The organism is Zavarzinia compransoris (genome assembly GCF_003173055.1).
In the GTDB taxonomy this organism is placed as follows: domain Bacteria; phylum Pseudomonadota; class Alphaproteobacteria; order Zavarziniales; family Zavarziniaceae; genus Zavarzinia; species Zavarzinia compransoris.
Genome location: NZ_QGLF01000002.1, coordinates 614361 through 725146 on the forward strand (window position 1 = coordinate 614361; position 110786 = coordinate 725146).

Consider the following 110786-nt stretch of genomic DNA (forward strand, 5'->3'; position numbering starts at 1 on the left):
CCTCTCGCCCGAGCCGGCGCGCCTGCCGCCGCCGGCGAAACCCTGGCAGCCGGACGACATTCCCTCGCTGACGCGGCGCCTGTTCACCACGGCGAAATCCCTGTCGCGCCGGCCGGCGGATTCCTTCCGCCTGCTGAAGACCACCATGCCGGCCCTGGCCAGCCTGGGACGCGAGGCGATCGACCGCGGCAAGATGATCCTCCAGGGCGAGGCGACGCGCAGCGTCATGGGCCTTGCCCCGCGCACCCGCTTCAACCGCCAGATCACCGCCCGCCGCTCCTATGCCTATGGCGGCTTTCCGCTGGCCGCGATCAAGGCCTTGCGGAAGGCGCTGGGCGTCACCTTGAACGATGTCGTGCTCGGCCTCTGCGCCGGGGCGCTCCGCCGCTATCTGGAGGAACGGCGGGAATTGCCGGATCATGCCCTGATCGCCGGCGTGCCCATGTCGACGCGGGCGGACGAGCAGAAGGGCACGGGCGGCAATCATGTCACCTTCCTGCGCGCTGCGCTGCATACCGACATCGCCGATCCCCTGCTGCGCCTGCGCCGGATCAGCGAGGACATGGGGGTGGCCAAGGAAAAGATGCGCGCCCTGCCGGCCGACCTCATGGGCGACTGGGCGCGCCTGCCGTCGCCCGCCCTGATGGCCCGGGCGGCCCGGCTCTACGAGAATTTCGGCATCCAGAGCTTTCACGCCCCGGCCTTCAACGTCGTGATCTCGAACGTGCCGGGGCCGCCCGTCCCGCTCTATTTCGCGGGCATGCGGGTGCGGGCGAACTACCCGGTCAGCATTCCGTTCCACGGCGTCGGGCTGAACATCACCCTGATGAGCTATTGCGACAGCATCGATTACGGCCTGACCGCCGACCACGACACGGTGCCCGACATCGATCATTTCGACGCCCTGCTGCAACAGGCCCTGAAGGACCTGCAACAAGCGGCAGGCATCGCCTGAGAGGGGAGACCGGCATGAGCGAGGCGGCGTCGGCGAAGGCCTGGAATTTCCTCGGATCCTATCCGCCGGGGGTGCGTTTCGACATGCCCCTGCCGGCGGGGCCGGTGCAGGACATCCTGTCCCGCACCGCGCGGGATCATCCCGATCGCGTGGCGCTGGAGTTCAATGGCGCCGCCATTTCCTATGGCGAATTGCAGGCGCTGGTATTGAAGGCGGCGACCGGGTTCCGCGCCCTCGGCGTCGGGCCCGGGGTCCATGTCGGGCTCTACCTGCCGAACTGCCCGCACTACGTCATCGCCTTCTTCGGCGTGCTGACGGCGGGCGGCACGGTGGTGAATTATTCGCCCCTCGATGCCGCCCGGGTACTGGAACACAAGGTCGAGGACAGCGAGACCGATATTCTCGTCACCCTCGACCTCAAGCTGCTCTACCCGCAGATGGCGGCGTTGCTCGGCCGGACGCGGCTGAAGCGCCTCGTGGTCGGCAATCTCGGCGATTTTTCGCCCGAGCCGGAAACCGTCGCCGCCTTTCTGAAGGCGGCGGGCCAGACGGCGGATGTGCCCGACGACGACCGGCACCTGCCGTTCCGCCGCCTGCTGGACAATGCGGGGAACCTCGTTCCCCATGCCGTGCCCGATCCGGCGGCGACCATCGCCGTCCTCCAATATACCGGCGGCACCACCGGCCTGCCCAAGGGCGCGATGCTGAGCCACGGCAACCTGACCGCGGCCCAGGCGCAATTGCTGGAACTCTGTTCCGGCGACGCGCCCCTGTTCGAGATCGGGGCGGAGCGGATCCTGGCGGTCCTGCCCCTGTTCCACATCTATGCCCTGTCGGTCAACATGCTGCTGGGCATTGCCATCGCGGCACGCCTGGTGTTGCAGCCGAAATTCGAGGCCGAGGCGGCCTTGCAGACCCTGACGGCGGCACGCATCACCTTCTTCCCCGGCGTGCCCACCATGTATGCCGGGCTGCTGAACCACCCGGCCATGGCCCGGGCCGATCTCACCAGCCTCAAGTTCTGCGGCACCGGCGGGGCGCCCCTGCCGGTGGAACTGGCCGACCGCTTTCAGCGCCTGACCGGCTGCCGCCTGACCGAGGGCTGGGGCATGACCGAGACCACGGCGACCGGCACTTTCACCCCCGCCCGGGGGCCGGTGAAGCCCGGTTCCTGCGGCGTGCCGGTGCCCCATGCCCGGCTGAAGTTCGTCGATGTCGCCGATCCCGGCCGCGAGGTCGGTTTCGGCGAGCGCGGTGAATTGTGCATCGCCGGGCCGAACGTCATGAAGGGCTATTGGAAGAAGCCGGCCGCCAATGCCGAAGCCTTCACCGCCGACGGCTATTTCCGCACCGGCGACGTCGCCTGGATGGACGGGGACGGTTACGTCCATATCGTCGACCGCACCAAGGACATGATCCTGTGCGGCGGCTTCAACGTCTATCCGAGGGTGATCGAGGAGGTGATCTACGAACACCCCGCCATCGCCGAGGTAACGGTGATCGGCATCCACGACGATTACCGCGGCCAGGCGCCCAAGGCTTTCGTCACCCTGAAGCCGGGGGCGGAAACGGTGACCCTGGCCGCGATGCAGGATTTCCTGAAATCCCGCCTCGGCAAGCACGAGATGATCGCCGCCCTCGAGGTTCGGGCCGAACTGCCGAAGACCCCGGTCGGCAAATTGTCCAAGAAGGAACTGGTCGAGGAAGAGGAGGCGCGGCGCCACCCTTAAGGGGCGCCGCGGCTGCGGCAGCGCGCCCCCACGGTCTCGACCAGGAAATCGACGAAGGCCCGGACCTTGGGGCTGAGGTGGCGCCCGGGCGGATAGATCACATAGATCGAATGGCCGGCCAGGCTGAAGCCGCCGAGATCGAGCGGCACCAGCTTTCCGGCCGCGACGTCGAGTTCGGCCAGGAAATCCGGCGTCCGCCAGATGCCGAGGCCGGCGACGGCGGCATTGCGCAGCACGTCGCCGTTGTTCGCGGACAGCCGGCCCCTGATGCGCACGCGCCGCTCCTCGCCCGCGCCGTTGCGGAAGAGCCAGTCGTCCCCGGTCGCCGACAGGGTGTAATGCAGGCAGTCATGGCCGGCGAGGTCTTCCGGGGTGCGCGGCGTGCCGCGCGCCGCCAGATAGGCGGGCGAGGCGCAGACCACCGGCAGCACGCCGCCGAGGCGCCGCCCGATCATGCTGGTATCGCCGAGGTCGGTGCGGATGCGGATGCCGACGTCGAAACCTTCCTCGACGAGGTCGACCAGCCGGTCGTTCATGATCAGTTCGACCGTGATCTCCGGATAGCGTTCGAGAAAGCGCGGCAGCACCGGGCCAAGGTCGGTCAGGCCGAAGGACATGGGCGCATTCACCCGCAGGCGGCCCCGGGGCTGGGCTTCCATCTGGCCGACCGCCTGTTCGAGATCGCCGACATCGTCGAGCAGGCGGACGCAGCGCTCGTAGACCGCCTGGCCGGTCTCGGTCAGCGACAGGCGCCGTGTCGTCCGGTGCAGCAATTGGGCGCCGAGGTGCTGTTCGAGCGCGGCGACATGCTTGCTGGTCGCGGCATTGGAAAGGTTGAGATCCCGCGCCGCGCCGGCGAAGGAACCGAGTTCCACCACCCGGCGGAACACGGTCATGGCGGCCAGCCGATCCATCACGCTCGCTCCACTGTTTCCAAAGCGTGAATGATTATGTTCCCTGCGGGCGGATTATCAAGGGTGTCGCCGGGGCCTACCTTCCGTTCACGAGTTTCGACGGAAGGAACGACGACAATGACCAAGGTTCTTGTGCTTTACCATTCCAGCTATGGCCATATCGAAACCCTGGCGGGCGCGGTCGCGGAAGGCGCTGCCGCGGTCGACGGGGTCGAGGTCACGGTGAAGCGCGTGCCCGAACTGATGGACGCGGACCTGATGAAGCAGTTCGGCATGAAGCCGGACCAGGCCGCCCCGGTGGCGAGCCCGGCCGAACTGGCGGATTACGACGCCATCGTCTTCGGCACGCCCACCCGCTTCGGCATGATGACGGCGCAGATGCGCAATTTCCTCGACCAGACCGGCGGGCTCTGGGCCAAGGGCGCGCTGATCGGCAAGGTCGGCAGCGTCTTCACCTCCAGCGCCACCCAGCACGCGGGCCAGGAATCGACCATCCTGTCGTTCCACACCACCCTGCTGCACCATGGCTTCGTGATCGTGGGCGTGCCCTTCGCCGAGCCGGGCCTCTCCAAGATCGACGAGATCACCGGCGGCTCGCCCTATGGCGCCTCGACCATCGCCGGCCCGGACGGCAGCCGCCAGCCCTCGGCCAACGAGTTGCAGATCGCCCGGTTCCAGGGCAAGCATGTGGCGACCATCGCCGCCAAGCTGAAGGCGTAACCGCGGCCCGCGCCGCAGACGGTGACCATGACCGATGTGCCGCGCCTGAAATCCCGCCTCGTCGTCCAGGCCTTGATCCGCCGGGCCGAGGTGGCGGGCCTTTCCGCCCTGGTCATGCGCAAGGGCGACGAGGATGCGGGCGGCATCATGCTGGTGGTCGATCGCTTCGCCGCCGGCAGCCGGCTGTTCGACCGGGTGCGGGACGGGGCGGGCCGCCTGGTCTGGGCGGCTGCCGATGGCGGTGCCCCGCTCGATCCGCCCGCCCTGGCCGAACGGCTGGAGCGGGCGGCCCGGCGCGACCCGGACCTCTGGCTGGTCGCGGTCGAGGACCCGCGCGGCCTATTCGATCCACTGGCGGCGGACTGACGCCGCCAGCGGCAGGGCGAAGAGCGCGAGGCAGGCCGCCCAATACCAAGCCTCCACATTGTCCGGGGTCTCGATCGCGATCAAGGCGACGGCCTGGGCGACGAACCCCGCCGCCGCCAGCCCGGCGACCCAGCCCCGCCCTTTCGGCCGGCCGGCCCGGACCGTGCCGAACACCCGCCCGAAGGCGAGGCGGTCGAGGAAACGGTCGCGCCCGGTCCAGGCCGCCAGCAGGGCGACCACCAGGGGCGCCAGGGCGGCCAGCCCGACATAGACCGTGGGAAAATCGCGATAGCGGCCGTCGACCGGCAGCAGGGGCCACAGCAGGCTGACCGTGCCCTGCGGCAGGATCGGCACCAGGATGTCGTCGGTCACCCCGACCACGAGCAGCAGGCCGAGCGCGAAGCCGAGCACGGTCGCCAGCAGCAGCAGCAATTGCCCGCCGACCACGGTCCAGCCCCCGGCGGGCAGGCGCGGGTCGTCGCTGAGCAGGCGGAAGCAGGTGGCGGCGAAGGTCAGGGCAAGGCCGATGGCGATCGCCGCCTTGACCGCGGCCCAGAGTTCCGGCCCCGGCATATAGGCGAAGAGCCAGGCTTCCAGCCCGGCCCGGCTGCCGGCATAGGCGGCCAGCGCCAGCAACGCGCCGCCGGCGATCAGGCGGGCAGGGGAATAGCCCGCGATCCGTTCCCGCCGCATGGCGGTGACGACGAGGATCAGCAGGGCGCCGGCGGCGAAGCCGAGCTTCCATTGCGGCAGTTCGACCACCGGGCCCGACAGGTCGAACTTCGGCTGCCAGTTCTCGTCGAACAGGCCCCAATTGGCCCCGACCGTGCCTTCCTGGCCGCTTTTCCACGGCTGGTCGAAGGCTTCGATCACATTGTAGCGGATGCCCTCCGCCCGGGCCTTGTTCAGGAAATTGGTGATGAAGGTGGCAAGCTGCACCCGGCCCGGCACCGCCTTCTCGCGGTCGCGGCCGTGGCTCGGCCAGCCGATCTCGCCGATCACCACCGGCTTGTCCGGGAAGGCCTTCCGCACCTCGTCCAGGATATGGGCGACATGGCCGTTGCCGACCTCGACGGGCAGGGGAAAATCCTCCCAATAGGGCAGGATGTGGATGGTGATGAAATCGACTTCCCCGGCCAGCTGGGGATTCCGCAGCCAGAATTCCCAGACGTCGGCATAGGTCACGGGCTGTTTCACCGCCGCCTTCACCGTCCGGATATGCTCGATCAGTTTCTCGACCGGCAGGTCTTTCCGCAGCAGGACCTCGTTGCCGACCAGCACCCGCTCGATCGTGCCGGGGAAGCGGTTGGCAAGGTCGATCAGGCTGGCGATCTCGTTCTGGTTGACCCGGGGCAGGGGGCCGAGCCAGGCGCCGGCGAAAACCTTCAGCCCGCGCGCCTTGGCCAGTTCCGGCACCGCCTGCATGCCTTCGAGGGCGGTATAGGTCCTGACCCCCGCCGCCTTGCCGATCAGGGCGTCCAGCGCCGTCGCGATATCGGCTTCCGAGGGGAAATTGCCGGTCAGCGGGCTCTGGGTGCCGCGGAAGGGGGCGAAGGACACGCTCTCGATCACGCCGTCGTAAGGGTTGGGCAGGGCGACCGGCCGGTTCGGCCACCACCAGGCGGCAAATGTGAGCAGAAGGGCAAGCAGGGCAACGGCGGCAGGCTTCAGGACAGAGCGATGCATCATCGGATCTCGCGGACGGCGGGCAGACATGCTTACACCAAGCCCCGCGCCGGCGAAACGCGGCGGAATCGGATTTCGCGACTTGAGGCGCGCGGGCCACGCCCATAAACTCGCGCGACAACAAGAAAGTGCGACGCGGCGGCAAGCCGCGGCTCGGGGAGAAGACAATGGCTTACTATCCGGACATCCAGACTCTGGCCGATGTGCCGCGCCTGCACGCCCGCCTGCGGGGCGACAAGGTCGCGCTGATCGAGGGCGACCGCAAGATCACCTATGCCGAGCTGGACCACGCCGCGACCGCCTGCGCCGCCGCCCTCGAGGCCGAGGGCGTGAAGGCGGGCGGCCGCGTCGGCGTGCTCGACAAGAATGCCGCCGATTATTTCGCCCTGCTGTTCGGCACGGCCAAGATCGGCGCCGTCCTGGTGCCGGTGAACTGGCGCCTGGCCGCGCCCGAGATCACCTTCATCCTGAACGATGCCGAGGCGGAGGTCCTGTTCGTCGGCCCGGATTTCGTCGAGGCGCTGCGCTATTTCGGCACCGAGCTGAAGACGGTGCGGAAAATCGTGGTCATGGGCCCCGCCGCCGGCGACTGGCCGGGCTTCGCCGATTTCCTCGCCCCCTTCGACACGGCCGCCGACCCGAGGCGGGAAACGGGGCCGAAGGGCACGGTCCTGCAGATGTATACCTCGGGCACCACGGGCCATCCGAAGGGCGTGATGCTCACCCATTATAATTTCCTCGGCAATGTTCCCCTGCGCGAGGAATCGGCCGAAGCCTGGGCGACCTGGAGTGCCGAGGACGTGGGGCAGGTGGCCATGCCGCTGTTCCATATCGGCGGCACCGGCTCGGCCTTCCTCGGCATCTATGCCGGCGCCACCATGGTGATCACGCGGGACTTCGATCCCGGCCTCGTCCTCAGGCAGATCGAGGAATACCGGATCGCCAAGGTCTTCTATGTCCCCGCCGTGCTGCTGTTCCTCCTGCAGCATCCGGCGGCGGCGACCACCGATTTCTCGTCGCTGCAATATATCCTCTACGGTGCCTCGCCCATCCCGCTCGACCTGCTGCGGAAGGCGCTGGCGGTGTTCAAATGCGGCTTCGTGCAGCTTTACGGCATGACCGAAAATTGCGGTCTCTGCACCTATCTGCCGGCCGAGGACCACGACCCCGCGGGCAACGAGCGCATGCGCAGCGCCGGCAAGCCCCAGGTCGGGGTCGAGGTCAAGGTGATCGACGCCGACGGCAACGCCCTGCCGCCGCGCCAGGTGGGCGAGATCTGCGCCCGCTCGCGCGCGACCATGGCCGGCTACTGGAAGCGCGACGATGCGACCGCCAAGACGATCGACGCCGACGGCTGGCTGCACACCGGCGACGCCGGCTATCTGGACGAGGACGGTTACGTCTATATCTACGACCGGGTGAAGGACATGATCGTCTCGGGCGGCGAGAATATCTACCCGGCCGAGATCGAAAGCGCGCTGTTCGGCCATCCGGATGTCGCCGACGTCGCCGTCATCGGCGTGCCCGACGACAAATGGGGCGAGGCGGTGAAGGCGGTGGTGGTGCCGAAGCCCGACAGCCGCCCCGACGCCGACGAGATCATCGCCTTCGCCCGCACCCGGATCGCCGGCTACAAGGTGCCGCGCTCGGTCGATTTCGTCGAATACCTGCCGCGCAACGCCTCGGGCAAGCTCTTGAAGCGGGAATTGCGCGAACCCTATTGGGTGGGCCGCGAACGCCGCGTCAATTAGGCCATGTTGACACAGTGTTGGGGCGAATGCGGCATTGGAGCCGGGGGATGCCGTGGCAACGCTCAGGATTTACGATCTGAGAGAGCGAGTACTGGCGCTTGATCTCAGGGATTTGCTGCATCTGTTTGCGCCTCGGTCTTTGGACGCAACTTGGACTGTCACGACAGTCAAGTCGTCCGAGCCTGGGCGCGAATGGTTTGAAGCTACAGGCGAAGGTGGCGAACAGCTTGAAATATTGGCGCAAAGAAACGCCGCAATTTCGGGCGCCGATTTAACCGCCTTGGCCGAAAATACGCGGCAGGTGATTTGGGGGGAGTTCGTCGGCTCGGCACCTACGCAATCAAACAAGGCGTGGGTGATCATCCGGGCAATCGACAGCACGTTCTATGAGATCGACACGGACGACGAAACCGTGCTGAGCAAAATAAGATGGACTTACAAGGACGTCCGCTCTGGGGTGGTTTAGATCGTCCCGGCGACGGCCTCTCACTCCCCACATTCGTCCATCTTAAACACCCCCTGGTCACTTGGTACAAACTCAACAACCCAATGCCTGGAAAGGGGTCCCACCACCCTTTGAACAAACTCTGCCGTCTGTTCCCTTTCCGCGTCACCAGAAAAACCAATCGCAATTTGGTATTTCAACAGCCCTAAATTGGTCGCGCTCAGGCTGATCCCATTCCCCTGCATCCCGACATTGATAATTCCGCCATTGATGAAATTATACTTTCCGTCAGGATTTATGATCTTTAATTCCTTGTCGGTTCTCGCGCTTCCATCGACGAATTCCATTCCTTCCGAAGCGGCGATCTCTCTCATCACATGTTTAAAAGTGGAAACACCGTCATCATTGACCACGCACATATGCACCATCGCATACGGCCGCTTTCCTTCCCCGCATCCTGCCCCCATCAAAGAGACGCAGATCAGCATTAGTCTCAACGGGTGCTTCAATACATCGATGCGCATATCCCCCTCCCCCGGAGACCGTTTGCCGCCCTCGGTGCCCCTGGGGCAGACATTCCAGGTCCTTTCAGCCTTTCAAGCGCACCATCAGCAGTACATAGAGTGTCGGGACTTACGAAATATCTATACGGCGGACGGTCGAGGCCGAAAAGTTCAGGCTCAATCCAACCCATCCAATGCCGGGACCAAACGCCTAGCCTTTGCGTCCCGCCAGACGGGCGCGGGCTTCTTCTTTCAGGGCGTCGAAATCAATCTCGCCAGCGTCGCCGCTATCGAGACCCTCTCTCCAGGCCGCCCGCAAAAGCGCCAGCTTTTCCGCCTCCTGCCGCTCCGTCTTTTCCATGAGGCGCAGCGCTTCGCGTACCACTTCACTGGATGAGCTGTAGCGACCGGCGGCGACCTTGGATTTGACGAATTTTACCAGTTCGTCCGTCAGGGAAACGTTCAGGTTCACGATAGCCTCCGCCTGCTCGCCATGGCCGATGGCATAAAATAGCAAAATTTGTCATTCATGTCCTTCGGCGGTCGAGGTCCCCTCGACGTGCCGGACGAACGGATCTGCCAGGCCGCCACGCCAGGTGCGAGGATTCCGAGAATCTATCCCTCCCTGGAAACACTCTGTTCTTCGGGGTCCCGGGGCGTCGTCCAGCCTTGCGGGGCTCGGCCGCCGACTTCATATAGGTCGGACCGTATCACGGCCGGGCCACAACCGGCGGGCGGCGAGGGGAAACCAGGAACAGGACGGGACGATGGACGGGGGGATCTTTTCCGGCTCCACCGCGGTGATGGACGGCATCATCCGCACGGTTGGCGATATTCCGCGCTACCACGCGCAGCACCGGCCGGCGGTCGCCGCCCTGGTCTTCGAGGGGCGCCGCTCCACCTATGCCCGCTGGAACGAGCGCTGTTCCCAGGTGGCGAATGCCCTGATCCGCGACGGCGCCGGCCCCGGCGCCCGCGTCGTCTTCCTCGCCAAGAATTCCGACTATTACTACGAGGCCTACGTCGGCGCGACCAAGGCCAATGCGGTCCTGGTCGCCGTCAACTGGCGCCTGGCCGGGCCCGAGGTCGTCTATATCGTCAACGACAGCGAGGCGGAGGTGCTGTTCGTCGGCAGCGATTTCGCGGGCCTGATCGAACAGATACTGCCCGAGATGCCGCGCATCCGCCGCATCGTCGTGCTCGACGAGGGCCGGGGCGACTGGATCGGTTACGAGGACTGGCTTGCCGGCGTGCCCGCCACCGATCCGAACCTGCCGACCGCGGCCGACGACGTGGCAATCCAGCTCTATACCTCGGGCACCACCGGGCACCCGAAGGGCGTGATGCTGACCAACGCCAATGTCCTCGAAGCCATGAAGGCGGCGGAACAGGGGCATTACGGTGCCTGGACGCCGGGCGTCGACCAATTGCTCATGTGCATGCCGAATTTCCATGTCGCCGGCTCGAACTGGGGCATGTTCGGCCTTTCCGTCGGCACCACGATCCATGTGGTGCGCGAGGTCGATCCCGTCCGCATCCTGGATACCATCCAGCGCGAAAGGATCGACCGCGCGCTGTTCGTGCCGGCGGTCGTGATGCTTCTCGTCCAGCACCCGAAGGCCAAGGACACCGACTTCGGCAGCCTGAAGACGATCCTCTACGGCGCCTCGCCCATCCCCCTCGACCTGCTGCGGGCGGGCATGCAGACCTTCGCCTGCGACTTCGTCCAGGGCTATGGCCTGACCGAAACCTGCGGCGCCGCCATCTGCCTGGCGCCTGCCGACCATGATCCCGAGGGCAGCCCGCGCATGCGCAGCTGCGGCCGGCCGCTGCCCGGCGTCGAGGTCCGCATCGTCGATCCGGCCGGCCGCGACCTGCCGCCGGGCGAGGTGGGCGAGATCGTCATCCGCTCGGGCCTCAACATGATCGGCTATTGGGGCCGGCCGGCGGACACGGAAAAGACGATCCGCGACGGCTGGCTGCATACCGGCGACGCCGGCTACCGGGATGCGGACGGCTATGTCTATATCCACGACCGGGTGAAGGACATGATCGTCTCGGGCGCCGAGAACATCTATCCGGCCGAAGTGGAAAGCGCGCTCTTCGGCCATCCGGCCATCGCCGATGTCGCCGTGATCGGCGTTCCCGACGAGAAATGGGGCGAGGCGGTGAAGGCGGTGGTCGTGCTGAAGCCCGGCGCCGCGGCCGACGCGGCCGAGATCGTCGCCTTCGCCCGCACCCGCATCGCCGCCTACAAGGCGCCGAAGACGGTCGATTTCGTCGATGTCCTGCCGCGCAATCCCTCGGGCAAGCTGCTGAAGCGCGAATTGCGCAAGCCCTATTGGGAAGGGCGCGACCGCCAGGTGAACTGACGCCCGTTCAGCCGAGGACGGTGGTGATCACCAGTTCGAGGCCGTCGCCGGCCAGGCGGAGCTGCTTCTGGGAGGCCGCGGGCAGCGGCACCCGGCGGCTGAGGCAATAGAACAGCAGCGCCGCCGCCAGCACTTCGCTGTCCAGCGTCACGGCTTGCGGCCGGTCGTCGTGCCGGGTCTCGATCGACAGCAGGCCGCGGATGTCCGGCGGCTCGCTGAAGGTGATGCGGGCGATCCGGCCCTGCGGCAGCGGAAAGCGCCGGCGCAGGTGGAAGTCGACCAGGGCGGCGGCGACCTCGGCGCCGGTGAAGGCGATGGTGCGTGTCTCTATCGGCATGATGGTGACGGCTTGGGCCCGTTGCCCTTGTCCTGCCGTCTCCTATCAGGGAAGCGCCTTCCTGTCGTCGGGCTTTTTCGTGTGCCGGCCGGCATTGACCCGGCTGTCATTGACAATGTGTCAGCACTGCCCCCAAATGCCGCTATGGTTGATATTGCCGACGATCGGGCAGCGGGCGCGCGAGGCGCGCGCCGCCGCCAGGAAAGCCGCCGCCGCCTGCTGGCCGCCGCCCGCAAGCTCTTTGTCGAGCGCGGCTATCATGCCACCCGCCCGCAGGACATCGCCCGCGAGGCGGAAGTGGGCAACGGCACCTTCTATCTTCACTTCGCCGACAAGCGGGACATTTTCCTCGCCTTCGCCGAGGAAGCCTGCGCCGAGATCGAAGCCTCGATCATCGGGCCGCTGACCGGGCCCGACCCCTGGGACATCCGCATCCTGAACACGCTGAAGGCGGCACTGGCCTTCGAGGAGGCGGACCGCCGCGTGATCGCCGCCGCCCTGATGGATATTTCGATCATCGATCCCGGCGCCGCCGAGCCGGAAACCCGCCCGCGCGACCGGCTGGCCAAGCTGACCGCCGCCTCGCTGCAGGAAGGCATCGACAAGGGCGACATCCGCCCCGACATCAATACCGAACTGATCGCCCATTCCCTGCTCGGCATGGTCGAGCAGGCGGCCTATCACGCCGAGCGCAACAAGCTGGCGGGCGAGGACGTGCTCGCCACCCTGGTCGGCTTCGTCACCGCCGGCCTCGCCCGGCGATAGCGCCGCTCGCCAGCATCACCCCGGCGGTGCCGAGGGCGACGCCCGCCGCCTCGATCGCGGTCGGCCATTCGCCCAGCACCGGAATGGCCAGCACACTCGCCCCCGCCGGTACCAGGGCGGTCAGGGCGGCGGTGGTCGAGGCGCCGATCAGGCGGATCGCCACGGTGAAGGCCAGCAGCGACACGATCGACGTGACGATGCCCTGATAGACGACCTGGGTCGCGATCTGGCCGGCGCTCATGGCGGCGATGCCGGGCGACAGGAACAGGCCGTAGACCGGCAGGTAGAAGACCGCCGACAGCACGGCGACGATCGCCGTCGCATGCAGCGGCTCCAGGCCGAAATGCCGGGCCATGATCGTATAGCCGGCCCAGAGCAGGGCGCCGGCGACGAACATGCCGTCGCCGACCAGCACCCTGTCGCCCAGCGCCTCGCTGCCGCCGAGCGCTGCTTCCGCCATCAGGACGACCGCGGCGGCCAGGATCAGGCTATAGCCGAGCTTCCGCGCCGTCGAGAACCGCTCGCCCAGCAGCAGGCGCGACATCATGGCGGCGGCCAGCGGCACGCCGCAGCAGATCAGCACGCCCGAATGGGTGGCGGGGGCAAAGGCATGGCCGCCGCCGGCGACCAGCACATAGGGGGCGCCGGCACAGGCCGCCATGCCGAACAGCCCGGCCGGGCCCAGCCGGCGCAAGGGCAGGCCCCGGCGGATCAGCACCGGCAGCAGGATCAGCCCGGCGGTCGCGAAGCGCAGCGCGACCAGATCGGTGATGGCGACCGAGCCGCGCAGGTCGAAGCGGGTCAGCACGATCCAGCCGGCCCAGATCGCCACCCCCAGCAGGCCGAAGCCGTAGCCGCGCCAGCGTCCGGCGGCGGGGCCCAAGGTCGCGGGGCCCAAGGTCGGGTCGGCGGCGGCGGACATGATCGGGCTCCTTGGTTCGGGCGGCGATCTTTGCCCATGCGGAAAGGCCGGCCAATATCGCAGAATGACGGTGTGCCATGACGCCCCCTCATGACGGGGTTGAAGCCGGCGGCCGCAGGCGCAACCATGCCGGGGGCGCAACGAGCCCGGAGAATCGGGGCCCGGAGAATCGGGGAGGGAGGGGCAGCGATGGCGATCTGGATCGGGGCCCTTGTCCTGGCGCTGCTGGCCCTCGGGCTGGCGGGCCTCGTGCTGCGGGCGCAATGGCTCTACCGCCGCCGGCGCGCCTGGCCGACCACCACCGGCAAGGTCGCCCTGACCGGCCTCGACAGCGAACGGCGGATCCACCGCCATGCCGCGCGGCTGGTCCATCTGCCGACCGTCGCCTATCGCTATCAGGCGGGCGGGCGGAACCATATCGGCAGCCGCCTCGCCACCCGCGAGATCGTCTTCGAACAGGAAGCGGCGGCGACCGCCTTCCTCGCCCGCTTCCCCGCGGGCGCGCCGGTCACGGTCCATTACGATCCCGCCAGCCCCAATCAGGCCGTGCTCGAGGTCCGCCCGCCCGCGGTCGCCGTGCCGCTGGCCGTGGCCGGGCTGGCCGCCGTCGGCGCCGTGCTGCTCGTCTCCCTGGGGGGCGCATGAGCCGGGCCCCGGTCGATCACGAGACGGCGCTCGCCCGTCTCGCCCGGAAGTGCCGGCACATGCGCCGGGCCCTGGCCGAGGCCGGCAGCCCCCCGCCCCGGGTGCGCCGGCCGGGCTTTGCCGCGCTTGCCCGCATCATCGTCGAACAGCAGGTCTCGGTCGCGGCCGGCGCCGCCATCTGGGCGAAATTCGAGGCCGGCGTCGGCGGCAGCGCGACGCCGGCGGCCGTCCTCGCCTTCGACGAGGAGGAGCTTCGCCCCTTCGGCCTCAGCCGGCCCAAGGCGCGCTATATCCGGGCGCTCGCCGAGTCGGTGGCATCGGGCACGCTCGACCTCGACCGGGTCGACGGCCTGCCCGATGCCGAGGCCATCGCCGAACTGACCGCGGTCAAGGGCATCGGCCGCTGGACGGCGGAAATCTACCTGATGTTCGCCCTCGGCCGGATGGATCTCTGGCCCGCCCTCGACCTTGCCCTGGCCGAGGGGGCCTATCGCCTGATGGGGCTCGACGGGCGGCCCGATCCGAAGACGCTGGACGAGATCGGCCGGCGCTGGTCGCCGCACCGCTCGACTGCGGCCCTGGTGATCTGGCGCTATTACGCCTACAGCCGGCAGAAGCCCGCCTCTTGACCCCGCCGCCCGTCTCTTCCTATGGTCCGGCGCGCCTGACGGGCGCGGGAAAAGGACGAGCATGCGAAGCTGGTGGCTGAAGACGAAACTGCGCCTCTATCGTGCCCTGCTGCGCGTGCAGTGGGGGATCGAGGCGGCGGCGATCTTCCTCGTCCTCGGGCTGTGCAAGCTGCTCGGGCCCGACCGGGCCTCGGCGCTCGGCGGTTTCGTCGCCAGCCGCCTGGGGCCCAGGATCGGCGTCTCCAGGACCGCCCGGCGCCAGCTCGAAACGGTCTTTCCCGGCCTCGGCGAGGCCGAGCGCGAGCGCATCGTGCGCGGCGTCTGGGACAATCTGGGGCGCTATTTCACCGAATACGCCCATCTCCGCACCCTCTGGCCCCAGGATTTCGACGTCGACCTGACCCGGCCGGGCGCCCGGGTGGAGGTCGCGCCCGAGGTGGTGGAGCGCTTCCTCAAGATCCGCGACGACGGCCTGCCGGCGATCATCTTCACCGGCCATCTCGGCAATTGGGAAGTGCTGGGGGCCGGCGCCGCCCATTACGACCTGCGCATGGCCGCCATGTTCCGGGCGCCGAACAATCCGATCGCGGAAAAGGTCCTGTTGAACATCCGCGGCGCCGCCATGGGCAAGCTGATCCCGACCGGCTTCCAGGCCGCCCTGCTGGCCGCCCGCGAATTGGAGGCCGGCGGCCATCTCGGCATGCTGGTCGACCAGCATTTCAGCCGCGGCGTCGCCATCCCCTTCCTGGGGCGCGAGGCCCGGACCTCGACCACCCTGGCCAAGCTGGCGCGGAAGTTCAAATGCCCGGTCTACGGCGCCTGGGCCGAACGGCTGGACGGCTGCCGCTTCCGCATCCACATGACGGAAGAATTCGACTTCGCCGAGGAATACGAGATGGCCGACGCCAAGGCGGCGGAAACCGCGATCATGGCCCGGGTGACGGCGGAAATCGAAACCTGGGTGCGGGCCCGGCCCGACCAGTGGAACTGGCTGCACCGGCGCTGGCGCTGAACTGCCCCTTGCCAAAGCGGGCGGCCCGTCCTAGATAGGGATCGACATCAAGAGTTGGGGTGACGCCCAACGCCAACCTGCTTTCCGGGCAAGGTGGTGCTCCCGCGTGGGAGGATGTGGCCGAACCGGCAACCAAACGGATCAAGCCACGGGCGTCGTCTCCGCAGAGAGCCAGGACGACGCAGCCATGCCGATCAAGATACCGGACGATCTCCCCGCCAGCCGCGTGCTCGAGGAAGAGGGCGTCATGGTCATGCGCGAGACGGATGCGGTCCGGCAGGACATCCGTCCCTTGCGCATCGGCCTGCTCAACCTGATGCCCAACAAGATCAAGACCGAGACGCAGCTGGCGCGCCTGATCGGCTCGACCCCGCTCCAGGTCGAACTGACCCTGGTGCGGCTGACCGACCATGTCTCGCGCCACACCTCCGCCGACCATATGGCGGCCTTCTACCGCCCCTGGGACGAGGTGCGGGCCGAGCGTTTCGACGGCTTCATCATCACCGGCGCCCCGGTCGAGCGGCTGGCCTATGCCGAGGTCACCTATTGGGACGAGCTTTGTCGCATCCTCGACTGGTCGCAGACCCATGTCCACCGCAGCTTCAACATCTGCTGGGCGGCCCAGGCGGCCCTGTTCCACCACTACGGCATCGAGAAATACGAACTGCCGGAAAAGGCGTCGGGCGTCTTCCCGCACCAGAATCTGGCGCCGAATTCACCCTTCATGAAAGGGTTCTCGGACGATATCGCCATCCCGGTCTCGCGCTGGACCGAGCTTCGGCGCGAAGACATCCTGCGCGCCGGCGGGCTGGAGATCCTGGCCGAGAGCGAGGTGACCGGGCCCTGCCTCGTGCATGACCCGAGGCATCACGCCCTGCACATGTTCAACCACCTCGAATATGACACCAAGACCCTGGCGGACGAATATTTCCGCGACAGCCAGGCGCCGGGCGGTGCCAAGCTGCCGTTCAATTACTTCCCCGGCGACGACCCGGCGCGGAAGCCGGCCAATGTCTGGCGCAGCCACGGCCACCTGCTGTTCGGCAATTGGGTGAACGAGATGTATCAGACCACCCCCTATGACATCGACGAGATCGGCCGGGCCTGATCCCCGATGCCGGAGGAGATGCGCCGCCCCGTCGCTGCCGTGATCGCCGTGGTGATCCGCGGCGGCTGCGCGCTTCTGGTGCGGCGGCGCAACCCGCCGGACCAGGGGCGCTGGGGCTTTCCCGGCGGCAAGGTCGATTTCGGCGAGACCCTGGGCGCCGCCGCCTTGCGCGAATTGTTCGAGGAAACGGGCATCGAGGCGACGGCGGGGCCGGTGATCACGGCCGTCGATGTCATCGGGGCGGACCATCACTATGTCCTGGTCGCCGTGCCGTGCCACTGGCGCGGGGGCGAGCCCCGGGCCGGCGACGATGCGGAAGCCGCCGCCTGGTTCGCCCTCGATGCCTTGGAGGGGGGCGACCTGCCCCTGAGCGCCGGGGTCGCCCGGCTGGCGCGGCGGGCCGCGGCCCTGCTTGCGGGAGAAACCTCATGACCGACCGGCGCGATCCTGCCACCCTGGCCCTGCATGGTGCGGGCGGCGAGCGGAGGGCGGGCAGTCCCGTCTCGCCCTCGATCACGGTTGCGACCAGTTTCCATGCCGATCCGGCCGGGATCGGCTTTTCCGCCAACGACCTCGCGGGCACGCCGCCGCCCTTCTATACCCGCTGGGGCAACCCGACCGTGGCCGAACTGGAAAGCCGCCTGGCCCTGCTCGAAGGCGGGGCGGGGGCTGTCGCCTTCGCCAGCGGCATGGCGGCGATCTCGGGCCTGTTCCTGTCGGTGCTGGGGGCCGGTGACCACCTCGTGCTGTCGGACGTCTGCTATGCCGGGGTGGCGGAACTGGCGCAGGACATCCTGCCCCGCTACGGGATCGAGGTAACCCTGGTCGATACCGGCGATACCGCCGCGGTGGCGGCGGCGATCCGGCCCGGGATCACCCGCCTCGTCCATGCCGAGACGCCGGCCAACCCGATCCTGCGCCTGTCCGACATCGCGGCCCTGGCCGGGGTGGCCCATGCGGCGGGGGCGCTGCTGTCGGTGGATTCGACCATCGCGACGCCGATCGCGACCCGGCCGCTGGCCCTTGGCGCCGATTTCGTCGTCCATTCCCTGACCAAATATATCTGCGGCCATGGCGATGCGCTGGGCGGCATCGTCGTCGCCGCGCGGGCTGGGGACCTGACGGAGATCCGCAACGGCGCGCTGATCCATCACGGCGCGGCCCTGTCGCCCTTCGCCGCCTGGGCGATCCTGCGCGGGCTGGAAACCCTGGTGCCGCGCCTGCGCCTGCACGAGGAGAATGCCCGCGCCGTGGCGAATTTCCTCGAAAACCATCCGGCCGTCGGGCATGTGCTCTGGCCCGGCCTCGACAGTCATCCCCAGGCCGCCCTGGCCCGGCGCCAGATGGCCAATTTCTCGGGCCTGCTGTCCTTCACGGTGACGGGGGACGGGCGGGCCCTTGCGGCGCGGATGGCGGCGGACCTGCGGGTGGCTTCCTATGCCGTTTCGCTCGGCAAGACCAAGAGCCTGATCTTCTACATCCCGACCGAGGACATCCTGCGCTCCTCGTTCCGGCTTGCCGGCCGGGCGGCGGACAATTACCGCGCCGCGGCCGGGGACGGGGTGTTCCGGCTTTCGGTCGGGCTCGAGGGGGCGGCGGACCTGATCGCCGATCTCGACCGCGTCCTGCGGTAGGCACCGCCGGACCGCGGGGGCCCGGCGGCGGCGATCAGCCGCGCAGCGCGGCCAGCAGTTTCCAGGCCCCGGGCAGCATGACGGCGGCCAGCGCGATCTTGAACAGGTCGCCGGGCACGAAGGGCAGCAGGCCGGCCTGCACCAGCGCCTCGCCATAGCCGAGATAGGTGCCGAGCCAGGCCAGGCCGCAGGCATAGATGGCCAGATTGCCCAGCACCATGGCCGCCGCCGTGGTCAGCGCCCTGCGATCCCAGCCGCGCTCGCCAAGGCTGCCCAGGATGCCGGCGGCAAGGACCATGCCCAGCAGGTAGCCCCCGGTCGGCCCCATCATATAGGCAAGGCCGATACCCTTTTCCGGCGTGCCGGCAAAGACCGGCAGGCCCAGCGCGCCTTCGAGCAGGTAGAGCCCGACCGTCGCCAGCGCCAGATTGCGCCCCGCCGCCATGGCGAAGCCCAGCACCACCAGGGTCTGCATGGTGATCGGCACCGGCAGGAAGGGCACCTGCACCTTGGCCGACGCCCAAAGCGCCAGCGAACCCGCGACGACGATCAGGGCCTTGCGAATCAGGCTGCCCTCCCCGGCGATCAGGGTGGGCGACAGGGGTTGGGACGCGATCATCGGGGTGACTCCGAAAGATGAACCGAAGTCCGATCAGAAGCACAATCGCCGGCCCCTGTACAGGCGCGGGCGGCGCAGGTCAGGTTTCACCCCGCGCATCGGCGATCGCCTTTTCAAGGGCGGCCACCTCCGCGTCCGTCAGTTCGGGGAAGTCGGCGCGCTTCGCCTTGGACAGTACGCCCGCATTCTGCATGCAGAGCTTGAAGAACAGATGCAGGCGCCGGTCCGGCATGTCCACGATCTCGCGCATGGCAGCGGTCGCCTTGTCGAAGACCGCCAGGAAGCCCAGTTCCTGGCGGAAATCATTGGCGATCGTATCGATTACCCGGTCGTAGAGGAATTCCGCCTGTGCGGTGGCGTCGAAGTATCGGTAGAGGGGGCCGGTGTCGTGATGGACACGCATCTCCCCGCCCTTGAGGCTCCAATCGATCACGCCGAACAGCGGTGCGGAAAAACGCTCCAGCACACGGTCGTAGTCGTGCTTCTGGCGCAGAATAGCGGCGGAAACCGGAAAGATCAGGCCCTTCGGTGTAATGTCATGGGTGGCCAATGTATTGTGAATCAGGAAACGGTGAATGCGGCCATTGCCGTCCTCGAAGGGGTGGATGAAGACGAAGGCGAAGGAAATGACGGCCGCTGCAATGACCGGATCAATCTCGTGCTCCAGAAAAAGCAGGCTATAGGCGAGTTTTTGCCAACCCAGCATCAGCCGGCTGACATCTTCCGGCCGTGGGCAGATGTAGTGAATGCGCTCGGCGAAATCCGTTGTCGTCTCGCCGACGAAATTCTGAAAATCGCGCCAGTCCGTGGCCGCATAGCGCGGATCGACGATCTGGCCCTGAAGCCAGATCAACTGTGCCTTGTCCGTCGGGTCAAAGGCAGCGGCCTCGCGCAGGATGGCCGTGAAACGCGCCGCTCGCTGCGCGGTCGGGCGTTCCCCCTCGATGGCGAAGGAGGATCGGGTTTCTTTCGTATAGAGAAAGTTGACCGCCCGTGTGACGAGATCGGGGTCATAGTCGCGGGCCAGTTCGCGCACGGCCCCGGCGATATCGACGGCCATCAGGCTTTCCAGCCGGGCGGTCCGCCGGACGATGATCGCCAGATCGCGGTTGCCGAGAAGGTTGTTCTGAACCCGGTGGCGTGGGGAGTTGAGGCGCTTCCCCGTTATGTGCCGCTGCGGATCGAGCGCCGGGACATAGGTGCCGACCTTGATGTCCGGTAGGTCGAGGCGCGTGCCGGTGAAATACTCATAGAGGAACCAGATCTGCCGGCTGTATTTGCTGGTCGGGGCCGTCCTGACCCAGGCGCATAGTTCTGCCGGGGGCAGGCGGTGGAGCGTTGCGACGATGATCCGAAGGTCCAGCGGTTCATGTTTCAGGCTGAACTTCAGGTGATCGAATGCTGTTTCACCCGGCCAATAGCGGGCGGGATAGAATTCGGTGCAGCGATCGCCGTCATGGACAGTCCGGCGGCTGCCGGGGCTGCAGAAACTCTCCATGGCGGACGGGGGGACGGCGATGTCGAAACGCTGGCGCAGCCATGCCTGCCCGATGGCGAAATATTCTTTCTCCGTTCCGGCTTGCCCTGCCATTTCAATTCCGCGCCTGGTAAAACGATTACATTATGCACGATTGCTGGAAAAACGATAACAAAGATCCCCTGGATCGTTATCAAAGATCCCCTGGATCGTTATCGAAGCCATCGGCGCTGGCGAAACGATAACTGGCGTGGCGAAATGATTCGAAATCGGCGGTTTGGTGGAAAAACGATAATTTCGGCGATCCGGCCATGAAAAAGGCCGGGGCGTTGCCGCCCCGGCCTTGTCCGACAGGCTTGCGGGCGGATCAGGCCGCCAGCAGGCCGCGCAGCACATATTGCAGAATGCCGCCGTTCTTGAAGTATTCGACTTCATCGACGGTATCGATGCGCAGCAGCAGCGGAATCTCCGTCACGGTGCCGTCCGCCTTGGTGATGCGGCAGGTGACATCCATGCGCGGGGTCAGGTTCTCGGCGAAGCCGACGAGGTCGATCACGTCGGTGCCTTCGAAGCCGATCGACTTGCGGTCCGCGCCGTCCTTGAAGACGAGCGGGAGCACGCCCATGCCGACGAGGTTCGAGCGGTGGATGCGCTCGAAGCTCTCGGCGATCACGGCCTTCACGCCCAGCAGGTTGGTGCCCTTCGCCGCCCAGTCGCGCGACGAGCCGGTGCCGTATTCCTTGCCGGCGACGACGATCAGGGGCACGCCGGCCTTCTGATACTTCATCGAGGCGTCGTAGATGGCTTCGGTCTTCGGCTCTTCGAGAGTCTCGCCCGGTTTGCCGAAATACTTGGTCACGCCGCCCTCGGTGCCCGGCACCAGTTCGTTCTTGATGCGGATGTTGGCGAAGGTGCCGCGCATCATGACTTCATGGTTGCCGCGCCGCGCCCCGTACTGGTTGAAGTCGGCGACGTCGACCTTGTTCTTCACCAGATACTTGCCGGCCGGGCTTTCCTTCTTGATGTTGCCGGCGGGCGAGATGTGGTCGGTCGTGATCGAGTCCGCGAAGATCGCCAGGATGCGGGCGCCGGTCACCTCGGACACCGCCTTGGGGGCGGCGGGCATCTTGTCGAAATAGGGCGGGTTCTGGATGTAGGTCGAGGTGTTGTCCCAGGCATAGGTCTGGGATTCCGTGGTCTTGACCTTCTTCCAGTGGCTGTCGCCGCCGAAGACGTCCTTGTACTGGGTGCGGAACTGGGCCGCGGTCACGCACTTGCGGACGGTTTCGGTGATTTCCTCGTTCGAGGGCCAGATGTCCTTGAGGTAGACCGGCTTGCCGCCCTTGCCGGTGCCGATCGGTTCCTTGGTCAGGTCGATCTTCAGCGAGCCGGCGATGGCATAGGCGACGACCAGCATGGGCGAGGCGAGGTAGTTCGCCTTGACCAGCGGGTTCACGCGGCCTTCGAAGTTGCGGTTGCCCGAGATCACGGCGCCGGCGACGAGGTCGCCCTTGGTCACGGCCTCGGCCACTTCCTCGGGCAGGGGGCCCGAGTTGCCGATACAGGTGGTGCAGCCGTAGCCGACCAGGTTGAAGCCGAGCTTGTCGAGCGCCTTGTCGACGCCGGCCTTGGCCAGGTAATCGGTCACGACCTTGGAACCGGGCGCGAGCGAGGTCTTCACCCAGGGCTTCACCTTCAGGCCGGCGGCGACGGCGTTGCGCGCCAGAAGGCCGGCGCCCAGCATCACGCTCGGGTTCGAGGTGTTGGTGCAGGAGGTGATGGCGGCGATGGTCACATGGCCGTGGTCGACCTCATATTTGCCCGAGGCCACCTTCACCGGCTGGCTTTCCTTGCCCGCCTTGTCGAAGCCGGGCTTCGGCTTCACCAGTTCGGACAGGAAGTTCTCGGCGATGCCCGACAGCGGCACCCGGTCCTGCGGCCGGCGCGGGCCGGCCAGCGAGGGCTCGACCGAGGAAATGTCGAGTTCGAGGGTCGAGGTGAACACCGGGTCCTTGCTGCGCGCGGTGCGCCACAAGCCGTTGGCCTTGGCATATTCCTCGACCAGGGCGACGCGGCCGGGCTTGCGGCCGGTCGACTTCAGGAAGGCGATGGTCTCGGCGTCGATCGGGAAGAAGCCGCAGGTCGCGCCGTATTCCGGCGCCATGTTGGCGATGGTCGCGCGGTCGGCCAGCGACAGCTGATCGAGGCCCGGGCCGTAGAATTCGACGAACTTGCCGACCACGCCGTGCTTACGCAGCATCTGGGTGACGGTCAGCACGAGGTCGGTCGCGGTGGTGCCTTCCTTCAGCTTGCCGCGCAGCTTGAAGCCGACGACTTCCGGGATCAGCATGGAGATCGGCTGGCCCAGCATGGCCGCCTCGGCCTCGATGCCGCCGACGCCCCAGCCGAGGACGGCGAGGCCGTTCACCATGGTGGTGTGGCTGTCGGTGCCGACCAGCGTGTCCGGATAGGCGACGTTGACCCGGCCTTCCTTGGCGGTCCAGACCGTCTGCGCCAGATATTCGAGGTTCACCTGGTGGCAGATGCCGGTGCCCGGGGGCACGACGCGGAAATTGTTGAACGCCTGCTGGCCCCAGCGCAGGAAGCCGTAACGCTCGGCGTTGCGCTCGTATTCCAGCTTCACGTTGTCCTTGAACGCGGCCTTGGAGCCGAACTCGTCGACGATCACGGAATGGTCGATGACGAGGTCGACGGGCGAGAGCGGGTTGATCCGGTTCGGGTCGCCGCCCATGGCGGCCATGGCGTCGCGCATCGCGGCAAGGTCGACGACGGCGGGCACGCCGGTGAAGTCCTGCATCAGCACGCGCGCCGGACGGAAGGCGATCTCACGGTCGGACTTCTTGTCCTTCAGCCATTCGGCGACGGCCTTGATGTCGTCGACGGAGACGGTGGTGCCGTTCTCGTTGCGCAGCAGATTTTCGAGCAGGACCTTGAGCGAGACGGGGAGCAGCGACAGATCGCCGAGAGTCTTCTCCGCAGCCTTGAGGCTGAAATAGTCGTAGGAGGATTTGCCTACGGTCAGTTTCTTTCGGGTTTTCAGGCTGTCGAGCGAGGGCACGGAGCAACTCCATGAATGAACTTGTCAAATGACGACACGGGGGCCGGCGCCGATGATGCGAAGGCACGGGGGTGGCGATCAGCCGCGTGGATCGATTCGAGCATAGAGAGACCCGCCGCGAAGGTGAAGTCCCGACGATGGTCGTGCCCCTTGGTTTCGCGCGATTTTTGTGGTCTGGGCCCCGGCCTTGCCTATGATGCGCGCGAAGACGAATGCCTGGGAGGCCTGCCATGGCGGTACATGTCGAGACCCGCGGCCCGGTGACCACGATCATCCTGTCGCGCCCGCACGCGCGGAATGCCGTCGACCGGCCGACCGCGGAAGCGCTGGCCGACGCCTTCCGCGCCTTCGATGCCGACGAGGAGGCGAAGGTCGCCGTGCTCTGGGGCGACCACGGCACCTTCTGCGCCGGCGCCGATCTCAAGGCCCTGGCCGCGGGCGAGAACGTCAACCGTGCCGAGCCGGACGGCGACGGCCCCATGGGGCCCACCCGTCTCGACCTGTCGAAGCCGGTGATCGCGGCGATCGCCGGCCATGCGGTCGCCGGCGGTCTCGAACTATCGCTCTGGGCCGATCTCCGAGTCGCGGAGGAGGATGCGATCCTCGGCGTCTTCTGCCGGCGCTTCGGCGTGCCCCTGATCGACGGCGGCACCGTGCGCCTGCCGCGCATCATCGGCCAGGGCCGGGCGCTCGACCTCATCCTCACCGGGCGCGCGGTCGGCGCGGCCGAGGCGCTGGCGCTCGGCCTCGTCAACCGCGTGGTGCCGAAGGGCGAGGCGCGGGCCGCGGCGGAAGCGCTGGCGGCCGAGATCGCGGGCTTCCCCGAGGTCTGCATGCGGTCCGACCGGCGCTCCGTCTACGAGCAATGGAACCTCTCGCTCGACAGCGCGCTTCAGAACGAATTCTACCTCGGCTCGGCGGCGCTGGAGAGTGCCGCCGCCGGCGCCGCCCGTTTCGTCGAGGGGGCGGGCCGGGGCGGCGGCAAGGTCGGCTGACCATCATGCTGGCGGCATCCGGCCTCGGCATCATCCGGGGCGAGCGGGCGGTCTTCGCCGGTCTCGATCTCTTCGTCGCCCCCGGCGAGGCGGTGGTCCTCCGCGGGCCGAACGGGGCGGGCAAGTCCACCCTGCTGCGCCTCCTTGCCGGCCTGCTGGCGCCGACCGCCGGGCGGGTAACCTGGGACGGTGCCGCGATCGACGACGACCGCGAGGGCCACGGCCGCCGCCTGCGCTATGCCGGCCACGGCGACGCGCTGAAATTCGCCCTCACCGTTTTCGACAATCTCGCCTTCTGGGCCCGTTTCGAGCGGACGCCGGCTGCCGCCGTCGAGGCCGCGCTCGACCGGCTCGGCCTCGGCGCCCTGGCGGACCTGCCGGCGGGGGTCCTGTCGGCGGGGCAGAAGCGGCGCCTGGGGCTGGCCCGGCTGGCGCTCGCGCCCCGCGCGCTCTGGCTGCTCGACGAGCCGACGGTCTCGCTCGATGCCGCCTCGGTCGAGAAACTCTCGGGCCTGATCTGGGATCACCGCGCCGCCGGCGGCATGGTCGTGGTCGCCACCCACGACGGCCTGAACCTGCCCGCGGCCCGCACCTTCACGCTGGAGAAGGCGGCATGAGCGGCGGCGGCGCTTTTCCCCTCACCCCGGCCCTCTCCCCGGAGGGGCGAAGGAGGACGCGGCATCGACTCCCTCGCCCCCCTGGGGAGAGGGCCGGGGTGAGGGGAAAGGCCTGATCCCATGAGCGCCTTTTCCGCCCTGCTGCGCCGCGACCTGCGGCTGGCCTTCTCGCACGGGGGCTCGGTCGGCCTCGTCGTCGGCTTCTTCGTCATCGCCGCGACCCTGTTCCCGCTGGCGGCGGGGCCGGAGCGGCAGGAACTGGCGCGGGTGGCGCCGGCGGTGATCTGGATCGGGGCGCTGCTCGCGACCCTGCTCTCCCTCGACCGGCTGTTCCAGGCCGATCTCGAGGACGGCAGCCTGGACCTGCTGCTGGCCGGGGGGGCGCCGGTGTCGCTGGTGGTCCTGGCCAAATGCCTGGCCCATTGGCTGTCGACAGGCTTGCCGCTGGTGGTCGTCTCGCCGCTGCTGTCGCTGCTGCTCGGCCTCGATCCGCCGGGGATGGCCATGCTCGGCCTCACCCTGCTGCTGGGCACGCCCACCCTCTCCCTGATCGGGGCGGTCGGCGCCGGGCTGACGGTCGGGGTGCGCCGGGCCGGGATCCTGATCGCCGTCCTGGTGCTGCCGCTCTATGTCCCGGTGCTGATCTTCGGGGCGGGGGCGGTCGATCTCGCCCTGCTCGGCCTCGATACCGGGCCGAGCCTTGCCCTGCTCGGCGCGATCCTGCTGGTCAGCCTGCCGGTCGGTACCCTGGGCACGGCGGCGGCGCTGCGCCTCGCTGTACTTTAAGATGATCTGGATCATGTTGTTGTCGGGCGCGGTCGGGGATAAACAATCACCATGTTCACGCGCCTCGCCAATCCGACCCGCTTCATCCGCCTTGCCGACCGGCTGCTGCCCTGGCTTGGCGGGCTGACCCTGATCGCCTTTGCCGTCGGCCTCGCCTGGGGTCTCGGGTTCGCGCCGCCGGACTATCAGCAGGGCGATACGGTGCGGATCATGTTCGTCCATGTCCCGGCGGCCTGGCTGTCCATGTTCGCCTATAGCTTCATGGCGGCGGCGAGTTTCGTCGCCTTGGTCTGGAAGCATCCGCTGGCCGATGTCGCGGCCAAGGCGGCGGCGCCGCTCGGGGCCGGCTTCTGCCTTGTCGCCCTCGTTACCGGCTCGCTCTGGGGGCAGCCGATGTGGGGGACGTGGTGGGTCTGGGATGCCCGGCTCACCTCCATGCTGGTGCTGTTCTTCCTTTATGTCGGCTATATCGCCCTCTGGTCCGCGATCGACGAACCGGAGCGGGCGGCGCGGGCGGCCGCCATCCTGGCGCTGGTCGGCGCGGTCAATGTGCCGATCGTCAAATTCTCGGTCGACTGGTGGTCGACCCTGCACCAGCCGGCCAGCGTCATCCGCATGGACGGGCCGACCATCGATGCCTCGATCCTGTGGCCGCTGGCGATCTGCGCCCTGGCGTTCCAGCTTTATTTCGTCACCGTGCTGCTGTGGCGGATGAAGGCGGAACTGCTCAACCGCCGGATCCGGGCCCTGACCCTCGGCCTTGCCGCGCGGGAGGCGTGAAGCCATGGACGCGCTGCTCGCCTTTCTCGCCATGGGCGGTTATGCCGCATTTGTCTGGCCCGCCTTCATCCTCACCTTCGCGGTCGTGATCGGCCTTGCCGTCGGCAGCTGGCGCAGCCTCAAGCGCGCCGAAGCCCGGCTGGCCCTGCTCGAACAAGCCCGCCCGCCGCGGCGGGGCCGCCAGAGGACCGCCGCATGACCCCGCGCAAGCGCCGCCGCCTGATGATCGGCATCGCCGGCCTGGCCTGCCTGGGCGCCGCCGCCGGCCTCGTGCTGTCGTCGCTGGGCGACCAATTGGTATTCTTCCTGTCGCCGACCGAAATCGTCGCCAAGGCGCCACCGCCGACCCAGCGCATCCGCATCGGCGGCCTGGTCGAACAGGGCTCGGTCAAGCGGAGCGCGGATGGCGTCGAGGTCAGCTTCCGCATCACCGACCTCACCACCAGCGTGCCCGTCACCTATCGCGGCCTGCTGCCCGCCCTGTTCCGCGAGGGCCAGGGCGTGGTCGCCGAGGGCCACCGCCAGCCCGACGGCTCGGTCCTTGCCGCCGAGGTCCTGGCCAAGCACGACGAGACCTATATGCCGAAGGAAGTGGTCGAGGCGCTGAAGGCCTCGGGCCGCTGGCAGGAGGGCGATCCCCTGCCCACCGGGCCCCATCCCGGCACCGAAGGCGCGGTGACCCAATGATCGCCGAACTCGGCCATTTCGCCCTGATTCTCGCCTTCGTCATCGCCCTGGTGCAGGGCACGGTGCCCCTGGTCGGTGCGGCGCGCGGCCACCTGCCCGCGGTCCGGCTGGCGGATACGGCGGCGGTGCTGCAATTCACCCTGGTCGCCGGGGCCTTCGCCGCCCTGACCCATGCCTATGTCACCTCGGACTTCTCCCTGGTCAATGTGGTGGCCAATTCCCATTCGCAGAAGCCGATGCTCTACAAGGTCACCGGCGTCTGGGGCAATCACGAGGGTTCGCTGCTGCTCTGGGCCCTGATGCTCACCCTGTTCGGGGCCCTGGTCGCCCTGTTCGGCCGCAACCTGCCCGATACGTTCCGGGCCCGGGTGCTGGCGGTGCAGGGGCTGGTCGGGGTCGGCTTCATCGCCTTCATGATCTTCACCTCGAACCCCTTCGAGCGGATCGATCCCGCCCCCCTCGAGGGCAACGGCCTGAACCCGATCCTGCAGGACCCGGGCCTCGCCTTTCATCCGCCCTTCCTTTATGCCGGCTATGTCGGCATTTCGATCGCCTTCTCCTTTGCCGTCGCCGCCCTGATCGAGGGGCGGGTGCCGCCGTCCTGGGCGCGCTGGGTGCGGCCCTGGACCCTGGCGGCCTGGTCGATGCTGACCATCGGCATCACCGGCGGCTCCTATTGGGCCTATTACGAATTGGGCTGGGGCGGCTTCTGGTTCTGGGATCCGGTGGAAAACGCCTCGCTCATGCCCTGGCTGGCGGCGACCGCCCTGCTGCATTCCGCGATCGTGGTCGAGAAGCGCGACACGCTGAAAAGCTGGACCATCCTGCTCGCCATTCTCGCCTTCTCGCTGTCCCTGCTCGGCACCTTCCTGGTGCGCTCGGGCGTGCTGACCTCGGTCCATGCCTTCGCCTCCGATCCGACCCGCGGCTTCTTCATCCTGGTCTTCCTGCTGGCGGTGACCGGGGGGGCGCTCACCCTCTATGCCCTGCGCGCCCCGGCGCTGAAGGCCGGCGGCATGTTCCAGACCGTCAGCCGGGAAGGGGCGCTGGTCCTCAACAACCTGCTGCTGGCGACCGCGACCGCGACCGTCCTGATCGGCACCCTCTATCCCCTGATCCTGGATTGGACCGGCGGGGCCAAGGTCTCGGTCGGGCCGCCCTATTTCAATGCCACCTTCCTGCCCCTGCTGGGGCCCCTGATGGCGGCGCTGGCGGTGGGGCCGCTGCTGCCGTGGAAACGCGGCGACCTGGGCGCCGTGGTCGGCCGGCTCAAAATCGTCGCCGGGATCGCGTTCGCCGGTGCCCTTGCCGTCTTCTGGGCGGTGGGGCAGGGGCCGGTGCTCGCGCTCGTCGCCTTCGGCTTCGCCTTCTTCCTCGGCGGTGCCGTCATCGTCGAACTGCTGGAGCGGGCGCAATGGCGGAAGCTCGGCGCCGGCGGGGCGCTGCGGCGCCTCGTGCACCTGCCGCGCGGCGCGGTCGGCATGACCCTGGCCCACCTCGGCCTCGCGGTCTCGGTCTTCGGCGTTGCCGCCGCGACCGGTTTCGCGACCGAGCACCAGGGCATCATGAAGCCGGGCGACAAGGTCGAGATCGGCGGCTACAGCCTGACCTTCAAGGGCGTGACCGAGGTGCCGGGGCCGAACTACACCGCCCGGCGCGGCATGTTCGAGGTGGCGGGCGTCGGCGTCATGACGCCGGAAACCCGCCGCTTCCAGAGCCCGCCCCAGGAAACCACCGAGGCGGCGATCCACCCGACCGTGGCCGGCGATCTCTATGTCGTCGTCGGCGAGCCGACCGGGCCCGGCTATGCCGTCCGCCTCTATTGGAAACCCTTCGTCCTGTGGATCTGGGCCGGCGGCCTGCTGATGGCGGCGGGCGGCTTCGTCTCCCTCAGCGACCGGCGGCTGCGGGTCGGCGCGCCGCTGCGCCGGGCCCAGGCTGTGCCCCAGGCGGCGGAATAGGCCATGGCCCGCACCCGCTTCCTGGTCGCGGCCCTGCCGCTCGCCATCGTCATCGGCCTGGGCGGCATCTTCTACGGCCGGCTGGGCAAGAACCCGTCCGAACTGCCCTCCGCGCTGATCGGCAAGCCGGTGCCCGCCTTCACCCTGCCGGGCCTCGATCCGCAAGGGCCGGGGCTGGCCGATGCCGACCTCAGGGCGGGGTCGGTCACGGTGGTCAATGTCTTCGCCTCGTGGTGCGCGCCCTGCCGGATCGAGCACCCGCTGCTGACCGCCCTGGCCAAGGTGCCGGGCCTCCGCGTCGTCGGCATCGCCTATAAGGACAAGGTCGAGGCGACGGTGAAATTCCTCGACGAATTGGGCAATCCCTTCGCCCTGGTCGGCGCCGACGTCAGCGGCCGGGTGGCGATCGACTGGGGCGTCTACGGCGTGCCCGAGACTTATCTGGTGACCAAGAGCGGCGAGATCGCCTGGAAGCATGTCGGCCCCCTGACCGAGGATGTGATCCGCGGCCAGATGCTGCCGCTGGCCGAGAAACTGATGAAATGAGACGGCTGCTGATCGGCGCCCTGTTCGCGCTTCTCGCCCTGCCGGCGCTGGCGATCGGCGTCGACGAGCCCCTGCCCGACCCCGCCCTCGAAGCCCGGGCGCGGGAGATCGCCAAGGGCCTGCGCTGCCTCGTCTGCCAGAACCAGTCGATCGAGGATTCCAACGCGCCGCTGGCCGCGGACCTGCGCCGCATCGTGCGCGAAAGGGTCAGCGCCGGCGACGACGAGGCGGCGGTCCAGGCCTATCTGGTCGAACGCTATGGCGAATGGGTGCTGCTGCGGCCGCCGTTCGAGCCGGCGACCTGGGCGCTCTGGCTCGGGCCCTTCGTCATTCTGGCGGCGGGCGCCGGGCTGATCCTGCTGCGCCGGCGCCGGCCCGCCGCGGCCGAGCCGGCGGCTCCCCTCAGCGCCGAGGAGCGCGCCCGTCTCGATGCCCTGCTGCTGCGCGACGAGGATGCGCCATGATGTTCGCGATCTTCGGCCTGGTCGCGGCGGCGGTCGCCATCGCCCTGCTGCGCCCCCTGCTCAAGGCCGGCGCCGGCCATGACGCGGCCGCTTCGGAACGGGCCGTCTACCGGGCGCAATTGCGCGAACTGGCGGCGGAACAGGTGGCCGGTGCGGTCGCCCCGGCGGAGGCCGAGGCCGCCCGCCTGGAAATCGAGCGCCGCCTGCTGAGGGTCGGCGCCGGGGCCGCGGTCTCGGCCCGGCCGTCCCTGGTGTTGGCGCTGGTGGTCGCGATTGGGGTGCCGGCGGCGGCGGCCCTGCTGTACGACCGTCTGGGTGCTGCCGGCCTTGCCGACCAGCCGCTGTCCGCCCGCCTGACCGAAGCCGGCCAGGAAGCGGAGACCGCCAAGCTGATCGCCGCCCTCGAAGCCCGCATGGCCGAGGTGCCGGACGATCCCCGGGGCTGGGAATTGCTGGCCCGGGCGCGCGCCGCCGAGGGCCGCCTGATCCCGGCGGCGGAAGCCTATGAACGGATCGTCGCCCTGGTCCCGGACCAGGTGCAGGCGCGGCTGGCCGCTGCCGAACTGCGCATCGCCGCTGCCGGCGGCGCCGTCCCGCCCGAGGCCGCGGCCCTGGTCGCGCAGGCGCTGGAACAGGCGCCGGCCGACCCCGCCGTCCGCCATTTCGCCGCCTTCGTCCGCTTGGCCGGGGGCGACAAGGCAGGGGCGGCAGCGGATTGGCAAGCCCTGCTGAAGGACTTGCCGGCCGATCATCCCCTGCGCCCGGCGGTGGTCGCCGGCCTTGCCGCCACCGACGGGCCGGCGGCGCCCGGCCCCGATGCCGGCGACGTCGCCGCCGCCGCGGACCTGCCGCCCGACGAACGCCAGAACATGATCGAGGGCATGGTGCAGCGCCTGGCCGAGCGGCTGAAGGATGAGCCGGGCGACCTCGATGGCTGGCTGCGCCTGGCCCGCGCCTATGACGTGCTCGGCCGCCTGCCCGAGGCGGCGGCGGCCTGGGAAAAGGCGGCCGCCCTGAAGCCGGACGATCCGGCGATCGCGGACGGGCTTGCCGCCGCCCGCGCCCGCCTGCCCGTTACCCGCCTGCCCGTTAAATGATCGTTAAGCCTTGATCGGCGAGAGTGCTGTCATGGAAATCCGCCCGAGCAACGCCATCCTTTCTGCGCTTGCCTCCCTCCAGCAGGGGGGGACGGGCGCGCGTCCGCCGGCAGCCCAGGGCAATACCGGGGTCCAGACGGTGGAAGCCGTGCCCCGCGTCGCCCCCGGAGTCGACATCAAGATCGGCGGCGAGGCGGAGCGCCGCGGCAGCGGCCAGCGCGAAGCGCCGGGTGCCAATACCCGCCCGCTGCAACCCGGGCTCGGCCGGATCATCGATCTCTCGGTCTGATCCCGGAACACGCATCGGGGACCCGCATCGGGCTTGCCGCGCGCCCGGCCGCGGCCGACAATCCGCGCCATGAGCACGCTCTACGACCTGCCCGCCGACCGCGGCGCCTGCCATGATTTCCACCACGTCGTGCCCGATGGGGACGATCGCGTCCGCCGGGTGTGCCGGACCTGCGGCTTCATCGACTACGTCAATCCCCTGATCATCGTCGGCACGGTGATCAGCCATGACGACCGCATCCTTCTGGTGCGCCGGGCGATCGAGCCGCGCCGCGGCTTCTGGACCATTCCCGCCGGCTATATGGAGGAGGGCGAATCGGTCGCCGAAGGTGCTGCCCGCGAAGCCTGGGAAGAGGCGCTGGCCCGGATCGAGATCGATGCCCTGCTCGCGGTCTATTCCATCCCGCGGATTTCCCAGGTCCAGCTGATCCACCGCGCCGCCCTGCCGACGCCCGACTTCGGCATCGGCCCGGAAAGCCTGGAGGCCAGGCTCTTCGCCTTCGACGAGATCCCCTGGGACGACCTCGCCTTCCCCTCGGTCCATTGGGCGCTGCGCCACTGGCACGAGGTCCGGGGCAGAAGCGGTTTCGCCCCCTTCGCCAACCCGCCCGGCTTCTGACCGCGGCCATCCCTCTGTAAGGGAAGTTTCATCGCCCTGACGCTTTCGCGGCGCATAAGTCGCCGCGATCGATTTTTCGTGTCAGGGGGGATTAAATGTCTTCGATGGGCTTTGGCGGCGCCTGTGCCGTCGCCGCACTGCTTGCCGGCATGGCGCCGGCCTTCGGCGCTTCCGTTCAATATACCACGACCCATGCGATCGCGACCGATGCCCCGGTCAGCCTGACCATGAACGGCGAGACCTTCATCAACCAGGGCCTGGTCGGCATGGGCCGCCTCTCCGCCACCCTGAAGGATTTCATGGGCACCTCGCTCGGGTCCTTCTCGGGCATGGCGATCGATCCGACGACTTGGCGCAAGGCCGGCAACGGCTATGCCGCCACCCTCTATTCCCTGCCGGACCGGGGCTATAACACCGGCGATCTCTATTCCGACTACCAGGGCCGGCTGGTCCGCTTCGACCTCAGCTTCACGCCCTATACCGGCGCCGGCCTGCCGGCCGCGACCACGTCGCAGAGCCAGATCACGCTGACCCCGACCGGCGACGGCATCAAGCTCACCGATTTCAACGGCACCGCCACCACCGGCCTCGATCCCGCCGCCGGGACCACGGCCCAGAACGGTTACACCCTGCCCAGCCCGACGGGCACCGGCACCCGCCGCGTCGCCCTCGACGCCGAGGCGGTGGCCTTCCTCCCCGACGGCAGCTTCTATGTCGGCGACGAATATACCGCCGGCATCTATCTGTTCGACAAGTCGGGCAAGATGATCGGCTATATCGCCCCGCCGGCCGCCTTGCAGCCGATGACCGGCGGCCAGCTGAACTACAATTCGATCGCGGCCCCGAACACGGGGAGGCGCAACAACCAGGGCATGGAAGCGGTCGCCCTGTCGCCGGACGGCACGCGCCTGATCGCCATCCTGCAAAGCGCCACCATCCAGGACGGCGCCGGCAACGCCGGCAACCGCGGCAATACCCGCGTCCTGATCTACGACGTCTCGGCCAGCCGCCTGCCGACCACGCCGGTCGAGCATTACATCCTGCAACTGCCCCTGCTCGACGATACCGGCAAGGGCGGCGCGGTAAACAAGACCGCGGCCCAGAGCGAGGTGGTCGCGATCAACAACCACCAGTTCCTGGTGCTGTCGCGCGACAGCGCGGGTTACGGCGTCGACGGCACCCTGCCCGAGATGTACAAGTCGATCCTGCTGGTCGACACCAAGGGCGCGACCAACCTCGCCGGCACCGCCTATGAGACGACGACCAAGCCGGTCTCGACCGGCAAGACCCTGGACCCGTCGATCACGCCGGTGCAGCAGGGCGAACTGGTCAACATGCTGAACACCACCCAGCTGGCCCGTTTCGGCATGAACATCAACACGGCCACGCCGGCCGGCGGCACCAATCTCACCCTCTCCGAGAAGTGGGAAGCGATGGCGCTGATGCCGGCGCTCGACGAGGCGAAGCCGCAGGACTTCTTCCTCTTCGTCGCCAACGACAACGATTTCCAGACCACCGACGGCGTCATGCCCGGCTATACCTATGACGCCGGCCGCAACAACGACACCATGCTGATGGCCTTCCGCCTGACCCTGCCGACGGCGGTCGACCCGCTGTTCGAGGCGGCGATGCTGCGGAACGGCGCCGCCGTCTCGGCCCTGGCCGGCGAGACCGTCACCGGCGCCGCCGACCAGGGGATCGGCCAGGTCACCACCCATCTCGGGGTGCTGCGCACCGAGGCGCTGTCGGGCGCCGGCCGCGGCAAGGCGGCGACGGACGGCGAGGCGCGGGTCTGGCTGTCCGGCCTCTACGGCTTCGGCGACCTCGAAGGCGACACGGTGCAGAACGACACCACCAATTACGCCGGGGCCGTTGGCGTCGATCTCCTCATCGACGGCGGCTTCACCTTCGGCCTCGCCTTCGGTCTCCAGGGCGGCAGCAACGAGCCGGACGGCGGCTTCAAGGTGGACCATGACGGTTACGCCATCTCGGCCTACGGCCAATATGTCGTCGGCGGCTTCTCGGTCGCCGGTGCCTACAGCTACATGCCGATGAACCTCGACGATATCCGCCGCCCCTCGGCCTACGGCCTGTCCGGCGTCGGCTCGACCGATGCGGCGGCCCATGTCTTCGCCGGCGAGGCGGCCTATCACCTCGACCTCGGCGGCGTGAAGGCCGGGCCGCTGGTCAACCTCGGCCATGTCCGGGGCCGGATCGACGGCTATACCGAACGCGGCGCGGCCGGCGGCAACGTCACCTATGCCGGTCGCAGCTTCCGCCACAGCACGGCGGGCGTCGGCGCCGAAGCCATCCTGCCCCTGACCGGCGTCAGCCTGACCGGCCGCGCCGTCTATACCAGCACCTTCGACACCGAAGGCAACGATGCGGGCCTGCGCCTGTCGTCGGTCGCCGGCGGCGCCACCACCGCCGTCGCCGTGCCGACGGGCGAAACCGATACGGTCACCCTCGGCCTCCGGGCCCAGGGGGCGGTCGGCGCGGTCGGCTGGTATGCCGGCTACGATCTCGACATCGGGCTCGACGGCGGTCTCGGCAATACGCTGACCACCGGCGTCAGCCTCGGGTTCTGAGACCCCGCGGGGCGGCTTCGGCCGCCCCGTCCGCCGGCGGCAGGCCGGTCATCTCGATGATCAGCTTGTCGAGCAGGGCGCGGGTGAAATCATCCCGCCCCTCGGCCGGCATGACGAAGGCGCCCGGCCCGCCGATCACCCGGCCCTCGTAATTCTCGACCAGCCAGTGCCGGCCCCCCGGGGGCGCGGGCGTATTCAGGATCGCCAGGGCATTCACCGTGATGCCGGCGGCCATGGCCGCATCGCGCGCCCTAGGGGCCGGCAGCAGGCTGCGGCTGTCCGGATTGTCGCCCGAGATGTCGATCACCCGGCGCAGCGGCGAACAGGGGCAGGCGGCCAGCAGGGCGGTCGCATGGGTAATGGCGTCGCCGATGGCGTTATAGGATTGATAGCTGCGCGGCGCGGCCAGGACGGCGGCGGCGAAAGCCTCCGCCCCGGCGGCATCCTCGACCACGATCCAGTCGACCATGGTGGCGGCCGAACCGGGCCCGCCCCATTCGACATAGGCGAAGGCGACCCGGCCGATGGCGCCGCGGGTGATCACCTCCACCACGCGGCGGTGGGTGACGGCGCCGGCGATGCCCTGGCGCTGCAAGGCGAATTCGGCGTCGTCGATACTGCCCGAGGCATCGACCGCGAGCACCAGGGCGACATCGACAGCCGGTCCCTCCGCCCGCGCGGGCAGGGCCAGCAGGATTCCGAGCAGGACGAGCACGATACGCGGCATGGCATCCCCTCCACCGGCAAGGTTTCGGAGCGGTTTCCGGCAAAGTGGAAACCGGTTCGCCGGGGGAAACCGCTCTCGCCAAGGGTAGCGCGGGCCGGGACGCTCGTCATCCCGGCCGAGGCCAGGAATCAGGCCGCGGGCCGGTCTTCCGGCAATTGGTGGCGCAGGATCAGCGGCATCTGCGACAGGGTGAAGACGATGGTGATCGGCATGATGGCGAAGACCTTGAAGTCCACCCAGGTGTCGGTGTCGAAGTTCCGCCACACCACCTCGTTCACGACGGCGAGGAAGACGAAGAACCCGGCCCAGCGGAAGGTCAGCACGCGCCAGCCGGCATCGGTCAGCTGGAAGGCGGCGCCGAACAGCGGCTTCAGCAGCGAGCGGCCGAAGGCCAGCCCGCCGAACAGGATCACCGCGAACAGGGTGTTCACGATGGTCGGCTTCATCTTGATGAACAATTCGTCCTGCAACAGCAGGGTCAGCCCGCCGAAGACCATGACGAAAAAGCCCGAGACCAGGGGCATCACCGGCAGGCGCCGTTCGAGCAGCCAGTTGGCGGCCAGCGCCACCACGGTCGCGGCCATGAATACTCCGGTCGCGGTGAAGATGCCGAACTTGGCATTGCAGTAGAAGAAGATGCCGAGCGGCCCGGCCTCGAGGGCCAGGCGCAGCAGGGGGTTCATCTGGTGGGGGGCGGGGGCCGTGCTCACGACACCACCCCCTCGGCGACGCCGGCCAGGGCCTTGGCGAAGGCTTCCGCGTTGAAGTCCTGGAAATCGTCGATGCCCTCGCCGACGCCGATGGCGTGGATGGGCATCCAGTATTTCTTGGCGACGGCGACCAGGACGCCGCCCCGCGCCGTGCCGTCCAGCTTGGTCATGATCACGCCGGTGATCTTGGCCACGCGCTCGAAGACGTCGACCTGGGTGACCGCATTCTGGCCGGTGGTGGCGTCGAGCACGATGATCGTGTCGTGCGGCGCTTCCGGGTCGAGCTTCTTCAGCACCCGCTCGATCTTGGTCAGTTCCGCCATCAGGCCCTCCTTGTTCTGCAGGCGGCCGGCGGTATCGATGAGCAGGACGTCGCAGCCCTCGCGCTTCGCCTGTTCGAAGGCGTCGAAGGCGAGGCCGGCGGCATCCGAACCGGCCGGGCGGGTGATCACCGGCACGTCGGAGCGTTCGCCCCAGACCGCCAACTGCTCGATCGCGGCGGCGCGGAACGTGTCGCCGGCGGCCAGCATGACCTTCAGCCCCTGCGCCTTGAAACGGCTGGCCAGCTTGCCGATGGTCGTGGTCTTGCCGGTGCCGTTGACCCCGACCATGAGGATCACATGGGGCTTGCGGGCGGGGTCGATGACGAGGGGCTTCTCGGAATATTTCAGAATGCGGGCCACTTCCTCGGCCAGCACCGCTTTCACTTCCTCGTCCGTCACTTCCTTGCCGAAGCGGCCCTTGGCCAGGGCCTCGCGCACTTCGGACGCCACCTGCACGCCGAGGTCGGCGCGGATCAGCGCTTCCTCCAGCTCGTCCAGGGTCTCGTCGTCGAGCTTGCGCTTCTTGAACAGCGCCGTGATCGACTGGCCGAGCGAGGAGGACGATCGCGACAGGCCCGCCTTCAGCCGGGTGAACCAGCCCTTCTTTTCGGTGACGTCACCGGTCTCGTCGCTGTCGGTCATGCGGCAATCAGCTCCCCGCCCTCGCGGGCGGCAATGGTCACGGTCAAGATCTCGCCCGGGGTCGCCGCCCGGGGCAGGCGCACGGGGGCGAAATGTTCGGTGCGGGCAAGGGCCGGGGTTTCGACGATCGCCCGCTCGGTCCGGTGGAGCCGGCCGTCTAGGAAGCGGGCCAGGGCCTCGTCGCCCTTGGCGCGCAGGCGCTCCGCCCGGGCCTTGCCGATGGTGCGCGGCACCTGGGGCATTTTCGCCGCCGGCGTGCCCGGCCGGGGCGAGAAGGGGAAGACATGGAGATAGGTCAGCCCCGCTTCGTCGACGAGGCGGAGCGTATCCTCGAACGCCTCCTCGCTTTCGGTCGGGAAGCCGGCGATGAAATCGGCGCCCAGCACGATGTCGGGCCTTGCCGCGCGCAGCCGGGCGGCGAAGCGGATGGCGTCGCCGCGCAGGTGCCGGCGCTTCATCCGCTTCAGGATCAGGTCGTTGCCGGCCTGGAGCGAGAGGTGGAGATGGGGCATCAGCCGCGTCTCCTCGCCAAGGGCGGCGATGAGGTCGTCGTCCGCCTCGGCGGCGTCGATCGAGGAAATGCGCAGCCGGGGCAGTTCCGGCACCGCCTTCAGCAGGCGGCGGGTCAATTGCCCGAGGCTGGGCCGGCCCGGCAGGTCCTCGCCGTAGGAGGTGAGATCGACCCCGGTCAAGACCACTTCATTGTGGCCGACGGCGACGAGGCGGCGCACCTCGTCGACGATCGCGCCCATGGGCACGGACCGCGACGGCCCCCGGCCATAGGGAATGATGCAGAAGGTGCAGCGGTGGTCGCAGCCGTTCTGGACCTGGACGAAGGCCCGCGCCCTGCCCTCGAAGCCCTCGACCAGATGGCCGGCGGTTTCCGTCACCGCCATGATGTCGGCGACGCGGATCTTCTCGGCCGCGCCCACGCCGAAATCGGGCGAGAAGGTCTCGGCCGCCATCTTCTCCATATTGCCGACGACCTGATCGACCTCGTCCATCTCGGCGAAGCGTTCGGGTTCGACCTGGGCGGCGCAGCCGGTCACGATCAGGCGGGCGCCCGGATGCTCGCGCCTCGCCTTCCGGATCGCCTGGCGGGCCTGGCGCACGGCTTCCGAGGTCACGGCACAGGTATTGACGATGACGGCATGGCCGAGGCCGGCATTTTCGGCGTGCCGCTTCATCACCTCGGATTCATAGGCGTTGAGGCGGCAGCCGAAAGTGATGACCTCGATCCCGGACGACATCGGGACCTCAGGCGGCCTGCACCCGGGGCGGCAGGGCGATGACGCCGGAAAAGGCGACGGCAACCGGCCCGGTCATGATCACATGGTCGTCCTCGGCCCGCCATTCCATGTCCAGCCGGCCGCCGTCCATCCAGATCGCGGCCTTGCGCTCGACCAGGCCCCGGCGCGTCGCGGCGACGACCACGGCGCAGGCGGCGGAACCGCAGGCGGGCGTGCGCCCGGCGCCGCGTTCCCAGACGACGACGCGCAGCGCGCCGTCCGCCTGCTTCGAGACGAAGGAGACATTGGCCCGCTCGGGGAACAGGGGATCGCTCTCGACCGCGGGGCCCAGCGCTTCCACCTTCACCCGGTCGGCGTCGTCGACGAAGAAGACGACATGGGGATTGCCCATGCTGACCGCCGCCGGCGTGGCGATGCCCGGCGCCGCGGCATAGTCGAGGCGGACCGTGTCCATCTCGCGGGCAAGGGGAATTTCCTGCCAGCCGAGGCGGGGCCGGCCCATGTCGACGGTGATATAGCCGTCGGGGGCGGAGGAGGCGAGCAGCACGCCGGCGACCGTCTCGATCCCGACCTGGTTGCGCCGGGCGCCCGCGATCAGCAGGGCGCCGACGCAGCGGGTGGCATTGCCGCAGGCGCCGGCCTCGGTGCCGTCGGCGTTCCAGATGCGCATGAAGACATCGGCCTTGTCCGAGGTCTCGAGCACGATCAGCTGGTCGCAGCCGACCCCGGTCCGCCGGTTGGCGATCGCCTGCGCCAGCGGTTCGTTGATCTCCACGGGGGAGGTCCGGCTGTCGACGATGACGAAATCATTGCCGAGGCCGTGCATCTTGATAAAGGGTATGCCGTCCATGGCCCGCTATATAGGCTGTTTGGGCCGGTTCCGGAAGCCCGCTTTACGGCATGCCCCCCTCGGGCAGGCGGCAATAGCCGGCAAGCCCGGCGCCCGCGCGGGTCAGCGCTTCCGCCGTGGTGCCGGTGGGGCAGGCGAAGACCGGGCCTGCGACCGCCGCCGTCTCCCCGGCCAGCAGCCAGAGGCCGTCGTCGGCCGGGCAGGCGGCCTCGGTGCAGTGCTGGACCGTCACCGCCACCGGGCAGCGGTTCTCGATCCCGGCCTCGACGCGGGCGAGGCAAGGGGTGGCGGGCACGCCCAGGTGCAGGGTGCGCAGCAGGTCGGGCGGGATATTATTCTCGGGCCCGTCCGGGAAACTCGCGGTCAGCAGGCCGTTCACCCGATGGATCAGGTCCGGGGGCAAGACCTCGCCCAGGGGGGTGGCCAGATCGGGGCCGCAGCCCTCGATCTCCCAGCCGCGGACCTTGGCGATCAGGCGCGCCACCTCGGCGAAGGCGGCCGGGGAAAGGCGGCTGCCGCCGTCGATCAGCACGAAATCCGCCGCCGCTCCTCCATCGGCGAGGCAGCCTTCCGCCGCCGCCGGCCGGGGCAGCAGCAAGGCGGCGCAGAGGATCAGGGCAAGGACGGCCGGGACACGGATCATGGCCCGATGATGGCGCTGCCGGCGGCCGGGCGCAGTGACGTGGCGCACAGGCTCAGGCCGTGCCGGCGATCCTGGCGATGATCTCGGCCAGGGTGGCGACCGCCTGGTCCCGCGTCATGCCGGGCAGGGGGGCGAGAATGCTTTCCAGCACGGCGGCCTGGAGCATGGCGGTCAGCATGAAGGTGGCGACATGGGGCAGGGTGAAGGGCCGCTCGCCGATCGAGGTCAGGTAGATCTGGCCCGACAGCAGCAGCAGGCGGTCGCGCATGGTGGCGATCGCCGGCAGGTCGCGGACGAAGGGCACTTCGTAGTAAAGCGTGCGGATCAGGCCGGCGCGGCGGTCGATCGCCTCGTAGATCACCCGGGCGAGATGGCCGTCGTCGACCGGGCCGCCCAGCAGGCCGCGGCCGAAATCCGCCAGCACGCCGTCGACCACCTGTTCGACCACGAGGGCGACGATCGCCTCCTTGCCCGGGAAATATTGATAGATCGAGCCGATGCTGACGCCTGCGCGCTCGGCGATATGGTTGGTGGTCAGCCTTGCATAGCCCTGTTCGGCCAGAAGCTGAGCGGCGGCATCGACCACCGCCGTCACCGTGGCCTGCGACCGGCCCTGGGTCGGGCGCTTTTTCATGGCGAGATCAAGGGCTTGGGGCATGGTCCGGGGCGTCGTCGGGGCCGGGGCGGGGATATAAGTATGATGTGAATAATTGCTCATATACAATCCGGGAAAACAAGATGCCGGAAAACAAGATGCCGGAAAACAAGATGCCGGAAAACAAGATGCCGGAAAACAAGATGGAGGATGGCATGGCGGTGTTCGACGACAATGGGCCGGTGCCCACGCGCTGGCGCGACCCGGACCACGATCCGGCGCCCTGGACCCTGCACCTGACCCGGCATTTCGGCGAACCGTCCCGGGATCCGGTGCGCCGGGCGGCGGTGCGCCGCGGCCTGACCAAGGGCGATCCCCTGGCCGACGATCTGGTCGCCTGGATGGCCGGGCCGGCCAAGGGCAAGGGCTGGCGCCTGTTCGATCAGGCCCTGACCAAAGGCATCGCGACGATCGAGGAGCCCGCGCCCGAACTTGCCGCCTTCTTCGCCCGGATCGACCGCCGGCCCGACTGGGTGCGCGACGACCTGATGCGCCTCGGCTGCGAGGTGGCGCTGTCGACCGGGCCCCTGCTTCGCTATGCGCTCGGCTCCGGCACCTTGATGGTCGGCTATTGTTCGAGTGCGATCGCGCGCGTGCTGGTGATGACCGGGGCCCTGAACGGGCGGACCTACAAGCGCCTGGAGGAGACGGGGAAATTCGCCGTCGATATTTTCGCCTCGGGCACGGTCGGGCGCTTTTCCGCCGGTTTCGCCAGCGCCGTCCGGGTGCGGGTGATGCATGCCATGGTCCGCCGCTCGCTGGTCGGCGATCCGCGCTGGCAGGCGGCGGCCTGGGGCACGCCGATCAATCAGGCGGATATGGCGGCGACGGCGCTGGCCTTCTCCCTCGGCATGATCGGGCCGCTGATCGACATCGGCCTGACCATGAGCTTGTGGGAACGGGAAGGCGTGGTCCAGCTCTGGCGCTATGTCGGCTATATCATGGGGGTGGACGAGGACCTGCTGCCCGACAGCTACGATCAGGCGGCGGCCCTGTTCAGCCTGCTGGTCCGTTCCCAGCCCGATGCGGACGACGACAGCCGCTCGCTGTCGACGGCGCTGCTCGGCGCCGGGCGGGAGGCGTTGCAGGGCCTACCGGGGCGGCTCGGCACCGTGCTCGCCGATCTCGATGCCGCCTCCTATGCCGGTTTCTCGCGCCATATCATCGGCAAGACCGCGGCCGATACCCTGGGCATTCCCGACAGCCGCTGGCAATGGGTGCCCAAGGCGGCGCGGCCGGTGATCGCCGCCTATAACGGCCTCCGCCGCGTGCCTTTGGTGCGCGAGCGGGCGGCCCGCCTGCGCCTGCGCCAGCTGGAAGGCCAGATCGAGCGCGCCTTCGCGACCCGGAAACCCCCCTTCGAAACCGGCGAGGGCAGCCCCTTGAAGGGGCAGGGCAAGGCCGGCTGAACAAAAGGGAACCGCCGCCGGGGACCATCCCGGCGGCGGCCGTTTCGGGCAGACTGCCCGCCGGGGGGCGGGTTTCCCCTTCACCCCGCCCCTCCCCCGAATGGGGCGAGGGATGGCGAGGGGCGGGGCAAGGGGGAGGCGTCTGTCCCTGACGGTCGCTTAACGCAGCGATTTCATCCAGTCGGCGACTTCCTGCTCGGCCGCCTCCCGGGTCTTGCCGTAGCGCTCCTGGATCCGGCCGACCAATTGGTCGTGCTTGCCCTCGGCGACGGTGAGGTCGTCATCGGTCAGGCGGCCCCATTTCTCCTTCACCGTGCCGCGCAACTGCTTCCAATTGCCTTTCAGGATATCGCTGTTCATGGGTGTCCTCCTTTAGTTCAGCTGGATTTCCGGCAGGGCCTTCAACTGCTCCGCCGTGGCTGCGATCTGGACCCGGACCTCGCCCCGGTCGATCGGGGTGACGGTCAGTTCGGCCAGCGAAATCGCCACCTGCTTGTCGCCGACGCCCAGGAAGCCGCCGACCGAAATGATCGCGGCGCTGACCGTATTGTTCTCGCCGATCACGAGGTCGGTCACTTCGCCGACCTTCTCGCCGACCGCATTGGTGACCTCGGCGCCGATCAGGTCGTTGGCGCGGATGGCGGACGTGCTGCCGATCGCGCTTTCGCTGGCGGCCGCGGGGGGCGCCGCCGGCGACAGGGTCTCGGCCGCGAGGGCGGGGACTGCGGCCCCGGCCAGGATGGCGGCAAGGGCGGCGGCGGTAATCGTCTTTCTCATCTGTTCCTCCTTACTTCATCGACCTGTTCAGGTCGTGTTTGACCCAGGGGACGGGCCTGCACGAAGCCGGGGGTGAATAAGGCTGCCCGGCTGATGAATTGGCGTGCTGTATCGATCAGCAACGATGAGGAAATGCCGCGCCCCGCCGGAAGGTTCCCGAAAAAATTACTGGACGCCGGCAATCGGTCATATGGACGAGACTTCGGAGTATCGATCGAAATATTGCCATATTTCGGGGATATAGCGCGGGGAAATCCCCCTGTTCTCTATGGGAATATATCTGGCGCCGATCCTGGCGCGCGGGGGCCGGCGGCGGCCATCGCCAGACTCGATTTGACAAGCCGGCCGGTTTCGGACATCTTCCGCCATCTTCGACGGATTTATATATCCGCCGCGCCTACGGGCGTCCGCCGGTCAGCGAGTGTTCGCCCGCCGGCGCCCTTGGTGTTTGTGTAAGGGAATCGGTCCAGAGCATGTTCGAGAGCCTTTCCGATCGTCTTTCCGACGTCTTCGGCCGCCTGACGAAAAAGGGCGCGCTGACCGATTCCGACGTCTCGGAAGCGATGCGCGAAGTCCGCCTCGCCCTGCTCGAGGCCGATGTCGCCCTGCCCGTGGTCAAGGATTTCGTCGCCGCCGTCAAGGAGAAGGCGATCGGCCAGGATGTGGTCCGGTCGGTGACGCCGGGCCAGATGGTGATCAAGATCGTCCACGATCACCTGGTCGAGGTGCTGGGCGGCACCGACAGCCCGGACCTGGACCTGAACGCGGCGCCGCCGGTGCCGATCATGATGGTCGGCCTCCAGGGCTCGGGCAAGACCACGACGACCGGCAAGATCGCCTATCGCCTGACCCATCGGGACAAGAAGAAAGTCCTGATGGCCTCCCTCGACACCCGGCGCCCGGCGGCGCAGGAACAGTTGAAGGTGCTGGGCGAGCAGGCGGGTGTCGCCACCCTGCCCATCATCGCCGGCCAGAACCCGGTCGATATCGCCCGGCGCGCCCTGACCGCGGCCCGTCTGCAGGGCTATGACGTCGTCATTCTCGATACCGCGGGCCGCCTGCATATCGACGAAGCCCTGATGCAGGAAATCGAGGCAGTCAAGCGCGAGACCAACCCGCATGAAGTGATGCTGGTGGCCGACAGCCTGACCGGCCAGGACGCGGTCACCGTCGCCAAGCAATTCCACGACCGCATCGGCCTGACCGGCATCGCGCTTACCCGCGTCGACGGCGACGGCCGCGGCGGTGCGGCGCTGTCGATGCGGGCCGTCACCGGCGTGCCGCTGAAGCTGATGGGTCTCGGCGAAAAGCTGGATGCCCTCGAGGTCTTCCACGCCGACCGTATCGCCAACCGCATCCTCGGCATGGGCGATATCGTCACCCTCGTCGAAAAGGCGGCGGAGACCATCGACCAGCAGGAAGCCGAGAAAATGGCGGCCAAGCTGGCGAAGGGCACTTTCGACCTCGACGACCTCGCCCAGCAATTGCGCCAGATGCGCAAGATGGGCGGCATGCAGGGCATGCTGGCCATGCTGCCCGGCGTCGCCAAGGTGAAGGACCAATTGGCCAAGGCCAATCTCGACGACCGCCATATCAAGCGCCAGGAGGCGATCATCTCGTCGATGACGCCGAAGGAGCGCAAGAACCCCCAGATCATCCAGGCGAAGCGCAAGATCCGCATCGCCAAGGGCTCCGGCACCTCGGTGCAGGAGGTGAACAAGCTGCTGAAACAGCACCAGCAGATGGCCGACATGATGAAGCGCATGGCCAAGCTCGGCAAGAAGGGCATGATGCGCGGCGGCCTTGGTGCCCTGTTCGGCGGCGGCGGCGGCATGCCGCCCGGTTTCGGCGGCCCCGGCGGCGGTTTCCCGCCCGGCGGCCTGAAGTAATCCCAATCTTTGAACCCATTCCGAATTGACGAGAGAGGAATCCTAGATGTCCGTTTCCATTCGCCTGTCGCGTGGCGGTGCCAAGAAGCGTCCCTACTACCGCATCGTGGTCGCCAGCAGCCGTTCGCCGCGTGACGGCCGCTTCATCGAGCGCCTGGGCACCTATAATCCCCTGCTGCCGCAGGACCATGCCGAGCGCCTGACCCTGAACGAAGAGCGCGTGAAGTACTGGCTGTCCCAGGGCGCCCAGCCGACCGACCGCGTGGCCAAGTTCCTCGGCTACAAGGGCATCACCGCGGCCCCGGCGGTCTCGGAGCAGCCGAAGAAGTCGGCCCCGAAGGCCAAGGCCCAGGAACGCGCGAAGGCCGCGGCCGAAGCCGCCGCTGCCGCCGCCGAGGCGTGATCTGACGCTTAGCCGAGCACTCTCGTCATGATCGCCCCGAAGAAGACAGCGCCGAAACCCGGCACCGCGGCTCCCGCGGTGGACGGGCCCGGCTATGTCTGCGTCGGGGCGGTGGCGGGCGCCCACGGCATCCGGGGCGAGGTGAAGGTGAAACCCTTTACCGAGGATCCCATGGCCGTCGGCGGTTACGGTCCGGTGCTGACCAGCAAGGGCCTGACCCTCGAACTCCAGCCGCTCCGCGTGCAGGGGACGGCGGTGGTGGTGCGGATCGACGGGGTGGACGACCGGAACAAGGCCGAGGCCCTGCGCGGCCAGCGCCTCTATGTCCCGCGCGCCGTTCTGCCCGAGCCGGACGAGGATGAATTCTATCACGCCGATCTGCTGGGCCTGCCGGTGCTGGACGGGGCGGGAACGCGCCTCGGCACCGTGGCGGCGATCCAGGATTTCGGCGCCGGCGACATGATCGAGGTCGCCTTCGATGGCGGCGGTTCCGCCTTCCTGCCCTTCACGCGGGAGGTCGTGCCGGGCGTCGATCTCAAGGCCGGCCATCTGGTCGCCGTGCCGCCGGAAGGCTGGCTCGACGTGCCGGACGAGGAAAACGGCGAAGCGGGGGCGGGCGCATGACCGCAGCCCCCTGGACCGCCCGCGTGCTGACCCTGTTCCCGGAGATGTTCCCCGGGCCCCTCGGCCATTCGCTGGCCGGGCGCGCCCTGGAGCGCGACCTGTGGCGGCTGGAGGCGCGGGATATCCGCGCCCATGCCCTGGATCGCCACCATATGGTGGACGATACGCCCGCGGGCGGCGGCCCCGGCATGGTGATGAAGCCGGATGTCATCGCCGCGGCGGTCGACGCGGCCCGCGCCGGCCTTGCCGCCCCGACCCTCTATCTCTCGCCCCGGGGCAAGCCCCTGGCGCAGGACCGGGTGCGGGAACTGGCCGAAGGGCCGGGCGTCATCCTGCTGTGCGGGCGTTTCGAGGGCGTCGACCAGCGGGTGATCGACGGCCGCCAGCTCGAAGAGGTTTCGATCGGCGATTTCGTCCTCTCCGGCGGCGAGCCGGCGGCGCTGTGCCTGATCGACGCCGCGGTCCGCCTGATCCCGGGCGTGATGGGCGCGGCCGAGACCCTGGCGGAGGAGAGCTTCACCGGCGATCTCCTCGAATATCCGCATTACACGCGGCCGCAGGAATGGGAGGGCCGGCGCGTGCCGGAGGTCCTTCTTTCCGGGCATCACGGCCGCATCCATTCCTGGCGCCGCGAGGAAGCCGAACGGCTGACCCGCGAACGCCGGCCCGATCTCTGGTCGCGTTACCTTGCCCGCAAGGGGCAGGGGATGCGATCGCCCGACACGCACCCTATTTCTGTTTCTCGAAAGGACTGATCCCCATGACCAACATCATCGACCAGCTCGAGGCCGAGCAGATCGCGGCGGTCACCGAAGGCAAGACCATCCCGGCGTTCCGCCCGGGCGACACCGTGAAGGTGAACGTGAAGGTCGTCGAAGGCACCCGCGAGCGCATCCAGGCTTTCGAAGGCGTCGTCATCGCCCGCAACAACAAGGGCGCCAACGCGTCCTTCACCGTGCGCAAGATCTCCTACGGCGAAGGCGTGGAACGCGTGTTCCCGCTCTATTCGCCGCGCCTCGATTCGATCCAGGTCGTGCGCCGCGGCAAGGTCCGCCGCTCGAAGCTCTATTACCTGCGCGATCGTCGCGGCAAGTCGGCCCGCATCGTCGAGAAGGTCGACCGCCGCGAAGGCGCCAAGGCCGAGTAATCCGGCCGCCCGTCCGTCCTTTCGCCGGCCCGGCGGCTTTGTCGCCGGGCCTGGGCGGCCGGGGCTCGAGTTATTGCATGACGGCCGTTTTGACGGCTCAAGGAACGGAAAATGTCAGGTCCGCGCACGCTCTACGACAAGATCTGGGACAGCCATCTGGTTGAAATGTCGGAGGACGGCACCGGCCTCCTCTATATCGACCGGCATCTCGTGCACGAGGTGACCAGCCCCCAGGCTTTCGAAGGCCTGCGCATGACCGGCCGCAAGGTCCACCGCCCGGAAGCGACGCTGGCGGTGCCCGATCATAACGTGCCGACGACCGACCGTTCCAAGGGCATCGCCGATCCCGAATCCGCCCTGCAGGTCTCGACCCTCGAGGCCAACTGCAAGGAATTCGGCGTCGAATATCTCGGCATGGAAGATATCCGCCAGGGCATCGTCCATATCGTCGGCCCCGAACAGGGCCTGACCCTGCCGGGCATGACCATCGTCTGCGGCGACAGCCACACGGCGACCCATGGCGCCTTCGGCTCGCTCGCCTTCGGCATTGGCACCTCCGAGGTCGAGCATGTGCTGGCGACCCAGACCCTGATCCAGAAGCGTTCGAAGAACATGCGGATCACGGTCGACGGCGATCTGGCGCCGGGCGTCACCGCCAAGGACATCGTGCTGGCCATCATCGGCCGGATCGGCACCGCGGGCGCCACCGGTTACGTGGTCGAATTCGCCGGCTCCGCCATCCGCGGCCTGTCCATGGAAGGCCGCATGACCATCTGCAACATGACGATCGAGGCGGGCGGCCGCGCCGGCCTGATCGCGCCGGACGAGATCACCTTCGCCTATGTCGCCGGCAAGCCCCGCGCGCCCAAGGCCGGCGGTTTCGAACAGGCGGTCTCCTGGTGGAAGACGCTGGCGACCGACGACGGCGCCGTCTTCGACAAGGAAATCGTCCTCGACGCCGCCGCGATCGTGCCGCAGGTGACCTGGGGCACCAGCCCGGAAGACGTGCTGCCCATCACCGCCGCCGTGCCGAACCCCGCCGATGTGGCGGACGAGGGCAAGCGCGTGGCGATCGAACGCGCGCTCGCCTATATGGGCCTGACCCCGGGCACGCCGCTGGAAGAGGTGAAGATCGACCGGGTCTTCATCGGTTCCTGCACCAACGGCCGGATCGAGGACCTGCGCGCCGCCGCCGCCGTCGCCAAGGGCCGCAAGGTGGCGTCCCATGTCGGCGCCATGGTGGTGCCGGGTTCGGGCCTCGTCAAGGAACAGGCGGAAGCCGAGGGGCTGGACAAGATCTTCATCGAGGCCGGCTTCGAATGGCGCGAGCCGGGCTGTTCCATGTGTCTTGCCATGAATGCCGACCGGCTGGAGCCGGGCGAGCGCTGCGCCTCGACCTCGAACCGCAACTTCGAGGGTCGCCAGGGCCGCGGCGGCCGCACCCATCTGGTCAGCCCGGCCATGGCGGTCGCGGCGGCGGTCACCGGCCATCTAGCCGACATCCGCAAGCTCTGAGCGGGAGGAGGTAACACCATGCAGCCCTTCAAGACGCTGGCCGGCATCGCCGCCCCCCTGCCCCTGATCAATATCGACACCGATATGATCATCCCGAAGCAGTTCCTGAAGACGATCAAGCGCACCGGCCTCGGCGTCAATCTGTTCGCCGAGATGCGCTATGACGACCAGGGCAACGAAAACCCGGATTTCGTGCTGAACCAGCCGGCGTGGCGGAAGGCGGAAATCCTGGTCGCCGGCGCCAATTTCGGCTGCGGTTCCAGCCGCGAGCACGCGCCCTGGGCGATCCTCGATTTCGGCATCCGCTGCGTCATCGCGCCGAGCTTCGCCGACATCTTCTACAACAACTGCTTCAAGAACGGCATCCTGCCGATCGTCCTGCCGCAGGAACAGGTCGACCTCCTGATGGACGACGCCCGGCGCGGCGCCAATGCCGTCGTCAGCATCGACCTGGAACGCCAGGAGATCACGGGCCCCGACGGCGGCAAGATCAAGTTCGACGTCGATCCCTTCCGCAAGCATTGCCTGCTCAACGGGCTCGACGACATCGGCCTGACGCTCGTGAAGAAGCCGGAGATCGACAGCTTCGAAGCCCGGCAGAGACTGTCCCAGCCCTGGCTCTACGTCTGAGGCGGCAGGATTGACCCCGGACCGCCGTCGAGGCGGATCCGGGGTTTTTCGTCGATGCGGCCCCATCCGCGCGGGCCCGCATCCATCAAATCGAGGAAATGAAAATGGCCACCAAGGGCAAGCTCCTGATCCTGCCGGGCGACGGCATCGGTATCGAAGTGATGCGGGAAGTCCGCCGCGTGATCGACTGGCTGGCCAAGCGCCGCGGCATCGAATTCGAGACCGAGGAAGCCCTGGTCGGCGGCTCGTCGATCGATGCCTACGGCAAGCCGGTCACCGATGAAACCATGAAGATCGCGCTTGAGGCCGATGCGGTGCTGCTCGGCGCCGTCGGCGGCCCGAAGTGGGACAGCCTGCCGTTCGAGGTGAAGCCGGAACGCGGCCTCCTGCGCCTGCGCAAGGACCTTGGCCTGTTTGCCAACCTGCGTCCGGCGCTGTGCTTCGACGCGCTGGTCGATGCCTCCACCCTGAAGCCGGAAATCGTCCGCGGCCTCGATATCATGATCGTGCGCGAACTGACCGGCGGCGTCTATTTCGGCACCCCGCGCGGCATCGAGACCCTGGCCGACGGCTCGCGCCGGGGCGTGAATACCCAGGTCTATACGACCGAGGAAATCCGCCGCGTCGCCCGCGTCGCCTTCGACATCGCGCAGAAGCGGAACAACAAGGTCACCTCGTCCGAGAAGGCCAATGTGATGGAATCGGGCATCCTGTGGCGCGAGGAAGTCACCTTCGTGCACGACCAGGAATTCCCGGGCGTCGAACTCAGCCATATGTATGCCGACAATTGCGCCATGCAGCTGGTCCGTAACCCCAAGCAGTTCGACGTGATCGTCACCGACAATCTGTTCGGCGACCTGCTGTCCGATGCCGCCGCCATGCTCACCGGCTCCCTCGGCATGCTGCCCTCGGCCTCGCTCGGCGCTGCCGACGAGAACGGCAAGCGGAAGGCGATGTACGAGCCGGTCCACGGCTCGGCCCCGGATATCGCGGGCAAGGACCTAGCCAACCCGATCGCCACCATCCTCTCCTTCGCCATGGCGCTGCGCTATTCCTTCGACCTCGGCGAGGAAGCGGGCCTGATCGAGAAGGCGGTCGAGAATGTGCTGGCCGGGGGCTTGCGCACCGGCGACATCATGCAGCCGGGCATGGCCAAGGTTTCGACCGGCGTGATGGGCGAATCCATCATCCGCGCCCTCGACAAGCTCTCGGCCTGAGCGGCGGCGGGTTTCCCCTCACCCAACCCTCTCCCCGAAGGGGCGAGGGCTTGCAGCCCGCGTGGTCGGGCTCCCTCGCCCCCTTGGGGGAGAGGGTTGGGGTGAGGGGGTAATCTCTCAATTCACGCAGACGCGGTCGGCGAGCTTCCGCAGGAAAGTGACGCAGGCGTCCATCTGCTCGATCGCCACGAATTCGTTCGGGCGGTGGGCCTGGAGGATGTCGCCGGGGCCGCAGATCACGGTCGGGATGCCGTGGACCTGGAAGATCCCGGCCTCGGTGGCATAGGAGACCGCCAGCGTATCGTTCACGCCGGCCAGCGCCTTGGCCAAGGTTTCGGCGGCGGAACCGGGATCGGGGCTGAGGGCCGGCGTGATCGAGCGCGGCATGGTAGTGACGGCGGCGATGCCGGGAGCCTTTTCCTCCATCGCCGGCAGCACCTTGGTGCGCACGTGCTCCTCGAAGCGGCGGATCGGCTCGTCCGCGTCGGTGCCGGGCAGGGAGCGGTATTCCCAGACGAACTGGCAATGGCGCGGGATGATGTTCACCGCGGTGCCGCCGTGGATGGTGCCGACCGACAGGGTGGTGAAGGGCGGCGTGAAGCGGCCGGTGGCATCGCCCCGGGCCTTCAGCTCGTCGCCGAGGCCGGCCAGGAAGCGGATGAGATCGGCCGCGACCATGATCGCATTGACGCCGATATGGGTGGCGCTCGAATGCGCCTCGAGCCCGGTGACCGTGGTGACGAAGGAGCGGATGCCCTTGTGGGCATCGACCACCTGCATCATCGACGGCTCGCCGACGAGGCAGAGGCGCGGCTTCGGGTGATGGGCGAGGACATGGGCGATCAGCCCGTGGACGCCGAGGCAGCCGACCTCCTCGTCATAGGAGAAGGCGAGGTGGATGGGTTCCCGCAGGCCCCGCTCCAGGAATTCCGGCACCAGGGCGAGGCAGCAGGCGACGAAACCCTTCATGTCGCAGGTGCCGCGGCCGTAGAGCCGGCCGTGCTGCTCGGTCACGGTCCAGGGGTCGGTGTCCCAGTCCTGGTCGTCGACGGGCACCACATCGGTATGGCCGGAGAGGATGACGCCGCCCGCCGTCTTCGGGCCGAGGGTGGCATAGAGATTGGCCTTGGCGCCGCCGTGGTCGAACACCAGTTCGCTGTCGACGCCGTGGCCGGCCAGATAGGAGCGGACGAAATCGATCAGGTCGAGATTGGAATTCCGGCTCGTCGTGTCGAAGGCGACGAGGCGCCTCAGCATCTCGATCGCGTCCATCCGTTCACCGGCCATTGCTTCCCCTCCAGACGGCAACGCCCGCTCCCCGGTGGGAAGCGGGCGATTCTCGCGCTGCACTATACCTGAAATCAGGCGCCGACGCTGGAGGCCGGATTGCCGATGATGGTCAGGAATTCGCGCCGGGTGAGCGGATCGTGGCGGAAGGCGCCCAGCATGCGCGAGGTGACCATGGAAACGCCCGGCTTGTGCACGCCGCGCGTGGTCATGCATTGGTGCTGGGCTTCGATGACGACGGCGACGCCGCGCGGCTGCAGCACCTCGTCGATCGAATTGGCGATCTGCGCCGTCAGCTTTTCCTGGACCTGGAAACGCTTGGCATAGGCATCGACCACGCGGGCGAGCTTGGAAATACCCACCACCCGGTTCTTCGGCAGATAGGCGACATGGGCCTTGCCGATGATCGGCACCATATGGTGCTCGCAATGGCTTTCCAGGCGGATGTCCTTCAGGACGATCATCTCGTCGTAGCCTTCGACTTCCTCGAAGGTGCGGTTCAGCATTTCGACCGGATCGGCATCATAGCCGGCGAAGAATTCCTCATAGGCGCGGGCGACGCGGGCGGGCGTATCGACCAGGCCCTCGCGGTCCGGGTCGTCGCCGGCCCAGAGCAGCAGGGTGCGGATCGCGGATTCCGCCTCTTCCCGGCTGGGGCGGTCGGTGCGCGCCTTGCCGAGGACGAGGTTGGATTCGCGGCCCCGGGCCTTGGCGCCCGCCTTGTCGTCGCCGAGCTTCAGGGTGGGGGTGATGGTCATTGTCTTCCCTTTCGTTCGGGGGCGTCTCCCCCCGTGTTTCCGGGCCCCAATCGTCATTGCCGGCCGGTATTCGATTCCGTTCTACGCAAACAACGCCGGCCGGATCAGCTGGCCGTGGCCGGCTGATCCTGTCAATTGAGACGGATCGGGTGGTGCGGGCTGTCCAACGAAAAGGCCGGGATCTCGACCTCGAAGGATTCCCCTGCCGCCGTTTCCATCCGGTAGGTGCCGAGCATGATGCCCGACGGTGTGGCCAGCGGCGTGCCGCTGGTATACTCGAAACGCTCGCCGGGTTTCAGCACCGGCTGTTCGCCGACGACGCCCGGCCCGCGCACTTCCTGGACCCGGCCGAAGCCATCGGTGATCCGCCAGTAGCGGTCCCGCAGCTGCACGGTTTCCGGCCCCTGGTTCTCGATCTGCACCCGATAGGCCCAGACGTAATAGTTTTCGTCCGGGGAGGACTGGTCCTCCAGGAACGTGGGCTTCACGGATACGCGGATCGCACGGGTCGTCTTGTCGTACATCGCTTCGTCATATTGTTGGCCCCCCGGCGAAAGTCCAGGGGGCGCGGGGAAACATAGCGTTTACGCCGAACCTCAGCCGATGGCCCGATCCAGATCGTCGATCAGGTCGTCCGCGTCTTCAAGCCCGACCGAAAGCCGCATGAATCCTTCGGTAATGCCCAGATGCTGGCGTTCCGCCGCCGGCAGGCGCTGGTGCGTGGTCGAGGACGGATGGGTGATCAGGCTCTTGCTGTCGCCGAGGTTATTGGAAATATCGATCAGCTTCAGGCGGTTCATCAGGGCGAAGGCGCCGGGCCGCCCGCCCTCGACCTCGATGGTGACGACCGAGCCGCCCTTGCCCGACATCTGGCGCAGCGCCAGTTCGTGCTGGGGATGCGAGGCAAGGCCCGGATAGGCGACGTTGCGGATGCGGCCCCGCTCCTTGGCCTCGTCGAGGAAGCGGGCGACCTTCAGGGCATTGTCGCAATGGCGCTGCACCCGCAGGTCCAGGGTTTCCAGGCCCTTCAGCAGCAGCCAGGCATTGAAGGGCGACAGCGACGGCCCGGTATGGCGCATATATTGGTTCAGGTACTGGTCGAAGAAATCCTGGCCGCACAGGATGGCGCCGCCAAGACAGCGGCCCTGGCCGTCGATATGCTTGGTCGCCGAATAGACGACGACGTCGCAGCCATAGTCGAACGGCCGTTGCAGGATCGGCGTCGCGAAGACATTGTCGATGACGACGCGGGCCCCCGCCGCATGGGCAAGCTCCGACACTGCGGCGAGGTCGATGACGTCCAGGGTCGGATTGGCCGGGGTTTCGAGGAAGACCACGGTCGCCGGGGTCTTCAGCGCCGCGGCCCAGGACGCGAGATCGGCGCCTTCGACGTAATCGACCGTCACGCCGAATTTCGGCAGGAATTCGTCGAGAATGACGCGGCACGAGCCGAACAGGGCGCGGGCGGAGACGACCCGGTCCCCGCTCTTCAACTGGCACATCAGGGCGGCATTGACCGCGGCCATGCCCGAGGATGCGGCCCGGGCCAGCGGCGCGCCTTCGAGGATCGCCATCCGTTCCTCGAACATCGCCGTCGTCGGGTTGCCCAGGCGCGAATAGGTGAAGCCCGCCTGTTCGCCCTTGAAGCGGGCCTCGGCGTCTTCCGCGGTATCGTAGCGGAAGCCGGAGGTCATGAAGATGGCTTCGCTGGTCTCGCCGAAATCGGAGCGGTTGGTGCCGCCGCGCACCAGCCGGGTCGCCAGTTTCCAGGTATCCGCCACATCCCTCGGGGTATGCCGTGCCATTTGAACTCGATCCTCTCGCCCCCCGCGGTCCACCCGCGGCCCGGGCACAAAAAAACCCGGCCGTGGCCGGGTTCCTTCCCCCGGCGTTTTAGCGGTTTTTAACGTGGCCGCAAGCCAGCCGGCTCAAATCCCACGGAAGGGAGCAACGTTACGCCCCAAGGACGAAGCCCGTCAATGGCGGAGGCAAGCCGTGTGAATACCGCCGGCTCGAAGTAATCCTTGCGTCATCCACCCGGCATAGAGTCAGGATCTTGGGCCATGACCGAGGAGAGACAGACATGGACATCATTCAAACCGGCATCCAGCTGCTGAAGCAGTATTTCGGCGACAAGGTCGATGTGGACGCCATCGGCGGCGCCCTCCGCGGCCTGCTGGGCGGCGAAGGCGGCCAGGTCGACCTGGCCGGGCTGGTCGGGCGCTTCACGTCCCAGAGCGGGCTTCAGGGCCTGGTCGGCTCGGTGCTCGGCGGCGGCGAGGCCGGCGGGAGTTTCGATCCCTCGAAAATCCTGGCGGTCTTCGGCGCCGACAAGGTTTCAGGCTTCGCCCAGCAGCTGGGGGTGAGCACCGACGAGGCCGCGGGCGGCCTGTCGGCCGTGATCCCGCAATTGCTGGGCAAGGTGACGGGCGGCGAGGACGGCGGCCTGCTCGGTTCGTTCAAGAAGATTTTCTGACGGGCGGGGGAGGGCCGGGGCGTGCAGGCGCTTGCACGGCCCCGGCAGGCTGTTTCATTCGTGGCCCGAATTATTGTAGGGTCGAAGACAGACAGCCTATAACGACGACGGCCGAGGACATGACCACTTTCACCGAATTGCTGGCCAGCATCACCGAGCGCGAAGAGCGTTTCACCACCAGCGTGACCGAGGATTGGGCGCAGGGGCGGACGCTCTACGGCGGCGCTTCCGGTGCCCTGTGCCTGGCGGCGGCGCTGCGCCGCTTTCCCGACCTGCCGCCGCTGCGCGCCGCGCAATTCGCCTTCGTCGGGCCGGCCGCCGGGGTGCTGGAGATCAGCCCGGCGATCCTGCGCCAGGGCAAGTCGGCGACCTTCGTCGGCGTCGATCTGGCGGGGGAGGCGGGGCCGGCGGCCCGGGCCCTGTTCTGCTTCGGCGCAGGCCGGGACTCCGCGGTCACCTTCAACCGGCTGCCGGCCCCCGCGGTGCCGGCCCCGGAAGACTGCGAAGACTTTTTCCGGGGCGGGCCCCGGCCGAATTTCGCCCATCAGTTCGAGGTGGTGGGCGCCGGCGGCAGCGTGCCCTTCTCGATGGCGGACGTGCCCGAATATGTCCTCTGGCTTCGGCACAAGGACCGGGCGGCGCCGGCCGATCTGGTCTCGCTCGTCGCCCTGGCCGACATGCCGCCGCCCGCCGCCATGGTGCGCTTCCCGACATTCGGGCCGATCAGCACCATCACCTGGGCGATGGAAATCCTGAACCCGCCGCCGGCCGACCAGGACGCCTGGTTCCTGATGACCAGCCGGGCCGAGGATGCGGGGGCCGGCTATTCGTCCCAGGCGATGAACATCTGGGCCGCCGACGGCACGCCCCTGGTGGCGGCGCGCCAGTCGGTCGCCCTCTTCGTCTGAGGGCGGCGCCGGTCAGGCCAGTTTCTTGTAGACCGGCCGCCACATGCGCGAGCGGATGTAAAGCTCGATATCCTCGGGCTCGGGCACGCGGGCCTGGCCTTCGCGGAAGATTTCCGCGGCGACCTTGACCGCGACCTTGACCGAGGCTTCGAGGATGCCCGACAGCGGCGGATAGATCAGGCCGGCGTCGAGATCGGCGTCGGTCACCTGTTCGGCGACGGCCCGCGCCGCGGTGATGAACATGCCGTCGGTCACCCGGCCGGCCTCGGTGGCATAGACCGCGAGGCCGACCGCCGGGAAGATATAGACATTGTTGCCCTGGCCGGGCACCAGCGTCTTCTCGCCGATGCGGACCGGCGGGAACGGGCTGCCGGAGGCGAAGATCGCCCGCCCCCCGGACCATTTGTAAGCCTCTTCCGCCGTGCATTCGGCGTGGCTGGTCGGGTTCGAATAGGGGAAGACGATCGGGCGCTCGTTCAGGCGCGCCATGGCCTCGATCACCTCCTGGGTGAAGGCCTTGGCGACGGCGGAAACGCCGATGATGCCGGTCGGCTTCAGGGCTTCCACCGCCTCGACGAAACTCTTCAGCTGCGGGCCCGGATGGGCGAAGGGGCGCTGGAAGCTGGCCAGGTCGTTGCGGCTTTCGACCACCAGGCCCTCGATGTCGAAGAGATGGCAGCGGGCGCGGGCGTCCTCGATCGAGATGCCGTCCTGCGCCATCACCTGGGACAGGAGATTGGCGATGCCGGTCCCCGCCGAGCCGGCGCCGAGGAACAGGAAACGCTGCTCGCGCAGGGGTTTCCCGGTGATGCGCAGCGCCGCCAGGACGCCGGCGACGGCGACGCCGGCGGTGCCCTGGATGTCGTCGTTGAAGCACGACACCCGGTTGCGGTAGCGCTCCAGCAGGGGCACCGCATTCACATTGGCGAAATCCTCGAACTGGATGCAGCAGCGCGGGAACACTTCCTGCACCGCCATCACGAATTCCTCGAGGAAGTCGTCGTAATCCTTGCCGCGCACCCGGGCCTGCTTCAGGCCGAGATAGAGCGGATCGCGCAGCAGCCCCTCGTTGTTGGTGCCGACGTCGATCATCACCGGCAGGGTCATGCGCGGGGGCACGCCGGCGCAGGCGGTATAGAGATTGAGCTTGCCGATCGGAATGCCCATGCCGTTGGTGCCGAGGTCGCCGAGGCCGAGAATGCGCTCGCCGTCCGTCACCACGATGAAGCGGATGTCGCTTTCCGGCCAGTTGCGCAGGATCTCGGCGATGCGGCCCTTGCGGTTGATGCCGAGGTAGATGCCCTTGGGCCGGCGCATGATATGGCCGTAGGTCTGGCAGGCGGCGCCCACCGTCGGCGTATAGACGATGGGCATGAAGCGGACCGGGTCCGACATGATCGTCTTGTAGAACAGGGTGCGGTCGTTGTCGTGCAGCGACTGGAGGAAGATGTAGCGGCCCATGTCGGTCGACTTCTTGGCCAGTTGCAGCATGACGCGCTTCAGCCGGTTCTCGTCCGTGTCGATCCCCTCGGGCAGCAGGCCGATCAGCCCGAGCGCCTCGCGTTCCTCTTCCGAGAAGGCCGTGCCCTTGTTCAGCCGCGAGGTTTGCAGCAGGTCCATGCCAGTCGGGATGCCGCCCGGTCCTGGTGCCTTGGTCATTGGTCTTGTCTTTCTTGCCATCCGATCGGGTCAGGCGACGCGCGGGCCCCGGCGCGCGTCGGTCAGCCGCAGAGGTAGTGGACGGGCGCACCCCATGCAACAGCGCATTTGGTCGAAAGCGGCATCTCTCCCTGCCGTTGCGCAGAAATGAAAACGGGCGCCCGGTGGGGCGCCCGCTTCCATGCGAAAATGCACGGGTGTCGTAATATTCTTACGCCCGGTCCTTACTTCGCGGCGGCGATCGCATCCAGGATCAGCTTGTGGGTTTCCTCGACCCCGACCCACTTCACGATGGTCACCCACTTGCCCTTTTCCAGGTCCTTGTAGTGCTGGAAGAAGTGGGCGATCTGCTCGAGCAGGATGGTCGGCAGGTCCTCGTAGGACTTCACGTCCTTGTAGAAGGGGTGCAGCTTGTCGACCGGGACGGCGATGATCTTCTCGTCGGCGCCGCCTTCGTCCTCCATCAGGAGGGCGCCGATCGGGCGCACGCGGATGACCGAGCCGGCGATCACCGGCGACTGGCCGATCACGATCACGTCCGCCGGGTCGCCGTCGCCCGACTTGGTGTGCGGGATGAAGCCGTAATTGCCCGGATAATACATCGCCGTATGCAGGAAACGGTCGACGAAGAGGGCGCCGGAATCCTTGTCCAGCTCGTATTTCACCGGCACGCCGCCCTGCGGGATTTCGATGACGACGTTGATGTCGTCCGGCGGGTTCTTGCCGATCGCGACCTTGCTGATGTCCATTCTGGTCCCCCGGGACTGCGGAAACGAAAACGGCGCGGACCATAGCGCCCTTGGGCGAAGAAATCACCTAGCCAATAGCAGTATCACCACAGATCAATATCACCACACTGGCGACGATCAGCCCGGCGCCCAGATAGTCGCGCCCGGACGGCCGTTCGCGGAAGACGAAGACGGTCATCGCCAGGGTGAAGACGATCTCGATCTGGGCCAGGGCCCGGACATGGGCGACTGGTTCCAGCGTCATGGCCAGGAACCAGCCCAGCGAACCGGTGACCGACATCAGCCCGACCCCGGCCGCCGGGCCCCGCGCATGGCCGAAGGCACCGGCCAGCGCCCGGCGATCGCGCAGCAGCAGCACCATGCCCATCAGCGCCGTCTGCATCGCGGTGATCGCGGCAAGGGTGACCGAGGCCCGCACCAATTCGCTGCCGGAGGGCAGGGACAGGGCGGCGGCGCGGATGCCGATCCCGGACAGGGCGAAGAACAGGCCGGAGGCCAGGCCATAGGCGGTGGCCGGCTCGCGCCAGGCCCGGGACAGCGGGATGCGGGCGCCCCGGTTGCCGCTGGTGGTCAGGACGATGAGGCCGGCGAAGCCGATCGCGACCGCCAGCCAGCCGCCCGCGCTCAGCCCCTCGCCCATGACGGCCAGGGACAGGAGCGCGGCCTGGATCGTCTCGGTCTTCGAAAAAGTGGTGGCGACGGCGAAATTCCGCAGCGTATAGGCATGGATCAGGCAGCCGGTGGCGATGATCTGGGCGATGCCGCCCATCAGGCCGTAAAGCACGAAAGTGGCATCCGGCGCGGGCAGGCCGATGCCGCCCAAGGCGAGGCCGGCGACCAGCAGGGCGGCCAGCGGCGCGCCATAGACATAGCGGGCGAAATGGGCGCCGTTCTGGCCGATGATGCCGGTCAGGCGCTTTTGCTGTGCCGTGCGCAGGGTCTGCAGGGCGGCGGCCCCGACGGTGAGCGGCACCCATAAGCCGAACATGATCATTCCTTCCGATGGTGCGATCGGTTTAGCGCCCGCCGTATGCCTTCGTCCAATTCGGGCTTGTGGCCAGGATATAAGAAAATCTAAAGTCATGGGATGCATCGGCGATTGCCCCCCATGAATGCGCTGCGCGCGGCCGAGGCGGTGTTCCGCCTGGGCGGGGTGGCCGCTGCCGCCCGCGCGCTGAACGTCAGCCAGCCGGCGGTGAGCCAGCAGTTGCGCCTGCTCGAAGCCGATCTCGGCTGCGACCTGTTCCGGCGGGTCAAGGGCCGCCTGGCGCCGACGCCGGCGGGCGATCTCCTGCTGCCGCGCCTGATGCAGGCTTTCGCCCTGATGGGCGAGGCGGTCGCCCAGTTGCGCGCGGAAACCGCGGCCGGCGACCTGACCGTCGCCGTGCTGCCGACCTTCGCCATGCGCTGGCTGATCCCGCGGCTGGGCGATTTCCAGGCGGCGTGGCCGGAGGCCGACCTGCGCCTCGCGACCGCCGTCGAGCCGGTCGCCCGCCTGCGCGAGGGGGCGGCCGATCTCGCCATCGGCCTCGGGCGGGGGGCGGCGGATTTTCCCGGCCTCGCGGCGGCGGAATGGCTGGCGGAAAGCCTTTATCCCGTGGTCGCGCCGGCGCTGGCGCCGCGCCTGCGCGCCACCGCCGATCTTGCCGCCCTGCCGCGCCTCGTCGTCGATGCGCCGCGCCGGGCCGGGGATTGGGACCTGTGGCTGGCTGCCGCCGGGGTGCCGGGGCTTGGCGCCGCCGGGATCCGGCGTTTCGAGTCCTCGGCCCAGGCGATGGCGGCGGCCGCGGCCGGCCTCGGCGTCGCCCTGGCCCATGGCGCCTTCGTCACCGACGACCTCGTCGCCGGGCGCCTGGTCCGGCCTTTCGCCCTCGGCGTTCCGGCGCCCGAGGGCTATTGGCTGGTGCGCCGCGCCGGGCGTTCGCCCCGCCCTGTGGAGGCCGCCTTCATCGCCTGGCTGAAAGCCGCGGCCGCAGCCGGAATCGAAAGCGACGAGCCACCCCTTGGTGCAGGTTGACGTCAGGCCCTGTAGCACTTAAGTCCAAGGGCAAGCCAACCGATAACAAGCCCGAGGGGGAGAGCATGCGTGGTCTGATGCAGGAGCGTCCGCTCCTGATTTCCTCGTTCCTGTCGTTCGCCGCGATCTATCACAAGGATCGCGAGATCGTGACCCGCACGATCGAAGGTCCGATCCACCGCTATACCTATGCGGATTGCGAGCGCCGGGCCCGGAAACTCGCCAATGCCCTGAAGGGCCTTGGCCTCCAGTTCGGCGACGTGGTGGGCACGCTGGCCTGGAACACCTATCGCCACCTGGAAATCTGGTACGGCGTGTCGGGCCAGGGCATGGTCTGCCACACCATCAACCCGCGCCTGTTCCCGAACCAGATCGCCTATATCGCCAATCACGCCGAGGACAAGGCGATCTTCGTCGACCTCACCTTCGTGCCGCTGGTCGAGAAATTGCTGCCGCACCTCGGCAATGTGAAGCATTTCGTGATCATGACCGACCGGGCCCATATGCCCGCGACCTCGATCCCCGATGCGATCTGCTACGAGGAGCTGGTCGAAGGGGCGTCGGACGATTTCACCTGGCCGGAATTCGACGAGAATACGGCGTCTTCGCTCTGCTACACCTCGGGTACCACGGGCAATCCCAAGGGCGTGCTCTATTCCCACCGTTCGACCGCGCTGCATTCGATGGTCGCCAACGGCAAGGACGCGCTCGGCATGGGCTCGACCGATGCCGTGCTGCCGGTGGTGCCGATGTTCCACGCCAATGCCTGGTCGATCCCCTATGGCGCGCCCATGTCGGGCGCCAAGATCGTGATGCCGGGCGCGGCCATGGACGGCGCCAGCATCTACGAACTGCTGGAGACCGAAGGCGTCACCATGACCGCGGCGGTGCCGACGGTGTGGCTGATGCTGCTCCAGTATCTCGAAAAGGACGGGGGCCGCACACTCTCCACCCTGAAGCGGGTGGTGATCGGCGGCTCGGCCGCGCCGCGCAGCATGATCGAGACCTTCGAGACCCGCTTCGGCGTCTCGGTCTGCCACGCCTGGGGCATGACCGAGATGAGCCCGCTCGGCACCCTCGGCTCGCTGAAGGCGGGGATGGAGAAGCTGCCGCTCGAGGAACGCCTGGACATCCAGTGCAAGCAGGGCCGCGCCGTCTTCTGCGTCGAGATGAAGATCACCGACGACGACGGCAACGAACTGCCGCGCGACGGCAAGGCTTTCGGCCACCTGATGGTGCGCGGGCCCTGGATCGCCGGCGCCTACCTCAAGGGTGACGGCGGCAATATCCTCGACCAGGACGGCTTCTTCGACACCGGCGACGTCGCCACCCTCGACCCCGAGGGCTTCATGCAGATCACCGACCGCGCCAAGGACGTGATCAAGTCCGGCGGCGAATGGATCTCTTCGATCGACCTCGAAAATGCCGCCGTCGGCCACCCCGACGTGGCGGAAGCGGCCGTGATCGGCATCTTCCACCCGAAGTGGGACGAGCGCCCGCTGCTGATCGTGGTCAGGAAGGCGGGCAAGGAGATCGGCAAGGAAGAGATGCTGACCTTCCTCGCCGGCAAGATCGCCAAATGGTGGATGCCGGACGACGTCGTCTTCGTCGACGAGCTGCCCCACACCGCCACGGGCAAGCTGCTGAAGACCAAGCTGCGCGAGGACTTCAAGGACTACAAGCTGCCGACCATCGTCGCGGCGGAGTGACGGATCAGCCCCGCCGGCCACCGGCGGGGCTTTTTTGTGGCTTCCGTGTATCTCATATGAGATACATTCCCCACGAGGTGATGACGATGCGTTCCTCCATGCTCCATGTCCGTGTCGACGAGGAAACCAAGGCGAAGGCGGCCGAGACGCTGGAGGCCATGGGGCTCTCGATGTCGGCGGCGATCCGCCTGTTCCTTCATCGCGTGGTCGTCGATCAGGCCCTGCCGATCGACCTGCGGGTGCCCAATGCCGACACCCGCGCCGCCATGGCGGAGGCGGAGGAACTGGTTCGCCGCCGCCCCCGGTTTGGGGATGCCGCAGCGCTGATCGACGATCTTGAAGAAAAGCGCGGACAGTAAACGGGCCGACCTGCCGAGGGCTGCCGATTATACGAAAGCCTTTCTGAAGGATTGGGACCGGCTGTCCCGCTCGGGCCGGTTCGACATGCACAGGCTGAAGGAGGTGATGATCCTCCTGATGGCCAACGCAGGGCCCCTTGGCCCCGAATGGCTGGATCATCCGCTGAAGGGGAATTGGGCCGGCTATCGAGAGTGCCATGTCGGCGGCGATTTCCTGTTGATCTACAGGCTTGAGGCGGCGGGGCGGCATGATTTCCTCGTTTTCACCCGGGCCGGAACCCATGCAGACCTCTTTGCCGAGTAGAGCCGTTTGACGCTGTCGGGCAAAAGGGCTAGTGGATGCGCATGCGTGTGATCCAGGCCATGGCCGGCGCGCCCCAGGGCGGGGCCGAGGCTTTCTATGCCCGTCTCGTGCCGGCGCTGGCCCGGGCCGGGCTGGAGCAACGGGCCGTCACCCGGCCGGTGCCCGAGCGGCTGGAGGTGCTGGCGCGGGATGGCGTGCCGGCGCTCGAAATTCCGTTCGGCAATCCCTATCTGGACCTGCTCAGCCGCTGGAAGTTCCGGGGCGCGATCAAGGCGTTCCGGCCGGATGTCGTCGTCACCTGGGCCAATCGGGCGACGGCGCTGTGCCCGTCCAGCCCGGTGGCCGGGCATCGCTTCCTCAAGGTCGGGCGGCTCGGCGGCTATTACGACGTGAAATATTACAGGGATTGCGACCATCTGGTGGGCAATACCCCGGGCATCTGCGCCTATCTCCGCGACAAGGGCTGGCCGGCGGAACGGGTGCATCATGTGCCGAATTTCGTCGATCCGCCGCGCCGGGCGGCGGTCACCCGCGACAGTATCGGCACGCCCCCGGAGGCCACCCTGGTGGTGGCGCTGGGCCGGCTGCACCGGAACAAGGCGTTCGATACGCTGCTGAAGGCGCTGGCGGGCCTGCCGGGGGTGCATCTCTGGCTGGCCGGGGCCGGCCCGGAAGAGGCGGCGCTGAAAGCGCTGGCGGCCGGGCTCGGCCTCGCGGACCGGGTGAAGTTCCTCGGCTGGCGCAGCGATTCCGCGGAACTGATCGCGGCGGCGGATATTTTCTGCTGCCCGTCCCGGCACGAGCCGTTCGGCAATGTGATCGCGGAGGCCTGGGCCGCCGGGCGGCCGGTGGTGGCCGCCGCCGCCTCCGGCCCCGCCCTGATGGTGAAGGACGGGATCGACGGCCTGCTGGCCCCGGTCGACGATGCCGGGGCGCTGGGGCGGGCCATCGCCCGGCTGGCGGGCGACCGGGCCCTGGCGGCGGCCGTCGCGGCGGCCGGGCGGGCGCGCTACGAAGCGCAATTCTCCGAGCCGGCGGTAGTCCGCCTGTGGCTGGATTTCTTCGCGCGGATCGTGGGCGGGGGGGCATCATGTGCGGCATCGCGGGGTTGATGACCACCGGCGGCGCGCCGGATGCCGCCGTGCTCGACCGGCTGGACGCCGCGCAGCTGCACCGGGGGCCGGACGGTATCGGCCGCCATGTCGCCGGCGATACGGCGTTGTTGCAGCAGCGCCTGGCCATCATCGATCTTTCCACCGGCGACCAGCCCTTCGTGCGCGGGAACGGCCTCGCCCTGGTCGGCAACGGCGAGATCTATAATTACCGCGAACTGAAGCGGGATCTGGCCGGCTGGCCCTTCGTCTCCCAGTCGGACTGCGAAGTTCCCCTGCCGCTTTACGAGCGCGCGGGCCTCGGCTTCCAGGACCCCTTGCGCGGCATGTATGCCCTGGCGCTGGCCGATCGGGCCGGCGGCCGGCTGGTGCTGGCGCGCGACCGTTTCGGCATCAAGCCGCTCTATGTCGCCGAAACCCCGCACGGGCTGGTCTTCGCCTCGGAACCCCAGGCGATCATCGCGACCGGGCTGGTGGCGCCGGCGCTGCGCCCTGAATCGGTGCAGGAACTCCTGCAGTTGCAGTTCCAGCTGGGCCGCGAGACGATCTTCGCCGGCATCCGCCGCCTGCTGCCCGGGGAACAGGTGGTGGTGCAGGGTGGGCGCGTGACCGCCTCGCGCCGCCTGCCGGCGCTCGAACCCGGCCCCGACTTCCGCACCGAGGCGGAGGCGCTGGCCGCCTTCGACGCCGCCTTCGCCGACAGTATCGACGTCCACCGCCGTTCCGACGTGCCCTATGGCATGTTCCTGTCGGGCGGGATCGACAGTGCGGCCGTGCTGGCCATGATGGCCCGGCAGATGGACCGGCCGGTCGAGGCTTTCACCGCCTATTTCCCCGGCACCGGCGCCGCGGACGAGCGCGAGCAGGCGAAAGCCGTCGCCGCCGCGACCGGCGCCCGCCACCACGAGGTGTCCTTCGACGAGGCGGATTTCCTGGCCCTGCTGCCCCGGGTCGCCGCGGCCATGGACGATGCGGCGGCGGATTATGCCGCGCTGCCCACCTTCAAGCTGGCCGGCGCCGCGCGCGAAGCCGGCATCAAGGTGGCGCTGTCGGGCGAGGGCGGTGACGAGCTTTTCGCCGGCTACAGCCGCTATCGCCGGCTGCTGCGCCCGCGCCTGTTCGGCGGCCGGGCCATGCGCGCCAAGGGGCCCTTCGATGCCCTGCCCGGCCTGCTGCGCGACGGTGGCGACGGCTGGCGCCGGCGGTTCGAGGCGACGGCGGATCAGGTCCGCCCCCTTGCCGGCAAGGACCGGCTGCGCCAGGCCCAGGCGACCGACATGGCGGACTGGCTGCCCAACGACCTGCTGGTCAAGCTGGACCGCTGCCTGATGGCCCATGGCGTCGAAGGGCGCACCCCCATGCTGGACCCGGCGGTGGCCGCGGTCGCCTGGCGCCTGCCGGCGGACCTGAAGATCCGGGCCCGGCTCGGCAAATACCTGCTGCGCCGCTGGGTCGAGCGCCATGTCCCGGCCGCGCGACCCTTCGCCCGGAAGCAGGGTTTCACCGTGCCGGTGGATCATTGGATCGGCAAGCACGGGGCCCGGCTGGCCGATCTCCTGTCGCGCGATCCGGGCATCGCCGCCATTGCCGAACCGGGGGCGGTCGCCCGCCTGTTCCGCGACGGCGAGCGGGATCACGGCACCGCGCGCTGGCGCCTGCTGTTCTTTGCCCTCTGGTACCGCCGGCACATGCTGGGCCAGCGGCCCGACGGGGATATTTTCGACTGCCTGGCCGAGCGGCCGTGAGGATTCAATCATGACCCTGCGCTTCGATCTCGTCGTGACCGGCGGCACCATCGTCAACCAGAACGGCCGGGGGGCGGGCGATATCGGCATCGTCGGCGGCCGCATCGCCGCCATCGGCGATCTTGCGCGGGCCGATGCCGGCAGCCGCTTCGATGCGACCGGCCTCCACGTCCTGCCCGGCGTGATCGACAGCCAGGTGCATTTCCGCGAGCCCGGCCTCGAACACAAGGAAGACCTGGCTACCGGCTCGCTCGCCGCGGTGAAGGGCGGGGTGACCGCGGTCTTCGAGATGCCGAACACCAAGCCCTCGACCACGACGCCCGACGACCTCGACGAAAAGCTGCGCCGTGCCTGGGGCCGGATGTTCTGCGACCACGCCTTCTATGCCGGCGCCACCGACGACAACATGGGCGCGCTGGCGGCCATGGAGGCGATGCCGGGCTGCGCCGGGATCAAGGTGTTCATGGGGGCCTCCACCGGCTCCCTGCTGGTGGCCGAGGATGCGGGGCTGGAAAAGGTGCTGGCCACCGGGCGGCGCCGCGTCGCCATCCATGCCGAGGACGAGAACCGCCTGAAGGAACGCCGCGCGCTCGCCGACAGCGGCGATGTCGCCGACCATTGCCATTGGCGCGACGCGACCTCGGCCATGCTGGCGACCCAGCGGGCGGTGGCGATCGCCCGCCGCCTGGGCCGGCGCATCCACATTCTTCATGTCACCACGGCGGAAGAGATGGCGTTCCTGGCCGGGCACAAGGATCTGGTCACGGTCGAGACCACGCCCCAGCACCTGACCCTGGCGGCGCCCGAGGCCTATCGCCGCCTCGGCAGCTATGCCCAGATGAACCCGCCGATCCGCGAGGAACACCACCGCGCCGGCCTTTGGGAGGCGGTGCGCGCCGGCATCGTCGACGTCATCGGCTCCGACCATGCGCCGCACACGGCGGAAGAGAAGGCGAAGCCCTATCCGCAGAGCCCGTCCGGCATGCCGGGGGTGCAGACCCTGCTGCCCCTGCTGCTCGACCATGCGTCGAAGGGCGCCCTGACCCTCGAACGGGTGGTGGACCTGACCAGCGCCGGCGCCCAGCGCATCTTCAACCTTGCGGCCAAGGGAAGGATCGCCCTTGGTTACGACGCCGACCTGACCCTGGTCGACCTGAAGGCGACGCGGGAAATCACCGCCGATTGGCTGGCCAGCCGCTGCGGCTGGAGCCCCTTCGAAGGCCAGACCGTGACCGGCTGGCCCATGGCGACCATCATCCGCGGCCATGTGGTGATGCGCGACGGCGAGGTGCCGGGCCCCGCCATCGGCGCGCCGGTGCGCTTCGCCGAGGTGCCTGCCGCCTTCGTTTAGGCCGCCTTTATCTAGATCGTGGTGGGATGCGCCATGTTGAAGGCGGACGGCGCGATCTGGGTCGGATAGCCGGTCTGCGGGCTGAAGCTGTAGACCGGGCCTTCCCAATCGCCGAAGTCGATCGTGTCCTTGATCTTGCGCCCGCCCGAATAGCTGGCCTGGACCTGGTGGTAATACTGGGTGTCGCGGGCGGCGATGACTTCGGCGCCGGACCACAGCGCCAGTTCGCCGCACAGGCGCTGGCCGTCGCCTTCGGTGCCTTCGTTGCCGGCGGCGGTATCGGCGGGCGCGCAGGCGAAGATCACGATCCGGCCGATCAGGCCCTTCCAGGCCCGGGTCTTGCCGACGTTGTAAAGATCCAGCCCTTCCTTGCACAGGTGCAGGCCGAAGCCGCCGTGTTCCTGGAGGTCGGTCTGCTGCCGGCCGAGATTGTCGTGGCCTTCATAGCCGTGGCAGAAGATGTGCAGCGTCGACAGCCGGCCGCGGCTGCGGGCGCTGGAGGCGACCACGCGGATCATGGAATCGACCGAGCGGTTGCCGTTCACCAGCATGACGAAATTATAGTTCAGCGGCGTTTTGCCGTGCAGACGCGTGTCGTGGACGATCATCGTGGCCATGTCGACCTCCCCATGCCGCATGTCCCCCAGCGGCGATGCTCGGATGATGCGCTAATCCCGGCCGATTTCAATTGATAGCCGTCACGAATCTCGGTCCGCGAAATGGCAGGCGACGAGGCTGCCGCCGACCGGGCGCGGCAGCGGCCGTTCGGCCGCGCAGCGCGCCGTCGCCTCGGGGCAGCGGGTGCGGAAGACGCAGCCGCTGGGCGGGTTCAGGGGCGAGGGCAGTTCGCCGGTCAGGGCCGGCGTCGCGGAGCGGCGCCCGATCGTCTCCAGGCTGGGGCGCGAGGCCAGCAGGGCCCGCGTATAGGGGTGGCGCGGGCGGGCGAAGAGGTCGGCGGCGCCGGCCTGTTCCACCGGCAGGCCGAGATACATGACCAGCACCTCGTCGGCCACGAAGCGGACGACGCCGAGGTCGTGGCTGATGAAGACCATGGCGAGGCCCATCTCTTCCTGCAGGTCCATCAGCAGGTTCAGGACCTGGGCCTGGACCGAGACGTCGAGGGCGGAGACCGGCTCGTCGGCGACCAGGATGCGCGGGCGCAGCATCAGGGCCCGGGCGATGGCGACGCGCTGGCGCTGCCCGCCCGAGAACATGTGGGGATAGCGTTCGGCATGTTCCGGCCGCAGCCCCACCTTGGTCAGCATGGCGGCGACCGCGGCGCGGCGGGCCGGGGCGTCCAGCGCCGTATTGATCACCAGGGGCTCGGCCAGGGCGGCGCCGATGGTGCGGCGCGGGTTCAGGGAGCCATAGGGGTTCTGGAACACCATCTGGACCGCGCTGCGCAGGGCCTTCCGCTCGGCCCCCGCGGGATCGGCGGCATCCCGGCCGTCGATCAGCAGGCGGCCGCCGCTCGGCCGTTCGATCAGGGTGAGCTGGCGGGCGAGCGTGGATTTGCCGCTGCCCGATTCGCCGACGATCGCCAGGGTGCGCCCGGGCGACAGGGTGAAGGACACGCCGTTGACGGCATGGAGATCGCGCGGGCGGCGGAACATCCCGCGCGGGACCGGATAGGTCTTGCGCAGGTCCAGGGCTTCGAGAACGGTGGCCTTGTGCATCACGGCACCCCCGCCGCGGGCTGGCCGCCGGGCCCGAGCGGGCGGTGGCAGCGCACGCCGCCGGCAGGCGTCGGGTGCAGCAGCGGGTGCTCGGTCACGCAGCGGCCGTCGGCGAAGGTGCAGCGCGGTTGCAGCAGGCAGCCCGCCGGCCGGTCCAGCGGGCCCGGCACCACGCCCGGGATCGCGGGCAGGCGGCCGCGCCGCCCGGTCGCCTGCCATTGCGCCAGCGCCCGGTCGGGCAGGGCGTTCAGCAGGGCGGCGGTATAGGGATGGGCGGGTCGGGTGAAGAGATCGGCGGTCGGCGCCATTTCGACCACTTCGCCGGCATACATCACCACCACCCGGTCGGCGATTTCCGCCAGCACGCCGAGATCATGGGTGATGAAGACGAGGCCCATGCCCTTCTCGCGCTGCAAATCGACCAGAAGGCGCAGGATCTGGGCCTGGATGGTGACGTCGAGGGCGGTGGTCGGCTCGTCCGCGATCAGCAGCCGGGGGTCGAGGGCGACGCTCATCGCGATCATCACGCGCTGGTTCATGCCGCCCGACATCTGGTGCGGAAAGGACGACAGGCGCCGCCCGGCATCGGGGATGCCGACCATCGCCAGCAGTTCCGCCGCCCGCTCGCGGCGTTTGCGGCGCTCGCGGTAGCCGTGCACGGCCAGCACTTCCTCAATCTGGAAGCCGACCGTATAGGACGGGTTCAGGCTGGTCATCGGTTCCTGGAAGATCATGGCGATGTCGCGGCCGAGCAGGCGGCGGCGCTCGCGCCCGCTCATGGCCAGCAGGTCGCGCCCGTCGAAGCGCAGCAGCCCGGCGCTGACCTTGCCCGGCGCATCGATCAGCCCCATGACGGCGAGCGAGGTCACCGACTTGCCCGAGCCGGATTCGCCGACGATGCCGACGATCTCCCCCGCCTCGACCGCGAGATCGACGCCGGACACGGCCTGGAAGGCGCCGAAGCGGACGGAAAGGTCGCGCACTTCGAGGAGGGCCATGATCAGCGCTCCTTCAGCTTGGGATCGAGGGCGTCGCGCAGCCCGTCGCCCAGCAGGTTGAAGGCCAGCACGGTGAGGAGAATGGCCAGCCCCGGGAAGGTCACCACCCACCAATGCCCGGACTGCACGAATTTCTTGGCGTCGGCCAGCATGGTGCCCCATTCCGGCGTCGGCGGCAGGGCGCCGAGGCCGAGGAAGCCGAGCGCCGCCGCATCCAGGATGGCGGAGGAAAAGCCGAGCGTCGCCTGCACGATCAGGGGCGCCAGGCAGTTGGGCAGGACCACGATCACCATCATGCGCCAGAGGCCGGCGCCGGCGATGCGGCTGGCGGTGACGTAATCCTTGGCCAGTTCGGTGATCACCGTCGCCCGGGTCAGGCGCACGTAATGGGGCAGGACCACGATGGCGATGGCGATCATGGCATTGACCAGCGAGGGGCCGAGCACGGCAACGATGGCGACCGCCAGCAGCAGGCTGGGCAGGGCCATCAGGATATCCATCAGGCGCATGATCACCTGGTCGACGGTGCCGCGCATGAACCCCGCGACCAGCCCGAGCAGCACGCCGAAGCCGAGCGAGACGGTGACGACGATGACGCCGATCAGCAGCGACAGCTGTGCCCCCCAGACGATGCGCGAGAAGATGTCGCGGCCGACATCGTCGGTGCCGAGCAGGAAGCGCCAGTCGCCGCCGCCGGCCCAGGGCGGCGGCACCAGGAAACTGTCGCGATACTGGATATCCGCGGCATGGGGCGCGACGACGGGCGCGAAAACGGCCGAGAAAGTCACCAGCAGGATGAACACCAGCCCGGCCAGGGCGCCGCGGTTGCGGCTGAAGTCGCGCCAGAAATCGGCCAGCGGCGCGGGCGGGCGGGCGGTGGCGGCGGCGCCGGTCATTTCTGATACCTGATGCGCGGGTTGATCAGGCCGTAGAGCAGGTCGACGGCCAGATTGACGGTGATGATGGTGACGGCGATCAGCAGGATGCCGCCCTGGACCGCGGGGAAATCGCGCCGGCCGATGGCATCGATCAGCCATTTGCCGATGCCGGGCCAGGAAAAGATGGTCTCGGTCAGCACGGCGCCGGCCAGCAGGGTGCCGGTCTGGAGGCCGATGACGGTGACCACCGGGATCAGGGCATTGCGCAGCGCATGGACCCAGATCACCCGGGACGGCGACAGGCCCTTGGCCCGGGCCGTGCGGATATAGTCCTCGCCCAGCACTTCCAGCATGGCGGAGCGGGTCATGCGCGCGATCACCGCCAGCGGAATCGTGCCCAGCACGACTGAGGGCAGGATCAGGTGATGCAGCGCCGACCAGAAGGCGCCGGGCTCTTCCGACAGCAGGGTATCGATCAGCATGAAGCCGGTGGTCGGCTCGATGTAATAGAGAACGTCCAGCCGGCCCGAGACCGGGGTCAGGCCCAGGATATTGGAGAACAGCACGATCAGGAGCACCGCCCACCAGAAGATCGGCATGGAATAGCCGGTCAGCGCCGCGCCCATCACGCCGTGGTCGAAGATGCTGCCCCGGGTCAGCGCCGCCAGGATGCCCGCCGGCAGGCCGATGACGATGGCGATGGCCATGGCGACGATGGAGAGTTCGATCGTCGCCGGGAAGAGTTCGAGGAATTCGTCCAGCACCGGGCGCTGCGTAACATAGGATTTCCCCAGGTCCCCCTGCACCACCTGTCCGAGATAGGCCAGGAATTGCTCGTGCAGCGGCCGGTCCAGGCCCAGCGCCTTGCGCCGTTCGGCCAGTTGCTCGGTGGTGATGCCGCGCTCGCCGGAGCGGGCCTCGACCGCATCGCCGTGCAATTGGCGGACGAGGAAGAAGGCGAGAAGCACCACGCCCAGAAGGGTGGGGATCAGGACGAGAAGGCGGGACGACAGAAAGCGCAGCATGGGGGTTCGGGCCCGCCCCCACCCCCGGCCGGGGTGGGGGCGGAAATCCTTACTTCATGTCCACTTCCTTGAACTCGTGGCTGCCCAGCGGGCTGATCTTGTAGTTCACCACCTTGTCGCTGACCGGTTCCGAGACGACCGAATGGGCGATCACGAACCAGGGCGCATCCTCGTGGAACACGGCCTGCGCCTGCTCATAGAGCTTGGTGCGTTCCGCGATGTCGGAAACCGCCTGGGCCTTGCGGACCAGAGCGTCGAAATCCTTGTTGCACCATTTGGCCAGATTGCCGCCGCCGGGACGCGCGGCATCGCAGCCGAGCAGCGTATAGAGGAAATTGTCCGGGTCGCCGTTGTCGCCGGTCCAGCCCAGCTGGCACATCTGGTGCTCGCCGTTCTGGCAGCGCTTGCGGTATTCGCCCCATTCGTAGGTGACGATCTTGGCCTTGAAGCCGACCTGGGCCAGATCGGCCTGGATCAGTTCGGCGATCTTCTTCGCGTCCGGGTTATAGGGGCGCTGCACCGGCATCGCCCAGATGTCGGTCTCGATCTCGCCGGTGACGCCGGCCGCTGCCAGCAGTTCCTTGGCCTTGGCCGGATCATAGGGATAGTCGGCGATCGACTTGTTGTAGGACCAGATGGTGGGCGGGATCGGGTTCACCGCCGGCTGGCCGGCAGCACCATAGACCGCCTTGATGATCGCCGCCTTGTCGATCGCCATCGACAGGGCCTGGCGCACTTCCTTCCTGTCGAAGGGCGGCTTTTCCGTGTTGAAGGCGAGGTAGCCGACGTTGAGGCCCGGCTGCTGCATCAGCGTGACGCCCGGGGTCGCCTTCATCGTCTCCAGGTCCTGGGGGTTCGGATAGGGGGCGATATGGCATTCGCCCGCCTTCAGCTTGGCCCAGCGGGTCGAGGCGTCGGGGGTGATGGCGAAGATCAGGCTGTCCAGCTTCGGCTTGCCGGCCCAATAGGCGTCGTTCGCCTTGAAGCGGATGATCGCGTCCTTCTGGTACTGGACGAAGCTGAAGGCGCCGGTGCCGATCGGTTCCTGGTCCAGCTTCTCGGGCGTGCCGGCCTTCAGCAGGGCATCGGCATATTCGGCCGAGAGAATGGTGGCGAAGTCCATCGCCAGATTGGCGATGAAGGGCGCGTTCGGCTTGGTCAGCACGAAGCGGACGGTGTAGTCGTCGACCTTGTCGATCGACGCCAGCATGTCGGCCATGCCCATATCGCCGAAATAGTCGTAAGCGCCGCCCGAGACGCCGTGATAGGGGTGGTCCTTCTTCCACATGCGGTTGAACGAGAACAGCACGTCGTCCGCGTTGAAGTCGCGGGTCGGGGTGAAAGTCTTGCCGGTGTGGAACTTCACGCCCCGGCGCAGCTTGAATTCATAGGTCAGGCCATCGGCCGACACGGACCAGGATTCCGCCAGCCCCGGGCGGGTTTCGGTGGTGCCGGGCACGAAGTCGACCAGGCGGTCGTAGACCGGGCGCGCCGCGTCGAACGAGGTGCCGGTGGTGTTGAGCTGCGGGTTGAAATTCTCGGGGCTGCCCTCCGAGCAATAGACCAGCGTCTTGGCCGCCTGGGCCTGGCCGCCGAAGCCGATGGCGAGCGCCGCCGCCGCGACCGTCATCGCGGCAAGGCTCCTGATCCCCGATCGTTTTCCGTCCGATCGAACCTGCATGACTGCCTCCGTTGCCATGACTGCCTCCGTTGCCTCGCGGGCGCCGCGTCTCGGCGCGGGGCCGCTTCAGGGCGGGGAACCTCGCGCATTCCCTCGGAGGTTCCGCTTGCGTGACAAGACTAGATCGCTTTTTCCGGGAATGGCGAGCCGAATTCACTGTAGCAAATCCGTAATTCCGTTTTGCGCCGCGGCATGGCGCATTCCCGCAATCCGGGGGGTTCGCCCCCTCTGGTCAAGCGGGTGGCGAATGGGCATGATGGCGCCGCTTTCCTTCCGGTCCCGCGGTGCCGCTTCTGATGCCTTTGCTCGATCAAGTTTCCGCCCGTCTTGCGTCGATGGTCGGCTTCGTTCTGTCCCTCGCCGGCGGGCCGGCATCCATCTTGTCCCTGGCCGGCGGGCCGGCGTTCCTGCTGTTCCTGGCCGGCGGGCCGGCATGCCTGCTGTTCCTGGCCGGCGGCCCGGCCCAGGCCGCGGTCACGGCGCAGCAGGTGATCGACGCCGCCCTGCTCAGCGCGACCCAGATCGCCGATGCCAACGAGCGGGGCCTCGTCGTCTCGACCATCGCCGAGGAGCGGGCGAAGGCGGGGGATTGGGCCGCGGTCGACCGAATCGTCGCCGGCATCGAAGATGTGCCGGTGCGCGACGACGCCCTGGCCCAGGCGGCCCTGATCGCCGCCGGCCGCGGCGACGTCGAACGGGCCGGTGCCCTGGTCGCCCGCCTGTCGGACGAGGACGGCAAGGGCGATGCAGCGGCCAGCGTCGCCACCGCCCTGGTGCGCCAGGGCTCGGTCTCGACCGGGATCGCGGTCGCCCGCGCCATCGCCGATGCCGAACAGCGCTTCCGTGCCCTGGTCGACGTGGCCCGGGCCATGGCGGTGCGGCGCGACCCCGCGGCCGGCCGCGTGCTCGACGATGCGCTTCAGGTCCTGGCCCTGGTCACCGACCAGGCCCTGCTCGGCCGCCTGCGTCAGGTCGCGGCCCAGGCGGCGACCGCCATGGGCGATGCCGCCCGGGCGCTCGCCATCGCCGACAGTATCGACGATGCGGCCCGGCGCCTCCAGGTGCTGCGCGGGGCAGCGCTCGGCTTCGCCCGCAGCGGCCAGACGGTCGGGGCCACCGCCGCCGCCGACCGCGCCCTCGAACATCTGGCGGAAGCGCCGGATGCACGGGAACAGGCGTTCATCCTGCTCGATGTCGGCATTGCTCTCGGCCTCGTCGGCGATGCCGACCGGGCGCGCCAGGCCTTTGCCGGCGCGGTCGAGGCGGTGCGCGGCCTCACCCCCGAGACCGTGGGCGAGATCGAGGGACTGGTGCCCGGCGCGGCCATCGCCGCCGGCCTGAACGGTTTCGGCATCGAGGCGGCGCGCGGCCTGCCCGATATCGTGGTGCGCGACCTTGCGCTGCGCGGGGCCGTGATCGCCCTGGTCGAGGCGAAGAAACTGGCGGAAGCCCAATCGATCGCCGGCGAGATCCAGGACGGCCAGATCCGCGACGCCGCCTTGCAGGCCCTGGCCGCCGGCGCCGCCGAGGCGCGGGATATCCCGCTGGCCAATGCCGCCGTCGAGGCGATCGCCGGCCAGCAGGCGCGCCAGTCGGCGACCGGCGCGGTGGCCGAGACGCTGGCCCGCATCGGCGATGTCCCGGCCGCCTTCGATGCCCTGAAGCGCATGGCCGAATCGCCGGAGCGCGAGGACGTCGCCCTCGAACTGGCCAGCATTTTCGCCGAGAGGGGCAATGTCGAGGCGGTGAAACAGGCGGTCGCCGATGTCCAGAGCACGGAAAACCGCGAAATCGGTGCCGCCAACGTCGCCCTGGCCGAGCTTGCCGCCGGCAATCTCCCCGGCGCCCTCGAGGCTGCCCGCGGCCTGACCGAACCGACCCTGCGCGCCCTGGTCTTCGCGCGCATCGCGACGGCCACGGGCGATATCGTGCTGGACGCGCCCGCCCTGCTGCCCTCGCCGGCGGAATAGGCTCAGAAGCCGCCGGCCGGGACCGCCGGCGCTTCCCCTGCGCGCGGGGGCGCGTAGAGGTCGAAGGCGGCGGGCGGGGTGACCTGCGGCGGTGCGGGGGGCACGAAGCTCCGGGCGCAGAACAGGATGTTGCCGCCGGCGACGATGCCCGCGACCTTGCCCGTGGTGTCGATGAAGGCGGTGACGTCGCAGTCCTGGGGGATGGGCTTGCCCTCCACCATGGCTTCGCCGTCGCGCGACCAGACGGCGATGGTGCCGCCGTCGCTGGCCGGTCGCTCGGTCGTCGGCGGGCCGTAGTCGCGGACGAGGTCGGCCTTCGGCTTGGTGTAATAGCGCTCCATATGATCGCCGAAGGCGGCGCGGGCCGTGGCGGTCGGGTCCGGCGCCGGGGCTTGCGGCGCCGGCCGGACCGGCTTGGCGCAGCCGGCGGCGCCGAGGCCGAGGGCGGCCAGGGCGAAAAGGGCGGGAATCTTCAGGGACATGCGCGGCAATCGGGGACCTCGCCCGACTTCTAGAGCGGTTTCCGGCAAAGTGGCAACCGGTTTGCCGAGAGAAACCGCTCTATTTAAGGACATTTGACCGAATTGCCGATTCAATGAATCGGCAATTCGGTCTGGCGCGCTTTCCGGCAAAGGGGAAAGGCTTACTCGCAGGCGCTGAACGGCCCCATGTCGAGATGCAGGTGGTCGGCGTGGGCGGCATTGTAGTCGGGGCCGAGAACGACGGCGAAGAAACGGCAGGCGCCGTCGCGCACCCGGGCCAGGAAGCGCCCCTCCGGGGTCTTGCGGCCCCAGTCGTCCTTCACGCCGATGCGCTGGCCGCCGGCGGTGACGAAGCCGGCGAGGTCGATCGCATTGGCGGTCGCATGTTCGCTGCGCCGGCCGCCCGGGTCGTGGCCGATGTTGCGGCAATTGTAGGTGCCGAGATCCTCGATCCGGGTGATCCGGCTGGTCAGCTCGCGGTCGGCGGCGGGGATCAGGGCGTGGCGCTCGAACAGGACGAAGGCGGCGGCCAGGGCGCAGGTCATCGCCACCGGCTGGCGGAAGCGCGCCTTCTCGCCGCCGTAGCGGACGGCATCGACCAGGCCGCAGCCCCCGGCCAGGGGCCGGTTCGGCACGGGTGCGGCCTCGATCCCGGCGGCCTTGAGGGTGGCGCGGCAGGCGGCGGGATCGTCGCGCAGGGCCCGCAACTGCCAGCCGGTGAAGAGCCCCGGCGCGGCGTCGAGGTCGAGCCGGGCGAGGGGATCGTCGCCCGGCGGCAGCCAGCCCTGGCGGTGGGCCAGCCACAAGCCGCCCGCCGCCAGCCCCAGAAAGCCGGCGATCAGGGCGAATTTCAGCAGGGCGCGGCGCCCGCGGCCTGCCGTTTTCCTTGACGGCGCCAGTCGTCCCTCCCGTAATCGCCACTGTTCCGGCCCAAGCGACGAGGAAAGCCCGACCGGTGCTAGAGAATATCGTTCAATGGCTCGCCGTCCAGCCGGCGGGGCCCGTGCTCGTCGCCCTGATGGCCGATCGCCTGTGGCCGCGGCGCAGCGCCCGCCCGCCTGCCGCCGTCCGGCGCCTGGCCGGCGGCCTGGTCGCCCGGCTGAACCGATCGGGGCGCCCGGCGGGGGACCGGCAGAACCGGGGCCTGCTGCTGTGGGGGGCGGTGACCCTCGCCGCCTTTGCCCTGGGCACGCTGGCGGCTGCCGGGCTGAATCATTTCGGCCTGCGCTGGCTTCCCCTTGTCGCCGGCGGCCTGCTGCTGGCTGCCGGCATCGGCTATCAGGGCGCGCGGTCGGCGGCGCGCCGCGCGGTCGAAGGGGTGGCGGGCCTGCCGCCCGCGCAGGCGGGCCGGGTCGGCGCCGTTGCCGCCGCCCGGCTGGCGACCCGTTTCACCGAGGGGGCGGTGGCCCTGCCGCTCGCCTTCCTGCTGTTCGGCCTGCCCGGGCTGTTCGCGGTGAAGGCCGGGCAATGGCTGGTGTTCGCGGTCGAGGACGACCGCGAGGGCGCCTTCGGCCGCGCGGTCCGGGCCTGCCACGGGCTGGTGCTGGCGCCGGCCGGCGTGCTGGCGGCGCTGCTGATCGGCCTCGGGCGCCGGCCGCGGCTGGCGCTGGCGCCGGTTCCCGCGGTCGCGGCGCTGGACGGCGGGCTGGACCGGGCGGGCCTGGCGACGGCGCCCCCGGCCGCGCGCCTGCAGGGGGCCCGGGTCATGGTCGACCGGGCCCATGCGCTGTGGCTGGTGCTGCTTGCGCTCGGCAGCGTCGGCGCCGGCCTGCTCTGACGGTTCAGCGGGCGACGGTCGCCAGCGTCGCCTTCAGGGCATTGGCGCCGGCATTGTCGACCAGCCGGTTCAGGACGATGTCGCGCGGGTTCAGGGCCCGGCCGTAATAGGCGGTGTTCCAGCTGGTCGAGGACAGGATCCCGGCGCCTTCGAGCGAGGCGCCGGCGAACAGCCCCTTCGAGCGGGCATAGGAATAGATATCCGCCTCGAAATTGGTGGTGGTCGCCGCCTGCACGCCCGAGCCGACCGGCCCGACCGCGACCGAGGCATCGGCGCCGAGCTTCATCTCGTTCTTCATGATCGCTTCGAGCCCGCGCTCCTTGTTGATGACGAGCACGACCTCGGACGCCTGGGCGCCGATCTGGAGGCCGATGGAACCCGCCGCCAGGGAATAGAAGGCGGGGGCGGACCAGCTGCCGTTGGCGGTATTGCGGCCGAGCAGCACGCCGTCGCCGCCCGAGCCGCCGATGATGAAGCCTGCCTTGAGCAGTTGCGGCACGATGAGGCAGCCGACCGAGCGGGCGAGATAGGCGCGCATGTCGCCATAGGACGGGTCCTTGCCCATGCTGTCGATGGTGATGCGGGCGCGGTCGACCAGTTCCTGCTGGTCGGTGGCGGCCCGGGCGAGGCGGCTGGTGCCGGCGAGGGCGATGGCCGTGAAGGCGCCGCCCATCAGGCTGCGCCGGGAGATCATCTGCATCGGTGCCATTCCTTCCGTTTCTTCTGAACCAATGCCGGGGGGCAGGCGGGGGTTCCCTATTCGCCGGTCTGGAGCAGCCGGCCGCGCCGCCGCGCGCTCCGATGGAAGCCGAGAAAAGCGGCGATGCCAAGGCCGAGGAAGAGGGCGTCGAGGCCCGCGGCCCAGGCGAGGTGGCCGAAGTCCAGCCGCCCCTCGGCGATCAGGATGCGCATGCCCTCGAAGACATGGGTCGAGGGCAGGGCGAGGGCGACCGGCTGCAAGCCCCCGGGCAGCACGGAAACCGGGTAGAACACGGCGGACAGCGGCGCCAGGGCGAAGACGAGGCCCCAGGCCAGCCCCTCCGCCCCGAGGCCGACGCGCATGATGAGGCCGGCGACGAAAAGCGACACCGACCAGCCCATGACCACGAGAAGGGCGAAGAAGGCGGCCAGCGCCAGCCCGAGGTCATAGACCGAATAGCCGAAGAACCAGATCGCGAGCAGGCTGGTCGGCACCATGCCGATCAGGGTGCGGATCAGCCCGACGAGGGCGAGCGCCACCAGCATCTCGCCCGGCCGCAGGGGGCTGGCCAGCAGGTGCCCGAGGTTGCGGGAATACATTTCCTCGAGAAAGGACAGCGAGGTGCCGAGCTGGGCCCGCAGCAGCACGTCCCACAGCATGGCGGCGCCGAGGAGGGCGCCCAGGCCGAGGCCGGCGACATCGGCCCCGGGCCGCAGCGACAGGGTGATGAAGCCCCAGGTCAGCATCTGCACCGTCGGCCAATAGATCATTTCCAGCAGCCGCGGCCAGGACGAGCGCAGCAGGTACCAGTGTCGCAGGATCAGGGCCGCGACCCGGCCGGCGGCGCCGCTCATTGGTGCCCCCGGGCGCCCTGGCGCGCGATGTCGAGGAAGACCTGTTCGAGATCGTCCCGGCCGTAGCGGGCGAGCAGGCCGGCCGGCGTGTCGTGATCGACCACCGTGCCCGCCCGCATCATGACGACGTCGCCGCACAGGCGCTCCACCTCGGCCATATTGTGCGAGGCCAGCAGGATGGCGGCGCCGCTGTCGCGCTGGTAGTCCAGGAGATAGCGCCGCACCCAGTCCGCGGTATCGGGATCGAGGGAGGCGGTCGGCTCATCCAGGAGGAGAAGCCGCGGCCGGTTCACCAGCGCCTTGGCCAGGGCCACCCGGGTGCGCTGCCCGGCCGACAGGCGGCCGACCGGGCGGTCCAGCAAGCCTTCGAGGTCGAGATGGGCGGCCAGCTCGGCGATGCGCCGGCGCGGTGCCCGGACGCCGTAGAGACGGGCGAAGACCGTCAGGTTTTCCGTCACCGTCAGGCGGTGCGGCAGGTCGACATAGGGCGAGGAGAAATTCATCAGCCCGCGCGCCCGCACCGGATCGGCCCCGAGATCCAGGCCGTCGACGCGGATCGTGCCCCGGCTCGGCTCGATCAGGCCGAGGATCATGGCGATCGTCGTCGTCTTGCCGGCGCCGTTGCCGCCCAGGAGCCCGGTGATCGCCCCCGGGGCGATGGTGAAGCTGACGTCGCGCACCGCCTCGACCGGGCCGAAGGTCTTGGCCAGATGGGAGACGGCGAGAATGGGGGCGGGGGGAACGGGGGCGGGCACGGCGGCGATCTTGCCAAAGCGCCCGCGCCCTGCCAAGCGCGGGCATGAAAAGGCGCGGGGCGTGACAATGGTCATGATTGGCGCGGGCTATCGGATTATATATGGTGCCCCGAAAGAGACGGCGTTTTCAGGGGTAGAGCGATGGCCGACAGGCTGGTGACGGTATTCGGTGGCTCCGGCTTCATCGGGCGTTATGTCGTGAAGCGTCTGGCCAAGCAGGGCTGGCGGGTGCGGGTCGCGGTGCGCCGTCCCCAGGCGGCCGGTTTCCTGCGCCCCATGGGCGATGTCGGCCAGGTGGCGATCGTCCAGGCCAATGTCCGCCACACGCCGTCGGTGAAGCTCGCGGTCGAAGGCGCCGATGTGGTCATCAACCTCGTCGGCATCCTGGCCGAGTCGGGGGCCCAGCAATTCGACCTGATCCAGGCCGAGGGCGCGAGGCGCATCGCCGCCGCGGCCAAGGAGGCCGGCGTCGCCCGCTTCGTCCAGGTCTCGGCGATCGGCGCCGACCTGCATGCAGACTCCGACTACGCGAAAAGCAAGGCGCGGGGCGAGGCGGCGGTGAAGGCGGTCTATCCGGATGCGGCGATCCTGCGCGCCTCCGTCGTCTTCGGGCCGGAGGACAAGCTCTTCAACCGCTTCGCCAATATGGCGCGCTATGTCCCGGTCCTGCCCCTGATCGGCGGCGGCGAGACCCGCTTCCAGCCGGTCTATGTCGGCGATGTCGCCGATGCTGTGGTCGCCGCGGCCAACGGCAGCGTCGCGGTCCAGGAACGGCCCTTCGAACTGGGCGGGCCGGCGGTCTACAGCTTCCGCGACCTGATGAACATCGTCCTCAAGGTGACCGAGCGGAAGGCCGTGCTGCTGCCGGTGCCGTGGTTCGTGGCCCGGGCCCAGGCCGCCGCCGTCGGCTGGCTGCCCGGCGCCCCCATCACGCCCGACCAGGTGAAGCTGCTCCGCCACGACAATGTGGTCGGCCCCGGCGCCCCCGGGCTCGACGCCTTCGGCATCACCCCGACCTCGGTCGATGCGGTGGTGCCGGCCTATCTCCTCCGCTATCGCCGCACCGGCCAATACGCCACCCCGACTGCCGCCGAAGGTTGAGGCCACCCCACGGCTGCCCTTCGCAGGCCCCGCCCGCTGCCCGCGGGCGGGGTTTTTTGCGTTTGCGAAGGGTTTTGCCGAAAGAGGCTCGACGGCTATCGGGAAATCGTTTCAAATCAAGGGACTCAGGCGGATCGGCGGGTTCGGCGGATCATGCCGCATCGCGGAATAGTCAACAAACCGGAACTATTTTTGCCTAATTTCTAGCCTGCCCTGCTGTCGGCTTAGGCGATGTCCGGGAAATAGGTCAGCATTTGAGACCTATCGGCGATTTTTCGCTTTGCGATCGGAAAAATTGCGCGTAAATGAACATCATAGACCGGTGCTCTGGTGCCGGACCGCCGTGACGCGTGCGCCGCGTCGAGACAATGGCCGTGATGGAGTGCGCCATGGCTGAGAACAAGATGCTGAAGTTCGTTTCGCGCGAGCAGGAGATGCCGCCGAAGCGCAGTGCCGACGAACGGATCAAGGATTTCAGCGAAATCTACGCGACCTTCGTGCAGCCCTCGGCCCAGGATCAGGCCGGGCGCTGCTCGCAATGCGGCATTCCCTTCTGCCAGGTCCATTGTCCGCTCTCGAACAATATTCCCGACTGGCTGAAGCTGACCGCCGAGGGCCGCCTTCAGGAAGCCTACGAACTGTCCCAGGCGACCAATTCGATGCCCGAAGTCTGCGGCCGCATCTGCCCGCAGGACCGGCTTTGCGAAGGCAATTGCGTGATCGAGAAGGATTTCAATTCGGTCACCATCGGCTCGGTCGAGAAATTCCTGACCGATACCGCCTGGGAGAACGGCTGGGTGAAGCCGCGCACGCCGCGGCAGGAAATCGGCCTTTCGGTCGGCATCATCGGCGCCGGCCCGGCCGGGCTCGCGGCTGCCGAGATGCTGCGCGCCAAGGGCTACGAGGTTCATGTCTACGACCGTTACGACCGGGTCGGCGGGCTGCTCGTCTACGGCATTCCGGGCTTCAAGCTCGAAAAGCAGGTGATCGCCCGCCGGGCCCAGCTGCTCGAAGACCAGGGCATCAAGTTCCACCTGAATTTCGCCGTCGGCGTCGATGCCAAGATCGCGGAATTGCGGGAAAGGCACGATGCCCTGCTGATCGCGACCGGCGTCTACAAGGCCCGCGACGTCGGCCTGCCGGGTGCCGGCCTCAAGGGCGTGCTGCCGGCCATGACCTATCTCACCGCTTCGAACAAGGTCAGCCTGGGCGACACGGTGGCCGAGTATGAAAGCGGCGAACTGAATGCCGAGGGCAAGGATGTGGTCGTCATCGGCGGCGGCGACACGGCGATGGACTGCGTCCGCACCGCCATCCGCCAGGGCGCCAAATCGGTGAAATGCCTCTATCGCCGCGACAAGGAAAACATGCCCGGCTCGCAGCGCGAGGTGAAGAATGCCGAGGAGGAGGGCGTCGAATTCGTCTGGCTCTCGGCCCCGCAGGCGTTCCTCGGCGACGACAAGGTGACGGCGGTGCGCGCCAACCGCATGCGTCTGGGCCTGGCCGATTCGAGCGGACGCCAGATGCCGGAAGTGATCGAAGGCTCGTCGGTGAACCACCCGGCCGACCTCGTGATCAAGGCGCTGGGCTTCGATCCGGAAGACCTGCCGAAACTGTTCGACGCGCCGGAACTGACCGTCACCCGCTGGGGCACCCTGAAGGTCGATTTCCGGACCCAGATGACCAGCCTCGACGGCGTCTTCGCCGCCGGCGATATCGTGCGCGGCGCCTCTCTCGTCGTCTGGGCGATCCGCGACGGCCGCGACGTCGCCGAGACGATTCACCAATACCTGAAGGCCAAGGTCGAAGCCGGCCTTGCCAAGGCCTCCTGAGCGTCGGAGGGAAGATCATGAGCAAGAAGATCGAAAGCGGTTCCGAATTCGTCGCCCATTGGCAGGCCGAGACGGAGCGCCTGAACGAGCAGGGCCTCTACGCCCATGAGGACGAGCGCGACAGCTGCGGCGTCGGCCTCGTCGCCGCCATCGACGGCCGCCCCCGCCGCGAGGTGGTGAGCGCCGGCATCGAGGCGCTGAAGGCGGTGTGGCACCGGGGCGCGGTCGATGCCGACGGCAAGACCGGCGACGGCGCCGGCATCCATATCGAAATCCCGCAGGATTTCTTCACTGACCATGTCCGCTCCACCGGCCATTCGCCGTCCGACCGGGGCCTGGCGGTCGGCCAGGTGTTCCTGCCGCGCACGGATTTCGGCCAGCAGGAAGCCTGCCGCACCATCGTCGAGCAGGAAATCCTGAACTTCGGCTTCTATATCTACGGCTGGCGCCAGGTGCCGGTCGATATTGCCGTGATCGGCGAGAAGGCGAACGCGACCCGCCCCGAGATCGAGCAGATCATGATCGAACACCCGGCCCATCTGACGGCCGACGAGTTCGAGCGGAAGCTGTTCATCATCCGCCGCCGCATCGAGCGGAAGGCGATCGAGGCCAATGCCTCGTCGGATTTCTACGTCTGTTCGCTGTCGTGCCGCTCGATCATCTACAAGGGCATGTTCCTGGCGGCCGACCTGTCGACCTTCTACCCGGACCTGAACGACGAGCGTTTCGTCTCGTCCTTCGCCATCTATCACCAGCGCTATTCGACCAATACCTTCCCGAAGTGGAAGCTGGCCCAGCCCTTCCGCATGCTCGCCCACAACGGCGAGATCAACACCTGGAAGGGCAACATCAACTGGATGAAGAGCCATGAGATCCGCATGGTCTCGGAAGCCTTCGGCGAATATTCGGACGACCTGAAGCCGATCATCCAGCCCGGCGGCTCGGATTCGGCCGCCCTCGACAATGTCTTCGAGGTGCTGGTGCGCGCCGGCCGCTCGGCGCCCCTGGCGAAGACGATCCTGGTGCCCGAAGCCTGGTCGAAGAAGTCGACCATGCCGGATTCGCACCGGGCGATGTATGCCTATGTCAATTCGATCATGGAACCCTGGGACGGCCCGGCCGCGCTGGCCATGACCGACGGGCGCTGGATCGTCGGCGGTCTCGACCGGAACGGGCTCCGTCCCATGCGCTATACGATCACGCGCGATGGCCTGCTGGTCATGGGCTCCGAGACCGGCATGGTCCTGCTGCCCGAGACCAATATCGTCGAGAAGGGCGCGCTCGGCCCGGGCCAGATGATCGCCGTCGATCTCGGCGAAGGCCGGCTCTACCATGACCGCGAGGTCAAGGACATGCTGGCCGGCGCCCATCCCTATCTGGAATGGACCAAGTCCATCGTCGAGCTTGACGAGAAGATCAAGCCGGCGAAGGAGCCGAGCCCCTACGACAAGCAGGAGCTGCGCGTCCGCCAGCTCGCCGCCGGCCTCAGCCACGAGGACATGGAACTGATCCTTCAGCCCATGGTCGAGGACGGCAAGGAAGCCATCGGTTCCATGGGCGACGATGCGCCGCTCGCGGTGCTGTCGGAGAAATATCGCCCGCTGCACCATTACTTCCGGCAGAATTTCAGCCAGGTCACCAACCCGCCCATCGACCCCTTGCGCGAGCATCGGGTGATGAGCCTGAAGACGCGTTTCGGCAACCTGAAGAACGTGCTGGTGCAGGACAGCAGCCAGGCCAATGTCCTGGTGCTGGAAAGCCCGGTCGTCTCCTCCGGCGAGCTTGTGGAACTGAAGAAGTTCATGGGCGACGGGGTGGCCGAGATCGATTGCAGCTTCCCGGTCGACGGCGGCAAGGATGCCCTGAAGGCCGCCGTCGCCCGCATCCGCCAGGAAGCGGAGGACGCGGTGCGCCAGGGTTACGGCCACCTGATCCTGACCGACGAGAAGATCTCGGAAGACAAGGCCGCGATCCCCATGGTGCTCGCCGTCGGCGGCGTGCACAGCCACCTGGTGCGGCGGGGCCTGCGGACGTTTACCTCGATCAACGTGCGCTCGGCGGAATGCCTCGACACGCATATGTTCGCGGTGCTGATCGGCTGCGGCGCGACCACGGTCAACGCCTATCTGGCGGAAGCCTGCATCGCCGACCGGCTGGCCCGGGGCCTGTTCCCCGGCCTGTCTCATGCCGACTGCATCGCCCGCTTCAAGGAATCGATCAATCAGGGCCTCCTGAAGATCATGTCCAAGATGGGCATCTCGGTCGTCTCCAGCTATCGCGGCGGTTACAATTTCGAGGCGGTCGGCCTGTCGCGCGCCCTGGTCGCGGAATTCTTCCCCGGCATGCAGTCGCGCATTTCCGGCATCGGCTTCCCCGGCATCCAGAAGAAGGTGCTGGAACTCCACGCCCGCGCCTTCGACGCGGATGTGGCGGCGCTGCCGGTCGGCGGTCTCTACCGCTTCCGGAAGAACGGCGAGCTTCATGCCTGGGAAGGCGGCCTGATCCACCTGCTGCAACAGGCGGTGGGGACGGACAGCTACACCCTCTACAAGAAATATTCGCAAGGGGTGCATGCGCGGGCGCCGATCGCGTTGCGCGACCTCTTGGAATTCAAGCCGGCAGGCAAGCCCATTCCGATCGAGGACGTCGAATCGATCACCTCGATCCGCAAGCGCTTCATCACCCCGGGCATGTCGCTCGGCGCGCTTTCGGCCGAGGCGCATGAGACGCTGACCATCGCCATGAACCGGATCGGCGCCAAGGCCGATTCCGGCGAGGGCGGCGAAGGCGCCGAGCGCTTCAAGCCGCGCGCCAATGGCGACAATGCCAATTCGCCGATCAAGCAGGTGGCGTCGGGCCGCTTCGGCGTCACCGCCGAATATCTGAACCAGGCCCGCGAACTGGAAATCAAGGTCGCGCAAGGGGCCAAGCCCGGCGAGGGCGGCCAGCTGCCCGGCTTCAAGGCGACGGTGGAAATCGCCCGCCTGCGTCATTCGACGCCGGGGGTTACCCTGATCTCGCCGCCGCCGCACCACGACATCTATTCGATCGAGGATCTGGCCCAGCTCATATACGACCTGAAGCAGATCAACCCGACGGCGCAGGTCTGCGTGAAGCTGGTGTCCGGTTCCGGCATCGGCACGATCGCGGCCGGTGTCGCCAAGGCGAAGGCGGACGTCATCCTGATTTCCGGCCATGTCGGCGGCACGGGCGCCTCGCCCCAGACCTCGATCAAATATGCCGGCCTGCCGTGGGAAATGGGCCTGACCGAAAGCAATCAGGTCCTGACCCTGAACCGCCTGCGTCACTCGGTGAAGCTGCGCACCGACGGCGGCATCAAGACCGGGCGCGACGTGGTCATGGCCGCGCTGATGGGCGCCGAGGAATATGGCGTCGGCACGGCCAGCCTGGTTGCGCTCGGCTGCATCATGGTCCGCCAGTGCCAGTCGAACACCTGTCCGGTGGGCGTCTGCACCCAGGATCCGGCCATGCGCGAGAAGTTCGACGGCTCGCCGGAAAAGGTGGTCAACCTCTTCTCCTTCATCGCGGAAGAAGTGCGCGAAATCCTGGCTTCGCTGGGGCTGCGCACCCTCGAGGAGGCGATCGGCCGGGTCGACCTGCTGCGCCAGGTCTCGCGCGGCCATCACCACCTCGACGACCTCGACCTCAACCCCCTGCTGGTCACGCCGGACTCCGGCCCCTATGCCCGCCACTCGGTGATCGAGGGCCGGAACGAGGTGCCGGACACGCTGGACGCCCAGATGGTGAAGGATGCGGCGGCGGTCTTCGAGCGCGGCGAGAAGATGCAGCTCACCTATACGGTGCGGAACACCCAGCGTGCCATCGGCACCCGCCTGTCGTCCCATGTCACGCGGAAGTTCGGCATGGACGGGCTGGACCACGGCCATATCGAAGTGTCGCTGCGCGGCTCCGCCGGCCAGTCGCTGGGCGCCTTCGCGGTCAAGGGCGTGAAGCTGAAGGTCTACGGCGACAGCAACGACTATGTCGGCAAGGGCCTGTCGGGCGGCACCATCGTGGTGCGCACCACCACGTCCTCGACGCTGGTCCCGCATGAGAACACGATCATCGGCAATACGGTGCTTTACGGCGCCACCGCCGGCTTCCTGTTCGCCAGCGGCAAGGCGGGCGAGCGCTTCGCGGTGCGCAACTCCGGCGCCACGACGGTGATCGAGGGCTGCGGTTCCAACGGCTGCGAATATATGACCGGCGGCACGGCGGTCATCCTCGGGCCGGTGGGCGACAATTTCGGCGCCGGCATGTCCGGCGGCATGGCCTTCATCTATGACGCGGCGGACGATTTCCCGAAGCGCGTGAACGATGAAAGCGTGGTCTTCCAGCGTCTTTCCTCCGCCCATTGGGAAGGCGTGCTGAAGGATCTGGTCGCCCGCCATCTGGCCGAGACCGGCTCGCCGCTCGCTGCCCGCCTGCTGTCGGACTGGGAGCGCGAGAGCGAGCGCTTCTGGCAGATCTGCCCGAAGGAAATGATCAAGCGCCTGGCCCATCCCCTGTCGGACGAGGCGAACCTGAAGCGCGCCTGACCTGAGGCGCGCCTGATCGGGCGCCGGGAACGGGCAAGGGCCGGGGCAATCCCGGCCCTTGTCGTTTATGGGGGGGCGATCTCGTGCAAAACAGTCACAGGTCGTATTTATTGCCACGAGACATATTTCCGCCTGAATTGATCGCCGCCGCTGCCACTTTCCGCCCCTAGACAGGCCTCGTGACAAAAAACGGTGATGGTCGATGAAAAAGGTGATGACGGCGGTCGTCGGCGCGGCCTTGCTGCTGGGGGCGTGCTCGGTGCGCTCGATTTCCAATTCGGGCTATGGCGGCGAATCCGGCACGACCAATGCCTTCTATCGCGGCGAATTGAAGGAAGCGGATGTGATCGGTGTCCCGCCCGACACGCCGGTGACCGAGGCCGAGATCGCCGCCGCCCTGAAGGGCGGGGGGCAGGCCCTGCCCCAGCCCCGCCGGTCCCTGCCGCTCATGGTGGTGCAGTCGGGCGCCGTCGTGCCCGACGACCTGATGCTGCAAGCCCTGCGGCGCGGCTTCACGGTGGAGAGTTTCAGCGGCGTGCCGCCGGCGAATACCGACGATTACGCCCGCCGCCTGCGCCTGATGGCCGCCCAGGGCGGCTATCGCCAGCTTCTGTGCTATTGGGGCGCGCTCGAGGCGGAGCGCAGCGGCAGCGCGACCAAGCTGGTCTCCTGGGTGCCCATCGTCGGCGCGATCATCCCGGACGAGCGGCAGCGCATGCGCCTTCGGCTGAAGGCCCTGCTGGTCGATGTCGAGACCGGGCGCTGGCGCGCCTATGCCCCGGCACCGGTGGACGATACGGCGATCAGCACGCCCCTGACCCGCGAGGATTCGGACCAGGACCAGGTCGCCCAGCTCAAGGCCAAGGCCTATGAGGCGCTGGCGGATGACCTGATCCGGGCGGCCGTGCCCTGATGGTGCGGGCCCGGCCGCATCGGCTATGCTCCGCCGGCGTAAGCGGAGCCATGATCATGCCGTCCATCTATCTTGCCGGGCCCGAAGTCTTCCACGCCGAGGCGATCGCCCTCGGCCGGGCCAAGCAGGCGCTTTGCGCCGCCCTTGGTTTCGAGGGTCTCTATCCCCTCGACGGCGAAGTGCCGGCGGGGGATTTGCCGGCGCCCGACCTGGGGCGGGCGATCTACCGCGCCAATGTCGGGCTGATCCGGCGGGCCGATGCGGTGATCGCAAATCTCACCCCCTTCCGGGGCCCGGGGGCCGATGCCGGCACGGTATTCGAGGTCGGCTTCGCCCTTGGTCTCGGCAAGCCCGTGTTCGGCTACCGCAATGTCGGCGACGGCTATCTCGACCGGGTGCGGACCTGGAACGGCGTGCCGCTGAGCCGCGACGGCGCCGGCCGGCCGCTCGACCGCGACGGCCTGCTGGTCGAGGATTTCGGCTTCGGCGACAATCTGATGATCGATGCCGCCCTGATCGAGGGCGGCCTGCCGGTGGTCGAGCATGACGCCGCCCCCGGCGCCGAATTGACCGACCTCACCGCCTTCGCCTTCTGCCTCAAACGGGCCCAGGCGCTGCTGGCCGGCTGACCAACTGTCGCCGTGCCGTTGGATTTACCATTAACTTTTCTTGCCGCCGGTTCGGGGCGCCCCTAAAGTCCCGCACATGCGCATCCTCTACCATCTGCCGCTGTCGCCCTTCTGCCGCAAGCTCCGCCTTGCGCTGCGGGAAAAGAGCCTCGATTTCGAGCTGCGGGTGGAACGGGTGTGGGAACGCCGGCCCGAATTCCTGGCCCTCAACCCCGCCGGCCAGGTGCCGGTGCTGGTCGAGGAGGGCGGCCGCCCCCTGGCCGATTCGAGCGCGATCGCCGAATATCTGGAAGAGACTTATCCCGACCGCCGCCTGCTCGGCCGCAGTGCCGTCGAACGGGCCGAGACGCGCCGGCTGGTCGCCTGGTTCGACCAGAAGTTCCATGCCGAAGTGACCTTGAACCTGCTGTTCGAGAAGGTGAACAAGCGCTTCTACGGTCTGGGCAACCCGGATTCGGCGGCGATCCGCATGGGCAAGCAATTCATCAGCGGCCATCTCGACTATATCGCCGACCTGTCGGAGCGCCGGCGCTGGCTGGCGGGCGACGAGTTCAGCCTGGCCGACATGGCCGCCGCCGCCCATCTGTCCTGCATCGATTACCTGGGCGACGTGCCCTGGGATGCCCATCCCAGGGCCAAGGACTGGTACGTGCGGGTGAAGTCGCGGCCGAGTTTCCGGCCCCTGCTCGGCGATCATGTCGCCGGCATGCCGCCGCCACCCCATTACGCCGATCTCGATTTCTGACCTATGGCCAGCGACCTGCGGGCCAGCGATCCGCGCCCGGGGCTTCGTGCCGAGGCGCGGCGTCTCGGCTTCGATCAGGTCGGCTTCGCCCGGCCCGAAGCCCTGGCGCATCTCGGCCGCGACCGGGCCCTGGCCGAATGGCTCGATGCCGGCTACCAGGGCGAGATGGGCTGGATGGCGGAAACCGCGGCGCGCCGGGGCGATCCCCGGGTGCTGTGGCCGGGGGTGCGTTCCATCGTCATGGTCGGGGCCAATTACGGGCCGGCCAGCGACCCCCTGGCCCTGCTGGACGAGGCTGATCGCGGCGTCATCGCCGCCTATGCCCGCATGCGCGACTATCACGATGTCCTGAAGGGCCGCCTGAAGATGCTGGCGCAGCATCTGGCCAGCCGCCTGGGGGCGGAGGTCAAGGTCTTCGTCGATACGGCGCCGGTGATGGAAAAGCCCCTGGCCCAGGCGGCGGGCATCGGCTGGCAGGGCAAGCACACCAATCTGGTCAGCCGGGCCCATGGCTCGTGGCTGTTCCTGGGCGCCCTGTTCACCGCCGCCGACCTCGCGCCGGACGAGGCGGAGGCGGACCATTGCGGCACCTGCCGCCGCTGCCTGGACGCCTGCCCGACCGGCGCCTTTCCCGCGCCCTACCGGCTCGACGCCCGGCGCTGTATCGCCTATCTCAGCATCGAATACGGCGGCGTGATCCCGGTTGAATTCCGCGCCGCCATGGGCAACCGGGTCTATGGCTGCGACGATTGCCTGGCCGTCTGCCCCTGGAACAAATGGGCCGGCGCATCAAGGGATGCCAAGCTCTCGGAACGGGCGGATCTGGCCGCCCCGGCGCTGGCCGAACTGGTCACCCTCGACGATGCCGGCTTTCGCCGGCGCTTCGCCACCACGCCGGTCAAGCGCATCGGCCGCGACCGATTCCTGCGCAATGTCCTGATCGCCATCGGCAACAGCGGCGACCCCGCCTATCGCCCGCTGGTGATCGCGCGGCTGGACGACGCCAGCCCCCTGGTGCGGGCCATGGCGGTCTGGGCCCTGGCCCAACTGGGCGGGGTCGGGGCGGAGGTCCACCGCGCAGGGACGGAGACGGACGAGGCGGTCCGCGCCGAATGGCACGCCGCCCTCGACGATGCCGTTGTCCCTGAAGCGGAATGAACGTTCATTCCGCTTGGAGAGGGCAGGGCCTATTGCGTCCCTGGAACAAATGGGCCGGCGCATCGCGGGACGCAAAGCTGGCGGCGCGGGCGGATCTGGCGGCCCCGGCGCTGGCCGATCTCGTCGCCCTCGGCGATGCCGGCTTTCGCCGGCGCTTCGCGACCACGCCGGTCGAGGGCCTCGGCCGTGCCCGCGCAATGTCCTGATCGCCATCGGCGCAGCGGCGATCCCGCCTATCGCCCGCTGGCGAGCGCGCGGCTGGGCGACGCCAGCCCCCTGGTGCGGGCCATGGTGGTCTGGGCCTTGGCCCGGCTGGGCGGGGTGGGGCGGAGGCCCACCCCGCAGGGACGGAGACGGACGAGGCGGTCGCGCTGAGTGGCACGCCGCCCTCGGCCGCACCGCTTCTTCCCAAGCGGAATGAACGTTCATTCCGCTTGGGGAGGGCGGGACCTGTTGCGTCCCTGGAACAAATGGGCGGGGGCGTCAAGGGCTGCCAAGCTGGGGGCGCGGGCGGATCTGGCCGCCCCGGCGCTGGCCGATCTCGTCGCCCTCGGCCGGGCCGTTGTTCCTGAAGCGGAATGAACGTTCATTCCGCCTGGGGGGCGGGTTATTTCGCCTTGTCGAGGGCTTTCAGGCTGGCGGCGGCGGCATCGCGGATCGGGCCGGCGGGGGCCTTGGCGGCGGCTTCCTTCCAGTCGGCGGCGGCGCCCTTGCGGTCTCCGTCGAGCAGGCGGATGCGTCCGCGTTCGAGAAGGGCGGCGGGATCGCCCGGCGCCAGTTGCAGGGCTTTGGCGATGGCGCCCTTCGCCTCCGCCAGCTTGCCGGCCTCGCGCAGCGCAGTGGCGAACAGGAGCTGAAGTTCGCGGTCGTCGCCCCGCAGTTGCACGGCGGCGTCGAGATCGGCGGCGGCGCGCGGCCAATCGTTCAGGGCGGCCCGCGCCCGTGCCCGGTCGGCCAGGAGATCGGCGTCGTTCGGCGTGTTGCGCAGGGCCCGGTCGAAGGCCTTGAGGGCAAGGTCGGGCTTGTTGTCGAGCAGGCGGATATTGCCCAATTGGCCGAGCAGGGCGGCCGCCTCGCGCGGGTCGGTCATCTGGTCGATCAGGCGGCTGAGGCGTTCGCCGGCGGCGCCATAGCGCTTCAGGGCCACTTCCGCCAGCACGGCGCAATGCTGGGCGGCGGGATCGTCGGACCTCTTGGTCCAGGCGAGGGCGGCATTGAAGCCGTCGGCCGGGGCCCGGCTGACGAGGTCGACGCATTCGCCATAGGTGAGCGCCCGGGCGGGCAGGGCGGCGAAGCCGACGGCAAGGCCGAGGGCCAGGGCGGCGGTGGCTTGTTTCAGGGGCGGCATGGCGCCTACAGTCCTCTCTCGACGTTCCGGATGCAAGGCCACGGATGACCCGCCTGTTCTGTTTCGGTCTCGGTTACACGGCGCTGGCGCTTGCCGACCTGCTGCAAGCCGAGGGGATCGCCGTCGCCGGCACCGTGCGCAGCCCCGAGAAGGCGGCGCAACTCCGAGCCCGCGGCATCGAGGCCCATGTCCTCGACCGCGGCCGGCCGCTGGACGCCTGGGCCGCAGCCCTGGCGGGAACCACCCATCTCCTGTCCTCCGTCCCGCCGGACGAGGCGGGGGACCCCGTGATCGACCGGCATGGGCCCGATCTGCGCCGGCTTTCGGGCATTTTGTGGGCGGGCTATATCTCGACCACCGGCGTCTACGGCGACCGGGCCGGCGGCTGGGTGGACGAGGACAGCCCGCTGGCCCCGGCCGGGCCGCGCGGCACCCGGCGCGTCGCGGCGGAAGCGGCCTGGGCGGCCACCGGCCTGCCGCTGCATCTCTTCCGCCTGCCCGGCATCTACGGCCCGGGGCGCAGCGCGCTCGATCAATTGCGCGCCGGCCGGGCGCAGGCGGTGGTGAAGCCGGGCCAGGTGTTCAGCCGCATCCATGTCGCCGATCTCGCCCGGGCGCTCCGCGCCTCCATGGCACGGCCGAACCCCGGGCGGGCCTATAATATCTGCGACGACGAAGCCTCGCCCTCGGTCGATGTCCTCGATCATGCGGCCGACCTTCTTGGCCTGCCGCGGCTGGCGCGGGTCGATTTCGAGACGGCCGAAATGTCGCCCATGGCGCGCAGTTTCTGGAGCGAATCGAAACGCGTCTCCAACCGCCGCCTGAAGGCGGAACTGGGGCTCGACCTGCTCTATCCGACCTATCGCCACGGCCTCGCGGCGATCCTGGCGGGGGAGGGCGGCGATGGCCGACGTCCTGCTGTACCTTGACCTCGCCGCCCGCCAGCGCGACCTGGCCCGGGCGCGCCGGGAAGCAGTCGAGGCCGCGCGGCCCGGCACGACCGAAGCCCTGCTCGCCGCCGCCTTCCACGGCCGGACCGGGGAGGTCCGCGACCTGCTGCAAGCCGGCCTTGCCCCCGCCAGCGAGATCGACCATGTGGTCGCGGCGGCGGCGCGCGGCAACCGCGCCACCCTGCTCCGCGATCTGATCGCGCATCAGGCCCCGGCCCCGGCCCTGCTGGCGGAAGCCTGGGGGCAGGCGGCGGCGGCTGGCGCCCTTGCCTGCCTGCGGGTGTTCGAGACCTTGAAATGCGATCCCGAGGTGGCGGATGCCTTCGGCTGGACGCCGCTGTTCCATGCCGCCGCCGCCGGTCAGGCCGAGGCGGCGGACGGCCTGATCGAGGCCGGCGCCGCGATCGGCCGGCGCGACCGCCAAGGCCGAACCCCGGCCGATTGGGCGGCGGCGCGGGGCCATCACGATATGGTCGAGCGCCTGATCCCGGCCGACCTGCCGGCCGATCTGGACGCCCTGTCCACAAGCGACCTGAACGGCCTCTTCGTCGACGGTGCGCAGGAAGGCCGGCCCGGCCGGTTCCGGCCGCTGGTCGCCGCCGGGCTCGACCTTGCGGCTTTGGGGCCGGTCGCGCTCCGCCTTGCCGCCCTCCATGGCCGGGCGGAGGCGGTGCGGCAATTGCTGCTGCTCGAGGTGCCGCCCGATGCCGGCAATGCCATGGCGGTGGCGGCCGGGCGGGGGCGGGCAGAGGTCGTCGAATTGCTGGGCGCCTGGGGCGGCCGGGCCGAGGGCATGGACCCGGACCAGCCGGGCTGGCCCCTGGTCGAACGGGCGCGGGCGGGCCAGGACCTGATCAAGGCCTGCTTCTGGGGCCGGCGCGACGGGGTCGACGCGGTGCTGGCCCGCGGCGCCCCGGTGAATGCCCGGGAAGCCCGGGCCGGCCAGGGCGGCGCCCGCGGGCAGCGGGTCTATGAGGACAGCGTCAGCGTGCTGATGAAGGCGGTCTTCTTCGGCCATGCCGAAGCCGTCGCCCGCCTGCTGGAGGAACCGGCGCTGGAGATCGAGGCCCAGTTCAGATACCGGACCGCCCTGGGCGAGGCGGTCTGGTGGGGCAAGGACGAGATCGCCATGATGCTGGTGCGGGCCGGGGCCGATGCCAACCGGCCGTGCCGGGTGTCGGGCGAGACGCCCCTCGACATGGCCGGGGCGCGCGACAATCCGGCCCTGTCCGGGCGGTTGCGGCGTCTCCTCCGGGATGGCGCATAATCCACTGTCGCCGGCGCGGAAATAGGATTAATCCTCTCCTGCCGTCAGGCTAAAAATGAGGGGAGATCTGATGTCCATCGCTGTTCTTTGCGTGCTTATCGCCATCCTGATGCCGGCCTTGACCAATATCGTCGGCAAGGTTTCGGCGGGCCGGGGCTATGACAATAATTCGCCGCGGCTCTGGCTGGAAAAGCAGACCGGCTGGCGCCAGCGGGCCTATTGGGCCCACAACAACCATCTCGAAGCCGTGGCACCCTTTGCCGCCGCGGTCATTCTCTGCTTCGTCGCCGGCGTCGATCGGGCCTGGCTCGACCAGTGGGCGATGATCTTCATCGCCGTCCGCCTCGTCTATACGGCGATCTATCTCGCCGATATCGGGCCCCTGCGCACCCTGGTGTGGATGGGCGGCGCCGCCATCATCGTCTGGATGCTGGTCAAGGCCGGCGTGGCCCTGGCGGCCGTCGCCCCGGTGGCGGTTCCGGCCATCGGCGGCTGAGCATACAAGCCCGCGGCCGCCGCCCGACCGGCGGCGGCCGTCCTCGATGCACGGCCGTTCTCAGTGAACGGCTGGGCGTTCCAGGAACAGGCGACCGATGTCGCCCCGCCGGCTCAGGATATCGGCCAGCGTATAGCGGTCGAGCACGGCGAGGAAGGCCGCCAGCGCCTCCGCCAGGACGCCGGTCAGGCCGCAGGCGGGCGCGATCACGCAGCGCCCGCAGTCGACGAGGTCGGTGCCCGCCTCGGTGCGCCGCACCACCGCCCCCACATTGATATCCGCCGCCGGCCGGGCGAGGCGGATCCCGCCCGAGCGGCCGCGCGTGCTGGCGACGACGCCGGCCTGCCCCAGGTCGCTGACCACCTTCATCAGGTGGTTCTGGGAAATGCCGTAGGCGGCGGCGACTTCGGCGATGGAACACAGGCGGTCCGGCCGGGCCCCCAAGTAGAGCAGCACCCGCATCGCATAGTCGGTATAGCGCGTCAGGTGCATGGCGGGGCGTGGTCCTCATAAATCATGCATTCAGGATATATCATTTTTCCCTTGCGCCCGCCAGCGCGGGTCAATAGATGTATATTATATGCATGATTTAGGGGCGGGGCGATGGACGCCGGGATCGACGACGAAGGCTTGCGCCGTCTGGTGGCGGCATTCTACGCGCGGGTTCGCCTGGATGCGGAACTGGGGCCGATCTTCAACGGCGCCATCGCCGACTGGCCGGCGCATCTGGCGACGCTCGGGGATTTCTGGTCGTCGGTGATGCACGCCGGCGGGCGTTACAGGGGCAATCCCCTGGCCGCCCACCTGAAGCATGCGGCAACCATCACCCCCGCCCATTTCGAGCGCTGGCTGGCCCTCTGGCAGGCCACGGCCGAGGAGGTCGCGCCCGAAGCCGCCGGCGCGCTTCAGGCCAAGGCCCGGCGCATCGCGGAAAGCCTGCAACTCGCCCTGTTCTATCGACCCGCCTGAGAGAGACGCTTCATGTCCAAGCCGTTGAGTGACCGCACGATCGCCCTCGTCAAGGCGACGATCCCCGCCCTTGAAGCCCATGGCCTTGCCATCGTGCGGGAAATGTACGACCGCCTGTTCCAGGACGCGGGCATCCGCGCCCTGTTCAACCAGTCCCACCACGGCGGCGCCGGCGCGCAGCCCAAGGCGCTGGCCGGCGCGATCCTCGCCTATGCCGCCCATATCGACGATCTGGCGGCGCTGGCCCCGGCGGTGGAGCGGATCGCGCAGAAACACGCAGGGTTGCAGATCCTGCCCGAGCATTACCCCCATGTCGCGACCGCCCTGCTCGGCGCGATCAAGGCGGTCCTCGGCGATGCCGCGACCGACGACATCCTGGCCGCCTGGGGCGAAGCCTATTGGTTCCTGGCCGATATCCTGATCGCGCGCGAAAGCCGCATCTACGGCGAGATCGCCGCCGCCGCGGGCGGCTGGGCCGGCTGGCGCGATTTCGTGATTGAGAAGGTTACCCCGGAAAGCGCGGTGATCGCTTCCTTCACCCTGCGCCCGGCCGATGGCGGGCCGGTGCTGCGCCACCGGCCGGGGCAATATCTCACCTTCTGGCTGGACCTGCCGGGCCATGGCCCGGTGAAGCGGAACTACAGCCTGTCGGCGGCGGCGGACGGCGCCACCTATCGGATCTCGGTGAAGCGGGAGCCGGGCGGCCTTGCCTCCAACTGGCTGCATGACGCCGGGCATCCGGGCACGGTGCTGAAGGTGGCGGCCCCGGCCGGCGAATTCTTCCTGGCCGAGGCGCCGCAACGCCCCGTGGTGCTGCTGTCCGGCGGGGTCGGGCTCACCCCCCTGGTCGCCATGTGGCAGGAGGCGGCCCGCCGGCATCCCGGGCTGCCGGTCCAATTCGTCCATGGCACGCTGGACGGCTCCACCCATGCCCTGGCGGCGGAGATCCGGGCCCTGGCCGATGAAACCCGGCGCATCACCACCTTCTATCAGTCGCCGCGGGCGGCAGACGTGGCGGCACGGGACTACGACCGGGCGGGGCTGATCGACGGTGCCTGGCTGCAGGCCCATACGCCGGTGGCCGCGGCCGATTATTACCTGTGCGGCCCGCGCGGTTTCCTGCGGGCGCTGGTGGCGGCGCTGTCGCTTGCCGGGGTGCCGGCGGACCGCATCCATTATGAATTCTTCGGCCCGGCCGACGAATTGCTGGCCGCCTGACCATCGTGGCTGGCCCCTTCCGCCATCTGGCCCCGGCGGGCCGGCTGGGCTGGCTGCGCGCCGCCGTCGGCGCCCTGACCGGCATCATGCTGACCACGCTGGTCACCCATCTGTGGCGGGAAAAGCTGGGGGTGGGGCCGGCGGCCCTGCCCCTGCTGGTGGCGCCCATGGGGGCCTCGGCCGTGCTGCTGTTCGCGGTTCCGGCCAGCCCCCTGGCGCAGCCGTGGTCGATCGTCGGCGGCAATGTCCTGTCGGCCCTGGCCGGCATCGCCTGCCGGCTGCTGATCGGCGATCCGACCTATGCCGGGGCGGTGGCGGTGGCGGCGGCGATCGCGGTCATGAGCCTGGCCCGCTGCCTGCATCCGCCGGGCGGGGCCAGCGCCCTGACCGCGGTCATCGGCGGACCGGAGATCGCGGCGGCCGGCTGGTCCTTCGCCCTGCTGCCGGTGGGCTTGAACGCCCTGGTCCTGCTTGCGGTCGGCTGGGCCTTCAACAATCTGACCAAGCATTGGTATCCGCACCGGGCGCCGCCGCTGGCGCCCAACCCGCATGAAACCGCCGACCCGCCGCCGCAGGACCGGGTGGGGGTGACCCCGGCCGATCTCGATGCCGTGCTCGCCCGCTACGACGAATTGCTGGACGTCAGCCGCGACGATCTCGCCAGCCTGTTCGCCCAGGTGGAACTCCAGGCGGAGCGCCGTCTCCACGGCGCCATCCGCTGCGCGCGCATCATGTCGCGCGACGTCATCCGCGCCGGGCCGGAGGAAGGCGTCGGCCAGGCGCGCGACCGCCTGCTGGCGCGCCGGCTCGCCGCCATGCCGGTGATTGCGGCGGACGGCGGCATTCTCGGCCTCGTCGGCCATGCCGAACTGCTGGCCGGGGCCGGCCGCCGGGTCGGGGAAGTGATGCGCCGCGAGATCGTCGTGGTCGCACCGGACGCGCCGATCGTCGACCTTCTGCCCGTCCTGTCCGGCGGGGTGCACCACGAGGTGCTGGTGGCCGGGGCCGACGGCCGGCTGGCCGGGATGATCACCCAGACCGACCTGATTGCCGCCCTCTGGCGCGGCCATGTCGCCGAACAGGCGGCGCGGGCGATTTAGCTGATGGCAAGCAATTTGCCGGTCGCCGAGGCGCGGACCAGCAGGCGGCCGTCGTCGCCGACGAGGTCGCCCTCGAGGAAGGTGATGGAACGCCCGAGGCGCAGGACCCGGCCGAGCGCCCGGATGGTGCCGGGCGGCACCGGCTCGAAATAGGAAACTTTGAGTTCCAGGGTCGGCGGCGTGAAGCGGCTCTCGGTGGCCAGGATCAGGGCGACGGCCATGACATCGTCGAGCATGGCGGCGAGAAAGCCGCCCTGGACCACGCCGCGCGGGTTCAGGAATTCCGGCCTGCCCTCGAATGTCGCCTGCAATTCCCGCCGGGCCGGATCGAAGCCGACCGGCGCGAAGCCGAGATGGGCGGAACAGGCGGGCAGGGGCAGCGCGCCGAAGCGCGCCGCCAGATCGTCACCAGCCGGCAAGATCAGCCTTCGAGCAGGCGGCGGGCGATGACGTTGGCCTGGATCTCGGCCGCACCCTCGAAGACGTTGAGGATGCGGGCGTCGCACAGCACGCGGGAGATCGGATATTCCTCGGCATAGCCGTTGCCGCCGTGGATCTGCATCGCATTGTCGGCGGTCGCCCAGGCGACGCGGGCGCCCAGCAGCTTGGCCATGCCGGCCTCGAGGTCGCAGCGGCGCTCCGCATCCTTTTCGCGGGCGGCGAAGAAGGTGATCTGGCGCGCGATCATGACTTCGACCGCGGCCCAGGCCAGCTTGCCGAAGACGCGCGGGAAGGCATAGATCGGCTTGCCGAACTGGATGCGTTCCTGGGCATAGCGAAGGCCCAGCTCGAGGGCCGACTGGGCGACGCCGACGGCACGGGCCGCGGTCTGGATGCGGGCGGATTCGAAGGTAGTCATGAGCTGCTTGAAGCCCTGGCCTTCCTGCTGGCCGAGCAGGTTCTCGGCCTTCACCTCGAAACCGTCGAAGCCGATCTCATATTCCTTCATGCCGCGATAGCCGAGCACCTTGATCTCGCCGCCAGTCATGCCCGGGGTGGGGAAGGGATTGGCATCGTCGCCGCGGATCTTCTCCGCCAGGAACATGGAGAGGCCCTTGTAACCCGGCTCGGCGCTGTTGGTGCGGGCCAGCAGGGTCATGACGTCGGCGCGGGCGGCATGGGTGATCCAGGTCTTGTTGCCCGTCACCTTGTAGACGTCGCCGTCCCGGACCGCGCGGGTGCGCAGCGAGCCGAGGTCGGAGCCGGTGTTCGGTTCGGTGAAGACCGCGGTCGGCAGCAGCTCGCCGCCGGCGATCAGGGGCAGCCATTTCCGCTTCTGCTCTTCCGTGCCGCCGGCCATCACCAGTTCGCAGAAGATCTCGGCGCGGGTGCCGAGCGAGCCGACGCCGATATAGCCGCGCGACAATTCCTCGGTCACCACGCACATGGCGGTCTTGCCCAGGCCGTGGCCGCCGTATTCCTCCGGCAGGGTGAGGCCGAAGACGCCCAGTTCCGCCAGCTCGGAAAGGATCGTGAGCGGAATGAACTCGTCCTTCAGGTGCCATTCATGGGCGAAGGGGATGACCTTGTCTTCCGCGAAGCGGCGGAAACTGTCGCGGACCATGGCCATGGTCTCGTCGAGGCCGAGGTCGCCGAAGCCCGACGCCAGGCCGTCCGCGATCAGGCCGGCCAGTTCGGCGCGCACCTCGGCGGTATTGCCGCTGGCGATGAGATCGGCGACTTCCGGCACCGCCAGATAGGCGGCGACCTGGGTGGCCGTCAGGCCGTAATCGGCCGGGCGGACGACTTCGCCCTGGCTCATGGGGATGCCGCCGACGATCTGCGACAGATATTCGCCGAAGCCGGCCTGGAGGATCAGGGTCTCCAGCCGGCCGAGCTTGCCTTCCGCCTTCAGGCTTTCCGCCCAGTGCAGCAGCTGGCGCAGCGATTCGACATAGGTGGCGAGCCAGGCGAGGCCATGGGCCGCGAACTGCTCGGCCTCCAGCTTGGCGCCGGAAACCTTGCCGTTCACGGCGACCTTGGCCAGCACGGCCGCCTTGGCTTGCCCGAGGAGCGTGTCCGCCGCTTGAACCGCCGCCCCCGCCTTGCCGAACAGGTCGGCAAGAAGGATGTCGGCGGCTTCGGTGGCTGTGGCGGCAAGGCTCATGGCATCGCTCCTCGGGTACTTCTCTACGTGTTGCTCGGTGCTCAGTCTTCTAGGCGGTTTCGATCAGGGCTGGAGGCCGGCCTCGATCGTGTCCTCGAAGGTGCGCAGGCCCGGATATTTGGCCGAGACCATCACCGCCATGTTGCCCGGCTTGTGCTGGTTCTTCCACATCTTGGTATGCGCGCGAGGAATGTCGGCCCAGGAGAAGACTTCCGACATGCAGGGGTCGAGGCGGCGCTCGATGACGAGCTGGTTCGCTTGGGCGGCCTGCATCAGGTTCGCGAAGTGGCTGCCCTGGATACGCTTCTGGCGCATCCACACGAAGCGGGCGTCGAAGGTGATGTTGAAGCCGGAGGTGCCGGCGCAGAACACCACCATGCCGCCGCGCTTCACCACGAAGGTGGAGACCGGGAAGGTCGCCTCGCCCGGGTGCTCGAACACGAAGTCGACGTCGTTGCCCTTGCCGGTGATGTCCCAGATCGCCTTGCCGAACTTCTTCGCTTCCTTCATGAAGGCGTCGAATTCCGGCGAGTTGACCTTGGGCAGCTGGCCCCAACACTTGAAGTCGTTGCGGTTGATGACGCCCTTGGCCCCCAGCGACATGACGAAATCGCGCTTCGTCTCGTCCGAGATGATGCCGATCGCATTGGCGCCCGAGATCGAGATGAGCTGGATCGCCATGGAGCCGAGGCCGCCCGAGGCGCCCCAGACCAGGACATTGTGACCGGGGCGCAGGATGTGCGGGCGGTGCCCGAACAGCATGCGGTAGGCGGTCGCCAGCGTCAGCGTGTAGCAGGCGGCCTCTTCCCAGGTCAGGTGCTTCGGGCGGTGCATCAGCTGGCGCGCCTGGATGACCGTGAACTGGGCGAAGGAACCGTCGGCGGTTTCATAGCCGTAGATGCGCTGGGACGGCGAGAACATCGGGTCGCCGCCGTTGCACTCCTCGTCGTCGCCGTCGTCCTGGTTGCAGTGAACCACGACTTCGTCGCCGACCTTCCAGCGCTTCACCTTGGCGCCGACCTTCCACACCACGCCCGACGCGTCGGAGCCGGTGATGTGATAGTCCTTCTTATGGACGTCGAAGGTCGACACCGGGATGCCGAGACCGGCCCAGACGCCGTTGTAGTTGACGCCGGCCGCCATGACCAGCAGCAGGACTTCGTCCTCGCCGATCTCGGGCACGGGCATTACTTCAAGCTGCATCGCCGTCTCGGGCGGGCCGTGGCGATCCGCGCGGATCACCCAGGCGTACATTTCCTTCGGCACATGGCCGAGCGGCGGAATTTCGCCGATTTCGTAGAGATCCTTGACCGGTTGGCCCGTGGTCGTGGTCACCGTCATCCTTCAGTCCCTCGCGCTCCGTCGGTTTGTACGTCGGGTTGTTGCTGTTTTTCCCGCTTGCCGGCTCTATCCCGCATCATATGGCAATCTGATGAACCGGATAGGGCGGGAGTTTTGGATGCAGTCGGATCGAGTTGCAAGTTTATTTTGCGTCGCACAACATGCTATTTGAATAATATGGCATTGGATATGCTCCAAAAGCGCAACGACAAATCCCGTCAATAGGCTTTTGGTGCCATAAAATTGCGAGACGTAGGGAATCAGAGATGAGTGAGAGCAAGCGCGAAGGCACGGCGGCGGCAGGGGCGAAGCCCCGGCGGGACGATCCCTGGCTGATCCGGACCTATTCCGGGCATTCGTCGGCCTCGGCCTCGAACGCATTGTACCGCACGAACCTCGCCCGCGGCCAGACAGGTTTGTCAGTAGCCTTCGATCTTCCCACCCAGACCGGGTATGACGCCGACCATGTGCTGTCGCGCGGGGAAGTGGGCAAGGTCGGGGTGCCGATCTCCAATCTCGGCGACATGCGCACCCTGTTCGACGGCATTCCGCTCGGCCGGATGAACACGTCGATGACGATCAATGCGACGGCGGCCTGGCTGCTTTCGCTCTATATCGCGACGGCCGAGGAACAGGGCGCCAGCCGCGCCGACCTCCAGGGCACGACGCAGAACGACATCATCAAGGAATATCTGTCGCGCGGGACCTATATCTTCCCGCCCCAGCCCTCGATGCGCCTGACCGCCGACGTCATTTCCTTCACCTACAAGGAAGTGCCGAAGTGGAACCCGATGAACGTCTGCTCCTACCACCTGCAGGAAGCGGGGGCGACGCCGGTGCAGGAACTGGCCTATGCGCTCGCCACCGCCCAGGCGGTGCTGGACGAGGTGAAGAAGGCGGGCCAGGTTCCGGCCGCCGACCTGCCCAAGGTGGTGGGGCGCATTTCCTTCTTCGTCAATGCCGGCATCCGCTTTCTGACCGAAATCTGCAAGATGCGGGCCTTCACGGAACTGTGGGAAGACATCACCCTGAACCGCTACGGCGTCCAGGAAGAGCGCTACCGCCGCTTCCGCTACGGCGTGCAGGTGAACAGCCTGGGCCTGACCGAACCGCAGCCGGAAAACAACGTCTACCGCATCCTGCTCGAAATGCTGGCGGTGACCCTGTCCAAGGATGCCCGCGCCCGTTCCGTCCAATTGCCGGCCTGGAACGAGGCCCTGGGCCTGCCGCGGCCCTGGGACCAGCAATGGTCGCTGCGCTGCCAGCAGATCCTGGCCTATGAGACCGACCTGCTCGAATTCGGCGATATCTTCAACGGCTCGACCGTGGTCGGCCAGAAGGTGGCCGAACTGAAGGAGGCGGCGCTGGAGGAACTGGGCCGGATCGAAGCCATGGGCGGCGCCATCGCCGCGGTCGAAGCGTCCTACATGAAGCAGCGCCTGGTCGAAGCGAACGCCCAGCGCCTTGCCGCCATCGAATCGGGCGAGATGACCGTGGTCGGCGTCAACCGCTTCACCGAATCGGCCCCGAGCCCGCTCGCCACCGGCGACGAGGGCGCCATTCTCGTGGTCGACGATGCCGCCGAGGTCGAGCAGGTGGAGCGCCTGAAGGCGTGGCGCGCATCGCGCGACGACAAGAAGGTCAAGGCCGCGCTCGAAGCGCTGCGCAGCGCCGCCGTCGAGGGCCGCAACATCATGGAACCCTCGATCGCGGCGGCGCATGCCGGCGTCACCACCGGCGAATGGGGCCAGACGCTGCGCGAAGTCTTCGGCGAATACCGGGCCCCGACCGGCGTCGCCCGGGCGGCTTCGGCCCCGGCCGGCGATATGGCGGCGGTGCGCGCCAAGGTCGACGAGGTTTCGGCCAAGCTGGGCCGGCGCCTGAAGTTCCTGGTCGGCAAGCCGGGGCTGGACGGCCATTCCAATGGCGCCGAGCAGATCGCGGTCCGGGCGCGCGATGCCGGCATGGAAGTGGTCTACGAGGGCATCCGCCTGACCCCGGCCCAGATCGTCAATGCCGCCCTGGAAGAAGGCGTGCATGTGGTCGGCCTGTCCATCCTCTCGGGCAGCCATGTGGCGCTGGTGACCGATGTCCTCGACAAGATGCGCGAGGCCGGCATCGCCGACATCCCGGTCATCGTCGGCGGTATCATCCCGCCCGAGGACGAGGCCAAGCTGAAGGCGGCCGGCGTCGCCCGCGTCTATACCCCGAAGGATTACCAGCTGACCGACATCATGGCCGACATCGTCGCCATGATCGACGAATTGCCGGTCGCGGCGTAATCCGCTGCCCCGAGCCATGCATGGCATGCGTGGCTCGGGGGGGCTCCCCTGCAAAGCCGGCAGTTTCCGTCCCGCCGTTCCGGTGCTCAACTCATGGCTCGGCAAGCAACCGGGGGGATGCCATGGCCAACTACAGACAGACAGCGCCCATCGGGCAGTTCGATCCTTTCGCCTGCTGGGCGGCCAGCACGTCCTGGTGGCTGAAGGCGCTCGGCGGCGGCCGCCCGGCGCTCAGCCAGATGGATCTGATCAGCCAGTACACCCGCTTCTGCGACGACAGCGGCGGCCTGCCGCACAGCTACTTCATGAACAATCTGGCCAAGGAGGCCCGTTTCATGATGCGGCCGGCCTATTCCCAGTCCTCGCAATGGGCCAATGCGCCCATGCCCCTGGGCGACCGGCCGGTGATCGTGGTCTTCAACTATCCGCTGGTCGGCGGCACCCACATGAATGTGATCTTCGACCAGAACAAGGAAACGCGCACGGTGACCGCGATGGAACCCTTCCACCCCCATCCGGGGACGGACGGCCAGCGCACCGGCCGCTTCGTCGAGCGGCCGGAGAGTTTCTACCTCAGCGGCAGTCCGGTGATCGGCTTCGTCTGGGCCAAATAGCCTATCGCTCGCTGTCGAGTTGGGCCATGTGCAGCGCCGGATAGCGGTCGCCCCTGGCCGCCCCCTTGGGCACCGCCGCTTCGATCGCGGCGAGATCCGCGGCATCGAGTCCGAGCGCGAGGGCCGTCAGGCTCTCGTCCAGGCGGTCGCGGCGGCGGGCGCCGACCAGGGGAACGATGTCGGGACCCTGCGCCAGCACCCAGGCGATGGCGACCTGGGCGACGGTGACGCCCCGGGCGGCTGCGATCTCGCGCAGTTTCTCGACCAGGGCCAGGTTGTGGTCCAGGTTGTCGCCGGCAAAGCGCGGGCTGAAGCCGCGGAAATCGCCGGCCCGGGGCGCACCCGCCTGCCAGTGCCCGCTGATCAGCCCGCGCGCCAGCACGCCATAGGCGGTGACGCCGATGCCCAGGGCCCGGCAGGCCGGCAGGATCGCGGCCTCGATCCCCCGGGCGATCAGGGAATATTCGATCTGCAGGTCGGCGATCGGGTGCACGGCGGCGGCGCGGCGGATGGTCTCGGCGCCGACTTCCGACAGGCCGACATGGCGCACCCAGCCGGCTTTCACCATGTCGGCGATGGCGCCGATCGTATCCTCGACCGGCACCTGGGGGTCGAGGCGCGACAGGCGGTAGATGTCGACATGATCGGTGCCCAGCCGCTTCAGGCTCATGGCCAGGAAGTTGCGGACCGAGGCCGGCCGGCCATCGTAGCCGGCGAAACCGCCGGCGGGATCGCGCAGGGCGCCGAATTTCACCGACAATTGATAGCGCTCGCGCGGGAGGCCGCGCAGCGCCTCGCCGATCAGCATCTCATTATGGCCGGAGCCGTAGAAATCCCCGGTGTCGAGCAGGGTGATACCGGCATCGAGGGCGGCATGCAGGGTGGCGATGCTCTCGCCCCGGTCGTTGGGGCCGTAGAAATCCGACATGCCCATGCAGCCGAGGCCGAGGGCGGAAACCGTGGGGCCGTCACGGCCGAGAAGGCGCTGTTCCATGTCAACCTCCGTCATGGGATGGCCGGAGCATGCGGCGGTTTTCACCGTTCGATAATCTGTTAAGGTCAGAACAACTTGTACGGATACCCGGACAATGACCGCACCCGACCTTGCCGATCTCGAAGCCCTGGCCCTGGTGGCGGCGGCGCGCAGCTTCAGGGGCGCGGCGGCCCGGAGCGGGCTGTCGGCCTCGAGCCTGTCCGATGCCGTGCGCCGGCTGGAGGCGCGGCTGGGGGTCCGGCTGCTGAACCGCACCACCCGCAGCGTCGCCCCGACCGAGGCGGGCCTGCGCCTGCTGGAACGGCTGCGCCCGGCCCTGGCCGAGGTGCGGGCCGCGCTCGATGTCGTCAACGGCTTCCGCGACAGCCCGACCGGCACCCTGCGCCTGAATGTCCCCGGCATCGTGGGACGCCTGATGTTGCCGCGCATCCTGCCGCCGTTCCAGGCGGAACATCCCGGCATCACGGTCGAGGTGACGGCGGACGACCAGTTGATCGACGTCCTCGGCGCCGGCTTCGATGCCGGGGTGCGCTATGGCGAGATGCTGGAACAGGATATGATCGCCGTGCCCCTGGGCCCCCGGGTGCAGCGCTATGCGCTGGCCGCAGCACCATCCTACCTGGAACGCCACGGATCGCCCGGGCACCCGCGCGACCTTCTCGGTCACGCCTGCTTGCGCTACCGCTTCCTCTCGGGCGCCCGGCCGGCCTGGGAATTCGAACGGGCGGGGCAGGTGGTCAGGGTCGATCCATCGGGGCCCCTGCTGGCCAATTCGATCGAAATGATCCTGGCCGGCGCCGCGGCCGGCCTCGGCATCGTCTTCAGCTTCGAGGACCTGGTGGCGCCCCTGATCGCGGAGGGCCGCCTCGTCGCCCTGCTGCCGGACTGGTGGGGGGAATTTCCGGGGCCGTTCCTCTATTGCCACGACCGCCGTCTCATGCCGGCCCCCTTGCGCGCCTTCATCGACCACCTGCGCGGGCCGCACGGCCGCTGGTAGGCGTCGCTCAAAGGCTGGCGTCGATCAGGGCCGCGGCGGCGGCGGCGAGGTGGACGGCCGGCCCGTCGCCCTCGAACAATTGGGCGCTGGCATAGGTCCCCTCGATCAGGAGCAGCAGGCCGTCGCCCAGCAGGTCGGGATTGCGGGCGCCCATGTCGCGCGCCAGCGCCCGCAGGCGGCGCCGGTATTCCTTCTTGTTCTCGACCGAGAGCCGGCGGGCCGGGTGGTCCCGGTCCGGGTATTCGACCGCCGCATTGGTCATGCCGCAGCCCCGATAGCGGCTGACCCGGGTGCGGTCCTCGATCGCCTGCACCCAGGCCAGGACCTGCGCCTTGGGATCGCCGGCATGGGGCGCGGTCACCGCCTCGAAACGGTCCCAGAACTCCCGGTCGTAGTCGCGGATATAGGCGGCGGCCAATTCGTCCTTCGAGGCGAAGGCGCGATAGAGGCTCGGCTTGGTCACGCCGGCGGTGGTGACGATCTCCTCCACCCCGACGTCGCGGATGCCCCGGCGATAGAACAGGTCGCGGGCGGTTTCCCGGATCCGGTCGACGGCGCGGCGGGGCTTGCCCGGGTCTGTGACTTTGGCGGCGGCGGTCATGCAAAAACTTCTGTTGACGGTGTTACCGATCGGTACGTATCTAGAGGCATCTGAAACGTACCGGTCAGTAACATGAAGATAGTCCGCCCGCGGCCCTTTGGCCAGAAATATGCGTTCGTGGTGGTGGGCGTGGTCTTCCTCGCCCTGCTGGTCTCGGCCGGGCAGCGCTCGGCGCCCGGCGTGCTGATCCGCCCGCTGGAGGAGGCTTTCGGCTGGAGCCGGGAAACGGTCTCGCTGTCGGCGGCGATCGGGATTTTCCTCTACGGCATGGTCGGGCCCTTTGCCGCCACCCTGATGGTCAGCCTGGGCATTCGCCGCGTCGTGCTCGGCGCCCTGGTCCTGATGACGGCGGCGACCGGCCTGTCCTATTTCATGGCCGAGGCGTGGCAGTTGATCCTGACCTGGGGCGTGTTCTCGGGGCTCGGCTCGGGCTGTATCGCCATCGTCCTCGGGGCGACGGTGGTGAACCGCTGGTTCGCGACCAACCGGGGCCTGATGATGGGGCTGCTCACCGCCAGCGCGGCCACCGGCACCCTGCTGTTCCTGCCCGCGCTGGCCGCACTGGCCGATGCCTTCGGCTGGCCCTCGGTGGTGCTGACGGTGGCGGCGGCTTCCGCCCTCATGATCCCGCTGGTCTGGTGGCTGCTGCCGGAAAGCCCGGCGGCGATCGGCCAATTGCCCTATGGCGCGGCCGAGGCGCCGGCGGCGGCCCCGCCCCGGGCCGGCAACATGATCGTCGCCACTTTCGCCACCCTTGGCCGGGGCATGCGGACCAAGGCGTTCTGGTATCTGTTCGCCACGTTCTTCATCTGCGGCTTCACCACCAACGGGCTGGTCGGCACCCATCTGATCGCGCTCTGCGGCGACCAGGGCATCCCGGAGGTGCAGGCGGCCGGGCTGCTGGCCGCCATGGGCCTGTTCGACCTGATCGGCACCACCCTGTCGGGCTGGCTGACCGACCGTTTCGATCCGCGCAAGCTGCTCTTCGTCTATTACGGCATCCGCGGCCTGTCGCTGATCTTCCTGATCCATTCGGATTTCGACCTGTTCAGCCTCGCCCTGTTCTCGATCTTCTTCGGGCTGGACTGGATCGCCACCGTGCCGCCCACGGCGCGGCTCGCGAACGAGCATTTCGGCGACCGCGACGCGCCGGTGCTGTTCGGCTGGATCGCCGCCGGCCACCAGATGGGCGCGGCCAGCGCGGCCTTCTTCGCCGGCTATATGCGCACCGTCCAGGGCAATTACCTGGATGCCTTCGTCATCGCCGGGGCGACCGGGCTGGTTGCCGCCCTGCTCTCGGTCATGATGGCGCGGCGCCCGGCCCAGCGGCCGGCCTGACGGCGGCAGGAAACGGCCGGGGCGGTGGTGCCGCCCCGGCCGGTGCCCGTCAGTTCACGCGGCGGAACTGGCCGCCCTGAACCATGAACGTGTTCTGGTCGATGATGCGCAGGGGCTGGCTGTCCGGCTCCGGCGTGAAATCGGTGCATTGGCCGTTGTAAAGGCAGACCGATTTCGGTTCCCACTCGGTCGGGACCAGTTCCAGGACCTGGCCGTTCAAGCTCCAGGTGCCCTGGATGGTCAGGGTCGCCGAGGTGATCTGCGGCGCCTGGGTATACTGGAAGAACCGCCCGTCGGCATAGAAGGTGGTCTGGATGATCTGGTTGATGCCGTCCGCGAACACCTGGCCCTGCCAGGTCCCGACCAGGATCTGCTGAAGATTGCCCTGGCCCTGTCCACCCTGGCCCTGTCCACCTTGACCGCCCGGTCCGCCTTGGCCGCCCGGGAAGGGCGGCGGGGGCGGGGGCGGGTTGCCGCCGCCGAGCGAGCCCTGGCCACCGGGGGGCGGGGGCGGGGCCGGCGGCGTCGGGGCGGGGGGCGTTCCGCCCTGGCCGCCGGCAAGGCCGCCCAGCGTACCGCCGCCGCCCGAGGCGCCGCCATTGCCCGATGACCCGCCCTTGCCCGAGGAGCCGCCCGGGCCTGCGCCCGGCGCGCTGTCGCCGCCGGCCGCAGGCGGGGCCGGGGGTGTCGGTGCAGGCGGTGTGGGGGCAGGCGGCGTAGGCGCAGGCGGCGTGGCGCCCGGCGCCGGCGGTGTCGGTGCAGGCGCGGCGGGCGGGGGCGCGGCGGGCGGCGTTGCGGCCGGCGCCTCGGCGGCGGGCGTCGCCGCCGGTTGGGACGAACCGCCCCCCAGCAGCCCGAATTCATAGGCGCCGACGACCGCGGCCACGATGACCGCGGCGGCGCCGATGGTGATCAGATTCGAATTGGCCATGCACGCATCTCCCCAGGATGGGCCACACTCTTCTTCGGGCAGTCATGGCCTGCGGAAGAGGTCACCCCCCGTCGGAATGCCGCTGGCCCCTTGCCCCCAATGGCCGATCGGGCCGGGCAGGCCGGCCCGACGGGCACCGGCACCATTCGTGCGCCAAACGGGCCGGCTTGCAAGGGACATTTCAGAGTCAAGCGGTCAGCACCATGCGCCCGATCACCTTGCCGGCCTTCAGGTCGTGCAGGGCTTCCGTCGCCTCGGTCATGGGGCGGAGCGTGACCGGCACCGTCGCGACCTTGCCGGCCTTGACCAGGTCCAGCAGTTCGGCGAGTTCCGGCAGGCTGCCGACATAGGAGCCGACGACCGAGATGCCGTTCCAGGGAAAGAGCGGGATCGGCATGTTCAGGGCGCCGCCGAACAGGCCGACGACGACGGCGGTGCCGCCCCGGCGCAGGCCCCGTATCGCCAGTTGCAGGGTCGCGTCGGCGCCGACGAAATCGAAAGCGGCATGGACGCCGCCATAGCCCTTCTGCAAGCGGGCGAGACTGTCCTTGTCCCGGGGGTCGAGCACTTCGGCGGCGCCTGCGGCCCGGGCCGCTTCCGCCTTGGCCGGGTCGATCTCGGCGACGACGACGGTGGCGGCGGGATAGAGCGAGCGGGCAACCTGGATCGCCATCAGGCCGACACCGCCGGCGCCGACGATCAGGATGGGATCGCCCGCGCCCGCCGCCGGGATCTTCTTCAGGGCGGCATAGGCGGTCAGGCCCGAGCAGGCCAGGGGGCCGGCGCGGTCCTCGTCGATCCCGGCATAATCGAGGACGTAGCGCGGGTGCGGCACGGTCACCGTATCGGCATAGCCGCCGTCGACATTGACGCCCAGATGCCGGCTCTTCGGGCACAGGTGTTCGAGGCCCCGGGCGCAGGTCGGGCAGGCGCCGCAGCCGATCCAGGGGTAGACCACGCGGCGGTCGCCGACCGCGACACCCGTCGCCGCGGGGCCCGCGGCCAGCACCGTGCCGACGATCTCATGGCCGAGGGTGAAGGGCAGCTTGCGGCCGCCGCGCACGTCGAGGCGGTTGCCGCCCCCCATCTCGAAGTAACCCTCGTAGATATGAAGGTCGGAATGGCAGACGCCGCAGCGCGAGATCCGCACCACCACCTCGGTGCCCTGGGGCACGGGATCCGGTTCCACCTGCGCGCACAGGGGGGCTGCGTATTCCACCATTTTCTGGCTTTTCATTGAACTCTCCTCCGCCTTGTGGCGGCGGCGAACTCTCCCCCGCCTTGCGGCGGCGGGATCTCTCCTCCGCCTCACGGCGGCAAGGTACGGGAGCGGGGGCGTCTCAGCAAGGCGGCCTTCAGCCGGGCGCGAGGCCGAGACGGCGGCGCAGGTCCGCCGGGCTCTCGCCTGCCGCGCGCATGGCCGCCAGGGTCAGGGCCCGGTCGCGCTTGGCAAGGCGGATGCCGTCCTCGCCCATGACCAGCCCGTGGTGGGCGTAGTCCGGCACCGGCAGGTCCAGCAGCGCCTGGAGCAGCCGGTGGACATGGGTCGCCGGAAAGA

The 110786-nt window shown here is 68.6% G+C and carries 113 protein-coding genes and 2 riboswitches (2 of these 115 cut by a window edge); of the genes, 67 read left to right on the forward strand and 46 right to left on the reverse strand.

Annotated elements, in window-relative coordinates; translation table 11 throughout:
* Together DKG75_RS08690 and DKG75_RS08695 are read left to right on the forward strand one after the other, a co-directional pair.
* On the forward strand, positions 1-955 hold the 3' portion of the coding sequence (locus DKG75_RS08690; protein WP_109920690.1) for a WS/DGAT/MGAT family O-acyltransferase. 470 nt of this gene lie to the left of the window's left edge; only the last 955 of its 1425 coding nucleotides appear in the window; the start codon falls outside the window, past its left edge; it ends in the stop codon at positions 953-955.
* 14 nt (positions 956-969) lie between these two features.
* Positions 970-2685: a long-chain-fatty-acid--CoA ligase gene (locus tag DKG75_RS08695; RefSeq protein ID WP_109920691.1), complete on the forward strand. Its 1716-nt coding sequence runs from the start codon at positions 970-972 to the stop codon at positions 2683-2685.
* Here the strand turns inward: DKG75_RS08695 and DKG75_RS08700 are convergent.
* Positions 2682-3599 carry a LysR family transcriptional regulator gene (locus DKG75_RS08700; protein ID WP_109920692.1) on the reverse strand — a complete coding sequence of 306 codons (918 nt, stop codon included), beginning with the start codon at positions 3597-3599 and terminating at the stop codon, positions 2682-2684. The two genes, DKG75_RS08695 and DKG75_RS08700, sit on opposite strands and share 4 nt — an antisense overlap.
* 117 nt (positions 3600-3716) lie before the next feature.
* Between DKG75_RS08700 and wrbA the strand changes: the two genes are divergently transcribed.
* Together wrbA and DKG75_RS08710 are read left to right on the forward strand one after the other, a co-directional pair.
* A complete protein-coding gene (gene wrbA, locus DKG75_RS08705) occupies positions 3717-4319 on the forward strand; it encodes an NAD(P)H:quinone oxidoreductase (RefSeq protein WP_109920693.1) in 603 nt (200 codons plus the stop codon).
* A gap of 27 nt (positions 4320-4346) precedes the next feature.
* Positions 4347-4685, forward strand: coding sequence for a DUF1491 family protein (locus DKG75_RS08710; RefSeq protein ID WP_109920694.1), 339 nt, complete (start codon positions 4347-4349; stop codon positions 4683-4685).
* Here DKG75_RS08710 and DKG75_RS08715 read toward each other — a convergent pair.
* Positions 4659-6374 (reverse strand): glycoside hydrolase family 17 protein, encoded by a 1716-nt coding sequence (locus DKG75_RS08715; RefSeq protein ID WP_166646398.1) that lies wholly within the window; start codon positions 6372-6374, stop codon positions 4659-4661. The two genes, DKG75_RS08710 and DKG75_RS08715, sit on opposite strands and share 27 nt — an antisense overlap.
* Positions 6375-6538: 164 nt before the next feature.
* Between DKG75_RS08715 and DKG75_RS08720 the strand changes: the two genes are divergently transcribed.
* Both DKG75_RS08720 and DKG75_RS08725 read left to right on the forward strand, forming a co-directional pair.
* Positions 6539-8122 (forward strand): fatty acid--CoA ligase, encoded by a 1584-nt coding sequence (locus DKG75_RS08720; protein WP_109920696.1) that lies wholly within the window; start codon positions 6539-6541, stop codon positions 8120-8122.
* A 52-nt stretch (positions 8123-8174) separates the two neighbouring features.
* Positions 8175-8588 carry a hypothetical protein gene (locus DKG75_RS08725; RefSeq protein WP_133636838.1) on the forward strand — a complete coding sequence of 138 codons (414 nt, stop codon included), beginning with the start codon at positions 8175-8177 and terminating at the stop codon, positions 8586-8588.
* 20 nt (positions 8589-8608) lie between these two features.
* Here the strand turns inward: DKG75_RS08725 and DKG75_RS08730 are convergent, their stop codons facing one another.
* Both DKG75_RS08730 and DKG75_RS08735 read right to left on the reverse strand, forming a co-directional pair.
* Positions 8609-9091 carry a hypothetical protein gene (locus tag DKG75_RS08730; protein WP_133636836.1) on the reverse strand — a complete coding sequence of 161 codons (483 nt, stop codon included), beginning with the start codon at positions 9089-9091 and terminating at the stop codon, positions 8609-8611.
* A 190-nt stretch (positions 9092-9281) separates the two neighbouring features.
* On the reverse strand, positions 9282-9542 hold the full coding sequence (locus DKG75_RS08735; protein ID WP_109921072.1) for a type II toxin-antitoxin system ParD family antitoxin: 261 nt from the start codon (positions 9540-9542) through the stop codon (positions 9282-9284).
* A 295-nt stretch (positions 9543-9837) separates the two neighbouring features.
* Here DKG75_RS08735 and DKG75_RS08740 point away from each other — a divergent pair, with 295 nt between their 5' ends.
* On the forward strand, positions 9838-11442 hold the full coding sequence (locus DKG75_RS08740) for a fatty acid--CoA ligase (RefSeq protein WP_208111983.1): 1605 nt from the start codon (positions 9838-9840) through the stop codon (positions 11440-11442).
* Positions 11443-11449: 7 nt separating this feature from the next.
* Here the strand turns inward: DKG75_RS08740 and DKG75_RS22965 are convergent, their stop codons facing one another.
* Positions 11450-11779, reverse strand: a complete 330-nt coding sequence (locus DKG75_RS22965) for a hypothetical protein (protein WP_166646397.1) — start codon at positions 11777-11779, stop codon at positions 11450-11452.
* Positions 11780-11923: 144 nt separating this feature from the next.
* Here DKG75_RS22965 and DKG75_RS08750 point away from each other — a divergent pair, with 144 nt between their 5' ends.
* On the forward strand, positions 11924-12544 hold the full coding sequence (locus DKG75_RS08750; protein WP_109920699.1) for a TetR/AcrR family transcriptional regulator: 621 nt from the start codon (positions 11924-11926) through the stop codon (positions 12542-12544).
* On the opposite strand, the gene DKG75_RS08755 is transcribed toward DKG75_RS08750, so the two are convergent.
* Complete coding sequence (locus tag DKG75_RS08755; RefSeq protein ID WP_109920700.1) at positions 12519-13466, reverse strand: DMT family transporter; 948 nt, start codon at positions 13464-13466, stop codon at positions 12519-12521. The genes DKG75_RS08750 and DKG75_RS08755 overlap by 26 nt on opposite strands.
* A 189-nt stretch (positions 13467-13655) precedes the next feature.
* Between DKG75_RS08755 and DKG75_RS08760 the strand changes: the two genes are divergently transcribed.
* The 6 genes from DKG75_RS08760 to DKG75_RS08785 all read left to right on the forward strand — a co-directional run bounded on the left by DKG75_RS08760 (position 13656) and on the right by DKG75_RS08785 (position 18494).
* Positions 13656-14111: a DUF3592 domain-containing protein gene (locus tag DKG75_RS08760; RefSeq protein ID WP_166646396.1), complete on the forward strand. Its 456-nt coding sequence runs from the start codon at positions 13656-13658 to the stop codon at positions 14109-14111.
* Positions 14108-14740: a DNA-3-methyladenine glycosylase family protein gene (locus DKG75_RS08765; RefSeq protein ID WP_109920702.1), complete on the forward strand. Its 633-nt coding sequence runs from the start codon at positions 14108-14110 to the stop codon at positions 14738-14740. Before DKG75_RS08760 ends, DKG75_RS08765 begins: the two co-directional genes overlap by 4 nt.
* A gap of 61 nt (positions 14741-14801) precedes the next feature.
* Positions 14802-15752 carry a lipid A biosynthesis lauroyl acyltransferase gene (locus DKG75_RS08770; protein ID WP_109920703.1) on the forward strand — a complete coding sequence of 317 codons (951 nt, stop codon included), beginning with the start codon at positions 14802-14804 and terminating at the stop codon, positions 15750-15752.
* Between the two features lie 39 nt (positions 15753-15791).
* Positions 15792-15898, forward strand: a riboswitch (SAM-I-IV-variant riboswitch).
* Between the two features lie 41 nt (positions 15899-15939).
* On the forward strand, positions 15940-16860 hold the full coding sequence (locus tag DKG75_RS08775) for a homoserine O-succinyltransferase (RefSeq protein ID WP_109920704.1): 921 nt from the start codon (positions 15940-15942) through the stop codon (positions 16858-16860).
* Between the two features lie 18 nt (positions 16861-16878).
* Entirely contained in the window at positions 16879-17292 is a 414-nt protein-coding gene (locus DKG75_RS08780; RefSeq protein ID WP_243746478.1) for an NUDIX hydrolase, read from the forward strand.
* On the forward strand, positions 17289-18494 hold the full coding sequence (locus tag DKG75_RS08785) for a trans-sulfuration enzyme family protein (protein WP_109920706.1): 1206 nt from the start codon (positions 17289-17291) through the stop codon (positions 18492-18494). Before DKG75_RS08780 ends, DKG75_RS08785 begins: the two co-directional genes overlap by 4 nt.
* A gap of 34 nt (positions 18495-18528) precedes the next feature.
* Here the strand turns inward: DKG75_RS08785 and DKG75_RS08790 are convergent, their stop codons facing one another.
* Complete coding sequence (locus DKG75_RS08790; RefSeq protein ID WP_109920707.1) at positions 18529-19113, reverse strand: biotin transporter BioY; 585 nt, start codon at positions 19111-19113, stop codon at positions 18529-18531.
* Between the two features lie 79 nt (positions 19114-19192).
* Positions 19193-20173 (reverse strand): Fic family protein, encoded by a 981-nt coding sequence (locus DKG75_RS22970; RefSeq protein ID WP_166646395.1) that lies wholly within the window; start codon positions 20171-20173, stop codon positions 19193-19195.
* Between the two features lie 270 nt (positions 20174-20443).
* Between DKG75_RS22970 and DKG75_RS22975 the strand changes: the two genes are divergently transcribed.
* Positions 20444-20905, forward strand: a complete 462-nt coding sequence (locus DKG75_RS22975; protein WP_166646394.1) for a hypothetical protein — start codon at positions 20444-20446, stop codon at positions 20903-20905.
* Between the two features lie 52 nt (positions 20906-20957).
* Here DKG75_RS22975 and acnA read toward each other — a convergent pair whose 3' ends face one another.
* Complete coding sequence (gene acnA / locus DKG75_RS08800) at positions 20958-23669, reverse strand: aconitate hydratase AcnA (protein ID WP_109920709.1); 2712 nt, start codon at positions 23667-23669, stop codon at positions 20958-20960.
* Positions 23670-23899: 230 nt separating this feature from the next.
* On the opposite strand from acnA, the gene DKG75_RS08805 reads away from it, so the two are divergent.
* The 13 genes from DKG75_RS08805 (at position 23900) to DKG75_RS23235 (ending at position 35097) form a co-directional block, all read left to right on the forward strand.
* Positions 23900-24664: a crotonase/enoyl-CoA hydratase family protein gene (locus tag DKG75_RS08805; RefSeq protein ID WP_109920710.1), complete on the forward strand. Its 765-nt coding sequence runs from the start codon at positions 23900-23902 to the stop codon at positions 24662-24664.
* A gap of 5 nt (positions 24665-24669) precedes the next feature.
* Positions 24670-25281, forward strand: coding sequence for a heme ABC exporter ATP-binding protein CcmA (gene ccmA, locus DKG75_RS08810; protein ID WP_109920711.1), 612 nt, complete (start codon positions 24670-24672; stop codon positions 25279-25281).
* Between the two features lie 120 nt (positions 25282-25401).
* Positions 25402-26067, forward strand: a complete 666-nt coding sequence (gene ccmB / locus DKG75_RS08815) for a heme exporter protein CcmB (protein ID WP_109920712.1) — start codon at positions 25402-25404, stop codon at positions 26065-26067.
* A gap of 51 nt (positions 26068-26118) precedes the next feature.
* Positions 26119-26847: a heme ABC transporter permease gene (locus DKG75_RS08820; protein WP_109920713.1), complete on the forward strand. Its 729-nt coding sequence runs from the start codon at positions 26119-26121 to the stop codon at positions 26845-26847.
* A gap of 4 nt (positions 26848-26851) precedes the next feature.
* Positions 26852-27046, forward strand: coding sequence for a heme exporter protein CcmD (ccmD, locus tag DKG75_RS08825; protein ID WP_109920714.1), 195 nt, complete (start codon positions 26852-26854; stop codon positions 27044-27046).
* Positions 27043-27534: a cytochrome c maturation protein CcmE gene (gene ccmE / locus DKG75_RS08830; protein ID WP_109920715.1), complete on the forward strand. Its 492-nt coding sequence runs from the start codon at positions 27043-27045 to the stop codon at positions 27532-27534. The genes ccmD and ccmE overlap by 4 nt, the downstream gene beginning before the upstream one ends.
* Positions 27531-29495, forward strand: a complete 1965-nt coding sequence (locus tag DKG75_RS08835) for a heme lyase CcmF/NrfE family subunit (RefSeq protein ID WP_109920716.1) — start codon at positions 27531-27533, stop codon at positions 29493-29495. Before ccmE ends, DKG75_RS08835 begins: the two co-directional genes overlap by 4 nt.
* Before the next feature lie 3 nt (positions 29496-29498).
* Positions 29499-30041 (forward strand): DsbE family thiol:disulfide interchange protein, encoded by a 543-nt coding sequence (locus DKG75_RS08840; protein ID WP_109920717.1) that lies wholly within the window; start codon positions 29499-29501, stop codon positions 30039-30041.
* Positions 30038-30505 (forward strand): cytochrome c-type biogenesis protein, encoded by a 468-nt coding sequence (locus DKG75_RS08845; RefSeq protein ID WP_109920718.1) that lies wholly within the window; start codon positions 30038-30040, stop codon positions 30503-30505. Before DKG75_RS08840 ends, DKG75_RS08845 begins: the two co-directional genes overlap by 4 nt.
* Entirely contained in the window at positions 30502-31602 is a 1101-nt protein-coding gene (gene ccmI, locus DKG75_RS08850) for a c-type cytochrome biogenesis protein CcmI (RefSeq protein ID WP_109920719.1), read from the forward strand. Before DKG75_RS08845 ends, ccmI begins: the two co-directional genes overlap by 4 nt.
* Positions 31603-31633: 31 nt before the next feature.
* Positions 31634-31891 (forward strand): hypothetical protein, encoded by a 258-nt coding sequence (locus DKG75_RS08855; protein ID WP_109920720.1) that lies wholly within the window; start codon positions 31634-31636, stop codon positions 31889-31891.
* A gap of 69 nt (positions 31892-31960) precedes the next feature.
* Positions 31961-32509, forward strand: a complete 549-nt coding sequence (locus DKG75_RS08860; RefSeq protein ID WP_109920721.1) for an NUDIX hydrolase — start codon at positions 31961-31963, stop codon at positions 32507-32509.
* Between the two features lie 95 nt (positions 32510-32604).
* Positions 32605-35097, forward strand: coding sequence for an esterase-like activity of phytase family protein (locus tag DKG75_RS23235; protein WP_208111981.1), 2493 nt, complete (start codon positions 32605-32607; stop codon positions 35095-35097).
* Here the strand turns inward: DKG75_RS23235 and DKG75_RS08870 are convergent.
* The 7 genes from DKG75_RS08870 to DKG75_RS08900 all read right to left on the reverse strand — a co-directional run bounded on the left by DKG75_RS08870 (position 35081) and on the right by DKG75_RS08900 (position 40900).
* On the reverse strand, positions 35081-35824 hold the full coding sequence (locus tag DKG75_RS08870; RefSeq protein ID WP_109920722.1) for a DUF1194 domain-containing protein: 744 nt from the start codon (positions 35822-35824) through the stop codon (positions 35081-35083). The two genes, DKG75_RS23235 and DKG75_RS08870, sit on opposite strands and share 17 nt — an antisense overlap.
* Before the next feature lie 128 nt (positions 35825-35952).
* The gene (locus tag DKG75_RS08875) at positions 35953-36534 is read right to left on the reverse strand and encodes a septation protein A (protein WP_425086473.1); all 582 of its coding nucleotides are present in this window, start codon (positions 36532-36534) and stop codon (positions 35953-35955) included.
* Positions 36531-37499, reverse strand: coding sequence for a signal recognition particle-docking protein FtsY (gene ftsY, locus DKG75_RS08880; protein ID WP_109920724.1), 969 nt, complete (start codon positions 37497-37499; stop codon positions 36531-36533). The genes DKG75_RS08875 and ftsY overlap by 4 nt, the downstream gene beginning before the upstream one ends.
* Positions 37496-38749: a tRNA (N(6)-L-threonylcarbamoyladenosine(37)-C(2))-methylthiotransferase MtaB gene (gene mtaB / locus DKG75_RS08885; protein WP_109920725.1), complete on the reverse strand. Its 1254-nt coding sequence runs from the start codon at positions 38747-38749 to the stop codon at positions 37496-37498. Before mtaB ends, ftsY begins: the two co-directional genes overlap by 4 nt.
* A gap of 7 nt (positions 38750-38756) precedes the next feature.
* Entirely contained in the window at positions 38757-39599 is an 843-nt protein-coding gene (dapF, locus tag DKG75_RS08890; RefSeq protein ID WP_109920726.1) for a diaminopimelate epimerase, read from the reverse strand.
* 43 nt (positions 39600-39642) lie between these two features.
* A complete protein-coding gene (locus DKG75_RS08895) occupies positions 39643-40242 on the reverse strand; it encodes a hypothetical protein (protein ID WP_109920727.1) in 600 nt (199 codons plus the stop codon).
* Between the two features lie 52 nt (positions 40243-40294).
* Positions 40295-40900, reverse strand: a complete 606-nt coding sequence (locus tag DKG75_RS08900; RefSeq protein WP_109921075.1) for a TetR/AcrR family transcriptional regulator — start codon at positions 40898-40900, stop codon at positions 40295-40297.
* Positions 40901-40980: 80 nt separating this feature from the next.
* On the opposite strand from DKG75_RS08900, the gene DKG75_RS08905 reads away from it, so the two are divergent.
* The gene (locus tag DKG75_RS08905) at positions 40981-42306 is read left to right on the forward strand and encodes an oxygenase MpaB family protein (protein ID WP_109920728.1); all 1326 of its coding nucleotides are present in this window, start codon (positions 40981-40983) and stop codon (positions 42304-42306) included.
* A gap of 159 nt (positions 42307-42465) precedes the next feature.
* Here DKG75_RS08905 and DKG75_RS08910 read toward each other — a convergent pair whose 3' ends face one another.
* Together DKG75_RS08910 and DKG75_RS08915 are read right to left on the reverse strand one after the other, a co-directional pair.
* Entirely contained in the window at positions 42466-42666 is a 201-nt protein-coding gene (locus DKG75_RS08910) for a CsbD family protein (RefSeq protein WP_109920729.1), read from the reverse strand.
* A 12-nt stretch (positions 42667-42678) separates the two neighbouring features.
* Positions 42679-43083 (reverse strand): PRC-barrel domain-containing protein, encoded by a 405-nt coding sequence (locus DKG75_RS08915; protein ID WP_109920730.1) that lies wholly within the window; start codon positions 43081-43083, stop codon positions 42679-42681.
* Positions 43084-43556: 473 nt separating this feature from the next.
* On the opposite strand from DKG75_RS08915, the gene ffh reads away from it, so the two are divergent.
* The 8 genes from ffh (at position 43557) to leuB (ending at position 50508) form a co-directional block, all read left to right on the forward strand.
* Positions 43557-44972: a signal recognition particle protein gene (gene ffh / locus DKG75_RS08920; RefSeq protein WP_109920731.1), complete on the forward strand. Its 1416-nt coding sequence runs from the start codon at positions 43557-43559 to the stop codon at positions 44970-44972.
* Positions 44973-45018: 46 nt separating this feature from the next.
* Entirely contained in the window at positions 45019-45375 is a 357-nt protein-coding gene (gene rpsP, locus DKG75_RS08925; protein WP_109920732.1) for a 30S ribosomal protein S16, read from the forward strand.
* Positions 45376-45402: 27 nt separating this feature from the next.
* Positions 45403-45999: a ribosome maturation factor RimM gene (rimM, locus tag DKG75_RS08930; RefSeq protein WP_109920733.1), complete on the forward strand. Its 597-nt coding sequence runs from the start codon at positions 45403-45405 to the stop codon at positions 45997-45999.
* Entirely contained in the window at positions 45996-46754 is a 759-nt protein-coding gene (gene trmD, locus DKG75_RS08935; protein ID WP_109920734.1) for a tRNA (guanosine(37)-N1)-methyltransferase TrmD, read from the forward strand. Before rimM ends, trmD begins: the two co-directional genes overlap by 4 nt.
* A gap of 5 nt (positions 46755-46759) precedes the next feature.
* A complete protein-coding gene (gene rplS, locus DKG75_RS08940; RefSeq protein WP_109920735.1) occupies positions 46760-47146 on the forward strand; it encodes a 50S ribosomal protein L19 in 387 nt (128 codons plus the stop codon).
* Between the two features lie 111 nt (positions 47147-47257).
* Positions 47258-48661, forward strand: coding sequence for a 3-isopropylmalate dehydratase large subunit (gene leuC / locus DKG75_RS08945; protein WP_109920736.1), 1404 nt, complete (start codon positions 47258-47260; stop codon positions 48659-48661).
* 18 nt (positions 48662-48679) lie between these two features.
* Positions 48680-49291, forward strand: a complete 612-nt coding sequence (gene leuD, locus DKG75_RS08950) for a 3-isopropylmalate dehydratase small subunit (RefSeq protein WP_109920737.1) — start codon at positions 48680-48682, stop codon at positions 49289-49291.
* Positions 49292-49395: 104 nt separating this feature from the next.
* On the forward strand, positions 49396-50508 hold the full coding sequence (gene leuB / locus DKG75_RS08955; protein ID WP_109920738.1) for a 3-isopropylmalate dehydrogenase: 1113 nt from the start codon (positions 49396-49398) through the stop codon (positions 50506-50508).
* 117 nt (positions 50509-50625) lie between these two features.
* Here the strand turns inward: leuB and argE are convergent, their stop codons facing one another.
* The 4 genes from argE to metZ form a co-directional block, all read right to left on the reverse strand.
* Positions 50626-51795: an acetylornithine deacetylase gene (argE, locus tag DKG75_RS08960; protein WP_243746477.1), complete on the reverse strand. Its 1170-nt coding sequence runs from the start codon at positions 51793-51795 to the stop codon at positions 50626-50628.
* 74 nt (positions 51796-51869) lie between these two features.
* Positions 51870-52553, reverse strand: a complete 684-nt coding sequence (gene folE, locus DKG75_RS08965; protein WP_109920740.1) for a GTP cyclohydrolase I FolE — start codon at positions 52551-52553, stop codon at positions 51870-51872.
* Between the two features lie 131 nt (positions 52554-52684).
* Positions 52685-53077 (reverse strand): Co2+/Mg2+ efflux protein ApaG, encoded by a 393-nt coding sequence (gene apaG / locus DKG75_RS08970; protein WP_109920741.1) that lies wholly within the window; start codon positions 53075-53077, stop codon positions 52685-52687.
* 72 nt (positions 53078-53149) lie between these two features.
* Entirely contained in the window at positions 53150-54358 is a 1209-nt protein-coding gene (gene metZ, locus DKG75_RS08975) for an O-succinylhomoserine sulfhydrylase (RefSeq protein WP_109920742.1), read from the reverse strand.
* 68 nt (positions 54359-54426) lie between these two features.
* Positions 54427-54502: riboswitch (SAM riboswitch) on the reverse strand.
* A 134-nt stretch (positions 54503-54636) separates the two neighbouring features.
* Here metZ and DKG75_RS08980 point away from each other — a divergent pair.
* Together DKG75_RS08980 and DKG75_RS08985 are read left to right on the forward strand one after the other, a co-directional pair.
* Positions 54637-55029: a YidB family protein gene (locus DKG75_RS08980; protein WP_109920743.1), complete on the forward strand. Its 393-nt coding sequence runs from the start codon at positions 54637-54639 to the stop codon at positions 55027-55029.
* A gap of 119 nt (positions 55030-55148) precedes the next feature.
* Positions 55149-55937 carry a thioesterase family protein gene (locus tag DKG75_RS08985; RefSeq protein WP_109920744.1) on the forward strand — a complete coding sequence of 263 codons (789 nt, stop codon included), beginning with the start codon at positions 55149-55151 and terminating at the stop codon, positions 55935-55937.
* A gap of 12 nt (positions 55938-55949) precedes the next feature.
* Here the strand turns inward: DKG75_RS08985 and DKG75_RS08990 are convergent, their stop codons facing one another.
* From DKG75_RS08990 to DKG75_RS09000, 3 genes are all read right to left on the reverse strand, one after another.
* Positions 55950-57596, reverse strand: a complete 1647-nt coding sequence (locus tag DKG75_RS08990; protein WP_109920745.1) for an NAD-dependent malic enzyme — start codon at positions 57594-57596, stop codon at positions 55950-55952.
* 224 nt (positions 57597-57820) lie between these two features.
* The gene (ppa, locus tag DKG75_RS08995) at positions 57821-58345 is read right to left on the reverse strand and encodes an inorganic diphosphatase (RefSeq protein WP_109920746.1); all 525 of its coding nucleotides are present in this window, start codon (positions 58343-58345) and stop codon (positions 57821-57823) included.
* A gap of 67 nt (positions 58346-58412) precedes the next feature.
* Entirely contained in the window at positions 58413-59333 is a 921-nt protein-coding gene (locus DKG75_RS09000) for a DMT family transporter (RefSeq protein WP_133636833.1), read from the reverse strand.
* Between the two features lie 120 nt (positions 59334-59453).
* Between DKG75_RS09000 and DKG75_RS09005 the strand changes: the two genes are divergently transcribed.
* The 7 genes from DKG75_RS09005 (at position 59454) to DKG75_RS09035 (ending at position 66942) form a co-directional block, all read left to right on the forward strand.
* A complete protein-coding gene (locus DKG75_RS09005; protein WP_166646393.1) occupies positions 59454-60362 on the forward strand; it encodes a LysR substrate-binding domain-containing protein in 909 nt (302 codons plus the stop codon).
* A gap of 65 nt (positions 60363-60427) precedes the next feature.
* Complete coding sequence (locus tag DKG75_RS09010) at positions 60428-62071, forward strand: 3-(methylthio)propionyl-CoA ligase (protein ID WP_109920749.1); 1644 nt, start codon at positions 60428-60430, stop codon at positions 62069-62071.
* 80 nt (positions 62072-62151) lie between these two features.
* The gene (locus DKG75_RS09015) at positions 62152-62430 is read left to right on the forward strand and encodes a type II toxin-antitoxin system RelB/DinJ family antitoxin (RefSeq protein WP_109920750.1); all 279 of its coding nucleotides are present in this window, start codon (positions 62152-62154) and stop codon (positions 62428-62430) included.
* Entirely contained in the window at positions 62408-62734 is a 327-nt protein-coding gene (locus DKG75_RS09020; protein ID WP_243746476.1) for a type II toxin-antitoxin system YafQ family toxin, read from the forward strand. Before DKG75_RS09015 ends, DKG75_RS09020 begins: the two co-directional genes overlap by 23 nt.
* 41 nt (positions 62735-62775) lie before the next feature.
* The gene (locus DKG75_RS09025; RefSeq protein WP_109921077.1) at positions 62776-63846 is read left to right on the forward strand and encodes a glycosyltransferase; all 1071 of its coding nucleotides are present in this window, start codon (positions 62776-62778) and stop codon (positions 63844-63846) included.
* Positions 63825-65591, forward strand: coding sequence for an asparagine synthase (glutamine-hydrolyzing) (asnB, locus tag DKG75_RS09030; protein WP_109920751.1), 1767 nt, complete (start codon positions 63825-63827; stop codon positions 65589-65591). Before DKG75_RS09025 ends, asnB begins: the two co-directional genes overlap by 22 nt.
* A 10-nt stretch (positions 65592-65601) precedes the next feature.
* Positions 65602-66942, forward strand: coding sequence for a dihydroorotase (locus DKG75_RS09035; RefSeq protein WP_109920752.1), 1341 nt, complete (start codon positions 65602-65604; stop codon positions 66940-66942).
* An 11-nt stretch (positions 66943-66953) separates the two neighbouring features.
* Here DKG75_RS09035 and DKG75_RS09040 read toward each other — a convergent pair whose 3' ends face one another.
* From DKG75_RS09040 to DKG75_RS09065, 6 genes are all read right to left on the reverse strand, one after another.
* Positions 66954-67559, reverse strand: coding sequence for a hypothetical protein (locus DKG75_RS09040; protein WP_133636831.1), 606 nt, complete (start codon positions 67557-67559; stop codon positions 66954-66956).
* A gap of 81 nt (positions 67560-67640) precedes the next feature.
* A complete protein-coding gene (locus DKG75_RS09045; protein WP_109920754.1) occupies positions 67641-68618 on the reverse strand; it encodes a dipeptide ABC transporter ATP-binding protein in 978 nt (325 codons plus the stop codon).
* A complete protein-coding gene (locus DKG75_RS09050; RefSeq protein ID WP_109920755.1) occupies positions 68618-69616 on the reverse strand; it encodes an ABC transporter ATP-binding protein in 999 nt (332 codons plus the stop codon). Before DKG75_RS09050 ends, DKG75_RS09045 begins: the two co-directional genes overlap by 1 nt.
* Positions 69617-69618: 2 nt before the next feature.
* Complete coding sequence (locus DKG75_RS09055; protein WP_109920756.1) at positions 69619-70512, reverse strand: ABC transporter permease subunit; 894 nt, start codon at positions 70510-70512, stop codon at positions 69619-69621.
* Complete coding sequence (locus DKG75_RS09060; RefSeq protein ID WP_109920757.1) at positions 70509-71519, reverse strand: ABC transporter permease subunit; 1011 nt, start codon at positions 71517-71519, stop codon at positions 70509-70511. The genes DKG75_RS09055 and DKG75_RS09060 overlap by 4 nt, the downstream gene beginning before the upstream one ends.
* Positions 71520-71568: 49 nt before the next feature.
* Positions 71569-73218, reverse strand: coding sequence for an ABC transporter substrate-binding protein (locus tag DKG75_RS09065; RefSeq protein ID WP_243746475.1), 1650 nt, complete (start codon positions 73216-73218; stop codon positions 71569-71571).
* A gap of 317 nt (positions 73219-73535) precedes the next feature.
* Here DKG75_RS09065 and DKG75_RS09070 point away from each other — a divergent pair, with 317 nt between their 5' ends.
* Positions 73536-75170 carry a hypothetical protein gene (locus DKG75_RS09070; RefSeq protein ID WP_109920759.1) on the forward strand — a complete coding sequence of 545 codons (1635 nt, stop codon included), beginning with the start codon at positions 73536-73538 and terminating at the stop codon, positions 75168-75170.
* Positions 75171-75172: 2 nt separating this feature from the next.
* On the opposite strand, the gene DKG75_RS09075 is transcribed toward DKG75_RS09070, so the two are convergent.
* Positions 75173-75652, reverse strand: a complete 480-nt coding sequence (locus DKG75_RS09075; protein WP_109920760.1) for a hypothetical protein — start codon at positions 75650-75652, stop codon at positions 75173-75175.
* 161 nt (positions 75653-75813) lie between these two features.
* Positions 75814-76458, reverse strand: a complete 645-nt coding sequence (locus DKG75_RS09080) for an extensin-like domain-containing protein (RefSeq protein WP_243746474.1) — start codon at positions 76456-76458, stop codon at positions 75814-75816.
* Between the two features lie 149 nt (positions 76459-76607).
* Between DKG75_RS09080 and DKG75_RS09085 the strand changes: the two genes are divergently transcribed.
* Positions 76608-77429, forward strand: a complete 822-nt coding sequence (locus DKG75_RS09085) for a hypothetical protein (RefSeq protein ID WP_109920762.1) — start codon at positions 76608-76610, stop codon at positions 77427-77429.
* A 4-nt stretch (positions 77430-77433) separates the two neighbouring features.
* Here DKG75_RS09085 and DKG75_RS09090 read toward each other — a convergent pair whose 3' ends face one another.
* From DKG75_RS09090 to DKG75_RS09100, 3 genes are read right to left on the reverse strand one after another with little or no spacing between them, the layout of a single operon-like run.
* On the reverse strand, positions 77434-78129 hold the full coding sequence (locus tag DKG75_RS09090; RefSeq protein WP_243746473.1) for a lipid-binding SYLF domain-containing protein: 696 nt from the start codon (positions 78127-78129) through the stop codon (positions 77434-77436).
* Between the two features lie 56 nt (positions 78130-78185).
* Complete coding sequence (locus tag DKG75_RS09095) at positions 78186-78983, reverse strand: ABC transporter permease (RefSeq protein ID WP_109920763.1); 798 nt, start codon at positions 78981-78983, stop codon at positions 78186-78188.
* The gene (locus DKG75_RS09100) at positions 78980-79738 is read right to left on the reverse strand and encodes an ABC transporter ATP-binding protein (protein ID WP_243746472.1); all 759 of its coding nucleotides are present in this window, start codon (positions 79736-79738) and stop codon (positions 78980-78982) included. Before DKG75_RS09100 ends, DKG75_RS09095 begins: the two co-directional genes overlap by 4 nt.
* 141 nt (positions 79739-79879) lie before the next feature.
* Between DKG75_RS09100 and DKG75_RS09105 the strand changes: the two genes are divergently transcribed.
* The 9 genes from DKG75_RS09105 to DKG75_RS23745 all read left to right on the forward strand — a co-directional run bounded on the left by DKG75_RS09105 (position 79880) and on the right by DKG75_RS23745 (position 91257).
* A complete protein-coding gene (locus DKG75_RS09105; RefSeq protein ID WP_109920765.1) occupies positions 79880-80839 on the forward strand; it encodes a complex I NDUFA9 subunit family protein in 960 nt (319 codons plus the stop codon).
* Between the two features lie 389 nt (positions 80840-81228).
* The gene (locus tag DKG75_RS09110) at positions 81229-82671 is read left to right on the forward strand and encodes an NAD(P)-dependent oxidoreductase (RefSeq protein WP_109920766.1); all 1443 of its coding nucleotides are present in this window, start codon (positions 81229-81231) and stop codon (positions 82669-82671) included.
* A 17-nt stretch (positions 82672-82688) separates the two neighbouring features.
* Positions 82689-87230: a glutamate synthase large subunit gene (gene gltB, locus DKG75_RS09115; RefSeq protein WP_109920767.1), complete on the forward strand. Its 4542-nt coding sequence runs from the start codon at positions 82689-82691 to the stop codon at positions 87228-87230.
* 214 nt (positions 87231-87444) lie between these two features.
* On the forward strand, positions 87445-88143 hold the full coding sequence (locus tag DKG75_RS09120) for a lipoprotein YafT (protein ID WP_133636829.1): 699 nt from the start codon (positions 87445-87447) through the stop codon (positions 88141-88143).
* Between the two features lie 56 nt (positions 88144-88199).
* Positions 88200-88772 (forward strand): nucleoside 2-deoxyribosyltransferase, encoded by a 573-nt coding sequence (locus DKG75_RS09125; RefSeq protein ID WP_109921079.1) that lies wholly within the window; start codon positions 88200-88202, stop codon positions 88770-88772.
* 76 nt (positions 88773-88848) lie between these two features.
* Positions 88849-89517, forward strand: a complete 669-nt coding sequence (fzlA, locus tag DKG75_RS09130) for an FtsZ-binding protein FzlA (protein WP_109920769.1) — start codon at positions 88849-88851, stop codon at positions 89515-89517.
* Positions 89518-89520: 3 nt separating this feature from the next.
* Complete coding sequence (gene queG, locus DKG75_RS09135) at positions 89521-90675, forward strand: tRNA epoxyqueuosine(34) reductase QueG (RefSeq protein WP_109920770.1); 1155 nt, start codon at positions 89521-89523, stop codon at positions 90673-90675.
* Between the two features lie 32 nt (positions 90676-90707).
* A complete protein-coding gene (locus DKG75_RS22980; protein ID WP_166646392.1) occupies positions 90708-90881 on the forward strand; it encodes a hypothetical protein in 174 nt (57 codons plus the stop codon).
* 247 nt (positions 90882-91128) lie between these two features.
* The gene (locus DKG75_RS23745; protein WP_279573915.1) at positions 91129-91257 is read left to right on the forward strand and encodes a hypothetical protein; all 129 of its coding nucleotides are present in this window, start codon (positions 91129-91131) and stop codon (positions 91255-91257) included.
* 25 nt (positions 91258-91282) lie between these two features.
* Here the strand turns inward: DKG75_RS23745 and DKG75_RS09140 are convergent, their stop codons facing one another.
* Positions 91283-92023, reverse strand: a complete 741-nt coding sequence (locus tag DKG75_RS09140) for a tetratricopeptide repeat protein (protein ID WP_109920771.1) — start codon at positions 92021-92023, stop codon at positions 91283-91285.
* Positions 92024-92067: 44 nt separating this feature from the next.
* On the opposite strand from DKG75_RS09140, the gene DKG75_RS09145 reads away from it, so the two are divergent.
* The 3 genes from DKG75_RS09145 to DKG75_RS09155 all read left to right on the forward strand — a co-directional run bounded on the left by DKG75_RS09145 (position 92068) and on the right by DKG75_RS09155 (position 94736).
* Entirely contained in the window at positions 92068-92952 is an 885-nt protein-coding gene (locus DKG75_RS09145) for an NAD-dependent epimerase/dehydratase family protein (RefSeq protein ID WP_109920772.1), read from the forward strand.
* Positions 92927-94240, forward strand: a complete 1314-nt coding sequence (locus tag DKG75_RS09150) for an ankyrin repeat domain-containing protein (protein WP_109920773.1) — start codon at positions 92927-92929, stop codon at positions 94238-94240. Before DKG75_RS09145 ends, DKG75_RS09150 begins: the two co-directional genes overlap by 26 nt.
* A 70-nt stretch (positions 94241-94310) precedes the next feature.
* The gene (locus tag DKG75_RS09155) at positions 94311-94736 is read left to right on the forward strand and encodes an MAPEG family protein (RefSeq protein WP_109920774.1); all 426 of its coding nucleotides are present in this window, start codon (positions 94311-94313) and stop codon (positions 94734-94736) included.
* A gap of 60 nt (positions 94737-94796) precedes the next feature.
* On the opposite strand, the gene DKG75_RS09160 is transcribed toward DKG75_RS09155, so the two are convergent.
* Entirely contained in the window at positions 94797-95228 is a 432-nt protein-coding gene (locus DKG75_RS09160; protein WP_109920775.1) for an Rrf2 family transcriptional regulator, read from the reverse strand.
* 111 nt (positions 95229-95339) lie between these two features.
* On the opposite strand from DKG75_RS09160, the gene DKG75_RS09165 reads away from it, so the two are divergent.
* Genes DKG75_RS09165 through DKG75_RS09175 form a run of 3 tightly spaced genes read left to right on the forward strand, consistent with a single transcriptional unit; the run spans position 95340 to position 98023 of the window.
* Complete coding sequence (locus tag DKG75_RS09165) at positions 95340-95705, forward strand: group III truncated hemoglobin (protein ID WP_109920776.1); 366 nt, start codon at positions 95340-95342, stop codon at positions 95703-95705.
* Between the two features lie 12 nt (positions 95706-95717).
* Positions 95718-96923, forward strand: coding sequence for an NO-inducible flavohemoprotein (gene hmpA / locus DKG75_RS09170; RefSeq protein WP_109920777.1), 1206 nt, complete (start codon positions 95718-95720; stop codon positions 96921-96923).
* Positions 96924-96928: 5 nt separating this feature from the next.
* Entirely contained in the window at positions 96929-98023 is a 1095-nt protein-coding gene (locus DKG75_RS09175) for an HPP family protein (RefSeq protein ID WP_208111980.1), read from the forward strand.
* On the opposite strand, the gene DKG75_RS09180 is transcribed toward DKG75_RS09175, so the two are convergent.
* The 3 genes from DKG75_RS09180 to ccrA form a co-directional block, all read right to left on the reverse strand.
* Positions 98020-98442 (reverse strand): PaaI family thioesterase, encoded by a 423-nt coding sequence (locus DKG75_RS09180; RefSeq protein ID WP_166646391.1) that lies wholly within the window; start codon positions 98440-98442, stop codon positions 98020-98022. The two genes, DKG75_RS09175 and DKG75_RS09180, sit on opposite strands and share 4 nt — an antisense overlap.
* Positions 98443-98444: 2 nt before the next feature.
* Positions 98445-100130, reverse strand: a complete 1686-nt coding sequence (locus DKG75_RS09185; protein WP_109920779.1) for an acyl-CoA dehydrogenase family protein — start codon at positions 100128-100130, stop codon at positions 98445-98447.
* 63 nt (positions 100131-100193) lie between these two features.
* Entirely contained in the window at positions 100194-101471 is a 1278-nt protein-coding gene (ccrA, locus tag DKG75_RS09190) for a crotonyl-CoA carboxylase/reductase (protein WP_109920780.1), read from the reverse strand.
* Between the two features lie 266 nt (positions 101472-101737).
* Here ccrA and DKG75_RS09195 point away from each other — a divergent pair, with 266 nt between their 5' ends.
* Together DKG75_RS09195 and DKG75_RS09200 are read left to right on the forward strand one after the other, a co-directional pair.
* Positions 101738-103753 (forward strand): protein meaA, encoded by a 2016-nt coding sequence (locus DKG75_RS09195; protein ID WP_109920781.1) that lies wholly within the window; start codon positions 101738-101740, stop codon positions 103751-103753.
* A gap of 122 nt (positions 103754-103875) precedes the next feature.
* Positions 103876-104367, forward strand: coding sequence for a hypothetical protein (locus DKG75_RS09200; protein WP_109920782.1), 492 nt, complete (start codon positions 103876-103878; stop codon positions 104365-104367).
* Position 104368: 1 nt separating this feature from the next.
* Here DKG75_RS09200 and DKG75_RS09205 read toward each other — a convergent pair whose 3' ends face one another.
* Positions 104369-105361, reverse strand: a complete 993-nt coding sequence (locus tag DKG75_RS09205) for an aldo/keto reductase (RefSeq protein ID WP_109921081.1) — start codon at positions 105359-105361, stop codon at positions 104369-104371.
* Between the two features lie 94 nt (positions 105362-105455).
* Here DKG75_RS09205 and DKG75_RS09210 point away from each other — a divergent pair, with 94 nt between their 5' ends.
* On the forward strand, positions 105456-106358 hold the full coding sequence (locus DKG75_RS09210) for a LysR family transcriptional regulator (RefSeq protein ID WP_109920783.1): 903 nt from the start codon (positions 105456-105458) through the stop codon (positions 106356-106358).
* Positions 106359-106365: 7 nt separating this feature from the next.
* Here DKG75_RS09210 and DKG75_RS09215 read toward each other — a convergent pair whose 3' ends face one another.
* Positions 106366-106959 (reverse strand): TetR/AcrR family transcriptional regulator, encoded by a 594-nt coding sequence (locus DKG75_RS09215; RefSeq protein ID WP_109920784.1) that lies wholly within the window; start codon positions 106957-106959, stop codon positions 106366-106368.
* A gap of 72 nt (positions 106960-107031) precedes the next feature.
* Between DKG75_RS09215 and DKG75_RS09220 the strand changes: the two genes are divergently transcribed.
* Entirely contained in the window at positions 107032-108297 is a 1266-nt protein-coding gene (locus DKG75_RS09220; protein ID WP_109920785.1) for an MFS transporter, read from the forward strand.
* A 49-nt stretch (positions 108298-108346) separates the two neighbouring features.
* Here the strand turns inward: DKG75_RS09220 and DKG75_RS09225 are convergent, their stop codons facing one another.
* The 3 genes from DKG75_RS09225 to gluQRS form a co-directional block, all read right to left on the reverse strand.
* Entirely contained in the window at positions 108347-109228 is an 882-nt protein-coding gene (locus DKG75_RS09225) for a hypothetical protein (protein ID WP_109920786.1), read from the reverse strand.
* A 187-nt stretch (positions 109229-109415) separates the two neighbouring features.
* Positions 109416-110465: an alcohol dehydrogenase gene (locus DKG75_RS09230; protein ID WP_109920787.1), complete on the reverse strand. Its 1050-nt coding sequence runs from the start codon at positions 110463-110465 to the stop codon at positions 109416-109418.
* Between the two features lie 118 nt (positions 110466-110583).
* Positions 110584-110786, reverse strand: the end of a protein-coding gene (gluQRS, locus tag DKG75_RS09235; RefSeq protein WP_109920788.1) for a tRNA glutamyl-Q(34) synthetase GluQRS. Its footprint extends 646 nt past the window's final position; 203 of the gene's 849 nt are visible here — the last part of the coding sequence; its start codon lies beyond the right edge, outside the window — the gene reads right to left on this strand; it ends in the stop codon at positions 110584-110586.

Coding starts and splice junctions, on each gene's coding strand:
- DKG75_RS09120 (WP_133636829.1), top strand. CDS start 87,445: ATGACGGCGGTCGTCGGCGCGGCCTTGCTGCTGGGGGCGTGCTCGGTG.
- DKG75_RS09220 (WP_109920785.1), top strand. CDS start 107,032: ATGAAGATAGTCCGCCCGCGGCCCTTTGGCCAGAAATATGCGTTCGTG.
- DKG75_RS08910 (WP_109920729.1), bottom strand. CDS start 42,666: ATGAACAGCGATATCCTGAAAGGCAATTGGAAGCAGTTGCGCGGCACG.
- DKG75_RS09015 (WP_109920750.1), top strand. CDS start 62,152: ATGACGATGCGTTCCTCCATGCTCCATGTCCGTGTCGACGAGGAAACC.
- DKG75_RS09140 (WP_109920771.1), bottom strand. CDS start 92,023: ATGCCGCCCCTGAAACAAGCCACCGCCGCCCTGGCCCTCGGCCTTGCC.
- folE (WP_109920740.1), bottom strand. CDS start 52,553: ATGACCATCACCCCCACCCTGAAGCTCGGCGACGACAAGGCGGGCGCC.
- DKG75_RS09200 (WP_109920782.1), top strand. CDS start 103,876: ATGGCCAACTACAGACAGACAGCGCCCATCGGGCAGTTCGATCCTTTC.
- DKG75_RS09060 (WP_109920757.1), bottom strand. CDS start 71,519: ATGCTGCGCTTTCTGTCGTCCCGCCTTCTCGTCCTGATCCCCACCCTT.
- DKG75_RS09185 (WP_109920779.1), bottom strand. CDS start 100,130: ATGAGCCTTGCCGCCACAGCCACCGAAGCCGCCGACATCCTTCTTGCC.
- DKG75_RS09215 (WP_109920784.1), bottom strand. CDS start 106,959: ATGACCGCCGCCGCCAAAGTCACAGACCCGGGCAAGCCCCGCCGCGCC.
- DKG75_RS09045 (WP_109920754.1), bottom strand. CDS start 68,618: ATGCACAAGGCCACCGTTCTCGAAGCCCTGGACCTGCGCAAGACCTAT.
- ppa (WP_109920746.1), bottom strand. CDS start 58,345: ATGGACATCAGCAAGGTCGCGATCGGCAAGAACCCGCCGGACGACATC.
- trmD (WP_109920734.1), top strand. CDS start 45,996: ATGACCGCAGCCCCCTGGACCGCCCGCGTGCTGACCCTGTTCCCGGAG.
- DKG75_RS08860 (WP_109920721.1), top strand. CDS start 31,961: ATGAGCACGCTCTACGACCTGCCCGCCGACCGCGGCGCCTGCCATGAT.
- DKG75_RS09210 (WP_109920783.1), top strand. CDS start 105,456: ATGACCGCACCCGACCTTGCCGATCTCGAAGCCCTGGCCCTGGTGGCG.
- DKG75_RS09040 (WP_133636831.1), bottom strand. CDS start 67,559: ATGGCCACGATGATCGTCCACGACACGCGTCTGCACGGCAAAACGCCG.
- DKG75_RS08990 (WP_109920745.1), bottom strand. CDS start 57,596: ATGACCAAGGCACCAGGACCGGGCGGCATCCCGACTGGCATGGACCTG.
- dapF (WP_109920726.1), bottom strand. CDS start 39,599: ATGGACGGCATACCCTTTATCAAGATGCACGGCCTCGGCAATGATTTC.
- ffh (WP_109920731.1), top strand. CDS start 43,557: ATGTTCGAGAGCCTTTCCGATCGTCTTTCCGACGTCTTCGGCCGCCTG.
- wrbA (WP_109920693.1), top strand. CDS start 3,717: ATGACCAAGGTTCTTGTGCTTTACCATTCCAGCTATGGCCATATCGAA.
- DKG75_RS09070 (WP_109920759.1), top strand. CDS start 73,536: ATGGTCGGCTTCGTTCTGTCCCTCGCCGGCGGGCCGGCATCCATCTTG.
- DKG75_RS09145 (WP_109920772.1), top strand. CDS start 92,068: ATGACCCGCCTGTTCTGTTTCGGTCTCGGTTACACGGCGCTGGCGCTT.
- DKG75_RS09160 (WP_109920775.1), bottom strand. CDS start 95,228: ATGCACCTGACGCGCTATACCGACTATGCGATGCGGGTGCTGCTCTAC.
- DKG75_RS08845 (WP_109920718.1), top strand. CDS start 30,038: ATGAGACGGCTGCTGATCGGCGCCCTGTTCGCGCTTCTCGCCCTGCCG.
- DKG75_RS22965 (WP_166646397.1), bottom strand. CDS start 11,779: ATGCCGATAGAGACACGCACCATCGCCTTCACCGGCGCCGAGGTCGCC.
- DKG75_RS08905 (WP_109920728.1), top strand. CDS start 40,981: ATGCCGGAAAACAAGATGCCGGAAAACAAGATGCCGGAAAACAAGATG.
- ccmI (WP_109920719.1), top strand. CDS start 30,502: ATGATGTTCGCGATCTTCGGCCTGGTCGCGGCGGCGGTCGCCATCGCC.
- DKG75_RS08915 (WP_109920730.1), bottom strand. CDS start 43,083: ATGAGAAAGACGATTACCGCCGCCGCCCTTGCCGCCATCCTGGCCGGG.
- DKG75_RS08715 (WP_166646398.1), bottom strand. CDS start 6,374: ATGATGCATCGCTCTGTCCTGAAGCCTGCCGCCGTTGCCCTGCTTGCC.
- DKG75_RS08770 (WP_109920703.1), top strand. CDS start 14,802: ATGCGAAGCTGGTGGCTGAAGACGAAACTGCGCCTCTATCGTGCCCTG.
- DKG75_RS08755 (WP_109920700.1), bottom strand. CDS start 13,466: ATGTCCGCCGCCGCCGACCCGACCTTGGGCCCCGCGACCTTGGGCCCC.
- DKG75_RS09025 (WP_109921077.1), top strand. CDS start 62,776: ATGCGTGTGATCCAGGCCATGGCCGGCGCGCCCCAGGGCGGGGCCGAG.
- rimM (WP_109920733.1), top strand. CDS start 45,403: ATGATCGCCCCGAAGAAGACAGCGCCGAAACCCGGCACCGCGGCTCCC.
- ccmB (WP_109920712.1), top strand. CDS start 25,402: ATGAGCGCCTTTTCCGCCCTGCTGCGCCGCGACCTGCGGCTGGCCTTC.
- DKG75_RS08740 (WP_208111983.1), top strand. CDS start 9,838: ATGGACGGGGGGATCTTTTCCGGCTCCACCGCGGTGATGGACGGCATC.
- DKG75_RS08985 (WP_109920744.1), top strand. CDS start 55,149: ATGACCACTTTCACCGAATTGCTGGCCAGCATCACCGAGCGCGAAGAG.
- DKG75_RS08775 (WP_109920704.1), top strand. CDS start 15,940: ATGCCGATCAAGATACCGGACGATCTCCCCGCCAGCCGCGTGCTCGAG.
- DKG75_RS08835 (WP_109920716.1), top strand. CDS start 27,531: ATGATCGCCGAACTCGGCCATTTCGCCCTGATTCTCGCCTTCGTCATC.
- DKG75_RS09150 (WP_109920773.1), top strand. CDS start 92,927: ATGGCCGACGTCCTGCTGTACCTTGACCTCGCCGCCCGCCAGCGCGAC.
- DKG75_RS08720 (WP_109920696.1), top strand. CDS start 6,539: ATGGCTTACTATCCGGACATCCAGACTCTGGCCGATGTGCCGCGCCTG.
- DKG75_RS08710 (WP_109920694.1), top strand. CDS start 4,347: ATGACCGATGTGCCGCGCCTGAAATCCCGCCTCGTCGTCCAGGCCTTG.
- ftsY (WP_109920724.1), bottom strand. CDS start 37,499: ATGACCGACAGCGACGAGACCGGTGACGTCACCGAAAAGAAGGGCTGG.
- DKG75_RS08695 (WP_109920691.1), top strand. CDS start 970: ATGAGCGAGGCGGCGTCGGCGAAGGCCTGGAATTTCCTCGGATCCTAT.
- DKG75_RS09005 (WP_166646393.1), top strand. CDS start 59,454: ATGAATGCGCTGCGCGCGGCCGAGGCGGTGTTCCGCCTGGGCGGGGTG.
- ccmA (WP_109920711.1), top strand. CDS start 24,670: ATGCTGGCGGCATCCGGCCTCGGCATCATCCGGGGCGAGCGGGCGGTC.
- DKG75_RS09205 (WP_109921081.1), bottom strand. CDS start 105,361: ATGGAACAGCGCCTTCTCGGCCGTGACGGCCCCACGGTTTCCGCCCTC.
- argE (WP_243746477.1), bottom strand. CDS start 51,795: ATGGCCGGTGAACGGATGGACGCGATCGAGATGCTGAGGCGCCTCGTC.
- DKG75_RS09075 (WP_109920760.1), bottom strand. CDS start 75,652: ATGTCCCTGAAGATTCCCGCCCTTTTCGCCCTGGCCGCCCTCGGCCTC.
- DKG75_RS23235 (WP_208111981.1), top strand. CDS start 32,605: ATGTCTTCGATGGGCTTTGGCGGCGCCTGTGCCGTCGCCGCACTGCTT.
- mtaB (WP_109920725.1), bottom strand. CDS start 38,749: ATGTCGTCCGGGATCGAGGTCATCACTTTCGGCTGCCGCCTCAACGCC.
- DKG75_RS08790 (WP_109920707.1), bottom strand. CDS start 19,113: ATGATCGCGTCCCAACCCCTGTCGCCCACCCTGATCGCCGGGGAGGGC.
- DKG75_RS08980 (WP_109920743.1), top strand. CDS start 54,637: ATGGACATCATTCAAACCGGCATCCAGCTGCTGAAGCAGTATTTCGGC.
- rplS (WP_109920735.1), top strand. CDS start 46,760: ATGACCAACATCATCGACCAGCTCGAGGCCGAGCAGATCGCGGCGGTC.
- DKG75_RS09010 (WP_109920749.1), top strand. CDS start 60,428: ATGCGTGGTCTGATGCAGGAGCGTCCGCTCCTGATTTCCTCGTTCCTG.
- DKG75_RS09195 (WP_109920781.1), top strand. CDS start 101,738: ATGAGTGAGAGCAAGCGCGAAGGCACGGCGGCGGCAGGGGCGAAGCCC.
- asnB (WP_109920751.1), top strand. CDS start 63,825: ATGTGCGGCATCGCGGGGTTGATGACCACCGGCGGCGCGCCGGATGCC.
- DKG75_RS09000 (WP_133636833.1), bottom strand. CDS start 59,333: ATGTTCGGCTTATGGGTGCCGCTCACCGTCGGGGCCGCCGCCCTGCAG.
- DKG75_RS08765 (WP_109920702.1), top strand. CDS start 14,108: ATGAGCCGGGCCCCGGTCGATCACGAGACGGCGCTCGCCCGTCTCGCC.
- DKG75_RS08805 (WP_109920710.1), top strand. CDS start 23,900: ATGGCGGTACATGTCGAGACCCGCGGCCCGGTGACCACGATCATCCTG.
- DKG75_RS09035 (WP_109920752.1), top strand. CDS start 65,602: ATGACCCTGCGCTTCGATCTCGTCGTGACCGGCGGCACCATCGTCAAC.
- DKG75_RS08855 (WP_109920720.1), top strand. CDS start 31,634: ATGGAAATCCGCCCGAGCAACGCCATCCTTTCTGCGCTTGCCTCCCTC.
- leuD (WP_109920737.1), top strand. CDS start 48,680: ATGCAGCCCTTCAAGACGCTGGCCGGCATCGCCGCCCCCCTGCCCCTG.
- DKG75_RS09165 (WP_109920776.1), top strand. CDS start 95,340: ATGGACGCCGGGATCGACGACGAAGGCTTGCGCCGTCTGGTGGCGGCA.
- hmpA (WP_109920777.1), top strand. CDS start 95,718: ATGTCCAAGCCGTTGAGTGACCGCACGATCGCCCTCGTCAAGGCGACG.
- DKG75_RS08700 (WP_109920692.1), bottom strand. CDS start 3,599: ATGGATCGGCTGGCCGCCATGACCGTGTTCCGCCGGGTGGTGGAACTC.
- DKG75_RS08895 (WP_109920727.1), bottom strand. CDS start 40,242: ATGATCCGTGTCCCGGCCGTCCTTGCCCTGATCCTCTGCGCCGCCTTG.
- leuC (WP_109920736.1), top strand. CDS start 47,258: ATGTCAGGTCCGCGCACGCTCTACGACAAGATCTGGGACAGCCATCTG.
- DKG75_RS09125 (WP_109921079.1), top strand. CDS start 88,200: ATGCCGTCCATCTATCTTGCCGGGCCCGAAGTCTTCCACGCCGAGGCG.
- fzlA (WP_109920769.1), top strand. CDS start 88,849: ATGCGCATCCTCTACCATCTGCCGCTGTCGCCCTTCTGCCGCAAGCTC.
- DKG75_RS09110 (WP_109920766.1), top strand. CDS start 81,229: ATGGCTGAGAACAAGATGCTGAAGTTCGTTTCGCGCGAGCAGGAGATG.
- ccrA (WP_109920780.1), bottom strand. CDS start 101,471: ATGACGGTGACCACGACCACGGGCCAACCGGTCAAGGATCTCTACGAA.
- DKG75_RS22970 (WP_166646395.1), bottom strand. CDS start 20,173: ATGGCCGTCGATATCGCCGGGGCCGTGCGCGAACTGGCCCGCGACTAT.
- DKG75_RS09095 (WP_109920763.1), bottom strand. CDS start 78,983: ATGAGCGGCGCCGCCGGCCGGGTCGCGGCCCTGATCCTGCGACACTGG.
- DKG75_RS08750 (WP_109920699.1), top strand. CDS start 11,924: ATGGTTGATATTGCCGACGATCGGGCAGCGGGCGCGCGAGGCGCGCGC.
- DKG75_RS09225 (WP_109920786.1), bottom strand. CDS start 109,228: ATGGCCAATTCGAATCTGATCACCATCGGCGCCGCCGCGGTCATCGTG.
- DKG75_RS08840 (WP_109920717.1), top strand. CDS start 29,499: ATGGCCCGCACCCGCTTCCTGGTCGCGGCCCTGCCGCTCGCCATCGTC.
- apaG (WP_109920741.1), bottom strand. CDS start 53,077: ATGTACGACAAGACGACCCGTGCGATCCGCGTATCCGTGAAGCCCACG.
- DKG75_RS09155 (WP_109920774.1), top strand. CDS start 94,311: ATGTCCATCGCTGTTCTTTGCGTGCTTATCGCCATCCTGATGCCGGCC.
- DKG75_RS09055 (WP_109920756.1), bottom strand. CDS start 70,512: ATGACCGGCGCCGCCGCCACCGCCCGCCCGCCCGCGCCGCTGGCCGAT.
- DKG75_RS09050 (WP_109920755.1), bottom strand. CDS start 69,616: ATGGCCCTCCTCGAAGTGCGCGACCTTTCCGTCCGCTTCGGCGCCTTC.
- DKG75_RS08780 (WP_243746478.1), top strand. CDS start 16,879: ATGCGCCGCCCCGTCGCTGCCGTGATCGCCGTGGTGATCCGCGGCGGC.
- DKG75_RS09065 (WP_243746475.1), bottom strand. CDS start 73,218: ATGGCAACGGAGGCAGTCATGCAGGTTCGATCGGACGGAAAACGATCG.
- leuB (WP_109920738.1), top strand. CDS start 49,396: ATGGCCACCAAGGGCAAGCTCCTGATCCTGCCGGGCGACGGCATCGGT.
- DKG75_RS08730 (WP_133636836.1), bottom strand. CDS start 9,091: ATGCGCATCGATGTATTGAAGCACCCGTTGAGACTAATGCTGATCTGC.
- metZ (WP_109920742.1), bottom strand. CDS start 54,358: ATGGCACGGCATACCCCGAGGGATGTGGCGGATACCTGGAAACTGGCG.
- DKG75_RS09230 (WP_109920787.1), bottom strand. CDS start 110,465: ATGAAAAGCCAGAAAATGGTGGAATACGCAGCCCCCCTGTGCGCGCAG.
- DKG75_RS08760 (WP_166646396.1), top strand. CDS start 13,656: ATGGCGATCTGGATCGGGGCCCTTGTCCTGGCGCTGCTGGCCCTCGGG.
- DKG75_RS08870 (WP_109920722.1), bottom strand. CDS start 35,824: ATGCCGCGTATCGTGCTCGTCCTGCTCGGAATCCTGCTGGCCCTGCCC.
- gltB (WP_109920767.1), top strand. CDS start 82,689: ATGAGCAAGAAGATCGAAAGCGGTTCCGAATTCGTCGCCCATTGGCAG.
- DKG75_RS09105 (WP_109920765.1), top strand. CDS start 79,880: ATGGCCGACAGGCTGGTGACGGTATTCGGTGGCTCCGGCTTCATCGGG.
- DKG75_RS08785 (WP_109920706.1), top strand. CDS start 17,289: ATGACCGACCGGCGCGATCCTGCCACCCTGGCCCTGCATGGTGCGGGC.
- rpsP (WP_109920732.1), top strand. CDS start 45,019: ATGTCCGTTTCCATTCGCCTGTCGCGTGGCGGTGCCAAGAAGCGTCCC.
- DKG75_RS09090 (WP_243746473.1), bottom strand. CDS start 78,129: ATGCAGATGATCTCCCGGCGCAGCCTGATGGGCGGCGCCTTCACGGCC.
- queG (WP_109920770.1), top strand. CDS start 89,521: ATGGCCAGCGACCTGCGGGCCAGCGATCCGCGCCCGGGGCTTCGTGCC.
- ccmD (WP_109920714.1), top strand. CDS start 26,852: ATGGACGCGCTGCTCGCCTTTCTCGCCATGGGCGGTTATGCCGCATTT.
- ccmE (WP_109920715.1), top strand. CDS start 27,043: ATGACCCCGCGCAAGCGCCGCCGCCTGATGATCGGCATCGCCGGCCTG.
- DKG75_RS08900 (WP_109921075.1), bottom strand. CDS start 40,900: ATGCCCCAAGCCCTTGATCTCGCCATGAAAAAGCGCCCGACCCAGGGC.
- DKG75_RS08820 (WP_109920713.1), top strand. CDS start 26,119: ATGTTCACGCGCCTCGCCAATCCGACCCGCTTCATCCGCCTTGCCGAC.